At 71.4% G+C, this 88717-nt stretch carries 91 protein-coding genes, 1 other RNA gene and 1 pseudogene; 44 read left to right on the plus strand and 49 right to left on the minus strand.

The features are described 5' to 3' along the window. Positions 1-114: 114 nt before the first annotated feature. Both V7Q31_RS02295 and V7Q31_RS02300 read right to left on the minus strand, forming a co-directional pair. Positions 115-642 carry a uracil-DNA glycosylase family protein gene (locus tag V7Q31_RS02295; protein ID WP_333832052.1) on the minus strand — a complete coding sequence of 176 codons (528 nt, stop codon included), beginning with the start codon at positions 640-642 and terminating at the stop codon, positions 115-117. Positions 643-667: 25 nt separating this feature from the next. Next, the gene (locus V7Q31_RS02300; protein ID WP_333832053.1) at positions 668-1918 is read right to left on the minus strand and encodes a Zn-dependent hydrolase; all 1251 of its coding nucleotides are present in this window, start codon (positions 1916-1918) and stop codon (positions 668-670) included. A gap of 127 nt (positions 1919-2045) precedes the next feature. Between V7Q31_RS02300 and V7Q31_RS02305 the strand changes: the two genes are divergently transcribed. Continuing rightward, positions 2046-2669, plus strand: coding sequence for a TetR family transcriptional regulator C-terminal domain-containing protein (locus V7Q31_RS02305; protein ID WP_333832054.1), 624 nt, complete (start codon positions 2046-2048; stop codon positions 2667-2669). Between the two features lie 3 nt (positions 2670-2672). On the opposite strand, the gene preA is transcribed toward V7Q31_RS02305, so the two are convergent. The 4 genes from preA to V7Q31_RS02325 all read right to left on the minus strand — a co-directional run bounded on the left by preA (position 2673) and on the right by V7Q31_RS02325 (position 6462). Further along, complete coding sequence (gene preA / locus V7Q31_RS02310; protein ID WP_333832055.1) at positions 2673-3974, minus strand: NAD-dependent dihydropyrimidine dehydrogenase subunit PreA; 1302 nt, start codon at positions 3972-3974, stop codon at positions 2673-2675. 13 nt (positions 3975-3987) lie between these two features. Further along, a complete protein-coding gene (locus V7Q31_RS02315; protein ID WP_333832056.1) occupies positions 3988-4335 on the minus strand; it encodes a DUF1428 domain-containing protein in 348 nt (115 codons plus the stop codon). Between the two features lie 2 nt (positions 4336-4337). After that, a complete protein-coding gene (locus V7Q31_RS02320; RefSeq protein ID WP_333832057.1) occupies positions 4338-5690 on the minus strand; it encodes an NAD(P)-dependent oxidoreductase in 1353 nt (450 codons plus the stop codon). A 202-nt stretch (positions 5691-5892) separates the two neighbouring features. Beyond that, positions 5893-6462: a hypothetical protein gene (locus V7Q31_RS02325; RefSeq protein ID WP_333832058.1), complete on the minus strand. Its 570-nt coding sequence runs from the start codon at positions 6460-6462 to the stop codon at positions 5893-5895. Between the two features lie 102 nt (positions 6463-6564). Between V7Q31_RS02325 and ffs the strand changes: the two genes are divergently transcribed. Further along, positions 6565-6661: signal recognition particle sRNA small type (gene ffs, locus V7Q31_RS02330), an RNA gene on the plus strand. 4 nt (positions 6662-6665) lie between these two features. Here the strand turns inward: ffs and V7Q31_RS02335 are convergent. The 5 genes from V7Q31_RS02335 to V7Q31_RS02355 all read right to left on the minus strand — a co-directional run bounded on the left by V7Q31_RS02335 (position 6666) and on the right by V7Q31_RS02355 (position 11646). Then, positions 6666-8057, minus strand: coding sequence for a TRAP transporter large permease (locus V7Q31_RS02335; protein ID WP_333832059.1), 1392 nt, complete (start codon positions 8055-8057; stop codon positions 6666-6668). A 45-nt stretch (positions 8058-8102) separates the two neighbouring features. Further along, a complete protein-coding gene (locus V7Q31_RS02340) occupies positions 8103-9065 on the minus strand; it encodes a TRAP transporter small permease subunit (RefSeq protein ID WP_333832060.1) in 963 nt (320 codons plus the stop codon). A 77-nt stretch (positions 9066-9142) separates the two neighbouring features. Then, on the minus strand, positions 9143-10180 hold the full coding sequence (locus V7Q31_RS02345) for a TRAP transporter substrate-binding protein (protein WP_333832061.1): 1038 nt from the start codon (positions 10178-10180) through the stop codon (positions 9143-9145). A gap of 212 nt (positions 10181-10392) precedes the next feature. Further along, a complete protein-coding gene (locus V7Q31_RS02350; RefSeq protein WP_333832062.1) occupies positions 10393-10686 on the minus strand; it encodes a DUF1330 domain-containing protein in 294 nt (97 codons plus the stop codon). Between the two features lie 21 nt (positions 10687-10707). Then, positions 10708-11646, minus strand: coding sequence for a polyprenyl synthetase family protein (locus V7Q31_RS02355; RefSeq protein WP_333832141.1), 939 nt, complete (start codon positions 11644-11646; stop codon positions 10708-10710). Between the two features lie 138 nt (positions 11647-11784). Between V7Q31_RS02355 and V7Q31_RS02360 the strand changes: the two genes are divergently transcribed. The 3 genes from V7Q31_RS02360 (at position 11785) to V7Q31_RS02370 (ending at position 13049) form a co-directional block, all read left to right on the plus strand. Continuing rightward, complete coding sequence (locus tag V7Q31_RS02360; protein WP_333832063.1) at positions 11785-12006, plus strand: putative signal transducing protein; 222 nt, start codon at positions 11785-11787, stop codon at positions 12004-12006. Beyond that, positions 12003-12761 (plus strand): tRNA1(Val) (adenine(37)-N6)-methyltransferase, encoded by a 759-nt coding sequence (locus V7Q31_RS02365; RefSeq protein WP_333832064.1) that lies wholly within the window; start codon positions 12003-12005, stop codon positions 12759-12761. Before V7Q31_RS02360 ends, V7Q31_RS02365 begins: the two co-directional genes overlap by 4 nt. Before the next feature lie 114 nt (positions 12762-12875). Continuing rightward, positions 12876-13049 carry a YdcH family protein gene (locus V7Q31_RS02370; RefSeq protein WP_333832065.1) on the plus strand — a complete coding sequence of 58 codons (174 nt, stop codon included), beginning with the start codon at positions 12876-12878 and terminating at the stop codon, positions 13047-13049. Positions 13050-13104: 55 nt separating this feature from the next. Here V7Q31_RS02370 and V7Q31_RS02375 read toward each other — a convergent pair whose 3' ends face one another. The 6 genes from V7Q31_RS02375 to V7Q31_RS02400 all read right to left on the minus strand — a co-directional run bounded on the left by V7Q31_RS02375 (position 13105) and on the right by V7Q31_RS02400 (position 22134). Continuing rightward, entirely contained in the window at positions 13105-14088 is a 984-nt protein-coding gene (locus V7Q31_RS02375) for a hypothetical protein (protein ID WP_333832066.1), read from the minus strand. Between the two features lie 86 nt (positions 14089-14174). Continuing rightward, the gene (locus tag V7Q31_RS02380; RefSeq protein ID WP_333832067.1) at positions 14175-16367 is read right to left on the minus strand and encodes a 3-hydroxyacyl-CoA dehydrogenase NAD-binding domain-containing protein; all 2193 of its coding nucleotides are present in this window, start codon (positions 16365-16367) and stop codon (positions 14175-14177) included. Between the two features lie 2 nt (positions 16368-16369). Next, on the minus strand, positions 16370-17581 hold the full coding sequence (locus V7Q31_RS02385; protein WP_333832068.1) for an acetyl-CoA C-acetyltransferase: 1212 nt from the start codon (positions 17579-17581) through the stop codon (positions 16370-16372). 40 nt (positions 17582-17621) lie between these two features. After that, positions 17622-19412 carry an acyl-CoA dehydrogenase C-terminal domain-containing protein gene (locus V7Q31_RS02390; RefSeq protein WP_333832069.1) on the minus strand — a complete coding sequence of 597 codons (1791 nt, stop codon included), beginning with the start codon at positions 19410-19412 and terminating at the stop codon, positions 17622-17624. Next, on the minus strand, positions 19409-19876 hold the full coding sequence (locus tag V7Q31_RS02395; RefSeq protein ID WP_333832070.1) for a MerR family transcriptional regulator: 468 nt from the start codon (positions 19874-19876) through the stop codon (positions 19409-19411). Before V7Q31_RS02395 ends, V7Q31_RS02390 begins: the two co-directional genes overlap by 4 nt. Before the next feature lie 71 nt (positions 19877-19947). Next, positions 19948-22134 (minus strand): ATP-binding protein, encoded by a 2187-nt coding sequence (locus V7Q31_RS02400; RefSeq protein WP_333832071.1) that lies wholly within the window; start codon positions 22132-22134, stop codon positions 19948-19950. Between the two features lie 165 nt (positions 22135-22299). On the opposite strand from V7Q31_RS02400, the gene V7Q31_RS02405 reads away from it, so the two are divergent. The 3 genes from V7Q31_RS02405 to V7Q31_RS02415 are packed head-to-tail and all read left to right on the plus strand — an operon-like array spanning position 22300 to position 24583. Beyond that, positions 22300-22719 (plus strand): PaaI family thioesterase, encoded by a 420-nt coding sequence (locus V7Q31_RS02405; RefSeq protein ID WP_333832072.1) that lies wholly within the window; start codon positions 22300-22302, stop codon positions 22717-22719. Beyond that, positions 22719-23234 carry a PaaI family thioesterase gene (locus V7Q31_RS02410; protein WP_333832073.1) on the plus strand — a complete coding sequence of 172 codons (516 nt, stop codon included), beginning with the start codon at positions 22719-22721 and terminating at the stop codon, positions 23232-23234. Before V7Q31_RS02405 ends, V7Q31_RS02410 begins: the two co-directional genes overlap by 1 nt. After that, positions 23231-24583 carry an MATE family efflux transporter gene (locus V7Q31_RS02415; RefSeq protein ID WP_333832074.1) on the plus strand — a complete coding sequence of 451 codons (1353 nt, stop codon included), beginning with the start codon at positions 23231-23233 and terminating at the stop codon, positions 24581-24583. The genes V7Q31_RS02410 and V7Q31_RS02415 overlap by 4 nt, the downstream gene beginning before the upstream one ends. An 11-nt stretch (positions 24584-24594) precedes the next feature. Here V7Q31_RS02415 and V7Q31_RS02420 read toward each other — a convergent pair whose 3' ends face one another. Then, on the minus strand, positions 24595-24933 hold the full coding sequence (locus V7Q31_RS02420; protein ID WP_333832075.1) for a YbaB/EbfC family nucleoid-associated protein: 339 nt from the start codon (positions 24931-24933) through the stop codon (positions 24595-24597). Between the two features lie 3 nt (positions 24934-24936). Next, on the minus strand, positions 24937-26745 hold the full coding sequence (locus tag V7Q31_RS02425; protein WP_333832076.1) for a DNA polymerase III subunit gamma/tau: 1809 nt from the start codon (positions 26743-26745) through the stop codon (positions 24937-24939). On the opposite strand from V7Q31_RS02425, the gene V7Q31_RS02430 reads away from it, so the two are divergent. Further along, positions 26738-26893 (plus strand): hypothetical protein, encoded by a 156-nt coding sequence (locus V7Q31_RS02430; RefSeq protein ID WP_333832077.1) that lies wholly within the window; start codon positions 26738-26740, stop codon positions 26891-26893. The genes V7Q31_RS02425 and V7Q31_RS02430 overlap by 8 nt on opposite strands. Positions 26894-26898: 5 nt before the next feature. Here the strand turns inward: V7Q31_RS02430 and V7Q31_RS02435 are convergent, their stop codons facing one another. The 4 genes from V7Q31_RS02435 to htpX all read right to left on the minus strand — a co-directional run bounded on the left by V7Q31_RS02435 (position 26899) and on the right by htpX (position 31354). Next, positions 26899-27105 (minus strand): cold-shock protein, encoded by a 207-nt coding sequence (locus V7Q31_RS02435; protein WP_333832078.1) that lies wholly within the window; start codon positions 27103-27105, stop codon positions 26899-26901. A gap of 210 nt (positions 27106-27315) precedes the next feature. Then, the gene (locus V7Q31_RS02440; RefSeq protein ID WP_333832079.1) at positions 27316-29064 is read right to left on the minus strand and encodes a heparinase II/III domain-containing protein; all 1749 of its coding nucleotides are present in this window, start codon (positions 29062-29064) and stop codon (positions 27316-27318) included. 48 nt (positions 29065-29112) lie between these two features. Then, a complete protein-coding gene (locus V7Q31_RS02445; protein ID WP_333832080.1) occupies positions 29113-30402 on the minus strand; it encodes an RsmB/NOP family class I SAM-dependent RNA methyltransferase in 1290 nt (429 codons plus the stop codon). 4 nt (positions 30403-30406) lie between these two features. Then, positions 30407-31354 carry a zinc metalloprotease HtpX gene (htpX, locus tag V7Q31_RS02450; protein ID WP_333832081.1) on the minus strand — a complete coding sequence of 316 codons (948 nt, stop codon included), beginning with the start codon at positions 31352-31354 and terminating at the stop codon, positions 30407-30409. Positions 31355-31397: 43 nt separating this feature from the next. Here htpX and V7Q31_RS02455 point away from each other — a divergent pair, with 43 nt between their 5' ends. Further along, positions 31398-31586, plus strand: a complete 189-nt coding sequence (locus V7Q31_RS02455; RefSeq protein WP_333832082.1) for a DUF1674 domain-containing protein — start codon at positions 31398-31400, stop codon at positions 31584-31586. Between the two features lie 82 nt (positions 31587-31668). Here the strand turns inward: V7Q31_RS02455 and V7Q31_RS02460 are convergent, their stop codons facing one another. The 6 genes from V7Q31_RS02460 to V7Q31_RS02485 all read right to left on the minus strand — a co-directional run bounded on the left by V7Q31_RS02460 (position 31669) and on the right by V7Q31_RS02485 (position 36559). Next, a complete protein-coding gene (locus V7Q31_RS02460) occupies positions 31669-32715 on the minus strand; it encodes a cytochrome-c peroxidase (protein WP_333832083.1) in 1047 nt (348 codons plus the stop codon). A 123-nt stretch (positions 32716-32838) separates the two neighbouring features. Continuing rightward, positions 32839-33489: a phosphoribosylglycinamide formyltransferase gene (gene purN, locus V7Q31_RS02465; protein ID WP_333832084.1), complete on the minus strand. Its 651-nt coding sequence runs from the start codon at positions 33487-33489 to the stop codon at positions 32839-32841. After that, on the minus strand, positions 33486-34532 hold the full coding sequence (gene purM, locus V7Q31_RS02470) for a phosphoribosylformylglycinamidine cyclo-ligase (RefSeq protein ID WP_333832085.1): 1047 nt from the start codon (positions 34530-34532) through the stop codon (positions 33486-33488). Before purM ends, purN begins: the two co-directional genes overlap by 4 nt. Before the next feature lie 69 nt (positions 34533-34601). Continuing rightward, positions 34602-35411, minus strand: coding sequence for a lysophospholipid acyltransferase family protein (locus tag V7Q31_RS02475; RefSeq protein WP_333832086.1), 810 nt, complete (start codon positions 35409-35411; stop codon positions 34602-34604). A gap of 7 nt (positions 35412-35418) precedes the next feature. Continuing rightward, positions 35419-36222: a GNAT family N-acetyltransferase gene (locus V7Q31_RS02480; protein WP_333832087.1), complete on the minus strand. Its 804-nt coding sequence runs from the start codon at positions 36220-36222 to the stop codon at positions 35419-35421. A 157-nt stretch (positions 36223-36379) separates the two neighbouring features. Further along, positions 36380-36559 (minus strand): DUF3553 domain-containing protein, encoded by a 180-nt coding sequence (locus tag V7Q31_RS02485; RefSeq protein ID WP_333832088.1) that lies wholly within the window; start codon positions 36557-36559, stop codon positions 36380-36382. Positions 36560-36586: 27 nt separating this feature from the next. On the opposite strand from V7Q31_RS02485, the gene V7Q31_RS02490 reads away from it, so the two are divergent. Beyond that, positions 36587-37195, plus strand: coding sequence for a histidine phosphotransferase family protein (locus tag V7Q31_RS02490; protein WP_333832089.1), 609 nt, complete (start codon positions 36587-36589; stop codon positions 37193-37195). Between the two features lie 9 nt (positions 37196-37204). Here the strand turns inward: V7Q31_RS02490 and V7Q31_RS02495 are convergent, their stop codons facing one another. From V7Q31_RS02495 to V7Q31_RS02505, 3 genes are read right to left on the minus strand one after another with little or no spacing between them, the layout of a single operon-like run. Continuing rightward, the gene (locus V7Q31_RS02495; RefSeq protein WP_333832090.1) at positions 37205-37735 is read right to left on the minus strand and encodes a gamma carbonic anhydrase family protein; all 531 of its coding nucleotides are present in this window, start codon (positions 37733-37735) and stop codon (positions 37205-37207) included. Positions 37736-37767: 32 nt separating this feature from the next. Continuing rightward, positions 37768-38388: a guanylate kinase gene (gmk, locus tag V7Q31_RS02500; protein ID WP_333832142.1), complete on the minus strand. Its 621-nt coding sequence runs from the start codon at positions 38386-38388 to the stop codon at positions 37768-37770. Positions 38389-38396: 8 nt separating this feature from the next. Next, positions 38397-39275, minus strand: a complete 879-nt coding sequence (locus V7Q31_RS02505) for a YicC/YloC family endoribonuclease (protein WP_442976322.1) — start codon at positions 39273-39275, stop codon at positions 38397-38399. 180 nt (positions 39276-39455) lie between these two features. Between V7Q31_RS02505 and V7Q31_RS02510 the strand changes: the two genes are divergently transcribed. Then, on the plus strand, positions 39456-40220 hold the full coding sequence (locus V7Q31_RS02510) for a PAS domain-containing protein (RefSeq protein ID WP_333832092.1): 765 nt from the start codon (positions 39456-39458) through the stop codon (positions 40218-40220). Here V7Q31_RS02510 and V7Q31_RS02515 read toward each other — a convergent pair. Both V7Q31_RS02515 and V7Q31_RS02520 read right to left on the minus strand, forming a co-directional pair. After that, positions 40189-40923, minus strand: coding sequence for an alpha/beta fold hydrolase (locus V7Q31_RS02515; RefSeq protein ID WP_333832093.1), 735 nt, complete (start codon positions 40921-40923; stop codon positions 40189-40191). The two genes, V7Q31_RS02510 and V7Q31_RS02515, sit on opposite strands and share 32 nt — an antisense overlap. A 21-nt stretch (positions 40924-40944) precedes the next feature. Next, positions 40945-41412: a type II toxin-antitoxin system RatA family toxin gene (locus tag V7Q31_RS02520; RefSeq protein ID WP_333832094.1), complete on the minus strand. Its 468-nt coding sequence runs from the start codon at positions 41410-41412 to the stop codon at positions 40945-40947. A gap of 147 nt (positions 41413-41559) precedes the next feature. Here V7Q31_RS02520 and hpt point away from each other — a divergent pair, with 147 nt between their 5' ends. The 4 genes from hpt to V7Q31_RS02540 all read left to right on the plus strand — a co-directional run bounded on the left by hpt (position 41560) and on the right by V7Q31_RS02540 (position 47167). After that, positions 41560-42096: a hypoxanthine phosphoribosyltransferase gene (gene hpt, locus V7Q31_RS02525; RefSeq protein ID WP_333832095.1), complete on the plus strand. Its 537-nt coding sequence runs from the start codon at positions 41560-41562 to the stop codon at positions 42094-42096. Positions 42097-42281: 185 nt separating this feature from the next. Further along, positions 42282-43109: an N-acetylmuramidase domain-containing protein gene (locus tag V7Q31_RS02530; protein ID WP_333832096.1), complete on the plus strand. Its 828-nt coding sequence runs from the start codon at positions 42282-42284 to the stop codon at positions 43107-43109. 92 nt (positions 43110-43201) lie between these two features. Next, positions 43202-43681 carry a peroxiredoxin gene (locus V7Q31_RS02535; RefSeq protein ID WP_333832097.1) on the plus strand — a complete coding sequence of 160 codons (480 nt, stop codon included), beginning with the start codon at positions 43202-43204 and terminating at the stop codon, positions 43679-43681. Between the two features lie 162 nt (positions 43682-43843). Further along, a complete protein-coding gene (locus V7Q31_RS02540) occupies positions 43844-47167 on the plus strand; it encodes a YhdP family protein (protein ID WP_333832098.1) in 3324 nt (1107 codons plus the stop codon). A gap of 9 nt (positions 47168-47176) precedes the next feature. On the opposite strand, the gene tyrS is transcribed toward V7Q31_RS02540, so the two are convergent. Next, positions 47177-48424, minus strand: coding sequence for a tyrosine--tRNA ligase (tyrS, locus tag V7Q31_RS02545; protein ID WP_333832099.1), 1248 nt, complete (start codon positions 48422-48424; stop codon positions 47177-47179). A gap of 71 nt (positions 48425-48495) precedes the next feature. Between tyrS and V7Q31_RS02550 the strand changes: the two genes are divergently transcribed. Then, positions 48496-49686, plus strand: coding sequence for an anhydro-N-acetylmuramic acid kinase (locus V7Q31_RS02550; RefSeq protein ID WP_333832100.1), 1191 nt, complete (start codon positions 48496-48498; stop codon positions 49684-49686). On the opposite strand, the gene V7Q31_RS02555 is transcribed toward V7Q31_RS02550, so the two are convergent. Continuing rightward, on the minus strand, positions 49647-50300 hold the full coding sequence (locus tag V7Q31_RS02555) for an alpha/beta hydrolase (RefSeq protein WP_333832101.1): 654 nt from the start codon (positions 50298-50300) through the stop codon (positions 49647-49649). The genes V7Q31_RS02550 and V7Q31_RS02555 overlap by 40 nt on opposite strands. 199 nt (positions 50301-50499) lie before the next feature. Here V7Q31_RS02555 and V7Q31_RS02560 point away from each other — a divergent pair, with 199 nt between their 5' ends. From V7Q31_RS02560 to V7Q31_RS02615, 12 genes are all read left to right on the plus strand, one after another. Further along, a complete protein-coding gene (locus V7Q31_RS02560; RefSeq protein ID WP_333832102.1) occupies positions 50500-50973 on the plus strand; it encodes an Rrf2 family transcriptional regulator in 474 nt (157 codons plus the stop codon). Next, entirely contained in the window at positions 50970-52028 is a 1059-nt protein-coding gene (locus V7Q31_RS02565; RefSeq protein ID WP_333832103.1) for a cysteine desulfurase family protein, read from the plus strand. Before V7Q31_RS02560 ends, V7Q31_RS02565 begins: the two co-directional genes overlap by 4 nt. An 11-nt stretch (positions 52029-52039) precedes the next feature. Next, the gene (gene sufB, locus V7Q31_RS02570) at positions 52040-53560 is read left to right on the plus strand and encodes a Fe-S cluster assembly protein SufB (protein WP_333832104.1); all 1521 of its coding nucleotides are present in this window, start codon (positions 52040-52042) and stop codon (positions 53558-53560) included. Beyond that, positions 53557-53778 (plus strand): hypothetical protein, encoded by a 222-nt coding sequence (locus V7Q31_RS02575; RefSeq protein ID WP_333832105.1) that lies wholly within the window; start codon positions 53557-53559, stop codon positions 53776-53778. Before sufB ends, V7Q31_RS02575 begins: the two co-directional genes overlap by 4 nt. After that, positions 53775-54080, plus strand: a complete 306-nt coding sequence (locus tag V7Q31_RS02580) for a hypothetical protein (RefSeq protein ID WP_333832106.1) — start codon at positions 53775-53777, stop codon at positions 54078-54080. Before V7Q31_RS02575 ends, V7Q31_RS02580 begins: the two co-directional genes overlap by 4 nt. Next, the gene (locus V7Q31_RS02585) at positions 54077-54406 is read left to right on the plus strand and encodes a hypothetical protein (protein WP_333832107.1); all 330 of its coding nucleotides are present in this window, start codon (positions 54077-54079) and stop codon (positions 54404-54406) included. The genes V7Q31_RS02580 and V7Q31_RS02585 overlap by 4 nt, the downstream gene beginning before the upstream one ends. Before the next feature lie 70 nt (positions 54407-54476). Beyond that, positions 54477-55232, plus strand: coding sequence for a Fe-S cluster assembly ATPase SufC (sufC, locus tag V7Q31_RS02590; protein WP_333832108.1), 756 nt, complete (start codon positions 54477-54479; stop codon positions 55230-55232). Then, on the plus strand, positions 55229-56503 hold the full coding sequence (gene sufD / locus V7Q31_RS02595) for a Fe-S cluster assembly protein SufD (protein WP_333832109.1): 1275 nt from the start codon (positions 55229-55231) through the stop codon (positions 56501-56503). Before sufC ends, sufD begins: the two co-directional genes overlap by 4 nt. 5 nt (positions 56504-56508) lie before the next feature. Further along, positions 56509-57114, plus strand: coding sequence for a YIP1 family protein (locus V7Q31_RS02600; protein WP_333832110.1), 606 nt, complete (start codon positions 56509-56511; stop codon positions 57112-57114). Positions 57115-57236: 122 nt separating this feature from the next. After that, positions 57237-57851 carry a YIP1 family protein gene (locus V7Q31_RS02605; protein WP_333832111.1) on the plus strand — a complete coding sequence of 205 codons (615 nt, stop codon included), beginning with the start codon at positions 57237-57239 and terminating at the stop codon, positions 57849-57851. A 29-nt stretch (positions 57852-57880) separates the two neighbouring features. Beyond that, positions 57881-59101, plus strand: a complete 1221-nt coding sequence (locus V7Q31_RS02610; RefSeq protein ID WP_333832112.1) for a cysteine desulfurase — start codon at positions 57881-57883, stop codon at positions 59099-59101. A 122-nt stretch (positions 59102-59223) separates the two neighbouring features. Continuing rightward, entirely contained in the window at positions 59224-59409 is a 186-nt protein-coding gene (locus V7Q31_RS02615; RefSeq protein ID WP_333832113.1) for a hypothetical protein, read from the plus strand. Positions 59410-59427: 18 nt separating this feature from the next. On the opposite strand, the gene V7Q31_RS02620 is transcribed toward V7Q31_RS02615, so the two are convergent. Continuing rightward, positions 59428-61896 carry a penicillin acylase family protein gene (locus V7Q31_RS02620; protein ID WP_333832114.1) on the minus strand — a complete coding sequence of 823 codons (2469 nt, stop codon included), beginning with the start codon at positions 61894-61896 and terminating at the stop codon, positions 59428-59430. A gap of 129 nt (positions 61897-62025) precedes the next feature. Here V7Q31_RS02620 and V7Q31_RS02625 point away from each other — a divergent pair, with 129 nt between their 5' ends. Further along, on the plus strand, positions 62026-62895 hold the full coding sequence (locus V7Q31_RS02625; protein ID WP_333832115.1) for an NAD(P)-dependent oxidoreductase: 870 nt from the start codon (positions 62026-62028) through the stop codon (positions 62893-62895). A gap of 2 nt (positions 62896-62897) precedes the next feature. On the opposite strand, the gene V7Q31_RS02630 is transcribed toward V7Q31_RS02625, so the two are convergent. After that, positions 62898-63458, minus strand: coding sequence for a YSC84-related protein (locus V7Q31_RS02630; protein WP_333832116.1), 561 nt, complete (start codon positions 63456-63458; stop codon positions 62898-62900). Positions 63459-63536: 78 nt separating this feature from the next. Here V7Q31_RS02630 and V7Q31_RS02635 point away from each other — a divergent pair, with 78 nt between their 5' ends. The 4 genes from V7Q31_RS02635 to V7Q31_RS02650 all read left to right on the plus strand — a co-directional run bounded on the left by V7Q31_RS02635 (position 63537) and on the right by V7Q31_RS02650 (position 66097). After that, on the plus strand, positions 63537-63923 hold the full coding sequence (locus tag V7Q31_RS02635; RefSeq protein WP_333832117.1) for a DUF2237 family protein: 387 nt from the start codon (positions 63537-63539) through the stop codon (positions 63921-63923). Positions 63924-64004: 81 nt separating this feature from the next. Next, entirely contained in the window at positions 64005-64310 is a 306-nt protein-coding gene (locus tag V7Q31_RS02640) for a hypothetical protein (protein WP_333832118.1), read from the plus strand. Positions 64311-64360: 50 nt separating this feature from the next. Next, the gene (locus V7Q31_RS02645; protein ID WP_333832119.1) at positions 64361-64972 is read left to right on the plus strand and encodes a glutathione S-transferase; all 612 of its coding nucleotides are present in this window, start codon (positions 64361-64363) and stop codon (positions 64970-64972) included. A gap of 147 nt (positions 64973-65119) precedes the next feature. After that, complete coding sequence (locus tag V7Q31_RS02650; RefSeq protein WP_333832120.1) at positions 65120-66097, plus strand: calcium/sodium antiporter; 978 nt, start codon at positions 65120-65122, stop codon at positions 66095-66097. 7 nt (positions 66098-66104) lie between these two features. Here V7Q31_RS02650 and V7Q31_RS02655 read toward each other — a convergent pair whose 3' ends face one another. The 9 genes from V7Q31_RS02655 to V7Q31_RS02695 form a co-directional block, all read right to left on the minus strand. Continuing rightward, on the minus strand, positions 66105-68003 hold the full coding sequence (locus V7Q31_RS02655; RefSeq protein WP_333832121.1) for an acyl-CoA synthetase: 1899 nt from the start codon (positions 68001-68003) through the stop codon (positions 66105-66107). A gap of 70 nt (positions 68004-68073) precedes the next feature. Beyond that, the gene (locus V7Q31_RS02660; protein ID WP_333832122.1) at positions 68074-69573 is read right to left on the minus strand and encodes a sensor histidine kinase; all 1500 of its coding nucleotides are present in this window, start codon (positions 69571-69573) and stop codon (positions 68074-68076) included. 85 nt (positions 69574-69658) lie between these two features. Then, complete coding sequence (locus tag V7Q31_RS02665) at positions 69659-70102, minus strand: response regulator (protein WP_333832123.1); 444 nt, start codon at positions 70100-70102, stop codon at positions 69659-69661. Between the two features lie 81 nt (positions 70103-70183). Continuing rightward, a complete protein-coding gene (locus V7Q31_RS02670; RefSeq protein ID WP_333832124.1) occupies positions 70184-72202 on the minus strand; it encodes a transglycosylase domain-containing protein in 2019 nt (672 codons plus the stop codon). Positions 72203-72283: 81 nt separating this feature from the next. Continuing rightward, positions 72284-73039 carry an ABC transporter permease gene (locus V7Q31_RS02675; RefSeq protein ID WP_333832125.1) on the minus strand — a complete coding sequence of 252 codons (756 nt, stop codon included), beginning with the start codon at positions 73037-73039 and terminating at the stop codon, positions 72284-72286. A 3-nt stretch (positions 73040-73042) separates the two neighbouring features. Next, on the minus strand, positions 73043-73720 hold the full coding sequence (locus tag V7Q31_RS02680) for an ABC transporter permease (protein WP_333832126.1): 678 nt from the start codon (positions 73718-73720) through the stop codon (positions 73043-73045). A gap of 30 nt (positions 73721-73750) precedes the next feature. After that, on the minus strand, positions 73751-74521 hold the full coding sequence (locus V7Q31_RS02685; protein ID WP_333832127.1) for a transporter substrate-binding domain-containing protein: 771 nt from the start codon (positions 74519-74521) through the stop codon (positions 73751-73753). A gap of 83 nt (positions 74522-74604) precedes the next feature. Further along, the gene (locus tag V7Q31_RS02690; RefSeq protein ID WP_333832128.1) at positions 74605-75366 is read right to left on the minus strand and encodes a lysine/arginine/ornithine ABC transporter substrate-binding protein; all 762 of its coding nucleotides are present in this window, start codon (positions 75364-75366) and stop codon (positions 74605-74607) included. A 110-nt stretch (positions 75367-75476) separates the two neighbouring features. Next, positions 75477-76241, minus strand: a complete 765-nt coding sequence (locus V7Q31_RS02695) for an ABC transporter ATP-binding protein (RefSeq protein WP_333832129.1) — start codon at positions 76239-76241, stop codon at positions 75477-75479. Between the two features lie 281 nt (positions 76242-76522). Between V7Q31_RS02695 and V7Q31_RS02700 the strand changes: the two genes are divergently transcribed. The 6 genes from V7Q31_RS02700 to V7Q31_RS02725 all read left to right on the plus strand — a co-directional run bounded on the left by V7Q31_RS02700 (position 76523) and on the right by V7Q31_RS02725 (position 81529). Next, on the plus strand, positions 76523-76861 hold the full coding sequence (locus V7Q31_RS02700; RefSeq protein WP_333832130.1) for a P-II family nitrogen regulator: 339 nt from the start codon (positions 76523-76525) through the stop codon (positions 76859-76861). Between the two features lie 36 nt (positions 76862-76897). Next, positions 76898-78277: an ammonium transporter gene (locus tag V7Q31_RS02705; RefSeq protein ID WP_333832131.1), complete on the plus strand. Its 1380-nt coding sequence runs from the start codon at positions 76898-76900 to the stop codon at positions 78275-78277. Positions 78278-78470: 193 nt separating this feature from the next. Next, positions 78471-79361, plus strand: a complete 891-nt coding sequence (gene dapA, locus V7Q31_RS02710; protein WP_333832132.1) for a 4-hydroxy-tetrahydrodipicolinate synthase — start codon at positions 78471-78473, stop codon at positions 79359-79361. Then, the gene (smpB, locus tag V7Q31_RS02715) at positions 79361-79831 is read left to right on the plus strand and encodes an SsrA-binding protein SmpB (protein ID WP_333832133.1); all 471 of its coding nucleotides are present in this window, start codon (positions 79361-79363) and stop codon (positions 79829-79831) included. Before dapA ends, smpB begins: the two co-directional genes overlap by 1 nt. A gap of 10 nt (positions 79832-79841) precedes the next feature. Further along, positions 79842-80585 carry a GNAT family N-acetyltransferase gene (locus V7Q31_RS02720; RefSeq protein ID WP_333832134.1) on the plus strand — a complete coding sequence of 248 codons (744 nt, stop codon included), beginning with the start codon at positions 79842-79844 and terminating at the stop codon, positions 80583-80585. 5 nt (positions 80586-80590) lie between these two features. Further along, complete coding sequence (locus V7Q31_RS02725; protein WP_333832135.1) at positions 80591-81529, plus strand: OmpA family protein; 939 nt, start codon at positions 80591-80593, stop codon at positions 81527-81529. A gap of 6 nt (positions 81530-81535) precedes the next feature. On the opposite strand, the gene V7Q31_RS02730 is transcribed toward V7Q31_RS02725, so the two are convergent. Beyond that, complete coding sequence (locus tag V7Q31_RS02730) at positions 81536-82366, minus strand: 3-keto-5-aminohexanoate cleavage protein (protein WP_333832136.1); 831 nt, start codon at positions 82364-82366, stop codon at positions 81536-81538. A 190-nt stretch (positions 82367-82556) separates the two neighbouring features. On the opposite strand from V7Q31_RS02730, the gene V7Q31_RS02735 reads away from it, so the two are divergent. Further along, complete coding sequence (locus tag V7Q31_RS02735; protein ID WP_333832137.1) at positions 82557-83669, plus strand: efflux RND transporter periplasmic adaptor subunit; 1113 nt, start codon at positions 82557-82559, stop codon at positions 83667-83669. A gap of 4 nt (positions 83670-83673) precedes the next feature. Beyond that, positions 83674-86790, plus strand: a complete 3117-nt coding sequence (locus V7Q31_RS02740; RefSeq protein WP_333832138.1) for an efflux RND transporter permease subunit — start codon at positions 83674-83676, stop codon at positions 86788-86790. A gap of 10 nt (positions 86791-86800) precedes the next feature. Here the strand turns inward: V7Q31_RS02740 and V7Q31_RS02745 are convergent, their stop codons facing one another. Beyond that, positions 86801-87247 (minus strand): hypothetical protein, encoded by a 447-nt coding sequence (locus V7Q31_RS02745; protein ID WP_333832139.1) that lies wholly within the window; start codon positions 87245-87247, stop codon positions 86801-86803. A gap of 141 nt (positions 87248-87388) precedes the next feature. Between V7Q31_RS02745 and V7Q31_RS02750 the strand changes: the two genes are divergently transcribed. Together V7Q31_RS02750 and V7Q31_RS02755 are read left to right on the plus strand one after the other, a co-directional pair. Continuing rightward, complete coding sequence (locus V7Q31_RS02750; RefSeq protein WP_333832140.1) at positions 87389-88462, plus strand: ABC transporter ATP-binding protein; 1074 nt, start codon at positions 87389-87391, stop codon at positions 88460-88462. Next, a pseudogene (locus V7Q31_RS02755) lies at positions 88459-88717 on the plus strand (hypothetical protein); the annotation flags it as partial. The gene V7Q31_RS02750 and the pseudogene V7Q31_RS02755, both read left to right, overlap by 4 nt.

The raw sequence follows: 88717 nt of genomic DNA on the forward strand, positions 1-88717 counted from the left end.
CGGGGCCGATCGCCCTGATCGTCTCGCCCTCGATCAGCACGTCGGCCTTCCACGCCCGGTCCGCGGTCACGACTGTGCCGCCCTTGATCACTTTGGTCATTCGTCGGGGGTCTCCTATGATGTTCCGGTTCGCCCGCCGCGTTCAATCGCTGAGCGGAGGTCATTCATGCGCGCCTCGACGACAGACGTCGGCGCGTAGGGGCCGGGCATCCGTTCGACCACGTATCCTTCGGCGATCAGCCGCGCGCCCGCGAGTTCCGCCGGCTCGGCGTAGACGAACGCGATTATTGGCTTGTCGCCCAGCCCTCCGAGGCGGTTGATCAAGTCATCCACCGCTTCCTGTTTTTCGCGCCGGGTTAGGTCGCTTGCCCCTCTAGTCGGACGACGAACCAAGTCGGCGAAGCCGAAGCCGCTGGCGAATGCGTGCACATCCTCTTGCCCGGCTGGAGCAGGCGCGAGGATGCCGAACTTCTGGAGGCGCTTCCAGAGCGTACGCCCATGGCGACCTTGGTAGTAATGGCCTGCCGCGACCGAGGTCGGAGATGGGTTCAAGCCGACAAAGACGGCCTTGAGGCCCGGTCGCAGCAACTCGGCGAGAGTAGGAGTCGGTCGACCGTCGACGAGAACCGTTTCTCGACCCATCATGCGATCGCGGGGCTTGCGCGGCTCACCCCACCACCTCCGCTGTCTCCAGCACCGCATGCAGCAGCACGTTCGCGCCCTTCGTCGCCCAGTCCTGCGTGATCTCCTCGGCCTCGTTGTGGCTGAGGCCGTCGACGCAGGGGCACATGATCATCGCCGTCGGCGCGACGCGGTTGACCCAGCAGGCGTCGTGCCCCGCGCCGCTCACGATGTCGCGATGCGAGTAGCCCAGCCGCTCCGCCGCCGCGCGCACCGCCGCCACGCAGCCCGGATCGAAGGCCGGCGGGTCGAACTGGCCGGAGATCACGCTCTCGAAGCCGCAGCCGAGCGCGTCGCAGATCGCCGGCGCGCGCGCCATTATCTCCGCCTCCATCGCCAGAAGCGTCTCCAGCACATGGCTGCGGATGTCGATGGTGAACACCACCTTGCCGGGGATGATGTTGCGGCTGTTGGGAAAGACGTCGACATGCCCGATCGCGCCCACCGCGTTGGGCTGATGCTTCATCGCGATCTCGTGCGCCAACTCGGTGATCTGCGCGAGGCCCCGCCCGGCGTTGCGCCGCATCGGCATCGGCGTCGAGCCGGTGTGGCTCTCCTTGCCGGTGACCGTGCACTCGATCCAGCGCAGCCCCTGCCCGTGGGTGACCACGCCGATGTCCCTGCCCTCCGCCTCGAGGATCGGCCCCTGCTCGATATGCAGCTCGAAGAACGCCTTCATCTTCCGCGCGCCGACTTGCTCGTCGCCCTTCCAGCCGATCCGCTCCAGCTCGTCGCCGAAGCGCAGGCCCTTGGCGTCGCGGCGGTCATAGGCCCAGTCCCGGTCGATCACGCCGGCGAAGACGCCCGAGGCCAGCATGGCGGGGGCGAAGCGCGTGCCCTCCTCGTTGGTCCAGTTGGTCAGCACGATGGGGTGGCGGGTGCGCACGCCCAGATCGTTGAGCGTGCGCATCACTTCGAGCCCGCCGAGCACGCCGAGCACGCCGTCGTATTTCCCGCCCGTCGGCTGGGTGTCGAGATGGCTGCCCATGTAGACCGGCGGCGCCTCGGGGTCGGTCCCCTCGCGGCGGGCGAACATCGTGCCCATCTCGTCGACGCCCATGCTCAGGCCCGCTTCGTCGCACCAGCGCTTGAACAGCGCCCGGCCCTCGGCGTCGGCGTCGGTCAGGGTCTGGCGGTTGCAGCCGCCGGCGACGCCCGGGCCGATCTTCGCCATCTCCATGAGGCTGTCCCACAGACGCGCGCCGTTGAGCGTAAGGTTCGCGCCGGGCTCCGCCATCGCATGCCGTCCTTTCGGGCTGTGCGCCCTGCGCTTGTCTTTTCCGACCGGTTGGTCAAAAACAGACACGCCCCGTCGGGAGTCGTCAAGCGCGTTCGCCCGCACTCGCGCAGGAGACCTCCCGAGCATGTCCCGCGCCGCCGGCGATAGCCCCACCCGCATCCAGCGCGAGAAGACGCAAGCGATCCTCGACGCGGCGCTCGAGCTGTTCTCGGCGCAGGGCTTCCACGGCGCGACCCTCGACGCCATCGCCGAGGCGGCGGGGCTCTCCAAGCCCAACCTCCTCTATTACTTCCCGTCCAAGGAGGCGATCCACCGCGCCCTGCTGGAGGCGCTGCTCGACCGCTGGCTCGACCCGCTGCGCCAACTCGACCCTGCGGGCGAGCCGCTGGCCGAGATCGCCGGCTACGTCCTGCGCAAGCTCGAGATGGCGCGCGACCATCCGCGCGAGAGCCGGCTGTTCGCGCAGGAGGTGATGCAGGGCGCGCCCCGCATCGGCGACGTGCTCGCCGGGCCGCTCAAGGCGCTGGTGGACGAGAAGGCGGCGGTGATCGCCGGCTGGGCGCGCGCGGGAAAGATCGCGAAAGTCGATCCGCGCCACCTGATCTTCTCGATCTGGGCGGCGACACAGCATTACGCTGATTTCGACGCGCAGGTGCGCGCCGTGCTCGGCGCCGACCATGAGGGCCGCTTCCACGACGCCGCCCGCACGCTGCGCACGCTGTTCGTCGAGGGGCTGCGCCCGCGCTGAGCCCTATTCCGCAGCCATCCGCCCCGGGTTGTTGGGGTGCGTCGTCCAGTCGGCGTGGCCGGCCTCCACGACGCGGCCCGTGCGCGGATCGACCGCCCCCGCCGGCAGCCGCTCCATGGTGATGCAGGCCTCCACCGGGCAGACGTTGACGCAGAGATTGCAGGCGACGCATTCCGCGTCGATCACCTCGAACACGCGCTCGGGCGACATCGAGATCGCCTGATGCGAGGTGTCCTCGCAGGCGGCGAAGCAGCGGCCGCACTTGATGCACAGATCCTGATCGATCCGCGCCTTGGTGACGTAGTTCAGGTTGAGGTGCTGCCACTCCGTCACGTTCGGCACGGCCCGCCCGATGATCGCGCCGAGATCGGGATGGCCCTGCTTGTCCATCCAGAGTTCGAGCCCCGAGATCATCTCCCGCACCACCTTGAAGCCGTAGGTCATCGCCGCGGTGCAGACCTGCACGTTCGAGGCGCCGAGCGCGAGGAATTCCGCCGCGTCGCGCCATGTCGTCACGCCGCCGATGCCGGAGATGGGTTTTCCGCGCGTCTCGGGGTCGCGGGCGATCTGGGCGACCATGTTGAGGGCGATGGGCTTGACGGCAGGGCCGCAATAGCCGCCATGGCTGCCCTTGCCGTCGATGGTCGGCTCCGGCGCGAACAGGTCGAGATCGACGCTGGTGATCGAGGAGACGGTGTTGATCAGGCTCACCGCGTCCGCGCCGCCCTTGAACGCGGCGCGCGCGGGATAGCGGATGTCGGTGATGTTCGGGGTCAGCTTCACGATCACCGGCATGCGGGTGTTCTGCTTGCACCAGCGGGCGACCATCTCGATGTACTCGGGCACCTGGCCGACCGCCGAGCCCATGCCGCGCTCGCTCATCCCGTGCGGACAGCCGAAATTCAGCTCGATCCCGTCGGCGCCGGTCTCCTCGACCAGCGGCAGGATGGTCTTCCACGAAAGCTCGTCGCAGGGGACCATCAGCGAGACGACCATCGCGCGGTCGGGCCAGTCGCGCTTGACCTCCTTGATCTCGCGCAGGTTCACGTCGAGCGGGCGGTCGGTGATCAGTTCGATGTTGTTGAGCCCGAGCACGCGCCTGTCGGCGCCGTAGACCACCCCGTAGCGGGGGCCGTTGACGTTGACGATGGCGGGGTCGAGGCCGAGCGTCTTCCACACCACCCCGCCCCAGCCGTCGCGGAAGGCGCGCTCGACGTTGACCTTCTTGTCGGTCGGCGGGGCGGAGGCCAGCCAGAAGGGGTTCGGGGACTTGATCCCGAGGAAGTCGGAGCGGAGATCGGCCATGGCGCGCCCCCGCTCAGGCGTCGAGGATCATGGCGAAGCCGCCATAGATCATGCGCTTGCCGTCGAAGGGCATCGGCTCGGCGTGCATCCGGGGGTCGGCCATGATCTTCTCCCAGCCGGCGTCGCGCGCGGCGCGCGACGGCCAGACGATCCACGAGAACACGACGCTCTCGCCCTCCGCGAGCTTCACGGCCATCGGGAAGGACGTCAGCTCCCCGTCCGGCACGTCGTCCGCCCAGCATTCGACGACGCGCGTGGCGCCGAACTCGCGAAACAGCGCCGCCGCCTTCTCCGCATGCGCGAGATAGGCTTCCCGGTTCGCGTCGGGCACCGCCGCGACCAGGCCGTCGACATAGTCCATGCTCACCTCCCGCTCAGCGTTTCGTGGATGTCCATCGCCGCGTCGCGCCCCTGCGCGACGGCGGTCACGGTCAGGTCTTCGCCGCCTGCGGCGCAGTCGCCGCCGGCCCAGACGCCCTTGAGCGACGTGCGCCCGCGCCCGTCCACCGCGATCTTGCCGCCGTCGAGCTTCAGACCTTTCGGAGCGCCGTCGAGCGTCTGGCCGATGGCGCTCAGCACGAGGTCGGCTGCGAGCGCGAAAGTCTCGTCCGTCTCGGTCAGCCCGCCGGGGCCGTCCTGCGCATAGGCGAACTCCACCGCCTGCGCCGCGCCCTTGCCCTTGATCCGCTTGGGAACCGCGTTCGTCACGATCCGCACCCCGAGGGATTTCGCGTGCTCTTGCTCCTCGCGGCTCGCGCTCATCCGTTCGGGGCCGCGGCGATAGACGATGGTCGCCTCTTCCGCGCCCAACAGCTTCGCCTGCGCGGCGGCGTCGATGGCGGTCATGCCGCCGCCGATCACCACCACCCGACGCCCGACCGGCACGGCGGCGAGGTCCTCCGCTTGCCGCAGCTCGGCGATGAAGTCGACCGCCGGGCGCACGCCGTCCTTCTTCGCCCCCGCCGCCTTCAGCGCGTTGACGCCGCCGAGGCCGATTCCGAGGAACACCGCGTCGAAATCGCGCCGCAACGCCTTCAGCGACAGCTCCGCGCCGAGCCGCTTACCGGTCTCGACCGTGATGCCGCCGATCTTCAGCAGCCAGTCGAGTTCGGCCTGCGCGAAGCCGTCCGGCGTCTTGTAGGCGGCGATGCCGTATTCGTTGAGCCCGCCCGCCTTGGGCCGCGCGTCGTAGAGCGTCGCATCGTGCCCCAGCATGGCGAGGCGGTGCGCGCAGGCGAGCCCCGCCGGCCCCGCGCCGACCACTGCGACCCGCTTGCCCGTCGGCTCGGCGCGCGAGAAGGGATGCGCGCCGGTCGCCATCAGCGCGTCGGTGGCGAAACGCTGGAGCGCGCCGATGCGCACCGGCGCGCCTTCGGCGGCCTCGCGCACGCAGGCCTGCTCGCAGAGCGTCTCGGTCGGGCAGACGCGGGCGCACATGCCGCCGAGGATGTTCTGGCTCAGGATCGTGCGCGCCGCGGCTTCGGTCGCGCCCGTCGCGATCTGGCGGATGAAGAGCGGGATGTCGATTTCGGTCGGGCAAGCGGCGATGCAGGGCGCGTCGTGGCAGAAATAGCACCGATCCGCCGCGACCAGCGCCTCATGCGCGTCGAGCGGGGGCGCGACGTCGGCGAAGTTGGCCGCGAGCGCCTCCGGGGCGAGACGGCCGGGCGCGATCCCGGGCTTTCGGGGCGACGTGGCGGGGTGCGCGGGCGTCATGGACCTCTCCCTGTCATGCGACGAGCGGAAGTCTGGCGCCCCTTCGGAATTTTATCAAAAGGTAAAATATCGGGGGGTCCCGCCGGCGTCGGGCGGCGGCGCGAGAGCGCAGGCCGACCCGTGGGACTCGATTGACCAAGTTTTTCCTCCGAAAAACAAGGGTACCCACCGCTCGACAGCTGCTTTCAGGTCGATCTCCGCGCTAGAACCCGCTCAGCCCCTCGAAGTCGATTGCCTCGAAATAGGCGACCTTGTCGGCTTCTTGGGCGCCGCCGGTCACCTGCACGAGGATGCGGTTGTCCACCAGCGCCATCACCTCGCCGCCATGGGTGACGAGATAGCGCAACCGCCCCAGCCGCCGCACATCGCCCTGCATCGCCATGATGGAGGGCGTGGCGAGCATCGCGCCCATGGTCGCGACCATCGGATTGTCGGCCATCAGCTGCACCTGAAGCGATGCGCCGTCCCTCGCATAGGTCGCCGCGGCGGTCAGCCCGCCGCCGAGAAACAGCGCGCCGAGCGCCTCGGGCTCGGCGTCGGTCCTGCTCCAGCCGGCGAGCGCGGGCGGCAGGAACTGCGCCAGACCCTGCGCCTTCGCCTTGTCGAGAAGCGTCTTGGCGTAATCGAGCTCCTCCTTGGCGAGTTCCATGTCGCCGGCGCGATAGGCCTCGAGCGCGGCGGAGAGCGCGTCCTCGACCTCGTCGGCGAAGGCGGGCGGGGAGTTGAGCGCGGCGGTCATGGCGGCGGCGCAGGCGAGCAGGGCGGGGCGCATTGGCGAACTCCTAGGAAAGGCGGCGCAAGGATAGGGGCGCGGGGCCGGATGCGGCAAGCGGGGGCGGTTGAACCCGGCGCGGACGCTTGCTAGATGACAGGCGAGAGGTTGGCGCGGGCGAGCGCCTCGCCAACCCGGTCAGGTCCGGAAGGAAGCAGCCGTAACGAGCCCCGTTCGGGTCGCTGTCCAGCCTCTCACCCGCCTCACTTGCCCAACAGGTAGTTCGGCAGCCCGAGCACCAGCGAGGGGAAGGCGACGCACAGGCCCAGCCCGAACAGCTGCAGGAGCACGAAGGGCACGATCCCGCGGTAGATCTCCTGGATCGTCACCTCTTTCGGGGCGACGCCCTTGAGATAGAACAGCGCGAAGCCGAAAGGCGGGGTCAGGAAGCTGGTCTGCAGATTGGTCGACAGCAGGATCGTGAACCAGATCAGCGTCACCACGCCGATATTGCTCGACACCCCCTCGAAGCCCGCCAGATGCGCGCCGAAGTCGAGCTCCGCGACGATCGGGCCGAACACCGGCAGCACGATCAGGGTGATCTCGATCCAGTCGAAGAAGAAGCCGAGGAAAAACACCATCGCCATCAGCACGAACAGCACGCCCCAGACGCCGACGCCCATCGAGTCGATGATGTTCTCGATCAGCACGTCGCCGCCCAGCGTCTTGAAGACGAGGCTGAAGCAGGTGGCGCCGACGAAAATGCCGAACAGCATCGCCGTCGTCATCGCCGAGGCGTGCGACACGTCGCGGACCGTGCGCCAGTTGAAGCGGCCCTTGTAGACGGCGAGCAGCGTCGCGCCGAGCGCGCCGATGCCCGAGGCTTCCGTCGGCGTGGCGAGGCCGGCGAAGATCGAGCCCAGCGTCACCGCGATCAGAGCGATCGGCGGGACGAAGCTGCCAAGCAGCATCGCCACATATTCGCCGCTGTCGCCGGGGCCGATGTCGTCGGGCATCGGCGGGGCGAGCTGCGGTTTCAGCCCGGTCAGCACGATGATGTAGACGCAGTAGAGCGCGGCCAGCAGCAGCCCCGGCACGATGGCGGCGATGAACACCGTGCCGACCGGGATCGACATCAGGTCCGACATGATCACCAGCATGATCGACGGCGGGATGAGGATGCCGAGCGTCCCCGAGGCGGCGATGGTCCCGGTCGCCAGAGGATGCGAATAGCCGCGGGCGACCATCACCGGCAGCGCCATCAGCGTCATCATCACGACCGAGGCCCCGATGATGCCGGTGGTCGCCGCCATGATCGTGCCCATCAGCGTGACGGAGAGCGCGAGGCCGCCGGGGATCCGCCGGGTCAGCACCTGAAGCGCGTGCAGCAGGTCGTTCGCCACCCCGGATTTCTCCAGCATGGTGCCCATGTAGACGAACATCGGGATCGCCACGAGAACCGGGTTCTCCATGGTCGAGCCGAAAATGCGGTTGGGCAGCACGGTGATGCGCGCCCAGTTCATCACCCCGAGCATGTCGCCGAGCACCGCGAAGCCGAGGCCGACGCCGCCTAGAATGAAGGCGACCGGGTAGCCGGTGAACAGGAACGCCGCCAGCGCGACGAACATCAGGATGGGCAGGCTGTCAACGAGCATGGAACCCGGTCTCCTTCGCGCGGCGTCGCGCAGCGGCCAGCGGCGTCATTCGGTGCGGGCGATGTCGGCGCGGGGCGCGTCGGGCGGGACGAGTTCGTGCGTCCTGGCGTAACGGTCGACGCGGGGGCGCAATTCCGACGGGCCGTAGAGATAGACCCAGCAGCGCAGCACCGCCGCCACCCCGGTCGCGCCGAGCAGGATGAAGCCCACCGGCAGGACAGCCTTGATGATCCAGCGATGGCTGAGCCCGGTCTGCGCGGCGGAGACTTCGCCGGTGGCGAAGGCGCGCTCGGCGAAGGAGAAGCCGAACTTCGCGATGATCAGGCAGTAGGCGAACAGGAACAGCGCCGCTCCGAGCATCTCGACCCAGACGCGCATGCGCGGGCTCATCCTGTCGCGCACCAGTTCGATGCGGACATGCGAATCCATCACATAGGCGAAGCCGAGGCACAGCATGAACAGCGTGGCGTGAATATGCCATTGCAGTTCCTGAAGCTTCGTCGAGGAGAAGTAGAAAGCCGAATTTATGAAATTGGTGTCGAAGTCGAGGATCTTCCTCTGCGTCACATCGTAAAAAATGATGAGCATGAGCGGGATGAACAACAGGGCGGCGACCCGCCCAATTCCGACGACGACGCGCTCGATGTCGTCGGCGGCTTCGACGGCGGCGTGCGCCCAGCTCGGCCCGCGCCGGCGAAGCGTCATCGCGAGAAGCCCCGCCACCGCCAGCGAGAAGCCGATCTTGAGGAGAGGGTTCCAGTCGCGGAAGAAGTTGCGGGGATTGACGCCCAACGCCTTGAGCATCTCCTCCGCGCCGGCCTTCTCCAGAAAGAACAGCGACAGCGACAGCGTGAGGGCGAACAGAACGCCCGCGCTGCGCGCGCCGAGCCAGCCGGCGAAGATCGCCACGGCGAAGGCGACGATCAGCGTCGGTCCGACCAGCTCGACGCCCGCGAAGGACGCGCCGAGCGCCAGAAGGACGCTGACGAGGGTGACGATCTCTCTCATCTGGGCGCTCCCGCCGATGCGACCTCCGGCGCGGAGAGGGTTCCGCGCCGGGGGGCCGCGTTCAGGTCAGGCGAGGATCAGTCGAGGTAGCCGATCGCCTTCCACTTCGCGTAGTTGGCGCGAAACTCGCTGAGCGAATTCCAGACCTTGACGAAGTTGGGGTTGCTGGCGACTTCCTCGGCCACGACTTCGTCCCAACCGGCGCGCAGCGCGTCGAGGATTTCGTCGTTCCATCTGTGGATCGTCACGCCTTCGGCCTCGATCTTGGCGAGCGCGTCGAACTGGATCGCCTCGCCCTCGGCGAGGCTGTGCGCGACGTTGGCCTCGCAGACGGTCTCGATCATCGCCCTGCCCTGGTCGGACAGGCCTTCCCACTCGTCCTTGTTGACCATCAGGTCGAACATGGTCGACTGCTGATGCCAGCCGGGAAAATAGTAATGCTTGGCGACCTGGTAGAAGCCGAGATTGTAGTCGATGGCGGGCATCGAGAATTCGGTAGCGTCGATGGTGCCGAGTTCGAGCGCCGGGAAGATGTCGCCGCCGGCCAGAAGCTGGGTCGAAACGCCCATCTTCTCCATGACGCGCGCGCCGAGGCCGAAGAAGCGCATCTTAAGGCCCTGAAGGTCGGCGGGCGTGTTGATCTCCTTGCGGAACCAGCCCGACGCCTCTGGCGCGATGATCGCGCAGATCACCGACTTGATGTTGTACTGGCCGTAGATCTCGTCGAGCAGCTCCTGCCCGCCGCCGAACTTCAGCCAGGCGTAATATTCGCCGGCGCCGGGGCCGAAGGGCACGGCGGCGAACAGCGCGAAGGCCGTGTCCTTGCCGGTCCAGTAGCCGGGCGTCGACCAGCCCGCCTGCACCGCGCCTGAGGAAATCGCGTCGAACGCCTCGAGCGCGGGAACGATCGCGCCGGGCTCCTGGAACTTGATCTGCATGTCGCCGCCCGAGACGGCGGCGAGTCGGCGCTCGATCTCCTTGCCGAGCGTGCCGAGCTGGGTCAGCGAGCCGGGATAGGTCGACTGCATGTCCCAGTTGATCTTGTCCTGCGCGACGGCGGGCGTGGCGAGCGCCACAGTCATCGCCGCCGCGGCGACGAGGTTGAGGGTCTTCATCAGCGGGCGTCCTCCCTGAGGGTCCTGTTGGCCGCCGGACCGGTCCGGCGTGCGGCGGCGGTCTTTCCGTTCCACGTCCGCAAGAAGCGGAAGCGGGCGACGCCACCTTACGCAACATGTCTAAGCATCCGCCTGCGCCTGACGCAACGCCCAATCAGACCGGTTCGGAGGAAAACGCCGCGCCCGCCGCTTCGGTTCGCGCGGCGCGTGCGTCAGCCGTCGAAGCCCTCAACCAGAACGAGGTCCCGCGTCGAGGCGGCCCAGGCAAACGGCAGGATCGCGCGATAGGCGTCGCTGTCGTAGAAGGCGCAGGCGGCGGCGTAGTCGGGGAACTCGATGACCACCTGCCGGCCGCGCGCCGCGCCCTCCGCCGCGCGCTGCGCGCCGCCCCGGACCAGGAAACGCCCGCCGAAGGCGGCGATCGCCTCGGGCGTTCGCGCGGTGTAGAGCGCATAGGCCTCGGGGTCGTCCACGTCGATCCGCGCGATCACATAGCCCTTCGCCATGGCGCTCTCCGACAGACGCGGTCAGTAGGCGCGCTGGACGACGAAATCGACGATGTCGGCCAGCGCCGCGCGCAGCGGACCATCGGGGAAGGCGTCCAGGGCCGTGCGGGCGCGGGCGGCCTCCGCGTCGGCGCGGGCGCGGGCGTCGGCGAGCGCGCCGGTGCGCGTCATGATCTCGAGCGCCTGCTCCAAATCGCCGTCGCGCTGGTCGCGCTTCTCGATCACGCGCTTCCAGAACGCCCTTTCCGCTTCGTCGGCGCGGGCGTAGGCGAGCAGGACCGGCAGCGTCGCCTTGCCTTCGCGGAAATCGTCCCCGGCGTTCTTGCCGAGCGCCGCCGACGCGCCGCCATAGTCGAGCAGGTCGTCGGCGATCTGGAAGGCCACGCCCAGCGCGTCGCCATAGACCCGCAGAGCCTCGACCTGCGCCCCCGGCGCGCCGGCGATCATCGCGCCCGCCTTGGTCGCGGCCTCGAACAGCGCCGCTGTCTTGCCGCGGATCACCTCGAAATAGACCGGCTCGCCGCCCGACAGGCTGTTGGCGGCGGTCAGCTGGAGCACCTCGCCCTCGATGATCACCGCCGCCGCGTCGGACACCACGCCGAGCACCTCGACCGAGCCCGTCGCCACCATCAACTGGAACGAGCGCGCGAACAGGAAGTCGCCGACGAGCACGCTCGGCTTGGAGCCGAACATGGTGTGCGCGGTCGGCTTGCCGCGGCGCAGGTCGCTCTCGTCGACCACGTCGTCATGCAGCAGCGTGGCGTTGTGGATGAACTCGACTGCGGTCGCGAGATAGACGTGGCGGTCGCCCCGATAGCCGCAGAGGCGCGCGGCGGCGAGGGCGAGGATCGGCCGCAGCCGCTTGCCGCCGGCGCCGATGAGGTAATCCGCGACTTGCGGGATCAGCTTGGTGTGCTCGGACTGCATCCGCCGGGCGATCTCGGCGTTCACCTTGTCCATGTCGTCCGCGACGAGCGCGAGCAGGCGCTCGAAAGCGCCGCCTTCGGCCGGCTTGAGGGCGGCGAAACTTGTCACAGGGCGGCTCCCCTCAGCGAACGACGCTCGACGCAGGGCTCGCGGGCGCGCTAGCGTCCGCGCATGGACGAGATCTTGCGCACGACCGACCCGACGATGATCGCCTTCGCAACCGCCCTGCTGCGCGCCGAGGATATAGACTGCTTCGAATTGGACGTCCACATGAGCGTGCTCGAAGGCAGTCTCGGCGTGCTGCCGCGCCGTCTGGCGGTCGCGCGCGGCGACGCGTTCCGCGCCCGGGCCATCCTGCGCGACAACGGCATGGAGCCGGCGGAGCGCGTATGAGCGAGGCCGAGGCCGCGCTGAGCTGCGACGCCCTGCTGGGCGGACGGGTGCGGCTCTGGCAGCCGCGGCGCGGCTATCGCGCGGCGACCGATCCGGTGTTTCTCGCCGCCGCCTGCCCGGCGCGGCCCGGCGAGCGCGTGCTCGATCTGGGCTGCGGCGCAGGCGCCGCCGCCCTCTGCCTCGCCGCGCGGGTTCCGGCCCTTGCGCTGCACGGGCTCGAACTTCAGCCCGACTACGCCGCGCTCGCGCGCCGAAACGCGCTCGAGAACGGCGCGGGGCTCGTCGTCCACGAGGGCGACGTCGCGGCGCCGCCGCCGGCGCTCAGGGCCGAGAGCTTCGACCATGTGATCGCCAATCCGCCCTATTTCGCCGCGACGGACGCGCCCTCGCCCGCGCCCGACCGCGACGCGGCCCGGCGGGAAGGCGCGGAGGGCGTGGGGCTGTGGATCGACGCCGGGCTGCGGAGGCTGCGTCAGGGCGGCGCGCTCACCCTGATCCATCGCGCCGAGCGGCTCGACGCGATCCTCGTCGCGCTGGAGGGGCGCGCCGGCGCGATCGAGGTGCTTCCGCTGTGCCCGCGCGCTGGCCGGCCCGCGGGGCGCGTCCTGCTCCGCGCGCGCAAGGACCGCAGGGGGCCGCTGCGGCTGCTTTGGCCTTTCGTGATCCATGAGGGCGCCGCGCATGCCGGCGACGCGCCCGATTTCACCGAAGCGGCGCTCGCCATGTTGCGCGACGGCGCGCCTGCGCCGTTCTGAGGCGCAATTGGGCGGCTGCGCGGAAACGTCCCGAGCAAATCGACGCGACAATCGGATGACAGAACCGCGCAGCGGGTGTTTAATTGCGGTTCCGACAAGCAAGGAGGTGTCGCAATGAGCCTGACGTCGCATCTGAACGAACTGCGCCGCAAGCACGAGATCCTCTCGACCCGAATCGAGCAAGAGCAGCGCCATCCGAGCGCCGACGACCTCGCCATCGCCTCCCTTAAGAAGGAGAAACTCAAGCTCAAGGAGCAGATCAGCCGGATGTCGGGCGACCTGCACTGACGCGACTCGCGGCCCCGCGCGCCGCTGGCGCGCGCGGGCTACGGCGCTCGGGGCCTCAGCGCGACGCGCAGGCCGAGCGAATCAGGGCCAGCCCCTCGCGGTCGAGCGCAGGCCCGCCTTCCTCCATCTTCCTCGAAATCTCCGCGGCGCGCGCGTTGAGTCGCGCGTCGGCGACCTCCGGCTTCGCCATGGCGGCGGCTGCGGTTCGCGCGAGATTCGGCGCGCCCGGCGGCGCCCCGGTCGCGAGGGCGACGGCCAGCGTCGCGAGATCGTCCAGCGCGTCGCCCGCGGCGAGTGCGCGCAGCGCCGCGGCGAGCGGGGGATCGCCCTCGGCGCGCGCGGCGGCGCGGGCGAGGGCGGCGACCACCGCCCGCGGCGCCTCGACATCGGCCAGACGCGGGGCCGACAGGGCGATCCGCCCGCCCGGCGCGGGGACAGCGAGCGCCGGCCCCGCGACCGCGACGAGCCGCAGCGCATGCGGGACGGGCGCGGGCGCGGCGCGGTCGAGCCGTCGGGCCAGGGCCTCCATCTCGCGCCGCGCCAGCGCCCCCGGCGCGCACGGCCCATCCCCCGCATAAGCCGCCACCGCCGCTTCGCCGAGCGCCGCGCGCAGCGGCGCGGGCGCCGCTTGCGCCGCGCGCTCGCGCAGCGTCGGGCCCGCCGACCAGAGCCCCGCGCCGACCGCCGCCGCCAGCGCGGCGGAGATCGCGAGCCGGCGCCCGCGTCGTCTGCGGGGCGCGCCGGTCTCGCGCGGCTCGAACGCGCCCGAGACGGCGCGCAGCGCCGCGATCATCTCCGGCTCCGAGACCGAGAGTCGCTCGGGCGCGTGCGGATCGGGGGCGAGGATCACCGCGTCGCCGTCGCATCCCACGGCGCTCAGCGTGGCGAGGGGCCAATGCGCGAGCGGCGTCTCGTCGAAGCGCAGTATCGTGAGCGAGGCCGCGCCGAAGCAGAGCAGAACTTCCTGCGGGGCCAAGCCGGGCCGTTCGGCGTAGAGGCCGGGCGCTTCGAGAAGCTGATATTCCGGCAGAGCGGTCATGCGGCCGAAAATCCCCTGGCGGCGCCCAATCCTTGCGCAGTCCCGGGTTTAGCACATGCGCGCCGCGCGCCAAGCCGCGCGCCGGTTCAGGCGGCGCGCGCCGCAGCGGCGGGGTGGAAGCGCCGGCCCGCGACCGCCATCTCGCGCAGCAGCGCCGGCGGCGCGAAGCGGGGGCCGTGCGCCGCCGCCAGCGCCTCGGCGCGGCGCGCCGCCTCGGCTGCGCCCAGCATGTCGAGCCAGCCGAACGGCCCCCCGGTCCAGGGCGCGAAGCCCCAGCCGAGAACCGCCGCGACGTCGCCCTCGCGGATGTCGGTCAGGACGCCCTCCTCGAGCGCGCGCACCGCCTCCAGCGTCTGCGCGAACATCAGCCGGTCCTGAACCTCGGCGAGCGTCGGCTGGGCTTCGGCGCGCGGCGCGACTTCGGCGAGGCCGGGCCAGAAGCCGAGCCGCTTGCCCTTGTCGTCATAGTCGAACAGTCCTTTGCCGTTCTTGCGCCCCTTGCGTCCATGCGTCTCGACGAGGGTCGCCAGCAGCGCGTCGGCGGGGCTGTCGGGATAGGCCTCGCCGAGCGCGGCCTTCGTCGCCCGCGCGATGGACAGGCCCAACTCGAGCGAGGTCTCATCGGTCAGCTGGAGGGGGCCGACCGGCATCCCCAGCATTTTCGCCGCATTGTCCACCAGCGCCGGCGCGACGCCTTCCGCGACCATGCGCAGCCCCTCGTTGAGATAGGGGATGATGCAGCGATTGGCGTAGAAGAAGCGCGCGTCGTTGACGACGATGGGCGTCTTGCGCAGCTGGCGGACGAAATCGAGGGCCTTGGCGACCGCCTCGGGGCCGGTCTCGCGGCCGCGGATGATCTCGACCAGCATCATCCTGTGCACCGGCGAGAAGAAGTGCACGCCGATGAACCGCTCGGGTCGCCCGCTCGCCGCCGCGAGGCCGCTGACGGGCAGGGTCGAGGTGTTGGTGGCGATGACGGCCTCCGGCCCCAGAACGGCCGCGGCGCGCGCGAGCGCCTCGGCCTTCACCTTCGGGTCTTCGAACACCGCCTCGACGACCAGATCGCAGCCCGCCAGCGCGGCGTAGTCCTCGGTCGCGTTCAGGCGGTCGAGCGCCGCCGGGGCGTCGGCCTTGCCGGCCTTGCGCGCGCCCTCGAGAAGCCCCGCCACCGTCTCTCGCCCCCGCGCGACCGACGCCGCGTCGCGGTCGATCAGCACGACCTCGATCCCCGCCAGCAGCGCGACATTGGCGATGCCCGCGCCCATCATGCCCGCGCCGAGCACGCCCAGCCTGCGCACGCGCATGTCGGGCACGTTCGCCGGCCGCGCCGCCCCCTTCTCCAACGCCTGCTTGGCGATGAACAGCGTCCGGATCATCGCCTCGGAGGACGGGTCGCAGAGCACCTTGACGAACCAGCGCGCCTCGATGCGGATGGCCGTGTCGAAATCGACCAGCGCGCCCTCGTAGAGCGCCGACAGCATCGCGTTCACCGCCGGATAGGCGCCCCTCGTCTTGCCGGTCGTCATCGCGACGCCGCCCATGAACATCGGAAAGCCCGGCGCGGTGTAGGGCGCGCCGCCGGGCAGCTTGAAGCCCTTGCGGTCCCACGGCTTGACGGCGGCGTCGGCGCCCGCCGCGCGCGCCCAGTCGGCGGCGGCGGCGACCAGCGCCTCCGGCGCGACCACCTCGTCGATCAGCCCGGCGGCCTTCGCAGCCTTCGGGTTCGGCGTCTTGCCTTCGAGCAGGAAGGGCGCGGCGCCCATCAGCCCGAGCATCCGCACGAGCCGGGTCGTCCCGCCTGCGCCGGGGAAAAGCCCGACGAGGATTTCCGGCAGGCCGATCTTCGCGCCGGGTTTGTCGGCGGCGAAACGGCGGTGGCAGGCGAGCCCGATCTCGTAGCCGATCCCGAGCGCCGTGCCCGGCGCCGCCCAGGCGAAGGGTTTGCCGCCCTTGCCGGTCTTCGGGTCCGCGCCGCCGCGCTCGATCTTGCGCAGCACGCCATGCAGCGCCATCACGAAGCCGAACAGCGTCTCCGCCGGCGCCGCGCCGGCGCGCGCCTTGAGCCCGGCGAGGACGCGCAGGTCCATCCCGCCCGCGAAGTCCGGCTTCGCCGACGTGATCACCGCCCCACTGACCTCCGGGTCGGCGAGCGCGCGGTCGACGCAGGCCTCGAGCTCGCGCACGCCGGCTTCGGTCAGCACGTTCATCGAGGCGTCTGGCAGGTCCCAAGTGATGATCGCGACGGCGTCCTCGACGGCGTAGCGGAAGATTGCGGTCATGCTCACACCCGTTCGATGATGACGGCGGCGCCCATGCCGGCGGCGACGCACAAGGTGACCAGCGCCGTCGCGCCGCCGCTCCGCTCCATTTCGTCAAGGGCGGTCCCAAGCAGCATCGCGCCGGTCGCCCCGAGCGGATGGCCGAGCGCGATGGCCCCGCCATTGACGTTCACCCTGGCCGGGTCGGCGTCGAATGCCTGCAGGAAGCGCAACACGACCGCCGAGAACGCCTCGTTCACCTCGAAAAGGTCGATGTCGGCGATCTGCATTCCGGCGGCCCAGAGAACCTTCTCGGTGGCGGGGACCGGGCCGGTGAGCATCACGGTCGGCTCCGAGCCGACGCGCGCCACCGCGCGGATGCGGGCGCGAGGGCTGAGGCCGAGGCGGGCGCCGGCCTCTTTCGAGCCGATCAGCAGCGCCGCCGCTCCATCCACCACGCCCGAGGAGTTGCCGGCGGTGTGGACGTGGTCGATCCGTTCGAGTTGGGGGTATTTCAGAAGCGCCACGGCGTCGAAGCCCGGCATGCCTTCGCCGATCTCGCGGAAGGCGGGCTTGAGGGCGGCGAGGCTCTCCACCGTTGTTTCGGGGCGCATGTGCTCGTCGCGCGCGAGAATCTTGACGCCGTTGACGTCGCGCACCGGGATCACCGAGCGGTCGAAGCGGCCGTCCTCCCAGGCCTGCGCGGCGCGGCGCTGGCTCTCGGCGGCGTAGGCGTCGCAGTCCTCGCGCGAGAAGCCGTGCAGCGTCGCGATCAGATCGGCGGAGACGCCCTGCGGAACGAAGCCTGCGCCCGCGGCGGCGACCGGGTCCACCGCCATGGCGATCCCGTCCGAGGCCATGGCGACGCGGCTCATCATCTCGACGCCGCCGGCGACGTAGAGGTCGCCGACGCCGGCGCGCACCTGCGCCGCCGCGAGCATCGCGGCCTCCAGCCCGCTCGCGCAGAAGCGGTTGACATGCAGGCCCGGGACGGCTTCGTCATAGCCGGCGTAGAGGCTCGCGGCGCGTGCGATGCAGCCGCCCTGCTCGCCGACGGCGGTCACGCAGCCGAGGATCACGTCCTCGATCTCGGCGGTGTCGATCTCGGAGCGGTCGCGGATCGCCATCAGCGTGAGCGCGGCGAGGCGCAGCGCGGTGACCTCGTGCAACCCGCCGTCGGGCCGACCGCGGCCGCGCGGGGTGCGCACGGCGTCGTAGATGTAGGCGTCGGTCATCGGGACTCTCCTGCGAGGGCCTTTCGGGGGCGCGCGGAGGCTAGAAAGCCTCCGCCGGCATGTCCATCACCACCTCCGCGCCGGAGCGGATGCGCGCGAGCCGCAGGCCCGTCTCGGGCAGCAGCCGGCTCATGTAGTAGCGCCCGGTGCGCAGCTTGGCCTCGTAGAAGGCGGCGTCGTCGGTCCCTTCGGTCAGCGCGGCGCGGGCCGCCTTCGCCATCTGCGCCCAGCAATGGCCGATGGCGACATGGCCGAACAGATGCATGAAGTCCGACGAGCCCGCCAGCGCCGCGTTCGGGTCCTTCATGCCCTGCGCCATGAACACCTCCACCGCCGCCTGCATGTCCTTCGACGCCGCCTTGAGCGGGTCTAGGAAATCGGCCTTCAGCGCGGCGTCGGCTTCGTTCTCCTTGAGGAAGGCGCGGATCATGGCGAAATAGGCCATCATCGGCGCGCCGCCCTTCATCGGCAGCTTGCGCCCGACCAGATCGAGCGCCTGCACGCCGTTGGCGCCTTCGTAGATCATCGCGATGCGGGCGTCGCGCACGAACTGCTCGATCCCCCAGTCGCCGACATAGCCGTGCCCGCCGAACACTTGCTGCGCCTTCACCGCGCTGTCGAAGCCGGTGTCGGTCAGAACGCCCTTGAGCACCGGGATCAGCAGCGAGATCAGGTCGGAGGCCTTCTCGCGCTCTGCGGGGTCGGAATGGCGGTGGCTGGCGTCGATCAGCGTCGAGCCGGTCAGCAGGAAGCAGCGCGCGCCCTCGATCCACGCCTTCTGGTCGAGCAGCAGGCGGCGCACGTCGGGGTGGACGATCAGCGGATCGGCGGGGCCGTCGGGGTTCGCCGCGCCCGTGACCGCGCGCCCCTGCAACCGCTCGCGGGCGTACGCCGCGGCGCGGCCATAGGCGGCGGCGGCCTGCGCCAGCCCCTGCATCGCGACGAGGATCCGCGCCTCGTTCATCATGGTGAACATCGCGCGCAGGCCCTTGTGCGGCTCGCCCACCAGCCAGGCGGTCGCGCCATCGTAGCGCATCGCGCAGGTCGCGTTGCCGTGGATGCCCATCTTGCGCTCGAGCGAGGCGCAAGTCACCGCGTTGCGCGGGCCGAGCGCGCCGTCGGCGTTGACGAGGATTTTCGGGCAGACGAACAGCGAGATGCCCTTCACCCCCTCCGGCGCGCCGGGGATGCGGGCGAGCACGAGGTGGACGATGTTCTCGGCGAGGTCGTGGTCGCCCGAGGAGATGAAGATCTTCTCGCCGGTCAGCTTGTAGGAGCCGTCGGGCTGCGGTTCGGCGCGGGTGCGCAGGAGGCCCAGATCGGTGCCGCATTGCGGCTCGGTCAGGTTCATCGTGCCGGTCCACTCGCCGGTGACGAGCTTCGGGATGTAGGTCGCCTTCTGCTCCGGCGTCCCGTGCGCCATCAGGGCGGAATAGGCGCCGTGGGTGAGGCCGTTGTACATCATCAGCGCCATGTTGGCGCCGCTGTGCATCTCGCCGACGGCCAGCGCGATCACGTTGGGCAGGCCCTGACCGCCATATTCGGGGTCGCATTCGAGGGCGGGCCAGCCGCCCTCGCGCAGCGCGTCGGCGACGGCGGCGAAGCCCTCGGGCGCGCGCACCACCCCGTTTTCGAGCACGCAGCCGCGGTCGCCCGGCGCGTTGGTCGGCGCGATCACCTCTGCAGCCAGACGGCCCGCTTCGCCGAGGATGGCGTCGGTGGTGTCGGGCGTCAGGTCGGCGTAGCCATCGATCTCGGGGCGCGCGTCGATGCGCAGCACTTCGTGCAGCAGGAAGCGGAAGTCGCGCAAGGGCGGGACATAGGCGCTCATCGGGCTCTCCCTTCGTGCCGGGCCGGCGCGGGCCGGGGATTCGTTGAGGTTTCCTCGGGGCGGGCTGCGCCGTTGCGCTGCGCCAGCAGACCGCTCACGAGGTCGATCTGGCGGGCGAGCTCGGCGATGCCCTCGTCGAGTTCGGCGCGCTGACGGCGCATGGCGTCGAGGCGCGCCTGCGCGCGGTCGAGAGTCGCGGCGAGCTGGCGGCGCTGGCCGTCATGCGGATCGTAGAGGTCGAGCAGCTCGCCGATCTCGGACAGGCTGAATCCGAAGCGGCGACCGCGCAGGATCAGCTTCAGCCGCGCCACGTCGCGCGGGGCGTAAAGCCGACGCTGGCCGTCGCGCAGCGGATCGAGAAGGCCCTTCTGCTCGTAGAAGCGCAGCGTGCGCGGCGTCACGTCGAATTCGGCGCAGAGACGGCCGATCGTGGCGTGCGGGGGCTGAAACGCTGTGTCAGACATGGGCGGCGAAATAGATTACGTTGACGTAAACGTCAAGTCCGGGCGCCTTTTTTTCGGCGGCGGCGCGCGCCTCAGCCGGCCTCCGCCTGATCCGTCTCGGCGGTGGCGGTGGCGGGGGCGAGGAAATGCGCGACGACGCGGGCCAGATCGCGCGGCTTGAAGGGCTTGACGAGGCGCGCGTCCATTCCCGCCGAGAGGCAATGGTCGAGATGCTCCTCCAGCGCGTGCGCCGTCAGCGCCACGATCGGAGTGCGGCGCCCGTGCGCCAGCTCGTGCCGGCGGATCGCGCGGGTGGCGTCGAGCCCGTTCATCACGGGCATCGACACGTCCATCAGGATCAGCGCGGGGGCGCGGATCTGCGCTTCGCGCAAGGCCGCCGCGCCGTCGCGCACCGCGACGACCTCGCAGCCGAGTTGGCGGAGCAGCGTCTCGGCGATCATCCGGTTCACGTCGTTGTCGTCGGCGATCAGCACCAGAGGTCGGCGCCCCGAGGCCACTGCCGCCGCCAGCCCCGCAGCCTCCCGCGCCGCGTCGCCCGCATCCGCTCCATCGACATTCATCGTCTGCGCCTCCTCGTCCGGTCGCAGGGCCGTGGCGATCGCCTCGACCGAAGCGTCCCTTTGCGCTGTCGCGTCGGCCCAGACCGGCCGGCGCGCGCCCGCCGCATCGACCAGCGCCACCACGCGGGCGGTGGGCGAGGCTTGCCGGACACTGCGCGCGTAGGCGCCTGCGCCCGGATCGCGCGCGTCGATCAGCGCCGCGTCCGATGGCGGGGTTGCGCCGCCCACGCCTCGCACGCGGCAGCCGAAACGGTCGAGCGCGGCGGCGAGTCGCGCCGTCAGCGCCACATCCGCGCTCAGCACCGCGACGCGCATCTCCGCCAGCTTCCGGGCCGGGACGGGCGGCGGCAGCGGCAGCGCGATCCGGAATGTCGAGCCCCGCCCCAATGCGCTCGCCACCCCGACCGAGCCGCCCATCCGCTCGACCATGCTGCGCGTCAGCGCGAGCCCGAGTCCGGTCCCGCGCGTCTGGTCGGCCACGGTCGTCTCGAGCTGGCGATAGCTCTCGAACACCGCGTCGAGCTTGTCGGGCGGGATGCCCGCGCCGGTGTCTTCGATCTCGATGCGCGCCATGCCGGTCGCCGGCTCGGCGACGGCGCGCAGCGTCACGCCGCCTGCGACCGTGTATTTCGACGCATTGGACAGGATGTTGCTCACGGCCTGGCGCAGCCGCACGGCGTCGCCCAGCGCCTCGCGCGGAAACTCCGGCGCGATCTCGACCCGCAGCCACAGCCCCTTGGCGCGCAGGCCCGGCTCGAAGAGCCCTGCGGTGGCCTCCAGCACGGCGGCGGGGTCGAAGCGGCGGCGTTCGAAACTCATCTCCCCGGCGGCGATCTTGGAGAAGTCGAGCACGTCGTCGATGATGCGCAGCAGAGCCGCGCCCGAGGCGCGCATCACGTCGAGATAGCCCGCCTGCTGCGGCGCGAGTTCGGTGCGCGCGAGCAGTTCGGCCATGCCGATCACGCCATTGAGCGAGGTGCGGATCTCGTGGCTGGTCTGGGCGAGCATCGCCCCCTTGTCGCGCTCGGCGGCCTGCGCGCGGGCGGTCTCGACGGCGAGCGCCTCCTGCGCCTCGAGAATGCGCTTCTCCATCGGGCGCAGCACGAAAGCGCCGATCAGCGCCAGCCCGCCGGCGACCCCGATCAGTCCGGTCGCCGCCAGCGTCGTCGACCGGGTCCAGAGCGCTTCGTGCCGCGCCGCCAGCCGGTCCGAGACTTCGAGAAAGAACGGCCTGATCGCCGTGCGCGACAGGGTGAGCATGACCCCAAGTCGGGGATCGGGGATCGGGTTCGCTGCGCCGGGAGGGGCGGGCGCGGCGAGGGCGCGGCCCAGCTCCGCGAAGGCGGCGAAGTCGCGCGCCAGATCGGCGGGCGGCGCCAGCAGCCCCGAAAGTTCGGAATCGGCGTTGCGGAGTGCGTCGAGGAAGGACGGCGCCGCGGCTTCGAGCGACTCGACCGCGCTCTGGAGCCCGAGGTCGGTATAGGGTCCCGGCGTCTGCGCGCGCGTCGCCGCCGCCGCGCCGACGTCGACCACGCGCTGCTGCAGGCGCTCCGCGGCGCGGTAGAGCCCCACCACAGCGTGATAGGCGCGCGCCTCCGCCAGCGCCCCGCCCAGCGCGAACAGACAGAGCGCAGTCACCGCCGCCAGCGCGACGCCGTGGCGGGCGCGGATGAAGCTGCGGCTGATCGTGCGCGTCATTCATCCTCTCCGGACGCGCCGCCCCGGCCTCGAACGCCGGTCGAAGGTTGCGGGCATGTCTCCGGGGCTCAGGTTTAGGGTCTGCGGGGTTTACAAATGGCCACCGACGGAGTGATTTCGCCCGCGGCGCCACCGGCGCCATGGTCGCGGGCGGAGGATCGCGGGATGCAGGCGGACGGGCTGTTCGAGGCGATCCTCTCGGGATTGCCGCATGCGCGGGCCCTTGGGATGGAGATCGTCTCGGCGGAGCCGGGCGTCGGCGTGCTGCGCGTGCCGCATGACGCGCGGCTGGTCGGCGATCCGGCGACCGGGGTGATCCATGGCGGCGTGGTCACGACGCTGCTCGACACCTGCTGCGGTCTGGCGGTCATGACGGCCCCGGCGGCGATGCAGGCCACGGCAACGCTCGATCTGCGCATCGACTACATGCGCCCGGCGCGCCCCGGCGCAGCGATCACCGCGCGCGCGGAATGCTACCGCGTCGCCCGCTCCATCGCCTTCGCCCGCGCGGTCGCCTGGGACGAGGACCCCGACGATCCCGTCGCAAGCGCCGCCGGCGCCTTCATGCTCGAAGGGGGCGCGTGATGGCCCGGTTCGAGCCGGTTCAGGCGCTCAAGGCGCGGCGCGACGAGGCGCTGGCGAAGCTGGTCGAGAGCAGCCCCTACCACAAGTTCCTCGGCGTCAGCTTCCAGCGCCTCGGAGACGAGCTGACCGGCAAGCTCAGCTACTCGGACATGCTGATCGGAAACCCGACGATCCCGGCGCTGCATGGCGGCGTGACCGGCGCGTTTCTAGAGATCACCGCGATCGTCCAGCTCGGCTGGGACCTCGTCTGGGAGATCATGGAGTCGGGCGAGGCGGGCGCGGCGCGGATCGCCGCCGGAGACTTTCCGCCGATGCCGAAGACGGTGGACGTCACCATCGACTATCTGCGCGCCGGCCGCCCGCGCGACGCCTACGCCCGCGCGCAGGTGACGCGGCGGGGCCGGCGCGTCGCCAATGTCCGCGTCGAGGCGTGGCAGGACAATCGCGACCGGCCGATCGCCGCGGCGCACGGGCACTTCCTGATCCCCGACCTCGACAGCCTCGGCCCGCGATGACGGCGCTGGCGGCGGGCGGCGGGCTCGGCGCGCGGCGGGTGCTGGCGATCGCGGTTCCCGTCGTCCTGTCCAACGCGATGGCGCCGATCCAGGGCGCGGTCGACACGGCCGTGATCGGCAATCTGGGCGACGCCGCCTATCTCGCCGGCGTCGGCATCGGCGCGGAGATCTTCGCGGTGATCTTCGGCGTGCTGAACTTCCTGCAGATCTCGACTTCGGGGCTCTCGGCGCAGGCGCTCGGCGGGCGCGATCCGCGCCGGGTGCTCAACACGCTGGCGCGTGCGCTGATCATCGCCGTCGCGCTGGCGGCGGTCCTGATCGCGGCGCAGGCGGCGGTCGCGGCGGGCGGGCGGGCGTGGTTCCAGGCTTCCGCCGAGGCGGAGGACCTCGCCGCGCGCTATCTGCAGGTGCGGATCTGGGGCGCGCCGGCGGAACTCGGCAATCTCGCGCTGATGGGCTGGTTCGCGGGGCAGGAGATGACGCGGCGGCTGTTTCAGTTGCAGCTTCTGGTCTCCTGCCTCAACATCGCGCTCAATCTGCTGTTCGTGCTGGGTCTGGGCATGGATGTCGACGGCGTGGCGCTCGGCACCGCGCTCGCCAACTACGCCGGCCTCGGCTACGGGCTGTGGATGGCGCGCGGGCGGGCGCGAGCGCTGATGCCCGAGGGCTGGCGGCCCGAGGCGACGCGGCTGCTGCGCCGCGACGAGTTGCTCGCGCTGATGGCGCTCAACCGCGACATCTTCCTGCGCACGCTGCTGCTCGCGGGGTCCTTCGCCTGGATGATGCGGCTGGGCTCGGGGCTCGGCGACGCGACGCTCGCGGCCAATGTGGTCCTCTGGCAGTTCTTCATCGTCGCGGCCTACGCCCTCGACGGCTTCGCCATCGCCGCGGAGTCGCTGGTCGGGCAGGCGGCCGGCGCGCGCGATCCGGCGGGGCTGCGGCGCGCCGCGGTCGCGACTTCGGTGTGGGCCGGGGTGCTGGCGGCGGCGATCTCGGCGGCGCTGCTGGCGGTCTCGGGCCCGGTGATCGATCTTTTCACCAACGTCGCCGATGTGCGCGCGCTGGCGCGGGACTACGCGCTGTGGGCCGCGCTGACGCCGCTCGCGGGGGTCGCCGCGTTCCAGCTCGACGGGATCTTCGTCGGCGCGACGGCGGCGCGCGAGATGCGCAACGCGATGGCGCTGGCCGTGGCGGCCTACGTCCCCCTCGCCTGGGCGGCCACCGAGACGCTGGGCAACGCCGGTCTCTGGGCGTCGATGCACGCGCTCCTGCTGGCGCGCGCCGGAGCGCTGCTCGCGGTCTATCCGCGCGTAGAGGCGCGGATCGGCTTGGCGCCGCGTATCGGCTGAAAGCGGTCGCCTCAGCCGAACGGCGATTTCACGCCCGGCGGCAGAGGCAACCCGGCGGTGATCGACGCCATCTCGGCCTGCGCCTTCTCCTGCGCGCGCTCCTGCGCCTGCGCGACAGCGGCGACGACGAGGTCTTCGAGCGTTTCGCGGTCTTCGGGCGTCATCAGCGACGGGTCGATGGCGAGGCGCTTCAGCGCGCCCTTGCCGTCCACCGTCGCGCGCACGAGGCCCGCGCCGGATTCGCCCTCCGCCTCGAGCGCCGCCACGCGCTCCTGCGCCTCCAGCATCTTCGCCTGCATCTGCTGCGCCTGCTTGAGCAGGCCGGCCATGTCGCCCAGGCCCTTGAACATCGCTCACTCCTCGTCGAAAGGGTCCACCGGCGTCCAGTCGTCGCCGAACATCGCGTCGTCATAGGCGATCTCGGGCGCCGCCTCGGGCCCGTCCGCCGCCGCGCTCGGGGCCTCCGCGTCGATCTCCGCGAACGGCCGCACCGAGCGGATCTCGGCGCCGGGAAACAGCGCGAGCGCCGCCCGCACCAGCGCGCTGTCCAGCGCGCGGGCGCGCAGGTCGTCCGATTCCGCGCGGCGGGCCTCCTCGACGCTCGGCGCGCCGCCCGAGGCGACGACCGAGACCATCCAGCGCGCGCCGGTCCACTGCCCCAGCTTGCGCGCAAGCTCCCCCGCCAGCCCCGCCGGCGCGCCCGGGCCGGGTTCGAAGTCGATACGGCCTGGTGCGTAAAACGCCAGCCGCAGGTGGCGCTCGACTTCCACCAGCAGCTTCATGTCGCGCTGGGCTCGGATCAGATCGAGCACATGCGCGAAGGCGGGAAAGCCCGCCAGCGCCCGCGGCGACGGGTTGACCGCTGGGGTGGAGGCTGGCGCGGGGGCCGGCTGCGCCGCGCGCAGCGCCCCGGCGCCGCGCCCGCCTCCCCCGCCCGAAGGCGGGGCGGGGGCCGGGCCGGGCTCGGGCGGCGCGTCGGTCAGCCGTCGCACCAGCTCCTCGGGACTGGGCAACTCCGCGACATGGGTCAGGCGGATCACCGCCATCTCGGCGGCCATCATCGCATTGGGCGCGCGCGCGCATTCCTCCAGCGCCTTGAGCAGCATCTGCCACGCCCGCGCGAGCGACCGCATGCCGATGCGGGCGGCGAGCTCGGCGCCGCGGGCGCGCTCGGCCGGGGGGATCGCAGGGTCGTCGGCGGCGGTCGGGTCGATGCGGATCACCGAGAACCAGTGCGCCAGCTCCGCGAGTTCGCGCAGCACCGATTGCGGATCGGCGCCCTCGGCGTATTGCGCGCCGAGCTCGCGCAGGGCGGCGGCGGCGTCGCCCGCCATGATCGCCTCGAACAGGTCGAGCACGCGGCCCCGGTCGGCGAGGCCGAGCATCGCGCGGGTCTGCGCGACGGTCACCTCGTCGCCGCCGGCGCCCTGCGCGACGGCCTGGTCGAGCAGCGATAGCGCGTCGCGCACCGAGCCCTCCGCGGCCCGCGTGATCAGGCCGAGCGCGTCCGGCGCCACCCGCGCGCCTTCGCGGGCGCAGATGTCGGACAGGAAGCCGAGCATGACCTCGGGCTCGATCCGGCGCAGGTCGAAGCGCTGGCAGCGGCTGAGCACCGTGACCGGCATCTTGCGGATTTCGGTCGTGGCGAACATGAACTTCACATGCGGCGGCGGCTCCTCCAGCGTCTTGAGAAGCGCGTTGAAGGCCGCGGTGCTGAGCATGTGGGCTTCGTCGAGGATGATCACGCGGTAGCGCGCCTCGGCCGGGCGGTAGCGGACCATCTCGTTGAGATCGCGGACGAAGTCCACGCCGGTGTGCGAGGCGGCGTCAATTTCGATCACATCCATCATCTGGCCGGCCGCGATCGCGCGGCAGGGCGCGCAGACCCCGCAGGGCGCGACGGTCGGGCCGCCCGCCCCGTCGGGGCCGACGCAGTTGAGGCCCTTGGCGATGATGCGGGCGGTGGTGGTCTTGCCGACGCCGCGCACGCCCGTCAGCACGAAGGCGTGGGCGATGCGCCCGGCGGCGAAGGCGTTCCGCAGGGTGCGCACCATCGCCTCCTGCCCGATCAGCGCGTCGAAATCCTGCGGGCGGTGCTTGCGGGCGAGCACCTGATAAGGCGTGTCGGGCCCCGCGCCGAGGAGATCTCGAGTCATGTCCATGCGGGCGGTCGCTCCGACGATGCTGCGCGACTGTCGCTCGCCTTGGGAGGCGCTGTCAAACGCGATGCAGGAGACCATCGGAGACGAACTTGCTCCGGCGGCGCGACACCGCGCCACCGACGGCGAACATGGCGCGCGCAGCGCGTGAGCGGATCAGAGGGCGCGCAGATCCGTCGCCGCCATCCGCCCGTCGCGTCGCGTCTCGAGTTCGAAGGCGACTTTCTGACCGTCGTTCAGAGTGTCCATCCCGGCGCGCTGAACCGCCGTGATGTGCACGAACACGTCCTTGCCGCCATCGTCGGGCTGGATGAAGCCGAAGCCCTTGGTGGCGTTGAACCATTTCACGGCGCCTGTCGGCATGCGCCATTCTCCCTGACTGCCGGCGGCGCGGCGAAATCGCGCGCGCCCTACGCACGCCGCATCATGAGCCGACTGCGACCGACGCAAGGCGGGCAGGCAAGTCAGGAGCGCGGCTTCTGCGCTTCGATACAGATAGCCTCAGGACTGAGTCGGAGCAAGTCGGCAGACCGGTTCGCCTTTGACGGCGGCGGCGGTCTTTGCGGTCGGCCTTCACGTCTGCGACGCCCACAGAGCGCGCGCCAGAGACGGCTCGGGCGCCGGGCTCTGCGGCGCGCGCTCGATGCGCCAGGCGACGCGGCCCCAATAGGCCTCGGCCCGCCCGACGATCGCGAGCTGACAGCTGCGCGCCGGCGCGGCGGCGTCCGGCGCGATCCAGACGCTGTCCTCGAGCTTCAGGGCGCCGGCGACGGCGGACAGCGTCCAGCTTTCGCGCGCATCGAGCGTCACGCGCGCCGCGCCGTCCGCGAGCATCTCGACCTGCGCCTCAGGCGGCAGGTGGAAGCGGACGACGAGCGGCAGGCCGCCCTCCCGCGCCGCGCGGTCGAAACGCTGGCGGGCTTCCGCGTCGGGAGCCTCCGCCGTGTCCTCGCCGCTCAGGCGCGCGCCGCCCGCGGCGAGGTTGAGACGGCGCGCCACGATCAGTCCGAAGCGTTCGCGGTAGCCGTCATGGCTCGCGCGCAGCCAATGGCCGCGCGCGTCGGTCAGCCGCTCGGCGGCGACATGGCGCGGCCCCGCCCCGAGGGGGCGCCCGAACGTCCGCGCCGCGAAGCCCTCGGGTGCGAGACGCCCGCACGACGCGCCGTCGACCTCCAGCGAGCAATGCGCCGCGGTCGCGCGCGCGGCGACCGCCCATTCGCCGCCGAGCCGCGCGCCGCAGCCGATCGCCCCGGTCATCAGCCGCCGCCCGACGCTGATCTCGACCCCGAGCGCGCTCGCCGCGCCGAGCGGCCCGGGCGGGGGCGGCGCCGCGTCGAGCACGACGACCGTCCCGCCGGCGGCGAGCCGCGCATAGCCCATCGCCTCCTCGCGCCGCGGCCCGCGCCCGCGCCGCCCGGCAAGCGCGAAGGCCTGATCGAGTTCGACGTCGGCTCCGCCGCGCCCGCCGTGAAACCGCGCGAGCGAGCCGTCGCCGAGCCGCAGCGCGCGCAGGACCGGCCCTGCCCGGGCCAGCGCCTGAAGGTGGCGGGAGTCGGCGTCGCGCCTGGCCTCGGTCAGGGCGTGGGCGGTCCAGGCGAGCAACTCGAAGGCCGCGGCGAGCTCGTCGGGATTGCGCGAGGCGACGGCCCCCTGCGCGTCGATCGTCTCCGCCGCCGCCGCGCCCAGCCGCGCGATCCCTCTGGTCAGCAGCCGTCCCGAGCCGGAGTCGACGAGGGCGGCGAGGGCGAGCCCCGTCGCCGCTTCGAGCCGTCCCAGCGCCGTCTCGGCGAGCGCGCCGCGCGCGGCGAGAAACAGCGCATGCGCCCGCAGCGTCTGCGCCAGCCGCTTGCGCCGGCGATGCGGCGCGTCGGCCGCCAGCAGCCCCGCCGCCGCCGCCAGCCGCGCCGCGCGCCGGCCCGCGATCTCGGGCGTCCAGCCCGGCCCTCCGCCGCCGCCGTGACGGCGCAGCCAGTCGAAGACCCATTCCGCCAGAACCGCGCGGTCGGGCTTCGCGGCGGCGTGGACGCAGTCGAGCCAGACGAAGCCGTGCAGCGCGTCGCGGAAGGCCGGGGTCGGCGGGGTCGGCGCGAAAGGCGAGCGCCCCTCGGTCCACAGAGCCGCGCCCCTCAGCGCGACCTCCCCGGCGGCGAGGCGCCTCGCCGCGTCGGCGTCGCCGAGGGCCAGCGGCTCGACGGCGCCTTCGAGGCGCGCCGGGCGGGCGAGCGCGCAGGCGCGGCGGGCGGCGGCGGCGTGCCCCGCCGCCCGTCGCCAGCGCCGCCAGCGCGTCGCCACCGCCTTAGCGTCGTCCCAGATCCGCCCCACGCCAGCCCTCCGCCGTCGCGCCGAGCATGTCGAGCGCGGCGGACCTTGTCACGCCTTGTCGAATCGCGCTGCGAAGAAGCCGTCGATCCCGCCTTGCGCCGCCCACAGATCGGGGCGCGCGCGCAGATCGCCCTCGGGCGACAGGAAGACGGCGTCGCCCGCCTCCGCCGCCGTCAAAGGGAGGCGCCGCGCATCGGGACGGCGCGCCGGAAAGACCGCCGCCTGCGCCTCGCCCTCGGCCTTCAGCAGCGAGCAGGTGCAGAAGACCAGCCTCCCGCCGGGCGCCAGCATCTCCCAAGCCGCGTCGAGCATGCGCGCCTGCAGCTCCGCGAGCGCCGCCACGTCGCGCGCGCCGCGCCGGTGCGGCAGGTCGGGGTGGCGGCGGATCGTGCCGGTCGCCGAGCAGGGCGCGTCGAGCAGGATGAAGGGGAAGGGCTCGGCGGGGCGCCAGGTCAGCGCGTCCGCCGCGACGATCTCCGCCGAAAGGCCGGTGCGGGCGAGGTTCTCGCGCAGCCGCGCCAGCCGCGTCTCGGAGTGGTCGAGCGCGGTGACGCGCGCCCCCGCCGCCGCGAGTTGCAGCGTCTTGCCGCCGGGCGCCGCGCAGAGGTCCAGCACGCGCGCGCCGGGGCCCGCGCCGAGCAGCCGCGCCGGGATCGACGCGGCGGCGTCCTGCGCCCACCACGCCCCCTCCGCAAAGCCCGGCGCGGCGGTGATCTGGACGCCACGGCGCAGGCGCAGCCCGCCGGTCGGAAGGATGTCCGCGTCGAGCGCGGCGGACCAGCGCCCGGCCTCTGCGGCGTCGCGCAGCGTGAGGTCGAGCGGCGCCGGCTGCTGATGGGCGGTCATGATCGCCGCGGCGAACTCGGCGCCCCAATCGGCGCGCAGCGCCTTTGCGAGCCAGTCCGGCGCCGCCGATCCGGCCTCGGCGGCGAAGCGCGCCGCCGCCGTCCCCGCCGCCCGCCGCGCCACCGCGTTGACGAGGCCCGCGAGCGGCGCGGCCTTGCGGTCGGCGCGCGTCAGGCGCACGGCGGCGTCCACGGCGGCGTGCGGCGGCGTGTCGAGCGCGCCGATCTCGGCGACCGCGAGCCGCAGCGCGTCGCGCGCGATATGAGCGCTTGGCGCGATGGGCTGGCGCATCAGCTCGTCCAACAGCGCGTCGATCGGCTTGAGCCAGCGCAGCGCCGCCGCCGCGAGATCGCCCGCCCGCGCGCGGTCCGCCGGGGCGAGCCCGCCCAGCGCCGCCTCCTTGCCCGCGTCGAGCGAGCGGCCCTCGTCGAGGACGGCGGCGATCAGCGCCAGAGCGCCGCGCCGCGCCTTCAGCCCGTGCGGGTCGGTCACAAGGTCACGACCAAGGCCCTTTGCGCGCGCCGGTCCTCGGCGTGCGCGGCGCATGCCCGACCGGCGGCGCCATCATTCGCGTGCGGACGGGCTGCGGCCCGCCTTCGGCGGCCATCGCCTGCAGCGCGGCGATGCGGTTCTCGGTGGCGGGGTGGGTCGCGAACAGGCTGTCGAAGCGCCGCCCCGCCAGCGGGTTGACGATGAACAGATGCGCCGAGGCCGGATTGCGCTCGGCCGTGTCCATCTCGACGCGTTGCGCGCCGCCGGCGATCCGTCCGAGCGCCGAGGCGAGCCACATCGGCTGGCCGCAGATCTCCGCCCCCATCCGGTCGGCGGAGTATTCGCGCGTGCGGCTGATCGCCATCTGGATCAGCATCGCCGCGAGCGGCGCGACGATGATGCCCACCAGCAGCCCGATCATGCCCAAAGGATTGTTGCGGTTGTCGTTTCCACCGAAGATCATGCCGAATTGCGCGATGTTGGCGAGCATCGAGATCGCGCCGGCGACCGTGGCGGCGACCGTCATGATCAGCGTGTCGCGGTTCTTGATGTGGGCGAGCTCATGCGCGATCACGCCGGCGAGTTCCTCGCGGCTCAGCGTCCGCATCAGACCCTCGGTCACCGCAACGGCCGAGTTCTCGGGGTTGCGGCCCGTGGCGAAGGCGTTCGGCTGGTCCGAGCGGATGACGTAGAGCGCCGGCATCGGCAACTCGGCGTTGCGCGCGAGCCCTTCGACCATGTCGTAGAGCTCGGGCGCGGCCATGCGGCTCACCGGTTCGGCGTTGTGGGCGCGCAGCGCGAGGCGGTCGGAGTTCCACCAGGCGAAGGCGTTGGTCGCGATCGCAAAGACCAGCGCGATCATCGCGCCGCCCGAGCCGCCGAGCAGGAAGCCCGCGCCCATGAACAGCGCGGTCAGCGTCGCCAGAAGCATCATCGTCTTGACAGCGTTCATCGCAGGCTCCCAGAACCTCTGCGGGACTATCGGGAGCAGATATATGACCGGGGCGACGTCCGAGAAAGAGCGCCGCATCGCGGAAGCGGCGGCGCGCGCCCTCGCCGAAGCGGCGGCGCGGCGCGAGGCGGCGACGCCGACGGCGCGGCTGGTGGAGCTCGGCGGGCGCGACGGACCCGAGCCGACGCGGTTCGGCGACTGGGAGAAAGGTGGAGTCGCGGTCGATTTCTGACGACCGCCGGTCCGGCGCGGGCGGCAGACGGAAGGCGCTCGCGCCGTTCCGTCCGCCGCTGCTCCCGCGCCGGCGGCGCTGCTCACATGTCGTCGGGCAGCGGCGTAGCGGAGGTGCGTGCGGGCAGCACCGGGTGCTCGACTTCGGGAATCTCGCCTGTCAGCGTGTGCAGGAAGGCCGTGATGTCGGCGATCTGCGCGTCCGAAAGATCGGCGCCGAGCTGCGACACCCCCATCACCGCCACCGCGTCCTCAAGTTTCCACACATTGCCGGAGTGGAAATATGGGGCGGTCAGCGCGATGTTGCGCAGCGGCGCTGCGCGGAAGACGTATTCGTCGTCCACCGTCTCGGTGACGGCGAAACGGCCGCGGTCGCCCGCCGGCAGGATCTCGGCGCCCGGCTTCTCGATCAGGCCGAACGGATAGTATTCCTGACCTCCGAAATTCACCCCGGCATGGCAGCTGGCGCAGCCCTCCTCCATGAAGGCCTGAAGCCCGCGCTTCTCCTGCGCTGTCAACGCGTTGTCGTCGCCCTGCAGGAACTGGTCGAAGCGGGCGTTGGGCGTGATCAGCGTCGCCTCGAAGGCCTCGATCGCCAGCGCGAAATTGTCGAAGGTCACCGGGTCGACTTCGCCGGGGAAGGCCGCCTTGAAGGCCTCCACATAGTCGGGCATCGAATTGAGCGTGGCGACCACGCGGTCGGGCGTGTTGTTCATCTCGACGCCGGCTTGCACCGGCCCCTTGGCCTGCTCGGCGAGGTCGGGGGCGCGACCGTCCCAGAACTGGGCGATGTTGAACACGGCGTTGAACACGGTCGGCGAGTTGCGCGGGCCCTTCTGCCAGCCATGGCCGATGGAGACCTCGAGCCCGTCCACCCCGCCCATCCCGACATTGTGGCAGGAATTGCAGGAGAAGATCCCCGAGCGCGACATCCGCGGGTCGAAGAACAGCATCGCGCCGAGATCGATGCGCGAGCGCGTGGCGACATTGCCGTTCAGCGCCGGCGCGTTCATGGGGACCGGCTCGAAATAGGACGCGGCGTCGGCGCGCAGGGCGGCGTCGTCGGCGAAGGCGGGCGCGGCGAGCAGGACGGCGACGGCGGCGGTCGCCGTCAGGGCGGTGCGATGCATGAAAGGTCTCTCCCTTGGTGGAACTGGAGTGATTCCAACCTTAGGAGGGCGGATTGACGGCGGGTTGACGTCGGTCAACTGCGCATGCGGCGCGCGGTCGCAAGCCGCTTGACGAACGCCGGCTCAGGCAGGCGCCGCGTCGTCCCAGAGGGCCACGCGCGCGCCCTCGGCGATCTCGCCGGCGGGCCGCAGCGCTCCGGAGGCGTAGGCGCGCAGGCAGGCGGGATAGAGGCGGTGTTCCAGGCGCATCACCCGCGCTGCGAGCGTCGCCGGGTCGTCGCCCGGCAGGACGGGCAGGGCGGCCTGTCCGAGGATGGGGCCGGCGTCCATCTCCTCGCGCACCAGATGGACGGTGCAGCCATGCACCGCCACGCCGGCCGCCAGCGCGCGGCCATGGGTGTCGAGCCCCTTGAACAGCGGCAGGAGCGAGGGGTGGATGTTGACGAGCCGGTCGCGCCAGCGCGCCACGAACCACGGCGTCAGCAGCCGCATGAAGCCCGCGAGGCAGACCAGCTCGGCCTGCGCCTTCTCCAGCTCCGCTGTCAGGGCGCGCTCGAAGCCCTCGCGGTCGCGGCCCCATTGGCGGTGGTCGAGCGCGCAGGTGGGGACGCCCCGCGCCGACGCCAGCCCGAGCCCGCCCGCTTCTGGCCGGTTGGAGGCGACCAAGACTGGGCGGCAGGGATGGTCGGGCGCCTCCATGTCGCGCAGCAGCGCCGTCATGTTGGAGCCGCGCCCGGAGATCAGGATCGCGACGCGCTTTCGTTCGTCGCTCACGCGGCGCCGCCATGGTAGGCCACGCCTGAACCGGCGACCACGCGTCCGACGATCTGCGCCTGCTCGCCCGCCTCTGCTGCGATGGCGAGCGCCTCCTCGGCGCGGTCGGCGGGAACGATTGCGACGAGGCCGATCCCGCAATTGAAGGCGCGCAGCATCTCGGCCTCGTCCACGCCGCCAGCCGCTGCGAGCCAGTCGAACAGCGGCGGGCGCGCCCATGACCCGAGGTCGATTTCGGCGCCGAGGCCTTCGGGCAGGATGCGCGGCAGATTGCCGGTCAGCCCGCCGCCGGTGATGTGGGCGAACCCGGCCGCGCCGCCGCGCCGCGCCAGCGCCAGACAGGCCGTCACGTAGATGCGCGTCGGCGCTAGCAGCGCCGCGCCGAGATCGCCCTCGCCGAACGGGCAGGGCGCGTCCCAGCCGAGGCCCTGATCGGCGACGATGCGCCGGATCAGCGAATAGCCGTTGGAATGCGCGCCGGAGGAGGCCAGCCCGATCAGCGCGTCGCCCTCCATGATGCGCGCGGGCAGCGTCGCGCCGCGCTCGACGGCGCCGACCGCGAAGCCCGCGAGGTCGAAATCGACGCCGTGATACATTCCGGGCATCTCGGCCGTCTCGCCGCCGATCAGCGCGCAATGGGCGATGCGGCAGCCCTCGGCGATCCCTTCGATCACCTGCGCCGCCGCAACCGGGTCGAGCTTGCCAGTGGCGTAATAGTCGAGGAAGAACAGCGGCTCGGCGCCCTGGCAGACCAGATCGTTGACGCACATCGCGACAAGGTCGATCCCGACGCCCGACAGCCGCCCGGTGTCGATGGCGATGCGCAGCTTGGTGCCGACGCCGTCGGTCGCGGCCACCAGAACTGGGTCGCGGAAGCCGGCGGCCTTCAAGTCGAACAGCGCGCCGAAGCCGCCGAGCCCCTCCATCACGCCGGGCCGTTCGGTGGAGGCGGCGGCGGGCTTGATCGCCTCGACCAGCGCGTCGCCTGCTTCGATGCTGACGCCGGCCTCGGCGTAGGAGAGCCCGTTGCGGCGTTCGGTCATGGCGGCCTCGCTGACGGTTGCGCCGCCTCGCTTAGCCGAGCGCGGTCCCATTGGAAAGACGCGCGCCGCTCAGCGCTTGGCGGCGCGCACCGCCTCCTCGACATGGCGGGTCAGCGCCTTGCGGTCGGGGAAGGCGGCGACGGGCCGGGCCTCGTGCAGTGCGATCTCGACTTCGCCGCCCCAGCTGCGGCAGACCACCTGCCAGATATGGCCTTCGAAGGACATGGTCCCCCACCAGCCGTAAAATTCCCGCGGCAGCCGCTCGGGCGGCCGCCAGTTCAGCGTCGCAGGCTGCACCCAGGCGGTTTCGCGCACGCCCTCCTGAAACAGCGCCGAGAGCAGCGTGCTCTTGAAAGGCAGCACGCGCAGCCCGTCGGAGGAGGTGCCTTCCGGGAAAATGCACAGCGTCTCGCCCTGCGCGATGCGCGCGCCGATCTCGTCCTTCTGGCGGGCGGCGTCGAGGCGCCGGCGCTCGATGAACACGGTGTCGCAGATCGCGGCGATCGGGCCGATCCCGGGCCAGGCGCGGACTTCGGCCTTGGAGACGAAATTGACAGTCCCGGTGGCGCGCAGCGCCAGAATGTCGGCCCAGCTGGAATGATTGGCGAGGATGACGCCGGCGCCGCGCGCCCGCCGCCCGTTCAGCCGCGGGCGCACGCCCATGAGCCACAGCATCGTCCGCGCCCAGAATCGCGCCGTCGCGTGGTGGAGGCGCATCCCCGACCAGACATGCCGCTGCGCCGCCTTGCCGGCGAGAAACACCGCGAGCGACGCGCCGGTGACCGCGACCAGCGCGCCCACCCGCGCGCCGCCGAGCAGCTTCTGCGGCAGGCCGAGCGGCGGCAACGACGGCGGCGCGGCCTCGTCCCAGGTGGCCATGGCGGCCTCAGCCGAGGATGCGCTCGGCGGCGCCGCGGTCGGCGCGCGAATAGAAGGCGCGATAGCGCTCGACCATGCGCGACGTGTCCATCAGCAGGCACACGTCCACCGTGTTGAAGTCGCGGTCGACGTAAGCGCCTTCGCCGACGAAGCCTCCGAGTCGCAGATAGGCCTTGATCAGCGCCGGGATCATGCGCATCGCCTCGACCTTGCTGATCTGATCGGGCGGGAGAAGGTCCATGTTCTGAAAGTGTTCGGGCAAGGTGCGCACCCGCAGGTCATCGGGCGCGAGGTGGTTGTGGTGCAGATAGGAGAGCGGCTGGGCGAGCGGCGCGATGTCGGACCCGTGAAAGCTCGCGACGCCGAACATGATTTCGACGCCGCGCTCGGCCACGTACTGACCCAGTCCGGTCCACAGCAGATGCATCCCGGCGCCGCCGCGATGCCCGCCTCCGACGCAGGAGCGGCCGAGTTCGAGCGTCTCGCGCGGGTAATGCACCAACTTGGTCAGGTCGTATTCGGTCGCGCCGTAAAAGCCGATGCCCTTGCGCGCCATCGCTCCGGTCATCAGGCGGTAGACGCCGACGACGCGGTCGAGCGGGTCGTCCGAAGCCGCCTCGTTGTCGATCAGGATCAGATGGTCGAAATGCGGGTCGAACTCGTCCCACTCGCGGCGCGCTGCGCGCTCCTCGGGAGAGGCGTCGGCCCCCATCTCCTCGACGAAGACGCGATAGCGCAGGCGCTGCGCTGCGGCGACGTCGTCCTCCGTCTCCGCCAGTCTGACCGTGAAGCGGCCCGCCTCGATGCGCACCTTCGCGCCTCCCGATGCTCCGATTGGCGCCCTCATATGGGTCGCATGACGATATGGCAACACCGCCGGGCCGCGCAGGCCGGGTCGCCGCTGTTGATCTCGCGAGGTTGACGCGTCACACTGAACGCATTGTCCAGTAGGGCTGACGGCGGCGCGCTCAGAGCCAGTCCGGGCGCACCACGCGCAAAGCCACTTCGTCGGAGTTGATGACGACCTTGCCGATCTCCTCGAAGTTCACCGTCACCCGGGTTCCGATGATCGACTGCACTTGCCCCAGCCCCCAGTCGGGCCGGTCGGGATGGCGCACCAGCGCGCCGACTTCGAAGAACTCGCTCATGGCCCGCTCGGGCAGGGGAGGCGCGGCATGACGGACGACCTCGATTTCGCGGCGATGCTGTGCTCGCGCCTGTGCCACGACCTGATAAGCCCGGTCGGCGCGGTCGGCAACGGCGTGGAGCTGTTGCGCGCCATGCCCGAGGGCGGGCGCGAGGAGATCGGGCTGATCGAGGACAGCGCCAAGGCGGCGCAGGCGGCGCTGGCCTTCTTCCGCATCGGCTTCGGAATGGTCGGGGCCGATGCGCGCGCCTTGTCGTCGCGCGAGCTGGGCGGCGTGGCCGCCGCCTATTTCGGGCCGAGCCGGCATCGACTCGCCTGGCCCGTCGAGGGCGCCGACTTGCCGCGGGGCCTTGCGAAACTGATGCTGCTGATGCTTCTGAGCGCGGCGACCGCCACGCCCATCGGAGGGGCGCTGACCGTCGCGCCCCCTCGGGACGATCCCCCGCGCCTGTCGGTGCGCGCGAGCGGGCGCAAGGCGGGGCTGTCGGCGGAGCACGTTGCGATGGCGCAGGGGGCCGCGCCCGCGACGGCGCCGCGCGAGGCGCATCTGGCGCTGATGGCGCAGGTCGCCGCGCGCGCGGGCCTGAGTGTCGAGATCGCCCAGAGCGAGGAGGCGGTGGAGATCGTCGCGTCCTGACGGGCGGCGTTATTCCGCCCGGGTGAGGCCTGCGCGGTAGCGCCGGGCGTTCCATCGATAGCGCTCGGCGGATTTGCGCAGGCCCGCGATGGCGTCCGGGTCGAGCGCGCGCACGACCTTGCCGGGCTGGCCCATCACCAGCGAGCCGTCGGGGATCTCCTTGCCTTCGGTGATCAGCGCATTGGCGCCGATCAGGCAGTCGCGACCGATCTTCGCGCCGTTCAGGATCACGGCGCCCATGCCGATCAGACTGTTCTCGCCGATGACGCAGCCATGCAGGATCGCGCGATGGCCGACGGTCACGTCCGGCCCGATCACGCAGGGACAGCCGGGGTCGGTGTGGATCACGCAGAGGTCCTGCACGTTCGAGCCCGCGCCGACCTCGATGACCTCGTTGTCGCCGCGCAGCACCGCGTTGAACCACACCGACGCGCCGGGGCGCAGGATCACCTTGCCGATCAGCCGGGCGCCGGGCGCCACGAACGCGTCGCCGTCCTCGGGAAGGTCGGGGGTCTCGCCGTCGAGGGTGAGAAGCTCCATGTCGCGTCTTTCTCTCATGTCGGTCGGTCGCGTCAGTCCAGGCCCTTCAGGAAATCCTCGAGCCCCGTCAGCCGGGCGCGGCGGGCGCGCTCGGCGGCGAGGACCGCGCGCAGCGTCGTCTCGCTCGCGTCCAGATCGTCATTGACGACGACATAATCGTAGTCGGGGCAATGGCTGATCTCGTCGCGGGCCTTGGCCATGCGGCGCGCCACGGTCTCGGGCGCGTCCTGATTGCGCGCGATCAGCCGGCGATTCAGTTCCGACAGCGAGGGCGGCAGGATGAACACGCTGGCCACATCGGCGCCGAGCGGGCTCGCACGCAGCTGCGCCGCGCCCTGCCAGTCGACGTCGAACAGGACGTCGCGCCCCTCCGCCAGCCAGCGCTCGACCGGGGCGCGCGGCGTGCCGTAGCGGTTGCCGAACACGTCGGCGTGCTCGAGCAGTTCGCGCCTTTCGACCATCTCGGAAAAGCGCCCCGCCGAGACGAAATGATAGTCGCGCCCGTCCACTTCCGCGGGGCGCTGCGGGCGCGTCGTCGCCGAGACCGAGAGCGTCAGCCCCAGCCCCGGCGCATCCAGCAGCCGTCGCGCCAGCGTCGTCTTGCCCGCGCCCGAGGGCGAGGACAGCACGAACAGCAGGCCCCGCCGCGCAATGGGGCCGCTCATGCGACGTTCTGCGCCTGCTCGCGCAGCTGGTCGATCGCCACTTTCAACTCCAGCCCGATCTCCGTCAGCGCCGGCGAGGCCGATTTCGCGCACAGCGTGTTGGCCTCGCGGTTGAACTCCTGCGTCAGGAAATCGAGCTTGCGCCCGACCGCCCCACCCTCTTTCAGCAAAGCCTCGGCGGCGACGCAATGGGCGGCGAGGCGGTCGAGCTCCTCGCGCACGTCCAGCTTCACCGCAAGCAGCGCCAGTTCCTGCGCCAGCCGTTCCTCCGGCGCGCCGGCGTCGATTAGCGCCGAGACCTTCTCGCGCAGCTTGCCGCGCGCCGCCTCCTGCTGGCGCGCATGGGCCGCCGTCGCCGCCACGCGCAGCCCGGCGATGCGCGCCAGCGCCCCGCGCAGCGCCTGCGTCAGCGCCGCGCCTTCCGCGTCGCGCGCGCCGGCGAGGCGTTCGAGCAGCGCGTCGAAACCGGCGAGAAGGGCGGCCTCGGTCGCTTCGGGGTCGTCGTCGACGCTCATGTCGGCCTCCATCGCGCCGCGCAGCGCGAGCAGGCGTTCGGGCGCGACCGGGGCGACCTCCAGCCCGGCGGCGCGCAGCGCTTCGGCGGCGGCGCGCGCGGCGGCGGCCAGCGCCGCCAGCGCCGCCGGATCGACGCGCCAGCGCGACGCCGCCGTCGCGTCGCCGTCGAGGCGGAGCTGCGCGCCGACCGTTCCCCGGCGCAGCGCGTCGGCGGCGCGTCGCCGGCACGGCCCTTCGAGCGCCTCGCGGCCCTCCGGCAGCTTCAGTCGGAGATCGAAGCCCTTGCCGTTGACGCTGCGCGCCTCCCAGCGCCAGCGCCACGGCCCCGCCCGGCCCTCGACTTCGGCGAAGCCCGTCATGCTGCTCACGCCCATCTTCCGCCCCCTTCGTCTGCGACCGACGCGTTGTGGCGCAGCGGGCGGGCGCGAGAACTGCGACCAATCGGCGCCTCTGGCACGCGCTTTGCAGACAATTAAGGGAAAAACAGGGGTTGCAGGCCTTTTTGGCGGTAACTTTTAAGTTTAACAGAGGGTTGCGAGATGTGGTATGAAGCTGAGGCGTCGGAGAGGCGGATCGCCATGGGACTTGTGTCCGATTTCGGGACGACGTCGCTGACCCATCCTGACGCATGCGGGCTCTTCGAGATGTGGCAGGCGCTGCGCGGGGATCGCCCTGCGCCGTTCCGCGCCGAGCTGGACGCCGCGAAGATCGGCGCCCGAGCCCCTTTTCTGGCCATTCTCGAATATGTCGGTCCGTCGAATTTCCGCATCCGCATCGCCGGGGACCGTCTGAACGCCTGGTTCGGGATCGAATTGCGCGGGATGAGCGCGCTGTCGATGATCCAGCCCGAGGCGCGCAATCACTTCCAGAGCGTGCTCAACCGCCTCGCCGGCGAGCCCGCGGTCGCCGCGTTGCGCGGGCAGGCGCGCCGGGCGGACGGGTTCACCGCCGCATTCGAGATGACGCTCCTGCCGATGCGCAGCGATTTCGGGCGGATCGATCGCGTCCTGGTCGGGCTTTGGCTGCTCGACGCGCCAGCCCGGACGCATGGGCCGCTGCGGCTCGACCCAACCGAATTCGTGGTGACGCCGATCCGCGACGAGGCGCCGGAAGCCGGGCCGGGCGAGGACGAACTGCGCGCGCCGGAGAGCGCCTTCGACGGCGCAGACGACGCGCCGCCCACCCAGCGCCCTGCGTCCGCGAGCGAGGGGGATGGCGCCGGGTCCGGGGACGCGACGCAGGCGGCGCCGCGCCGGCCGCAGCTGCGGGTGATCACCGGCGGACGGGGCGGCCCGGAGCGCTGAGCGGGTCGATCCGGGCGGCGAGCCGCTCCAGCGCGGCGGTCGCCGCCTGGGGCGCCTCCATCGTAAGCAGATGCCCCACGCCGGGAAGCTCCGCGAGCGCGGCGGCGGGCGCGGCCTCGGCGAGGCGTCGGTGCAGGAGCGGCGGGCAGACCCGGTCGCCCGCGCCCACGACGATCTCGACCGGCCCTGGGAACGCGGCGACGGCGCCCAGCATGTCGCGTCGCGCGTCGAGCGCGCGCGCCTGCGCGAAGAATCGCGCCGCCGGCGCATCGAGCATCATCGCGCGCGCCTGCGTCGGAAACGCCGCCGATCGGTCGCCCGCATCGCGGGCGAGGCAGTTGGGCAGGAAGGCGTCGACGAAGGTTGCGAGACCCTCCTCCTCGACGCGCGCGCGCAGGCCGGCGCGCCAGGCGATCTCGCGCGGGCGGGCCGGCGTGGGGTCCGTCGCGAACAGAGCCGCGCCCAGCACGCGGTCGGGCGCCTGCGCGATTGCCGCCATCGCGACCATGCCGCCCATCGACAGCCCTGCGAACGCCGCCGGCCCCGCCGCCAGACCGAGCGCCGCTTCCGCCATCGCGGCGATGTCATCCTGCTCGGGCGGCGGCGCCAGGCGGAGATCGAAGCGCCGCGCCAGCGTCGGGGAGAGCCCGGCGTAGAGGCGGTGGTCGCAGAGATGGCCGGGGATCAGGATCAGCGGGATCACGTCGGTCCCCTCCCGCCCCTTTCAGAGGCCGCGCGCGCCGTAGAGTTGTTCGGCGCGCCGCTCGAAAGCGCGGACGATGCGCTGCATCGCCTCGTTGAACACCACGCCGATCACAGCCTGCAAGGTGCGCGAGCGGAACTCGAAATCGACGAAGAAATCCACCGTGCAGCTCTGCGGGCCTTCGGGCACGAATTCCCAGTGGTTGGACAGATAGCGGAACGGGCCGTCGAGATACTCGACGTCGATCACGCGACGGTCGGGCAGGAGCGCGACCCGGCTGCCGAAACGCTCGCGAAACAGCTTGAACGACACCACCATGTCGGCGTCGACGATTTCGGCCCCGCCTCCGGAAGGATGCGGTCTGCGCCCGCGCACCCGCACCGCCGAGCACCAGGGCAGGAATTCGGAGTAAGCCTCGATGTCGGCGATCAGCCGGTACATCTCGTCGGCCGAGTAGGGCATCAGACGTTTTTCGGCGTGCGTCGGCATGGGCGACCCAGATCAGATGCGCGAGGCCGGGGCGAGCGGCCCGGTTGTCGCGGCGCCTGCCCCTCGCATCGCACCCCTGCGGCGCGCTAGGCTGCGCCCGCGCGTCATGGGCCAGTCGGACGCGCATGGCAAGGGAGAGCGTCCGGAATGCGCCCGCATGTCGTCGAGCCGATGATCTCCGAAGCGGCCATCGCGCAACGCGTCGGCGAACTCGCCGCCGAGATCGACGCGCATTTCGCCGGAACCGAGAAGCTGGTGCTGGTCGGGCTTCTGCGCGGCAGCTTCATCTTCATCGCCGATCTCGCGCGCCGTTTGTCGCTGCCGGTCGAGATCGACTTCATGGAGGTCTCCTCCTACGGAAACGCGACCGAATCGAGCCGCGAAGTGCGTGTGCTGAAGGATCTGCGCGGCGAGATCGCCGGGCGCGACGTGCTGGTGGTCGAGGACATCGTCGACACCGGGCACACGCTGGCCCATGTCGCGCGGATCCTGAAGACGCGCCAGCCGCGCCGGCTGGAGGTCTGCGCGCTGCTCGACAAGCCGTCGCGACGCGAGGCGGAGGTGCGGGCGCGCTGGGTGGGCTTCGAGATCCCCGACGCCTTCGTCGTGGGTTACGGCATCGACTACGCCCAGATGAACCGGAACCTGCCTTATATCGGCTGCGTGAAGTTCCCCGATCCGTGACCGCATCCGACGCTGTCGGAGGGTCCCCTGCAAGAGCGCGTTGATCGTCCGGCCCCGACATGTCCGAAATTGATTGATGTAATCATGACGTTTCCATGGCGGGGGCGCTCGTGGAACTTTACCGCTTTTAAAGAGATTTCAATTAAAAACTGGCGCGGTTTTCGTAGTTGCGGAGTGCGCGCAGCATGTTCTCAGCCCATGTCGAGACCGAGATCCGCCGGGTCGCAGAAGCGCGCGGGATCGAGCCGGCGGCCCTGCTCGCCGTGGTCGAGGTCGAGAGCGGCGGCAAGGCGCTGACCGAGGTCGGCGGTCGGCCCATGCCGCTCATCCTGTTCGAATATCATGTCTTTCACCGCCGCCTGCGGCCCGAGGCGCGGCCCGGGGCGCAGCGGTCCGGCCTTGCGGCGGCGCGTTGGGGCGAGATCGCCTACCCGGCCACACAGCGCGAACGCTATGCGCTGCTGGCGCGCGCGGCGCTCATCGACCGCGAGGCGGCTCATGCGGCGTGCTCGTGGGGCGTCGGGCAGGTGCTGGGCGAGAATGCGCGCTGGCTGGGCTATGAGAGCGCCGAGGCGCTGGCGGCGGAGGCGATCTCGGGCGTGGAGGGCCAGGTGCGGCTGATGCTGCGCTTCATTGCGAAGCGCGGGCTGGAGCCGGCGCTCGCCGCGCGCGACTGGACGGCGTTCGCGCGCGGCTACAACGGGCCGATGCACGCCAAGCATGACTACGCCGGGCGGATGGCGCGCGCGCATGCGCGCTGGGCGCAGGCCCGCCCGGCGCCGCCGGCGCCCGCGCCGATCGGCGTCGGCGCGCGCGGCGAGGCGGTGCTGCGCGTGCAGCAGGCGCTCGTCGCGCTGGGGGTGCGGCTGGCGCTCGACGGCGAGTTCGGCGCGATGACGGGCGCGGCGGTGCGCGCCTTTCAGACCCGTCAGGGCCTCGTGCGCGACGGGATCGTCGGGCCCGAGACCCTCGCCCGGCTCGAGAGCGCGCTGAACGACCCCGCCGCCGCCTGACCGGACGAGCGCCGCGCCGAAGGCGCTTGCGTCTTGACGGAGCCTCCGCCGCGTTATCTTGCTCGCCCGAAGCGACAGCGCAGGGGGCGAGCATGGGCGATCCGACACTGGTGGGCGAGGGCGACGCGGCCCCGGATTTCAGCGGCCCGCGCGACGGCGGCGAGACGCTTTCGGCGGCGGAGCTGTCGGGCGGGACGGTCGTTCTCTATTTCTATCCCAAGGACGACACGTCGGGCTGCACGCGCGAGGCGATCGAATTCACCGAACACCTCGAGGCCTTCAAGGCGGCTGGCGCTATGATCGTCGGCGTCTCGAAGGACAGCGTGAAAAAGCACGACAAGTTCCGCGACAAGCACGGCCTCGGCGTCGCGCTCGTCTCCGACGAGGCGGGCGACATCTGCGAGCGCTACGGCGTTTGGGTCGAGAAGAGCATGTACGGCAAGAAGTATATGGGCGTCGAACGCAGCACGTTCCTGATCCGCGACGGCGTCATCCGCAAGGCGTGGCGGAAGGTGTCGGTTCCGGGCCATGTCGCGGAAGTGCTGGAGGCGGCTCAGGCGCTCCAGGGCTGATCCTTCCCCGAAAGGGCGGCTCGGCGGGTTGCGCCCGACCGCCGCTTCGCGCGAGATGAGGCGGGGTGCGCGCGGGAGGATCGACGCGGCATGGCGGGCCTCGCGGATCGCTTCAGGACGGCTCGGCGGCCAGAGGCGCGGCGCGGACGGCGCGTCCAGCGCATGGCGCTCGGTCTTGCCGCGGCGCTGATCGGGCTCGCCGCGGCCGGGGGCGGCGCGCTCTATCTCAGGCTCGCGCAGGGGCCGATTCCGATCGAGGTCGGGGCGCGCTGGGTCGAGGCGGCGCTGGCGCGCGAGGCGCCGGGGATGGCGCTGCGCGTCGGCGGCTTGGCCGTGGCGCTCGACGCAGGCGGCGGGCCCGGGCTTGTCTTCTCCGACATGACAATGCGCGATTCGAACGGGGCGACGCTGTTCGAGGTTCCGCGCGCCCGGATGGGATTTCGCCCGCTCGATCTGCTGGCGGGCCGGCTGCGGCCGACGGGCGTCGCGATCTCGGGCGCGGCTGTGGTGCTGCGGCGCGAAGCGTCGGGGCGCTTCTCCTTCGCGGTGGATACCGAGGGCGGCGCGCCCGACGGCTTCGCCGCCGTCGCTGCGGCGCTGGAGGCTTGGGAGGCCGGCGCGCCCGGGCCGCTCGCGGCGCTGCGCGAGATCGCGCTCGACACGGCGTCGATGCGGTATGAGGACGCCGCCTCAGGGCGGGTCTGGCGCAGTTCGGGGGCGACGCTGATTGTCGCGCGGGAGGCGTCGGGACGCTTGTCGGCGCAAGCTTCGGCGCGGCTCGAAGGCGGCGCGTTCGGGCCGACGCGGCTGACGGCGGAAGGCTGGCGCGAGGCCGATGGCGGAGCGGCGCTGCGGCTGGGCTTCGCGCAGGCCGAACCTTCGGCGCTGGCGGACCAGTTCCCCGCGCTCGACGCGTTGCGCGCCCTGCGCGCGCCGGTCCGGGGCGAACTGCGCGCGGCGCTAGACGGGGCCGGCGCGCTGCGCGACTTCGACGGGCGGCTGCGCATCGGGGCCGGCTCGCTCGCGGTAGATGGGGCGGAGGCGACGGCGCTTCGCGGCGGCGCGCTCGATCTCGCCTACGATCCCGCGCGGGGGCGCTACGACATCCTGCGCGCAGAGCTCGACGCGGCGCCGGCGGCGGTCGCGCTGTCGGGCTTTCTCGCAGCCGAGCCCGAGGACGGCGCTTTCGTCGCGCAGGTCGAGATCGACGCGCTTTCGCTGCGCGATCCGGCGCTGTTCGCGGCCCCCGTCGCCTTCGACGGGGGCGGGGCGCTCGCGCGGCTCGACATGGCGGCGGGCACGCTGGATGTCGCGGCGCTGCGGCTGGAGCGCGCCGGGCTGACGCTGCACGGGCGCGCCCGTGCGGCGCGCGACGCGGCGGGCGGCTGGAGCGGCGAGGGGGCGCTGCGTGGGCGCGATCTCGACGCTGCGACGCTGGCGGCGCTGTGGCCGCTTCCGGCGGCGCCCGGCGCGCGGAACTGGGTGGCCGACAATCTCGAAAGCGGCGTCGTCGACGCGTTCGAGATCGCGGCCCGCCTCGGGCGGGAGGAGGATTCGCTCTCGGTCGGCTTCTCGTTTCGCGACGCGACGGCCCATTTCCTCCGCCCGATGCCGCCCATCGAGGAAGGGGCGGGGTGGGGCGTCGCGACGCTGAAGCAGTTCGGATTGGCGATGACGAAGGGTCGCGTCCGCGCGCCCTCGGGCGGCGAGGTGCGGCTGACTGGCGGCGCGCTGCGCCTGCCGGACGCGAACGATCCGCGCGCGCTGTCGGTCGTCGAGATCGAAGGGCGGGGCGCGATCTCCGCGGTGCTCGACCTCATCGACGCCGAGCCGCTCGCCCTGACCTCGAAGCTCGACCTCGACCCGCAATCGGTGGGCGGGGCCGCGGAGGTGCGGGCCTGGCTGACGCTGCCGCTCGTGCGCGACCTTGCGCTCGAAGATGTCGGCGTGGACGTCGAGGCGGCGCTGGCCGATGTGGTTTTCGATCCCCCCGGTCTCGATGCGACCCTGCGCGCCCCTCGCGCGACGCTCTCCGCGAGCGCGGCGCAGATGCGCGTCGCAGGCGAAGGGACGCTCGCGCCGCGCGGCGGGGAGGCGGGGCCTTTGCGCTTCGACTGGACGGAACTCTTCTCGTCCGGCCCCGACGCGCCCTCCACCCGCCTGTCGATCGCGGCTGCGCTCGCGCCCGCGAACGCCGCGGCCTTCGGGATCGACGTCGCCCAATGGCGCGGCGGGACCGCTTCCGTCGACGCGGAGGTCGCGCTCGGGCCGGGCTCGGCTGCCGCGTTCGATCTGCGTTTGGACCTCGCTCAGGCGGCCCTCGTGGAGCCGGCGTTGAACTGGGAGAAGCCCGCGGGCGCGGCGGCGTCGGCGCGGCTGGAGGGCCGGCTGCCGGGGGCCGGCGACGGGGCCGTGACGCTGGGGCGGATCGACTTCGACGCGCCGGGCCTGACGGCGCGCGGCGCGGCGCGGCTGGACGCGCAAGGGGCGCTCGAGACGGTCGATCTGTCGCGGCTGCGGCTCGGGCGCAGCGACGTCTCGCTTTCGGCGACCCGAACCCCCGAGGGGCTGGCGGCGACCGTGCGCGGCGCGCGGCTCGATCTGGCCGCCCTCGGCGACGCCGGCGCGCATGAGGGGCAGACGGGCGAGACGGCGCTTGCGGCGACGGTCGATCTGGACGTGGACCGGCTCGACCTGACCGACGCGCTGTCGCTGCGCGCGGCGCGCGGCCGGCTTGCGCGGAGTTCGCAGGGGTCTGTGAGCGCGCAGGTCGACGGCGCGCTGGTCGGGCGCGAAGGCGCGCCGGCTGTCGCAATCCTGAGCTTCGAGGGCGCCGAGGCGGGCGGTTCTGTGCGCATTCGCTCCTCGGACGGTGGCGGGGCGCTCCGGGCGGCGGGGCTGTTCGGCGACGCGCTGGGCGGCGCGCTCGACGTCGAGGCGCGCGTGACCCGGGGAGCCGCTATGCGCATCGAGGGCACGGCGCGCTTGCGCGACGTTACGGTGATCGACGACCCCGCGCTGCGCGCGATGCTCGCCGAAGCCCGGCTCGAGGCGGCGCAGGAACGGCTCGAGACCGAAGGCGGCCTCGCCTTCGACGCGGTGCGCGCCGAATTCGCGCTCGAGGACGACCTGTTCGACCTGTCGGAGTTCGTCGCGACCGGGCCGACCATCGGATTGACGATGCAGGGCGGCTACGACCTCGCCGCCGACCGGCTCGCGATGACAGGCGTGTTCACGCCGCTCTACCAGATCAACAGCGCGCTCGGCGCGATCCCGCTGCTCGGCGCGCTGCTGACCGGCGGCGAGGGGGAGGGGCTGATCGGCTTCAACTTCGCGCTCGACGGCCCGGCCGCCGATCCGCAAGTCCGGGTGAACCCGCTTTCGGCGCTGACGCCGGGCGTGTTCCGCGCGTTGCTCGATCTCGGGGCCGCGCCGCCGGACCCCGAGGCCGAGGCGAACCGGGCCGCGAAGGAGCGCAACCGCTGAAAGACGCGCTCAGGCCAGCCGGGCCAGCGCGTGGCGCTTGCGACCAGCCGAGAGCTTGATCGCGCCGTCGGCGAACAGCGCGCGGGTGATCAGCGCGCCGGGATCGACGACCGGCTGGTCGTTGACCCGCGCGCCGCCTTCGGCGATCAGGCGCCTGGCCTCCTTGCCGGAGGCGGCCAGGCCCGCCTTCACGAAGAGCTGCGTCACCGGCACGCCCGCCCCTTCGACCGTCACGAGGACTGTCGGCAGATCCTCTCCGGCGCCGCCCTTCTCGAAGGTCTCGCGGGCCGTCTCCTCCGCCGCCTGCGCCGCCGCGGCCCCGTGGGCGAGCGTCGTTACGGCGTTCGCGAGCAGCTTCTTGGCCTCGTTGATCTCGGCCCCGCGCAAGCTTTCCAGCCGCGCGATCTCGTCGAGCGGCAATTCGGTGTAGAGCTTCAGGAAGCGCCCGACATCGGCGTCGGCGGTGTTGCGCCAGAACTGCCAGAACTCGTAAGGCGAGAGCATCTCGGCGTTCAGCCAGATCGCGCCGGCGGCGGTCTTGCCCATCTTCTTGCCGTCGGCGGTCGTGAGCAGCGGCGAGGTCAGCCCGAACACCTCCGCCTGCGCGACCCGGCGGGTCAGGTCCACGCCGTTGACGATGTTGCCCCACTGGTCCGACCCGCCCATCTGCAGCGCGCAGCCATGGCGGCGATACAGCTCCAGGAAGTCGTAGGCCTGCAGCAGCATGTAGTTGAATTCGAGGAAGCTGAGGTTCTGCTCGCGCTCGAGCCGCAGCCGCACGCTGTCGAAGCTGAGCATACGGTTGATCGAGAAATGCCGACCGTAATCGCGCAGGAATTCGATGTATTTCAGCCCGTCGAGCCATTCGTCGTTGTCCGGCATGACGGCCCCGGTCGGACCGTCGCCGAAATCGATATAGCGGTCGAACACCTTGCGGATGCCGGCCATGTTGGCGGCGATGCCGGCCTCGTCCAGCAGCGGGCGGCTCTCGTCGCGGAAGGACGGGTCGCCGATGCGGGTGGTGCCGCCGCCCATCAGGCAGATCGGCTTGCCGCCGGTCTTCTGGAGCCAGCGCAGCATCATGATCTGGATGAGCGAGCCGACATGCAGCGAGGGCGCCGTGCAGTCGAAGCCGATGTAGCCCGAGACCGGCTCCTTGAGCAGCCTTGCGTCGAGCGCTTCGAAATCGGTGCAGTCCTGCACGAACCCGCGGGCTTCGAGCGTGCGGAGGAAGTCGGAGCGCGGCTGGTAGGTCATGGGCTCTGGCCTCGGATTTGCGCCGGCGGAACGCGGCGGGTATAGCGGGCGGCCTTCGGGAGGGAAAGCGGATGGCGCAGACGCGGCCGGTCTGGGCGCTCGGGCTGATGTCGGGCACGTCGATGGACGGAGTGGACGCCGCATTCCTGCTCGGCGACGGCGAGACGGTGACGGCGTTCGGCCCGTCGGGCTTCTTCCCCTACGACCGGCGGGAGCTGCGCGCGCTGATGCTCGGCGCGCAGGCGGCCCAAGGCGCGCCGACCGCCCAGCTGCGCGACGCGCTGCGCTGGCCGCTGGCGGTGCGCGCCGCCGCCGCCACCGCCACCGAGGCGCATGCGCGCGCCGTGGAGCGGCTGCTCGCGGCCCATCCCGCCCAGCCGAGGCCCGCGCTGATCGGCTTTCACGGTCAGACGCTCGTGCATCGCCCAGCCGAGGGCTTCACCTTGCAGGTCGGCGCGCCGGCGCGGCTCGCGGCGCGGCTCGGCGCGGCGACGATGGGCGATTTCCGCGCGGCGGACATGGCGGCGGGCGGGCAGGGGGCGCCGCTGGTCCCGGTGTTCCATCAGGCGCTCGCGCGCAGGCTGGGCCTGTCGGAGGCGGTCGCAGTCCTCAACATCGGCGGCGTCGCCAACGTCACCTACGTCGATCTCGCGAACGGAGCGCTGCTCGCCTTCGACACCGGGCCGGGCAACGCGCTGCTCAACGACTGGATGGCGGCGAGCCGCGGCGCGGCCTTCGACGAGGGCGGGACTGCGGCGCTGGCTGGGCGGGCCGATGCGGCGCTGGTCGCGCGCTGGCTGGCCGATCCGTTCTTCGCCGCCCCGCCGCCGAAATCGCTCGACCGCGACCGCTTCAAGCGCGCGCTCGACGACTGCGCCGGCCTTTCGGTCGAGGACGGCGCGGCGACGCTGGCGCTCTACACGGTCGAATCGGTCGCCGCCGCTCTGCGCCTCATGCCGAGCCCGCCTGCGCGCTGGCTGGTCTGCGGAGGGGGGCGGCGCAATGCGGCGCTGATGCAGGGGCTTCGGCGGCGCATCAACGCGCCGGTCGCGCCGGTCGAGGATGTCGGGCTCGACGGCGACATGCTCGAGGCGCAGGCCTTCGCGCATCTGGCGATTCGCGGCGCGCGCGGCCTGCCGACGACCTTTCCCGCCACCACCGGCTGCAGCGCCCCGACCGTCGGCGGGCGGCTGCACGGCGCCGAGGAGGCGGGGCCGCCTGATCAGGCGGCCATGCTCTCCGACAGCCGCATCCGGACATAGCCTTCGACGAGGTCGATCATTTCCTCCATGCCCTGCTCGAAGAAGTGGTTCGCGCCGGGGATCACCTCGTGCGTGATGGTGATGCCCTTCTGCGTCTTGAGCTTGGCGGCGAGCTTCTCGACATCGGCGGGCGGCGCGATCCGGTCGGCGTCGCCGTTCACGATCAGCCCCGAGGACGGGCAGGGCGCGAGGAAGCTGAAATCGTACATGTTGGCTGGCGGCGCGATCGACACGAAGCCGGCGATTTCCGGCCGGCGCATCAGCAGCTGCATCCCGATCCACGCGCCGAAGGAGAAGCCGCCCACATAGCACTGCCGCGCATTGGGGTTGAGGTGCTGGAGGTAGTCGAGCGCCGAGGCGGCGTCCGACAGCTCGCCGATTCCCTGATCGAACTCGCCCTGGCTGCGCCCTACGCCGCGGAAGTTGAACCGCAGCACCGAGAAGCCGAGCCGGTGGAACGCGTAATGCAGGTTGTAGACGACCTTGTTGTTCATCGTGCCGCCGAATTGCGGATGCGGGTGCAGCACCAGCGCGATCGGCGCGTCGCGGTCCTTCTGCGGATGGTAGCGGCCTTCGAGGCGCCCGTCGGGACCGGCGAAAATCACTTCAGGCATCGGGCGGGCGCCTCCTAGGGGTGCGGGTCAGGGCGGACCCTGCGGCCGGGAATGCTTGACGGGTTTTGTCAGGCACTCTAGAATTCTTCTAAACGGCGAGGTGCGCGCCCCGCCGTTCATGCGACTTAAGTTCGCGGCGGCCCGCAGTCAATCGAGCCGGCGCCGACAGAGGGTCGCGCGGTGCGCGGAGGAGGCGGCGATGAAGCTCAGCACGAAGGGTCGCTACGCGGTGACGGCGCTGGCCGACATCGCCTTGCAGGGCGGCGACCGGCTGGTGACGCTGTCGGAGATCTCGCAGCGGCAGGACGTGTCGCTGGCCTATCTCGAACAACTCTTCGTGCGGCTGCGGAAGGCGGGGCTGGTCGACAGCGTGCGCGGCCCCGGCGGCGGCTACCGTCTCGGCAAGCCGGCTTCGGAGCTGCGGATCATCGACGTGATGGCGGCGGTGGACGAGACCGTGAGCGCCGTGCGCTGCGAGAGCGCGGTGGAGCCGGGCTGCGGCGGCTCGCGCGCAAAATGCCTCACCCACAATCTGTGGGAGCAGCTTTCGAGCCATGTGCATGTGTTCCTCAGTCAGACCTCCATCGCCGACGTGATCGAGGATCGGCTGGCGCCCTGCCCCGCCGCGCCGACTCTGTGGCCGCTGGTGGAGGATGTGGAGCTGACCGCGTGACGGCGCGGCTCTATCTCGACTGGAACGCGACGGCTCCGCTGCGCCCCGAGGCGCGGGCGGCGATGGCGGCGTCGCTCGACCTCGTCGGCAATCCGTCGAGCGCCCATGCCGAGGGCCGCGCCGCGCGCGCGGCGGTGGAGCGGGCGCGGGCGCAGGTGGCCGCGCTCGCGGGCTGCGCGCCCGATCAGGTGATCTTCACCTCCGGCGCGACCGAGGCGGCCGCGCTCGCCGTGCGCGCCCTGCCGCCGCTCGTCTGCGCCGAGGTGGAGCATGACTGCGTGGCGGCGCAGGCCGATGCGCGTTTGCCGGTCGATTCGGAGGGGATCGTGGACGCGGCGGCGGCGGGCGACGCCGCGCTGGCCTTGCAGGCTGCGAATTCGGAGACGGGCGTGCTGCAGCCGGATCCGGGCCGCGTCGTCGATCTTTGCGACGCGACGCAGGCTGTCGGGCGGACCGGCTGGCGCTATCTCCCGCAGCGGGCGCGCTTCGCGATCCTCGCCGCGCACAAGCTCGGGGGGCCGAAAGGCGCTGGCGCGCTGATCGCGCCAGAGGGCTGCGCGCCCGAGCCGGCCCTGCGCGGCGGCGGGCAGGAGCGGGGGTGGCGCGCGGGCACGGAGAACGTCGCCGCCATCGCGGGCTTCGGCGCGGCGGCGGAGGCGGCGGCGGCGGAGCGGGCGGCGGGTGTCTGGGAGGCGGTCGCCGCGCTGCGCGACCGGCTGGAGGCGGGAATGCGCGACGCGGCGCCGGAGGCGGTGGTCGTCGGCGCGGGGGCGGCGCGCCTGCCCAACACGCTCTGCGTCGCCCTGCCCGGTTGGGCTGCGGAGACGCAGGTGATGGCGCTCGACCTCGGGGGCGCGGCGGTGAGCGCGGGCTCGGCCTGTTCGTCGGGCAAGGTGCGGCAGAGCCGGACCTTGCGGGCGATGGGCTACGGCGCCGAGGTCGCGTCCTGCGCGATCCGCGTCTCGCTGGGGCTCGCCACGACGCGGGCCGAGGTCGACAGATTCCGCGCCCTCTGGGGCGGGATGGTGCGAAAGCGCCGCGCATGCGCGGCATGAAGGAGGCGGACATGGCTGCTCTCGACGAAATTCAGGTCAAGGACGGCGTGGACGCCGAAACCATCGACGCCGTGCGCTCCATGGGGAAATACAAGTACGGTTGGGAAACCGAGATCGAAATGGACTATGCGCCGAAGGGCCTCGACGAGGACATCGTGCGCCTGATCTCGGCCAAGAAGAACGAGCCGGAATGGCTTCTGGAGTGGCGCCTCGACGCGTTCCGCCGCTGGAAGGAGATGGTCGAGCCGGACTGGGCGATGCTCAACATCGCGCCCATCGACTATCAGGATCAGTATTACTACGCGCAGCCCAAGAGCTTCGCCGAGAAGCCGAAATCGCTCGACGAGGTCGATCCGGAGTTGTTGCGCACCTATGAGAAGCTCGGCATCCCGCTGCGCGAGCAGATGATCCTCGCCGGCGTCGAGGGCGCGGAGACCGCGCCGATCGAGGGCCGCAAGGTGGCGGTGGACGCGGTGTTCGACAGCGTGTCGGTCGGGACCACCTTCAAGAAGGAACTCGCCGCCGCCGGCGTCATCTTCTGCTCGATTTCCGAGGCCGTGCAGGAGCATCCGGAGCTTGTGCGCAAGTATCTCGGCTCGGTCGTGCCCGCTTCGGACAACTACTTCGCGACGCTCAACACGGCGGTGTTTTCGGACGGCTCGTTCGTCTATGTGCCGCCCGGGGTGCGCTGCCCGATGGAGCTGAGCACCTATTTCCGCATCAACGCGGAGAACACCGGCCAGTTCGAGCGCACGCTGATCATCGCCGACAAGGGCGCCTATGTCAGCTATCTCGAAGGCTGCACCGCCCCGATGCGCGACACGAACCAGCTGCACGCGGCGGTGGTCGAACTCGTGGCGCTTGAGGACGCCGAGATCAAGTATTCGACCGTCCAGAACTGGTATCCGGGCGACGAGCAGGGCCGCGGCGGCATCTACAACTTCGTCACCAAGCGCGCCGATTGCCGCGGCGACCGCTCCAAGGTCCAGTGGACGCAGGTCGAGACGGGCTCGGCGATCACCTGGAAGTATCCATCCTGCATCCTGCGCGGGAATGACAGCCAGGGCGAGTTCTACTCGATCGCCATCGCCAACAACGCCCAGCAGGCCGACACCGGCACCAAGATGATCCATCTCGGCCGCAACACGAAAAGCCGGATCGTCTCGAAGGGGATCAGCGCCGGCCGGGCGCAGAACACCTATCGCGGGCTGGTGACGATGCATCCCCGCGCCGCGGGCGCGCGCAACTTCACCCAGTGCGACTCGCTGCTGATCGGCGACCAGTGCGGCGCGCACACCGTGCCCTATATCGAGATCAAGAACAGCTCGGCCCGCGCCGAGCACGAGGCGACGACGTCGAAAGTCGATGACGACCAACTCTTCTACTGCCGCGCCCGCGGCATCGACGAGGAAGCGGCGGTGGCGCTTGTGGTCAACGGCTTCTGCAAGGAAGTGCTGCAGGCGCTGCCGATGGAGTTCGCCGTCGAGGCGCAGAAGCTGGTCGCGATCTCGCTGGAGGGCAGCGTGGGATGACCGAGGAAGCCGCCAAACTCGCGCTGGAGTTCCCCAAGAAGCTTCAGGGCGAATTCGCGCTGATGCGCGGAGATATGCGGGGCGTGCGCGGCGAGATGACGGCGATCAAGCAGCGCATGGCCGCGTTCATGGCGCGGCAAGTCCATCAGGACAGCGATGTTGCGATGCTCAAGCTCCGCCAGGACCGCATCGAGCGCCGTCTGGACCTGGTTGAATGACGCCGCGCCGGATCGCCTCCGCGCGTCTGGCGCGGCTTTGGCGCGACCTGCGGGCCGCCGTCACGCTGCGCCGGCACGAGCGGCGATGGAGCACCTATGCGCTGCGGCTTCTGGTGCTCGGCATGCTGTTCGCGCTGCCGGTCAAGAAACTGCTCCAGCTCGGGCCGCTGGACGGGGCGGTGGCTTTGTTCAAGGCGGCGCTCGCCGCGGCGCTGGTGGCCGGCGCGCTTGGGGCGTGGTTCGCGATCGAGGCGATCTGGCGTCGCCGGGCGCTGCGCGCTGGCGGGGAGCGGCCAGCATGAGCGCGCCCGATCCCCGATTCGAGATCGTCGGCGAGACGTTCGTCGACGACCCGCGCGAGCGAATGGCCCGCGCGGTGGCGCAGCTGATCGACAAGCCCCTGACGGTGATCCTCGTGATCTTCGCCTTCGCGCTGGCGGCCAAGGGTCCGGGCTGGGTGTTTCCCGGCTACGAGCCGTCCGACCTCGCGATCCTCGGCCTGTGGCTGTGCTTTTCGCTGATCGCCCGGACGGCGGTGAAGGCGCTGCTGTCGCTGTGGCGGCGAGCGACCGGCATCGCCGCGCCGAAGTCGCGTTTCGAAGACGCCGAGGCGCCTGCGACCGACTGACCCGACCTGACCGAGACGCGCCCTCAGGGCGCCCACAGCGCGCGGCGCGCGCATATCCGACGAGGGATTTATGCTCAAGATCGATAACCTGCATGTGAAGCTCGAGGAGGAGGACAAGGCGATCCTCAAGGGCGTCAACCTCACCGTCCCCGCGGGCGAGGTGCATGCGATCATGGGGCCGAACGGGTCGGGCAAGTCGACCCTGTCCTATGTGCTCTCGGGCCGCGACGGCTATGAGGTGACCGACGGGACGGTCGAGATGTTCGGCCATGACGTGCTCGACATGGAGCCCGAGGCGCGCGCCGCCGAGGGGCTGTTCCTCGCTTTCCAGTATCCGGTCGAGATCCCCGGCGTCGGCAACATGACCTTCCTGCGCGAGGCGCTGAACGCCCAGCGCCGCCATCGCGGCGAGGAGGAGATGAACGCCGCCGACTTCCTGCGGCTTGTGCGCGCCGAGGCCGCCAAGCTGAAGATCGACGCCGAGATGCTCAAGCGCGCAGTCAATGTCGGCTTCTCGGGCGGTGAGAAGAAGCGCAACGAAATCCTGCAGATGGCGATCCTTCAGCCGCGCATGTGCATCCTCGACGAGACCGATTCGGGCCTCGACGTCGACGCGATGAAGCTGGTGGCTTCGGGCGTGAACGCGTTGCGCAGCCCCGAGCGCGGCTTCCTCGTGATCACGCACTACCAGCGCCTCCTCGACCACATCCAGCCCGACGTCGTGCACATCATGGCCGGCGGGCGGATTATAGAATCCGGCGGCCCCGACCTCGCGCTGCGCGTCGAGAACGAGGGCTATGGCGACATGGTGGAGGCGTCGGAATGAGCCGCGCTGCGACCACCGAGGCCAAGCGCGCGCTCGCCGACCGCCTGCTCGTCGCGGCGCCCGCTCCCACCGGTGAGGCGGGATGGGCGGCGGCGGCGCGGGCGGCGGCCCGCGCGCGGCTCGCGGCGATGGGCGGACCCGTCCGGCGCGACGAGTACTGGAAATACACCGACCCCGCGCGCCTCGTCGCGCCGCTCGCCGCAGCGCCCGAGGCCGAGCCGGAGGCTTTGGCCCCGACTCTGGGAGGCGTCGACGCGGCGGAGATCGTCTTCGTAAACGGGCGATTCCGCCCCGATCTTTCTGCTTCGGCGGTCGCAGGCGTCGAGATCCTGCCGCTTGGTAAGGCGCTCGGCGCCGACATCAGCTTCGCGCGCGAGACGTTCGGGGCGCTCGAGGCGGCGGGGCAGGAGAAAGTCGCTCGGCCCCTCGCCGCCCTCAACACCGCGGTCGCGACCGAAGGGCTCGCTCTGCGGGTGACCGGCGAGGCCGCGCAGCCGATCCACATTCGCTACCTGCAGATCGGCGAGGGGGCGGCGACGATCCGCCACCTCGTACGCGTGGAGAAGGGCGCGTCGCTCACCCTGATCGAGAGCGGCGCCGCCACCAACGCCTGCATGGAGGCGGACGTCGCAGAGGGCGGCGCCTTGCACCATGCCCGCGCCCAGACCGGCCCGCGCCAGCCCGGCGCGACGCATGTCTTCGCGCGGATCGGCGCGCGCGCGCTGTTCAAGAGCTTCACCCTCACTGCCGACGGCCCGCTGACGCGCAACGAGGTGGTGTTCGACCTCGCCGGCGATCACGGGGTCGGCCATGCGGCGGGCGGCGTGCTGGCCACCGGCGACAGCCATATCGACAACACGGTCTTCGTCACCCATTCGGCCGCGCATTGCGAGAGCCGGCAGGTCTACAAATCGGTGCTCGACGGGCGCGGGCGGTCGGTGTTTCAAGGCAAGATCTTCGTGCGCCAGCCGGCGCAGAAGACCGACGGGTACCAGATCAGCCAGTCGATCCTGTTGTCGGACGCGGCGGAGTTCGACGCCAAGCCCGAACTGGAAATCTACGCCGACGACGTGAAGTGCAGCCACGGCTCGACCACCGGCGCGATCGACGAGGAGGCGCTGTTCTACCTCCGCGCCCGCGGCCTGCCGAAAAAGGCCGCCGAGGCGCTGCTGGTCGCGGCTTTCGTGGACGAGGCGATCGCGGAGATCGAGTCCGAGGTCCTCGCCGAGGCGATGCGCGGGCTCGTGGCTGAGTGGATGGGGCGGCGCTGAACCCGATGACCGCGCCAGCCCGAGTTGCGCGCCCGCAAGGACTCGTCGACCGCATCGCGGGGACCTTCCGCGATCCGCGCGGCGGCGCGCGGATCGAAATCGACGCGGCGAACGAGCCGCGGCTGCTGTTCTACGCCGTGGCCGCGTCGCTCTTCCACGTGCTTGGGGCGGTGGGCGTCCAGATCCTGACGCCCGACCCGGAGGCGGCGGCGGATTTCGACCAGTGGGCGACGACGCAGGTCGTGATCGGGACGTTTTTCCGCCCGCTCGGGCTCTATGCGGCGGCGGCGCTGATCGGGCTGGTCTGCCGGGCTTTCGGCGGACGCGGCGGCTGGCGCGATACGCGGGCCGCGTTCTTCTGGAGCGGGCTGGCCGCGGCGCCGGCGGGGCTCGCGCTGACGGTGGCGGCGGCGGGCGCTGTCGCGATGGCCGGCGCTCCGGCGTGGATCGGCGATCTGGGCGGCGTCGCCGCGGGGCTCGTCTGGGCGTGGCTGCTGGGGCCGGGGCTCGCCGAGGCGCAGGGCTTCCGCTCGGGCGCGCGGGTCTTCGCCGTGTTCGCGGCGCTCGCCGCCGGGGCTGCGGGGCTCGGCTGGTGGATGGCGGTCGCGTGACGGGCGGCCTGCGCGCCGGCGGGGCGTGCGCCGGGCGCGGCGATGGCGTAAGAGCAGGCGGGCGGGGCGCGCGGACTGCGGAGAGCGGCGCGCGCGCAAGGGTCGTCGGGCGCGGGGCTGTGATGGACTTCCTACCTCTGAAGATGTTCCTCGAGAAGCTGACGCTCGGCCTGGTGCGGCCGCGGGCGGTGGCGCGCGCGGTGATCGACGCGCGGCCCGACGGGCGCGAGCGGCTGCTGATCGTGGGCCTTGCCGCGGCGATGCAGGGCATGTTCTGGGCGCTGATCGGCGTCATCGCGCCCGGCGCGATGGGGGGCGCCATGGCGGGCGGGCTGGGGCCGATGGGCCAGCTCGCCCTCGCCTCGCTCGCCTTCGTCAATTACGTCCTGGTCGCCATGCTCGCCTATTTCATCGGGCGGGCCTTCGGCGGGGCCGGCAAGCCTTCGGACGTCGCCGCCGCGATCGCGTGGCACAGCGTGCTGAGCGCCGCGCTGACGCCGGTGCAGGCGATGATCTTCCGCCCCGCCCTGCCCGCCGCCGGCGCCGAGAGCGGCGCCGGCGGCGGCTCGGTGATGCTGCTCGGCTTCTACATCGGCTACAACCTCTGGCTGCTCGGCTCCTGCGTCGCGGAGGCGCACGGCTTCAGAAGCACGGGCCGGGTGGTGGCCGCGACGGCCGCCGTGGCTATCTCGATCGGAGCGGTCCTGACAGTGCTCGTCGCAGCCGGTCGGGGCTGACGGGGCCGGCGCTCAAGGAGCTTCAGCGCATGTACGACGTCCGCGAAATCCGCCGCGACTTCCCGATCCTGTCGCGCAAGGTGCACGGCAAGCCCCTGATCTATCTCGACAACGGCGCATCGGCCCAGAAGCCGCAGGACGTGATCGACGCGGTGACCCGCGCCTATGCCGAGGAATACGCCAACGTCCATCGCGGGCTGCACTACCTGTCCAATCTCGCGACCGAGAAATACGAGGCGGTGCGCGGCAAGATCGCCCGCTTCCTCGGCGCAGCCCATGAGGACGAGATCTGGTTCACCCCCGGCGCGACCTTCGGGATCAACGAGGTGATGCAGGCCTGGGCGGCGCCGCGGTTCGAGCCGGGCGACGAGATCGTGCTCTCGGTGATGGAGCACCACGCCAACATCGTCCCGTGGCATTTCCTGCGCGAGCGGCAGGGCGCAGTGCTGAAATGGGTGGATGTCGACGCGCGGGGCGATCTGGACCCGCAGGCGGTGATCGACGCCATCGGCCCGCGCACGAAGCTCGTCGCGCTCACCCACATGTCCAACGTGCTCGGCACGGTCGTCGATGTGAAGACGATCTGCCGCGAGGCCGCCGCGCGGGGCGTGGCGACGCTGCTCGACGGGTCGCAGGCCGCCGTCCACATGCCGGTGAACGTCGCCGAGATCGGCTGCGATTTCTATGTGATCACTGGCCACAAGCTCTATGGTCCCACCGCCTCGGGCGCGCTCTACGCCCGGCGCTCCCGCCACGCCGAGATGCGCCCCTTCATCGGCGGCGGAGACATGATCCGCGAAGTCGCAAAGGACCGCGTCACCTACAACGACGCGCCGCACAAGTTCGAGGCGGGGACGCCCGGCATCGCGCAGATGATCGGTCTGGGAGCGGCGATCGACTATCTGACCGGGCTCGGCATGGACAACGTCGCCGCCCATGAGCGCCGCCTGCGCGACTATGCGCGCGACCGACTCGGCGGGATCAACTGGCTGACCGTGCACGGCCAGTCCGAGACCAAGGGCGCGATCTTCTCCTTCACGATGCAGGGCGCCGCGCATCCGCACGACATCTCCACCGTGATCGACCGCAAGGGCGTGGCGGTGCGCGCCGGGCATCACTGCGCGCAGCCGCTGATGGCGCATCTCGGCGTGAATGCGACCTGCCGCGCCTCGCTCGGGCTCTACAACACTGAGGAGGAGATCGACGCGCTGGTGGACGCGCTGCAGCTCTGTCGCGAACTGTTCGTGTGATGCGTGTATTTTGTAAGAATCTTGCGCGGCGACGAAAGTCGTAATCGACATGCAGCGTTTGCACGCTAACCTCTTTTATAGAACGGTCGCGAACGGCGATCGGGTTTCAAGGGGGTCACGCCATGGTTTGCACGCCGCGCCCGGTCGGAGCCGCATCCGCCGCCGACGCTTTCGCCTTCTCCGACGCGCAAGGCGTCATCGGACGGACGGTCGAAAACGTCACGCTGCTCTGGGTCGCGCCGTGGAAAGCCTACTGGGCCTTCGCCTTCGAGACGCTCAACCCCGAGAATTACGGCCTGCGCGGTTGATCCTGAGCGCGCGGCGCCTCAGCCGCCGGGCGGGGCCAGCCGAGTGACGCCGCGCGCGCCGGCGCGCGCGTCTTCGGGATTGAGCGACATCGGCGCGTAGTCGCCGCGCCGCCACAGCCGCCCGAGATCGTCGTAGTGGCGCGAGAGCGGGTGGCCGCTCTGCCCCGTCGCGATCACGAAGGCCGACCTGTCGAGGTCGGCGAAATCCAGCACCATCCGCAAGCCCGCCGCATGGACGTTGGCGTGCGGCTCGGCCCCTTGGCCCGGCGTCGCGCCCATCAGGATGGTGTGGGCGCCGCCTGCGCTCTCATGGGTGATGTTGACGACGAGGCCGAGCACGCGCTGCAGCCCGAGGGGCGCGTGGACATGCGTCGCGACATGCTCCGCGCCCCAGCGCCAGCCCTCGACCCTCGGGCCGTGCCGCGCGGTCAGCGCCGCCAGCGCGTCGTCGAGGGCGAGGCGGGCGATGTCGGCGCAGGCCTCGCGCTCGGGCGTCTTGACGACGTCGCACCAGCGCGACGCGCCGCCCACATTGTGGAACACCCGCTCCACGAACAGCGGCCGCGGCCCTTCGATCAGCGGGAAGGCCGCGCCGAGCTCGTCCTCGGCGAGCCGGCGCGTCAGCATCCGCAGCCATTCCGAGAAGATCAGCGGCTCGGGATCATGCGCGGCCATCTCGCCGTTCCACTGGCGCAGCAGGTCGAGCGCCGCGGCGCGGCGCTGGCCGGCCGCGTCGGTCTCGGGCGGCGCGCTCCACCACAGTTCGCGCGCGATCAGCGGCAGCACGCTGCGCGCCATCTCCGAGACGGCGTCCGACTGCATCTCCATGAAGCTCTCGCGGCTGTGGAACTCGCGGTCGGCGATGCGGCGGGCGATGCGGCGGAAGCGGTAGGGCTCGGCCCAGTCGAAGGAGAGGTGCTCGGGGAAAGGGGCGTTGGTCACCCGGTTGTTGGCGTTGGCGACGGCGCCCGACAGGGGCCGCAGCGCGCGCGGCGCGGCCTCGGCCGGCATGAAGCCCTCCCAGTCGTTCTCGGCGCGCCAGCCGAGCGCGGGTATGCGGCCCTGCGTGCGGCTGTCGGCGCGGCGCAGCGGGATCGCGCCGGCGACGGCGATCCCCACGCCGTCGGGGTCGGCCATGACGACGTTCTGCGCCGGGGCCAGATGCAGCCGCGCCGCCGCCGCCCCCTCCTCGACGCTGCGCGCGCGCATCAGCGCCAGCAGCGCCTCCATCGAGCGGTCCTCCTCCGCCAGCCCCGTCCAGGCGAGCGCCGCGACATGGCCCGGCGGCGTGACGGCGGAGAAGTCGAGCTCGCCGCCCGCCGGCATCACCGGGCCGTGGCGGGTCGCGCGGAAGCGCAGCAGCGCGGGGTTGCGGCCGGCGACCTGCAGCGTCTCCTCGCGCGTCTCGAAGTCGGCCCAGCCGGTCGGCGTGCGGTAGCGGTCGGGATTTTCGGGGTCGATCTGTTCGAGATAGACGTCCTGATCGTCGATCTGGGTGGTCGCCAGCCCCCAGCCGAACACGTCGTTGCGCCCGATCAGAATCGCGGGAATCCCCGGGATCGAGCCCCCGATCGCGTCGAAACCGGGGCTCGAAAGCCGGGCGAGCATCCACACGCTCGGCGCCGACAGCCACAGATGCGGGTCGCTCGCCAGCAGCGGCGCGCCGCTGGCCGCCCGCGCGCCCGACACCGCCCAGATGTTGGAGGCGCCGCCCCGCCCCGGCTCTGCGAAAGGCGAGAAGGGCGAGGGCGCGGCGTCGGCGCGGTCGGCGGGCCCCGTCAGGCCGTCGCGCGGCGCGTCGAAGGCGGGCAGGGCCATAGCGCCATCATCGGGCGAGTCGGGGTCGAGATCGGCGATCTGCTCCGGCGACAGCAGCGCCAGCAGCCGCGCCCGCCGCGCCTCGAGGCGCGCCGCCGAGGTCAGCCGCAGCGCCATCAGCTTGACCAGAGACAGCGAGTCGGCGGCGGTCCAGGGGGCGAGCCCGTCCTGGCCGAACAGGAAGAATTCCGGCGCGCCGCGCCCCAGCGCCCGCGCGTTCACCGCGCGCACCCGCGCATTGACGCCTTCGGCGTAGGCGTCCAGCAGCGCGCGGGTCTGCGGCGACTGGAAGGCGAGGGCGGAGCGCGCGCGGCGCGGCAGCTCAAGCGCGCGCATCGACAGATCGACCGGCGCCGCCTGCGGGCCGAACAGCTCCGCCAGCCGCCCCTGCGCGGTGCGGCGCGCGATCTCCATCTGCCAGAGCCGATCCTGCGCATGCGCCCAGCCCAGCGCGAAGAAGCCGTCGGCGTCGGTCTGAGCGAAGATGTGCGGCACGGCCTGCGCGTCGCGCACGATCTCGACCGGGGCCGACAGTTCCGGGGCCGTCCAAGCTCCGGCGTAGTCGGGCAACGAGCGCGCGGCGAGGTAATAGGCCAGCCCCAGCCCCCCGAGCGCCGCAGCGGCCGTCGCGCCGAGCGCCCAGAGCATCAGCCGGAAGATCAGACGCATCGCGCGAAGTCCTTTCCGGGCGCGCCTTGACGCCGCTGCGGCCCGAAGTCAGGGTGCGCCGCGCAGCCCCGCAGGACACGCATCGCGCGCGCCTGCGGCTCAACATAGACGGGCGGACGGAGTTCGGACATGGCGAAGACGGCGTTTATCGGGCTCGGAGTGATGGGCTATCCGATGGCGGGCCACCTCGCCAAGGCCGGGCATGAGGTGACCGTCTACAACCGCACCGCCGCCAAGGCCGAGGCCTGGGCGTCGGCGCATGGCGGCGCGCATGCCGCGACGCCCGCCGAAGCCGCGGCGGGCGCCGATGTGGTGATGGCCTGCGTCGGCAATGACGACGACCTGCGCGGCGTGACGCTCGGCCCGGACGGCGCATTTGCGGGCATGGCGAAAGGCGCGGTGTTCGTCGATCACACCACCGCATCGGCGCTCGTCGCGCGGGAGCTCGACGCCGAGGCGCGCGCGCGCGGCCTCGGCTTCGTCGACGCGCCGGTCTCCGGCGGGCAGGCGGGCGCCGAGAACGGCGTGCTCACCATCATGTGCGGCGGCGCCGAGGCCGATTACGCGCGCATCTCGCCGGTGATCGCGGCCTATGCGCGCTCGCAGCGCCTGCTCGGGCCGTCGGGCGCGGGCCAGCTCGCCAAGATGGTCAACCAGATCTGCATTGCGGGGCTGGTGCAGGGGCTCGCGGAAGGGCTCGCCTTCGCGCAGGCCGCCGGTCTCGACGGCGAGGCGGTGATCGACGTGATCTCCAAGGGCGCGGCGGGCTCGTGGCAGATGGAGAACCGCCACAAGACCATGCTCGCCGACCAGTTCGAGTTCGGTTTCGCGGTGGACTGGATGCGCAAGGATCTCGGGATCTGCCTAGACGAGGCGCGGCGCAACGGCGCGGCGCTCCCGGTCGCGGCGCTGGTCGACCAGTTCTACGCCGAGGTGCAGAAGATGGGCGGCGGGCGCTGGGACACGTCCAGCCTGATCCGCCGCCTCCCGAAAGCCTGATCTCAGCGCGCGATCGGGCTGAACTTGGCGCCTTCGAGGCTTGCGCCGGCCAACAGCCCGTCCTGCCCGAAGACGATCGCGATCACCGGCGCTTCGCGCGAGGTGGTCTTGAGCTGGGCGCTCAGCCCGTCGCCCGGCATGGTCACCTCGGCGTCGACGCCGGCCTGCCAGCCCTGCGAGGCGCGGAACTTCTCCAGCGACGCGTCGGTCATGAACAGGAGCGCCTGCTTGGAGGACTGCACGCCCAGCTGGAAGCCGAGCGAGGCGGCGGCGAGCGCGTAATAGCCGACCGTTTCGCCGCCCACGAGCAGCGCGCCCTCGCCATAGGCGCCGCCGACGATCAGCCCGCCCTTGACGATGTTTGGCATTATCAGCACGCCGCGCGCCTGATCGAGCAGTTCCGCCGCGCCCGGCACGCTCGCGCGCAGTTCCTCCGTCGCGAGGCGCACGCGCGTGTCTATGATCTCGCGTTCCTCCGCCTGCGCCGTCGCCGCGCCGAACGCCAGAAGGACCGCGGCGAGGCCGATCTGCGACAGCGCCGCGCGCCGTGTTGGGGTGCTCATGGGGTTTCTCCTTTCCTACCGCCTGCGCTATGTGTCTAGCATGGCCCTCGGGGCGGAAAAGCGGCGGATGAGGCGAGGATGCGCGCGATCGAGGCGGACGAGTCGGTGAACGTGCTGGGCGCGCCGCTGGAGCCGTGCTCCACCGCGCCGATGACGGGGTTCTTCCGCAACGGATGCTGCGACACCGCCCCGCTCGACGCGGGCTCGCACACCGTCTGCGCGGTGATGACCGAGGAGTTCCTCGCCTTCTCGAAGGCGCGCGGCAACGACCTGTCCACGCCGCGCCCCGAATTCCATTTCCCCGGACTGAAGCCCGGCGACCGCTGGTGCCTGTGCGCGGCGCGCTGGATGGAGGCGCATCAGGCCGGCAAGGCGCCGCGGGTTCGGCTGGTCTCGACGCATCGCCGCGCGCTGGAGGTCTGTCCGATGGAGGCGCTGCGCGCCCATGCGCTCGATCTGAGTTGAGCGCGCGTCCGCGGATCGCGGTGGACAAGACGGCGCGCCGGGTGTGAACTGCCGTCGGAACCTTTCACGCAGGTCGACGCCATGCCCTTGCCCGCGCTGCTGACCGCTCCGCTCGCCCTGCGCCTCGCGCAACTCGCCGCGGCCGCCGCCATCGGCGCGGCGCTGGCGGCGCGGCGCGGTCCCGAACGCCTCGACATCGCCACCGAGGACGCGCTCGACCGGGTGCCCGAGGGCGCCGATCTGCGGCTCGATCCGCGCGCCGCCCGCGCCGACGCCGAGGCGCGCTGGCGGCGCGCCGTGCGGCTCGGGAGCGACGGGCCGGGGGTGGAGATCGACCTCTGCGCCGTCGGCCGCCTGCGCGCGCGCCGCCTGCGCGCCGCGCGCTGATATTCGCCTCGGCCACGCGCGGCGCGCCGGCCGACCCCCCGGAGACCGCCATGAAACTCTACTCGTCCCCGACCTCGCCTTATGTCCGCAAGGTGCGGATGCTGCTGATCGAGACCGGGCTCGACGACCGCGTCGAGCAGGTCGCCATCGCCACGACCCCGATCGCCCCGGACGCTGCGATCGCCGCCGCCAATCCGCTGGGCAAGATCCCCTGCCTCGAGCGGCCCGACGGCCCGGCGATCTTCGACAGCCGGGTGATTTGCCGCTATCTCGATAGCCTGCATCCGGGGCGGAAATTCTATCCGCGCGGCCCTGCGGAATGGACGGCTGCGACGCTGGAGGCGCTGGCCGACGGGATGCTCGACGCCGCCGTGATCGCGCTCTACGAATCGCGGCTGCGGCCTGCAGAGGCGCAGTTCCAGCCCTGGGTGGACGCGCAGATCCTCAAGATCACGCGGTCGCTGGATGCGCTCGAGACCCTCTGGATCGCCCATCTCGGCGGCCCGCTCGACGCCGGCGGTCTGGCGACCGGGGTCGCGCTCGGCTATCTCGATTTCCGCTACGGCGCGCTCGACTGGCGCGCGACGCGCCCGAAACTCGCCGCGTGGCACGATGGCTTCGCGGCGCTCGACAGCTACCGCGCGACCATGCCGCCCGCCTGACCCGACCGGTTCGCGCGAAACGCCGGCTGGCGCCGCAATTCGACCATATTTTCACCCAGGCCCCTTGCAGAGCCGGAGCCGCCGGCGCACTTCCGGGACAGTCCCTTCGGGGCGACTCGACGACGGTTCCGATCCCGGAGGACCTGCGTGACAATCCTGCTTCTGGCCGTCGGCATCGCGATTCTGGTGCTCGGCGGGGAATTCCTCGTGCGCGGCGCGGTCTCGGTCGCGGCGGGGCTCGGCATGTCGCCCCTTGTGATCGGCATCGTCGTCGTCGGCTTCGGCACCTCGATGCCGGAACTCGTCACAAGCGTCGAGGCTGCGCTGGTCGGCTCGCCGGGCGTGGCGGTCGGCAATGTCGTCGGCTCCAACATCTGCAACATCCTGCTGATCCTGGGGTTGACGGCGCTGATCAAGCCGGTGCTCACGGCGAAAGCGACGCTGAAGCGCGACGGAGCGGTGCTCGCCGTCGCCACCATTCTCTGCGTGATCACCGCGATGACCGGCATGGTCGAGCGCGCGACCGGGCTGATCTTCGCGATGTTGCTCGGCGCCTACGTCCTCTACGCCTGCATCGGCGACCGCAGGCAGGTCGCCGCGGACGCCGCGGAGGCCGAGATCGACATCGACATCGAAGCGGCGCAGGCGACCGGGCTCGGGCGCGCCGCGCTGATGATCGCGGCGGGCCTCGCGATGATGATCTTCGGCGCGCAGATGCTGGTGGACGCCGCGGTGACGCTGGCCGAGCGGCTCGGCGTGTCGGATGCGATCATCGGGCTGACGCTTGTCGCGCTCGGCACCTCGCTGCCGGAGCTCGTCACTTCGGTGGTCGCGGCGGCGCGCGGGCACAACGACGTCGGCTTCGGCAACATCGTCGGCAGCAACATCTACAACATACTCGGGATTCTCGGGATCACCGCGATCATAAAGCCGGTGGAGGTGCCCGCCGAGATCATGCAGGTGGACATCTGGGTGATGACGGCGGCGACGGCGCTTCTGCTCGGCGCGGCCTTCACCGGCTGGCGGGTATGCCGGGCCGAGGGCGGCGCGATGCTGGCTGGCTACGTCGCCTATATCGGCTGGCTCAGCGCGACCGCGCTCGGGAGCGCCGCCGCCGCCGGCTGAGACGCCCTCAGCCCTCCTCGGCCATCCGCCAAGGTCGGGGGAAGGCGTCGAGCGCCGCGGCGATGGCAGGGCGCGCGGCCTCGCCGGCCTCGGCGCGCACTTCGGCGACCGCGCCGAGCGTGGCGTCCTCGACGACGGTGACCTCGCCGCTCACCCCCGCCGCCGCCAGCGCCTCGGCGTAGACCCGCTCCATCGCGCGGCGGCGCAGCTCGGGCTTGAAGACCTTGCCGACGGCGGTCTTGGGCAGTTCGTCCGCGATCTCGACGCAGACGGGTTTCGCGGCGCGCTCGGTCACCCGCTCGGCGGCGAAGGCGCGCAGGGCGTCGCCTGTGACCGTCGCGCCTGGCCGCAACTCGACATAGGCGCAGGGCAGTTCGCCCGCATAGGCGTCGGGCTGGGCCACCGCGCCGGCGAAGGCGACGTCGGGATGCGCCATCAGCGCGTCCTCGATGACCGCGGGGTCGATGTTGTGCCCTCCGCGGATGATCAGATCCTTGGCCCGGCCCGTGATCCACAAATACCCGTCGGCGTCGACCCGCCCCAGATCGCCGGTGCGCACCACGCCCGGCGCCGCGAACAGCCCGGCGTTGCGCGCCTCCTCGAGATAGCCGGGGATCGAGCCGGGGCTGCGCACGCAGATCTCGCCGATCTCGTCGGTCGCGCAGCGCGTGCCGGCGCCGCCCTCGCCGAAGCGCAGGATGCTGATCTCTGTGAAGGGGAAGGACAGCCCGACCGACCCGATTTTGCGTTCGCCGCCCGGCGGATTGCAGGAGATGAGACAGGTCGTCTCCGTCTGGCCGTAGCCTTCGAGGATCTTCACGCCCGTCGCCGCCTCGAAACGGCGGAAGAGTTCCGGCGGCATCGGCGCCGAGCCGCAGAGCGCATAGCGCAGCGACGAGACGTCCGCGTTCACGGGCCGCTGCATCAGCGCCGCGACCGCCGTCGGCACGGTGCAGACGAAGCTCGCCTTCCAGCGCGCGACGAGTTTCCAGAAATTGTCCATCACACCGTCGCCGCGATAGCCCGCCGGCGTCGGCATCGCGAAATGCGCCCCGGACGCCACGCAGGCCATCAGCATCGGATAGGCCGCCAGCACATGAAACAGCGGCAGCGGGCACAGCACGGCGTCCTCGGGCCCCAGCAACAGCCGCTCGACCAGCCAGCCGTTGTAGAGCGCGCCGCGATGGGTGTGGGCGGCGACCTTGGGGGCGCCCGTCGTGCCCCCGGTGTGGAAATAGGCGCAGGGGTCGTCGAGCCCGTCCGCATGGACGAAGTCGAGCGCGTCCGCCCGCATCTTCGCCGCTTCGCGGCGGAAGGACAGAACCTTGGCGGTTCCGGGCGAAACGCGCTTCGGGCGCAGCAGCGGCAGCGCCCAGCTCAGCGGCGGGCCGAGATGACGGCCGAGGCCGACTTCGAGGATCGTCCGGCATTCCGGCGCATATCGCACGGCGTAGGCCGCCTTCTGGCTGACGTCCGTGCGCGGGAAGGGCGAGAGCGTCACCAGAACTTTCGCGCCGGTCTCGCGCAGCAGCGCCGCGATCTGCTCGGGCTCGAGCAGCGGATTGATCGGCGCGACGATCCCCGCCGTCATGCCGGCGAGCAGCGCCACGGCGGTCTCGGGGGCGTTGGGCAGCAGATAGGCGACCGTATCGCGCGGGCCGACGCCAAGGCTGCGGAACAGATTTGCGGCGCGGTTGACCTCGGCCAGCAGCTCCGCCCAGCTCAACGTCGCCGCCGGGTCCTTAGGCCCGCTGCGCAGCTGGAAGCTGATCGCCGGGCGCTCCCCGTGCGCCGCGGCGGTGGCGCTGAGCATCTGGTGGACGTTGGCGGCGCCGATCTGGGCGTCGAAGGGCGTCGCCTCGAAGGCGCGCATGTCCTCTGGCGTGGCGATCGCGGCGGCGCGCATCTCCGACCCTCCCATGTCGTTCTTTTGACATGAGAGGTTAGCGCCCCCTCGCGCCCGCGCAAGCGCGGCTTCAGGCCGGCGCGTCCGGGAAGGGAAGGCTCGGCCAGACGAGGCGGAAGGCGCAACCGCGCCCGCCGCTCACCGGGCTTTCGATCTGCAGGAGCCCGCCATGGATGCGCGCGGCCTTGCGGATCAGCGCGAGCCCCATTCCCGCCCCCTCGACCTCGTCGCGCGGGCGCAGCGTCTGGAACATCTCGAAGATGCGCTCTTGCAGGTCGGGCGGCACGCCCGGCCCGTCGTCGGTCACGGTGAAGACGCGCCGCGAGCCGTCCGCCTCCAGCCGGACCGAGATGCGGCCATCTTTTCGGTCGTGATGCTTGACGGCGTTGGCCAGCAATTCGCGCAGCGCGGTTTCGAGCGGCGCGCGATGGGCGCAGAACGGGTCGCCGGACCCCTCGAAGCCGATGGCGAAGCGCCCGTCGGGATCGATCTCGGCTGCGAGCCCTTCGACCATCAGATCGGGGCGCACGCGCTCGGCGGAATGGGCGATGCGCCCGATCTCGGCGTAGCTCTGCAGCGCGTCGAGAAGCGCCTCCAGCCGGTCGACGCGCCCGCAGAGCAGGTCGAGATGGAACTGCGCCTCGGGCGTGCAGAGCGTCCCGAGGTCCTCGCGCAGCCATCCCGTCAACGCCTTGACGCCGCGCAGCGGCGCGCGCAGGTCGTGGGCGGCTATGTGGGCGAAGGCGTCGAGCTCGACATTGCTCTGCACCAGAAGCGTGTTCTGGCGGCGCAAATGCTCCTCGAGCGCGGCCCGGCGCGCGATCTCCGTCTCCAGCGCTCCGCGCGAGGCGGTGGTGGTCTCCAGCGTGCGGGCCATCTCGTTGAAGGCCTCGCACATGTGGTCGCATCCGTCCGGCGACCCGGTTTCGATGCGGTGCGCGTAGTCGCCGTGACGGATCGCCGCGAAGCCGTCGGTGAGCGCGCGCAGGGGCCTCAGGAGCTGCGAGGCGATCGTCGACCAGAGGGCCGCGACGGCCGCGCCGCTGGCGATGAACATCGCGAACAGCGTGAGATTGGTGCGCCGCGCCGCAGCGTTCGCGCCCTTTAGCGCAGCGGCCATGACTGGCTCGACGGCGGCGCGGATCGCGACCACCGCTTGCAGAAGTCGATGCTTCGCCGCGCATAATCCTTCTGCGTCGAACACGAAATCGCAGCTCTGCGCGGCGGCGATCCCCTTGGAGAGCACGGCGCGCGCGCCGGCGAGCGCCGCCTCCATCTGCGCGATTTCAGGTCCGGCTTCGCGCGCGAGGTCGGCGTCGTCCCGGCTCGCCGCGGCCAGAGCCGCCGCATCGCGCAGGATGTCGAGGCGCCGGGGCTCGGAGGGTTCACGGATGAAGTCGACGATGGCGATGGAGACGTCCATCGCGGCGCCCTCGACCCGCATCAGGCCGCGCATCTGCGCGAGCGCGTGCTCGAGCCGGTCCATTTGCGCGTAAACGAGCGACGACGCGAGGCAAAGCAGCGCGAAGAACAGCGCGCCGACGAGATTGATGAGAACATGCGCGCGCATCGGCGGCTCTCCATCGACTTTCGGAAATCGGCGCGGGGTTTCGCGCCTGATACCCGGAAACGATGAAATTTCGCCTTAAATGCGCTCAGATGAGCCGACCGTCGCCCGATTCCGGCAGTTCGACCACGCGCCAGAAGGCCTCGATCAGCTTCACCGCCTCCATGAAGCTGTCGCCGACATTCGACTTGACCATGTACCCGGCCACGTTGCGGCGATATCCCTCGGCGATGTCGGCCTCCGACCGCGAAGTGGTCAGCACGAAGACCGTCGCGTCGCGCAAGCCGGGGTCGGCGCGCAGTTCGGCGAGGAACTCGAGCCCGTTCATCACCGGCATGTTGAGGTCGAGCAGGATCACATAGGGCCGCGCCAGCGGCTCGACGCCGCCGCCCCCCCGCAGGATGTCGAGCGCCTCCCGCCCGTTGCGCGCCTCGACGATCCGGTTGGCGATGCGGTTGGAGGCGAAGGCCCGCCGGACGGCCATCCGGTCGACTTCGTCGTCTTCTACAAGCAGAACCTGTACTTCCTTCATCGCTCGCGGCTCCCGAAAAGATGCACAGGACTTTAGTCTTATCTGCGATCAGGCTCCCGCGCAACGTGTGCGCCGCCCCTCTCATTCCCGCAGAGCGCGCATGACATCCGCGAGGATCGCCCCGAGCAGCGTCTCGTCCTCCGCATCCCCGCCCGCCGACGCGGCGACGGTCGCAGGGCGGGCAGGCGCTTCGCGCAGGGCCGGGAGCGATCGGACGGGCGCGCCCTCGTGCAGTCGCGCCATCGTATCGCGCCAGATCTCCGCGGGAAGCCCGCCGCCGGTCACGCCGGTGAGCGGCGCGTTGTCGTCGTTGCCCATCCAGACCCCGGCGACGTAATCGGCGGTGAAGCCGATGAACCATGCGTCCCGCGCGGCCTGCGTGGTGCCGGTCTTGCCGGCGGCGGGGCGGCCGTCGGGAAGGGCGGCGCGCGTTCCGGTGCCGCGCAGGATCGCCTCCTCCAGCATCGCCGTCACCCGGCCGGCGACGCGGTGGTCGAGCACGCGGCGGCGCTGCGCGTCGGCGCGCATCAGCGGCGCGTCGTCGCCGCGCAGGCGGATTTCGCGCAGGCCCCAGGGCGCGCCCGACAGCCCGCCCGAGGCGAAGGCGGCGTAAGCCCCGGTCATCTCGATCAGCGTCGCCTCGGAGACGCCGAGCGCCAGCGCCGGCCCCTCGGCCAGCGGCGAGGAAATCCCCAGCCGCTTCGCGACGTCGCGCACCCGGTCGCGCCCAGCGCGCTCGCCGACGCGCACCGCGACGGTGTTGATCGAGCGCGCCAGCGCGTCGGTCAGCGTCACCGGCCCGGAATAGCCGCCGCCGTAATTCTCTGGCGACCACCCCGCCAGCGTCAGCGGCGCGTCCGCGACGACGTCATTGGGCGACATGCCGCGCTCGAGCGCGGCGGCGTAGACGAAGGGCTTGAAGGCCGAGCCGGTCTGGCGCAGCGCCTGCGTGGCGCGGTTGAAGCCGCCGGCCCGCCCGTCGCGCCCGCCAACCACAGCGCGCACCGCCCCGTCGGGGGTCATCACGACGATCGCGGCCTGCGCGCGCGAGTCCGGCTTCACCCGCGTCTCGAAGACATGCGCGAGCGCGGCTTCGGCGGCGCGCTGGGCGCGCGGGTCGAAGGTCGTGCGGATCACCACGTCCTCGGCGGTGCCGGTCGTCAGATAGTCCGGCCCGTCGGCCATCGCCCAATCGGCGAATTGCGCGCCGATCCGCGCCGCCGCCGCCTGCGACAGGCCTGCAGGCGCGCCGAGCGCCGCCTGCGCCTGCGCCGCCGTCAGATATCCCTCAGACTCCATCGCCCGCACGATCACCGCCGCGCGCCCCTGCGCCTGCGCGATGTCCGTGGTCGGGGCGAAGCGCGACGGGGCCTTCAGCAGCCCGGCCAGCATCGCCGCCTCGGCGGGCGAGACGAACTTCGCCGACTTGCCGAAATAGCGCTGGCTCGCCGCCTCGAAGCCATACGTTCCCGCCCCGAGATAGACCCGGTTCAGATAAAGAGCGAGAATGTCGTTCTTGTCGTATTTCAGCTCCATGGCGAAAGCCATCGGAACTTCCATCAGTTTGCGCTCGATGGAGCGCTCATCGGTGAGGAAGACGTTCTTGGCGACCTGCTGGGTCAGCGTCGATCCGCCCTGCACAACCCGCCCGGCGCGCAGATTGACCAGCGCCGCGCGCGCGATCCCGCGGGGGTCCACGCCCCAATGGCTGTAGAAGCGACGGTCTTCGGCGGCGAGGATCGCATGGACGAGATGGGGCGACACGTCGCCGGGCCGGATTTCCCCGCCATATTGCTCGCCCCGCCAGGCGAACACGTCGCCATTGCGGTCGAGCAGCGTCACCGAGCCGCGCGCGCGCCCGTCGAACAACGCGTCAGCCTCTGGCAGCTGCGCGTGCATCGCCCAGACCGCGCCGCCGAGTATCACGGCGAACACGATCCCCACCCGCAGCGCCGCCCCGACGACGAAGCGCGCCAGCGCGCGGATCGCGCGATCGAGCCGCCCGGGTCCGCGCGGCGCGGACGGCTTCTCTGCGCGCTGTCCCTTGCGCGCTTTCGATGGGGTCTGCGGTCTGCGCGCGCCGCTCTTGCGCTCGTTCATCTGCGCTCTTCTCCGCTGCGACTGCTCGTGGAGCGCTGCCTCGGGGTTACTGCTACCGCATCGCGGCGGGAATGTGGAGCCTCAGCGGATCAGATGCCGCGTATAGCGCCGTTCTAGCCGCCCCAGCGCCCAGACGCCGAGATAGGTCAGGATCATGTAGAGAACCGCCGCCGTCAGCAGCCCCTCATAGACGACGTAATACCGCCCGTTGATCATGCGCCCGACGCCGAGGATGTCCTGCAGCGTGATCACGCTGGCCAGAGCGCTGCCGTGGAGCATGAAGATGAACTCGTTGCCCATCTGCGGCAGCGCGCGGCGCAGCGCCGAGGGGATCACGATGCGGCGCGCCGTCATCAGCGGCGACATGCCGAGCGCGGTCGCCGCCTCCTTCTCGCCGCGCGGGGTGGCGGCGATGGCGCCGCGCAGGATTTCGGCCTGATAGGCCGCCGAGTTGAGCGTGAAGGCGATCAGCGCGCACCACCACGCTTCGCGCAGCAGCGGCCACAGCGCGCTCTCGCGCACCCAGACGAACTGCGAAAGCCCGTAATAGATCAGGAACACCTGCACGAGCAGCGGCGAGCCCCGGAACACATAGACGAAGCCGCGCGCGAAGGGCGCCGCGATCGGCGTGCGCTCGCTCAGCGCGAAGGCGAGCGGCAGGGCGAGCAGAAAGCCCAGCGCCATCGCCAGCACGGTCAGCTCCAGCGTCAGCCAGACGCCGAGCGCCCAGCGGTCCCATTCGCCGATCACGAGGCAGGGGTTGAAGAACCACGGAGCCCCGGCGCGCGACGCCTCCGCCGCCGCCGTGCAGAACGCGCTGTCGAGCACCGCCGTCATCGCTCAGTGCCCCCGCGCGAAGCGGCGCTCGGCGAGCCGGAAACCCCAGTTCGACAGCGCGGTGATCAGCAGATAGGCGACAAGCACGACGAGCAGGAAGGTGAACGGGTCGCGTTCGCGCCGGCCGATCCTGAGCGCGAGCCCCACCAGATCGGAAAGCCCGATGATCGAGACGACCGCCGTCGCCTTGACCAGCACTTGCCAGACATTGGCGTAGCCGGGCAAGGCGTGGCGCGCGAGCTGCGGGATCACGATGCGCCAGAGCGTGCGGCCCTTCGTCAGCCCGTAGGCGCGCGCCGCTTCGATCTGCCCGCGCGGCACGGCGAGATAGGCGCCGCGGAAGGTTTCGGTCATGTATGCGCCGTAGATGAAGCCGATCGACAGCACCCCGGCGGCGAAGACCGACACGTCGACGCCTTCCAGCCCCACGGAGCGCGCTATCACGTTCACCAGCCTCTGCCCGGCGAAATAGACGATCAGGATGGTGACGAGCTCGGGAACTCCCCGGATCACGGTCGTGTAGACGCTCGCCGTCCCGCGCGCGAGCCAGCCGCCGCCGAGCTTGGCGGCAGCCCCGAGCGCGCCGAGAACGGTCGCGAGCGCGAGCGACAGCAGCGCGACGGCGATGGTGACCCCGAACCCCTCGAGCAGCAGCGGCCCCGCGCCGATCACCGCCTCCATGCGGCGCGCTTCGTTCGGAGGGATCGGGGTTCAGTCGCCATAGACGTCGAAGCCGAAATAGCGGTCGTTGATTTCGGCGAAGACGCCGTTGGCGCGGATCGCGGCGATGGCCGCGCTGAAACGGTCGCGCAGGTCCGGGTCGGTCTTGCGCACCGCGATCCCGGCGCCCTCCCCATGCAAGGCCGGATCGAGATGGTTGCGCCCGAACATCGCGAAGCCCGACCCCTGCACGGTGTCGAGAAAGCCGCTCTCCAGCGCCAGCGCGTCGGCCATCGCCGCGTCGCAGCGCCCGACGCCGAGGTCGAGGAACGCCTCCTCCTGCGTGGGGTAGAGGGCGAGCTCGGCCTCGGGAAACTTCGCCTCGAGATAGTCCTGATGGATGGTGCCGCGCTGGATGCAGACGCGCTTGCCGGCCAGCCCTGCCGGCGTGTCCTCAAGCCCCGCATCGGCGGCGGCGGCGAAGCGGATCGGCGTCTGCTGGTACTTCGCCGAGAAGTCCACGCGCTGCCTGCGCGCCTCGGTGATCGCCATCGAGGCGACGATGGCGTCGCATTTGCCTTCCTCGAGCGCCGGCAGGATCGCGTCCCACTCCGTCGCCACCATCCGGCATTCGGCGCCCATCTCGGCGCAGAGCGCGCGGGCGATGTCGATGTCGAAGCCCTCGACCTCGCCGGCGTCGTTGGTCCAGGAGAAGGGCGGATAGGCCCCCTCCACGCAGATGTCGAGCTGGTCGGCGACCGCAGGCGCGGCGGCGAGCAGGCAGGCGGCGACGAGGAGCGGGCGGAAGGGCGCGCGGGGCATGGAAGGACCTCGGACGGGTTGCGGGCCCGCAACTCTTGCGGGCGCCGCGTCGAGGGTGCAAGCGTCGGTCTGCGGCGTCCGCGTCATCCGCCGTAGATGTCGAAGGCGAAATAGCGGTCGTTGATTTCCTTGTAGACGCCGTTCGCCCGGATTGCGGCGATCGCCGCCGACAGCGCGTCGCGCAGTTCGGTGTCGGCCTTGCGCACGCCGATCCCCGCGCCATTGCCGAAATATTTCGGATCGGTGTGGTCTGCGCCGAAGAAGGCGAAGCCTGCGCCGGCGCTCGTGGCGAGGAACCCGTCCTGAATGGCCATGCTGTCGGCGAGGATCGCGTCGCAGCGCCCAGAGCCGAGATCGAGGAACACCTCGTCCTGCGTCGGATAGAGCACAAGATCGGCCTTCGGGAACGCGCCCTCCATATAGTCGTGATGGATCGTCCCGCGCTGCACGCAGACCCTCTTGCCGGCGAGGCCCGACGGCGTGTCTTCGAGGCCCGCGCCCTCGGCGGCGGCGAAGCGCGCCGGGGTCTGGTAGTATTTCGCCGTGAAGTCGATGCGCTGCTTGCGCTCCTCGGTGATCGACATCGAGGCGACGATGGCGTCGCACTTGCCTTCCTCGAGCGCGGGGATGATCGCGTCCCACTCGGTGGCGACCATCTCGCAGGTCTTGCCCATCTCGGCGCAGAGCGCGTTGGCGATGTCGATGTCGAAGCCGACGACGTCGCCGCTGTCGCTGGTCTGGGAGAAGGGCGGATAGGCCCCTTCGACGCAGATGCGCAGATCGGCGGCGGCGGCGGATGCTGCGGTCAGCGCGGCGAGCGCCGCCGCGAGAGTGATGCGGGTCATTGTTCTTCTCCCTGTCAGCGCATCGCCGTCCCTTGCGCGCGCCTGTCGAAAATTCTCCGAATGCGCCGCGCCTGTCAAAGGCTCGCGCGCCGCTTGCACCGATAAGGCCTTCAGTCGCGCACCCTCGCGAGGAACTGGCGCAACCGCTCCGACTTCGGCGCGCCGAATAGCGCGTCCGGCGGGCCCTCCTCCTCGATCATCCCCTGATGGAGGAACACGACGCGGGTCGCGACTTCGCGGCAGAAGCCCATCTCGTGCGTGACCAGCAGCATGGTCCGCCCCTCTTCGGCGAGGCTGCGGATCACGCTCAGCACTTCGCCGACGAGTTCGGGGTCGAGCGCCGAAGTCGGCTCGTCGAACAGCAGCACCTCGGGCTCCATGCACAGCGCGCGCGCGATGGCGACGCGCTGCTGCTGGCCGCCGGAAAGCTGGATCGGATAGGCGTCGCCGCGCTCCGGCAGGCCGACGCGCGCGAGCAGCCGCAGCGCCCGCGCCTCGGCCTCCGCCCGCGGCAGGCCGAGAACGTGGATCGGCGCCTCCACGAGGTTCTCCAGCACCGTCATGTGCGACCAGAGGTTGAAGCTCTGGAACACGAAGCCGAGCTTCGCGCGTATGCGCCGCAGCTTTTCGGGGTCCTTCGCGCCGGGTCCGCGCTTGCCGTGGTGGATCTCGATGCGCTCGCCGCCGACGCTGATCTCGCCTTCGTCGGGCGTCTCAAGCAGGTTCACGCAGCGCAGCAGCGTCGACTTGCCCGAGCCGGAAGCGCCGATCAGCGCGATGACGTCGCCGCGCCGCGCCTCGATCGACACGCCGCGCAGCACCGGGACGGCCCCGAAGCTCTTGCGCAGACCGGCGATGGAGAGTTGCGCGCCCATGGCGGCCTCCGCTGATGCGCGGCGAGTTAACGATGGAGCGTCGATCTGCGCAAGGCGGTCCCCCCCCTCGCGCCCTCGGCGATCAAATTTATGCTCAAATAATCAGCACAGAGCAAAGATTAGGCAGATTTTCGGGGCCCCCACGCTTGGCTCGCGGCGCTGAGTTAACGAGTGCTTCATGTTGCGCAAGCGCGGCGCGCCGTCGTCGGCAACTGGCATGCGGGTTGCATCGCGTCGACCCGAGCCCGGCGAACCGGGCCCAACGGAGCAAGGGGTGTCACATGAAGCTCATCATCGCCGTGATCAAACCCTTCAAGCTCGAAGAAGTGCGTGAGGCGCTGACCAGCATCGGCGTTCAGGGTCTCATGGTCTCCGAGGTGAAGGGATACGGCCGTCAGAGCGGCCATACGGAAATCTATCGCGGCGCGGAATATGTCGTGAACTTCGTTCCGAAGATCAAGATCGAGATCGTCTGTCAGGACAGCGCGGTCGACAAGATCGTCGAAACGATTACGACCAGCGCCCGGACCGGCAAGATCGGAGACGGCAAGATATTCGTCACCAGCGTCGAGCAGGCGGTGCGCGTGCGCACCGACGAGCGCGGCGAAGACGCGTTGTGAGCCGCCGCAAGGCGTCAGTTCAGCATGAGGAATGACATGAACCGCATAATTTCCCTTTTCGCGCTGGCGGCGGCGCTGCTCGCCGGACCCGCGCTGGCGCAGGACGCGACGGAGGCGGTCGCCGAGCTCGTCGCCTCGCCCGATCCCGCAGCGCACACCGTCTGGATTCTCAACACGCTGCTCTTTCTGATCGGCGGCTTTCTCGTGATGTGGATGGCCGCAGGCTTCGCGATGCTCGAGGCGGGCCTCGTGCGCTCCAAGAACGTCGCGATGCAGTGCACCAAGAACGTGGCGCTGTTCTCCATCGCCGCCGTCGGCTACTACCTCGTCGGCTACAACCTCATGTATCCGCTCGGAAACTGGTCGATCGGCACGGATGAGACAGGCGGCTATCTCGGCGCGTTCGGGATTGCGGTGCTCGAAGCGGTCGGCATCGGCGCCGACGGCGCGGACGACATCGAATACGCCTCGACCGGCTCGGACTTCTTCTTCCAGCTGATGTTCTGCGCGACCACCGCCTCGATCGTCTCGGGAACGCTGGCGGAGCGCATCAAGCTCTGGCCGTTCCTGATCTTCACGGTCGTGCTCGTCACGCTGATCTACCCGATCCAGGCCTCGTGGAAATGGGGCGGCGGCTTCCTCGACAGCCAGTTCGGCTTCCTGGACTTCGCGGGCTCCACGGTCGTGCACTCGGTCGGGGGGTGGGCGGCGCTTGCCGGCGCGATCATTCTCGGGCCGCGCCTCGGGAAGTATGCGGCCGACGGCTCGGTGAAGCCGATGCCCGGCTCGAACCTGCCGCTCGCCACGCTCGGCACCTTCATCCTGTGGCTGGGCTGGTTCGGCTTCAACGGCGGCTCGCAGCTGGCGATGGGCTCGATCGGCGACGCGGCGGACGTCTCGCGCATCTTCGCCAACACCAACACCGCCGCCGCCGGCGGGGCGCTCGGCGCGCTGATCCTGACGCAGGTGGTCTACGGCAAGATCGACCTGACGATGGTGCTGAACGGCGCGCTGGCGGGCCTCGTCTCGATCACCGCCGAACCGCTGACCCCGAGCCTCGGCATGGCGACGCTGATCGGCGCGGTGGGCGGCGCCATCGTGGTGTTCGCGGTGCCCTTCCTCGACAAGCTCAAGATCGACGACGTGGTCGGCGCCATCCCGGTGCATCTGTTCTGCGGGATCTGGGGCACGCTCGCGGTGGTGCTGACGAACTCCGACGCCACGCTTTACGGGCAGCTCGTCTCGATCGTGGTCGTCGCCGTGTTCGTTCTGGTCGCGAGCGGCCTGGTCTGGCTGATCCTGAACGTCGCGATGGGCCTGCGCGTCACCAAGGACGCCGAGATGGAGGGTCTCGACAGCGCCGAACTCGGCATGGAGGCCTATCCCGAATTCGGCAAGGGCTCCCAATTCGCCTGAGCCGACGCCTCTCCCCCCAGAGGCGCCGACGCGGCGCCTCCTCCTCCCCGGGCGGTCGCGCCCGGGGTTTTTGTTCCCCTCGACACGTGTTCGACGCCGCGGCGGGTCGTCTTGTCGCGATTTCCGTTCGCCGATATGGTCGCGCCGCGCGCAGGCGGGGCGGGTCCGCGCCGCGCGAGGGGGTGTCCTACAGATGGCCGCAGCGACGATCCGGGGCTCGATCACCGCCATGGCGACGCCGTTTCGCGACGGCGCGCTCGACGAGGCGGCGTTGCGCGCGCTGGTCGAGCATCAGATCGCGGAAGGGTCGCACGGGCTCGTCCCCGTGGGCACCACCGGCGAGAGCCCGACGCTGACCCATGAGGAGCACGAGCGCGTCATCGCGCTGACCGTCGAGACCGCCGCGGGGCGCGTTCCCGTGATCGCCGGCGCGGGCTCCAACAACACCGCCGAGGCGATCCGCTTCATCCGCTTCGCCGAGCAGGTCGGCGCCGACGCCGCGCTCGTCGTAACCCCCTATTACAACAAGCCCAGCCAGCAGGGCCTGATCGCGCATTTCACCGCGCTGCACGAGTGCTGCGACCTGCCCATCGTGATCTACAACATCCCCGGCCGCTCGGTCGTGGACATGATCCCGCAGACCATGGGGGAGCTTGCGAAGCTCCCGCGGATCGTCGGCGTCAAGGACGCGACCGGCGACGTGACCCGCGTCAGCAAGCAGCGCGCGACCTGCGGGGCCGACTTCATCCAGTTGTCGGGCGAGGATGCCTCGGCGCTCGGCTTCAACGCGCATGGCGGGGTCGGCTGCATCTCGGTCACGGCCAATGTCGCGCCGAAGCTCTGCGCCCAGTTCCAGGAGGCGACCCTGCGCGGCGACTATCCGGCGGCGCTGTCGCTTCAGGACCGTCTTCTGCCGCTGCACGAGGCGATGTTCTGCGAGCCAAATCCCGGCCCCGCCAAATACGGGCTGTCGCTGCTCGGCCTGTGCTCCGCGGAGCAGCGCCTGCCGCTGACCCCGATCTCCGACGCCGCGAAGGCGCGGGTGCGCGGAGCGATGGTCGCGGCGGGGCTGATCGCCGCCTGATGGCCGTCGGCAAGGACGGCCGCCGCATCGTCGCCGAGAACCGCAAGGCCCGGCACGCCTATTTCATCGAGGACGACCTCGAAGCGGGCATCATGCTTCAGGGCTCGGAGGTCAAGGCGCTGCGGCAGGGCGGGGCGAACATCGCCGAGAGCTACGCCAGCGTCGAAGGCGGCGAGCTGTGGCTGATCAACGCCTACATCCCGCCCTTCAAGCAGGCCAAGACCTGGGGCCACGAGGAGCGGCGGCGGCGCAAGCTGCTGGTCAACGCGCGGGAACTGGCCAAACTGCATCAGGGCGTCAGCCGCGAGGGGATGACCATCGTGCCGCTCGAGCTCTATTTCAATCCCAAGGGCGTGGCGAAGCTGAAGATCGGCGTGGCCAAGGGCAAGAAGATGGCCGACAAGCGCGAGACCGAGAAGGCGCGCGACTGGGCGCGCGACAAGGCGCGTCTGTTGCGGGCGCGCGGATAGGGAGAGGCCGATGGGCTGGGCGCCGCCGGACCACGCGACGATCATGGCGGCGCTCGACGCCAGCTGGCCGGGCGCGGAGGCCGTGCGGCTCGGCGGCTGGACGCTGCGCCGCGGGCTCGACGGCGGTCGGCGCGCAAGTTCGGTATGGCCGGCGTCGCCCCCGGATCGCGACCTCGCCGAGGCGATCGCCGAAGTCGAGCGCGTCACGGCCGAATGGGGTCAGCCGGCGCTGTTCCAGCTCGGACCGCCCGACATGGGCCTCGACGCAACGCTGGCCGAGCGCGGCTACGCGAAGGCGACGCCCTGCCTGCTGATGACCGCGGACGCCGCTTCGGTCGCCGCAAACGGAACTGGCGGGCGGATGGTGATCCGGGTGCGCGCGCCGCTCGCTCTGCTCGACGCCTTCTGGAGCGCTGGCGGGATCGTCCCGGCGCGGCGCGCGGTGATGGCCCGCGTCGCCTGCGCGCGCGAGACGCTGATCCTGCGCTCCGACGACGACCGGGTCGCGGCGGCCTGCTTCGTGGCGGCCCCTGGCGCGGTGGCGGTGATGAGCGCGCTGCTCGTCGCGCCCTCCCATCGGCGCAACCGTCTCGGCGCGCACGCCGTCGCCGCCGCGGCGGAATGGGCGGCGGAGGCGGGGGCGCAGACGCTGGCGCTGTCGGTCGAGGCCGAGAACGCGGCCGCCGTGGCGCTCTATCGCCGGCTCGGCTTCGTCGAGGCGTCGCGCTACTGGTATCGTCAGGCGGCCGTCTGAACGCGATGCGCCGGCGGCTCGAGTTCGCGCTTGCGGCGCTTCTCGCGGCGCAGGCCGTCGCGGCGCAGCCTGCGTTGGAGGCCGCCCTGAACCCGCCCGAAGGCGCGCGGGTGCTGCTCGACGCCGCCCCCGAAGCGCAGATCGTCGTCGTCCCGATCCGCCCCGCGACGGGCGGCGCCGCGCCCGCCGACGCGTTCGAGGGCGTCGCGCGCTGGCGCAGTTTCGCGCTGGAGGGGGGCGGCGCGCCGCTCGCGCAGGCGCGGCGGCTGCGCGACGCGCTCGCGTCGGCGGGTTTCGAGACGGTCCTCGACTGCGCCGCCGAGGCTTGCGGCGGTTTCGCCTTCCTCTCGGCGATCGAGCTGCTTCCGCCGCCCGACATGCTCGTCAACCTCGCCGATTTCCACCAGCTGACCATGCGGCGCGCCGGCCCCTCGGGCGGCGAGGTCGTCGTCTCCGCCCTGTTCAGCCGATTGGGCGGGCGGCTCCACGGGCAGATCGTCGACATGGCGACCGGAACCGCCGCGCCGCCGCCGCTCCGTCCCCACCCGGACGACGCGTCCGCGCCAACCTCCGCGGGCGGAGACCTCGGCGCGGAGCTCGACGCGCGGGGCTTTGCGGCGCTTGACGGGCTCGACTTCGTCGCGGGTTCCGCCGAGATCGCCGCGGGCGGCGACGCGATCCTCGACGCCGCCGCCGCGGCGCTGGCCGCCCGCCCCGCACTGGCGGTGGCGGTGGTCGGGCACACCGACGGCTCGGGCGGCCTCGCCGCCAATCTCGACGTCTCTCGCGCGCGCGCCGAGGCGGTGCGCGCGGCGCTGATCCACCGCGGGATCGACGCAGCCCGGCTTTCGGCGGAGGGCGCGGGCTGGCTCGCCCCGCGTGCGAGCAACGCGCACGACGCCGGGCGGGCCGCCAATCGCCGGGTCGAACTGGTCGCGCGCTGAGCTGTCTCAGGCCGGCGGCAGCCTCAGGATCGCGCGCGCCTGCGCCGGCGTGGCGACGGGCCGGTCATGGCGCGCGCAGAACTCTGCCGCGCGCCGCACCAGCGCCGCGTTCGACGGGGCGAGCGTCTCGCGGTCGAGACGCAGATTGTCCTCGAGCCCGGTGCGCAGATGGCCCCCGGCCTCGGCGCACCAGTCGTTCAGCAGCGCCTGCCCCGGGCCGACCCCCGCCCCGCACCACTGCGCGTCGGGCGCGAGCCGCTGGAGGGTCGCCACGTAGAAATCGAACACGGCGCGGTCCACCGGCATCGCGTTCTTCACGCCCATCACGAACTGGACGTAGAGCGGCGAGGCGAGCCGCCCGTCCTGCGCCATCGCCACGGCCTGGAAGATGTGGCTCAGGTCGAACGCCTCGATCTCGGGCTTGATCCCGTAGCCGCGCATCTCGCCGGCGAGCCAGTCCACCAGTTCGGGGCTGTTCTCGTAGACGCGCGTCGGGAAGTTGTTGGAGCCGACGGTCAACGACGCCATTTCGGGGCGCAGCGGCAGCATGCCCCCGCGCTCGCGCCCCGACCCCGACCGCCCGCCGGTGGAGAACTGCACGATCGCGCCGGGGCAATGCGCGCGCAGCCCCTCCATCAGGCGCGCGAATTTCTCGGGATCGGATGAGGGCGTCTCGTCGTCGTTGCGCACGTGGCAATGCAGGATCGAGGCGCCCTCCTCGAAGGCCTCCTGCGCGCTCTCTACCTGTTCGGAGACGGTGATCGGGACGGCGGGGTTGTGGACCTTGCGCGGCACCGAGCCGGTGAGGGCTGCGCAGATGATGGCTGGGTCGGGCATGGCGGGCGGTCCTCGAAACGGGGCGCGGTCGGCGCGCGAGGCGGCCGCGATTCCTACACTGATCAGACTCCTGTGGCGATGTCCGCATCGGAGTCGGGCCCTCTGGCGCGGGACGCTTTCCTTTGACGCGCCGATGCGGCAGAGCTTGGACGCCGCGCGGCGACTTCGCGAGGTCTGACCGGGAGCCAAGATGACACCGTCTGTCTTAGGGTTCGCGCGCGCGGCGCGCGCCGTGCTCCTGACGCTGTCGCTCGCGCCCGCGGTCGCCCTCGCGCAGGCCCCGGCCGTGGGGGTGCTGACGCTCCGCTCGACCGAATTCCGCCCCGAAGCGCGCTTCACCGGGCGGGTCGAGGCTGTGGACAGCGTCGAGATCATCGCCCGCGTCACCGGTTTCGTCGAGGCGCGCGGGTTCCGCGAGGGCCAGACGGTCGGGGTGGGCGATCTGCTCTACAGCATCGAGCGCGCCCCCTATGAGGCGACGCTCGCGCAGGTCGAGGCCGAGGTCGCCCGCGCCGAGGCGGCGGTGACGCTCGCCGATCTCGATTTCGCGCGCAAGCGCGAGCTGGTGGGGCGCGAGGCGGTGGCGCAGGCCCAGCTCGACGAATCGACGGCCAAGCGCGACGAGGCGCGCGCGGCGCTGCTGTCGGCGCAGGCGCGGCGCAAGCGGGCGGAGCTCGACCTCGCCTACACCGAGATCACCGCGCCGATCGCCGGGCGGATCGGGCTGACGGCGGCCTCGGTCGGCGACCTGGTCGGACCGGAAGCCGGAACGCTCGCCCGGATCGTCGCGCAGGACCCCGCCTATGTCGTCTTCCCGGTGACGCAGCGCGAACTGCTGGCCACGCGCGCCTCGGCGGAGTCCGGCGGCGTCTCCGCCTCCGAAGTCGAGGTGGCGGTCGAACTGGTCGACGGTTCGACCTATCCCGCGCTCGGGGCCATCGACTTCGTCGACGTGGCGATGGACCCAGGCACCGACACGGTGCGCGTGCGCGCGGCTTTTCCCAACCCCGACGGCGCGCTGGTCGACGGCATGCTGGTGACGGCGGTGGTGCGCCTCGGCGCCGCGGAGCCCGCCCTCCTCGCCCCGACGCGCGCGGTCATGGTGGACCAGACCGGGCGCTACGTTTTGGTGGTGGACGCGGAGGGGAGCGCGCAGGTCCGCCGCGTCGAGACCGGCGCGACGCGCGGCGCGGAGGTGATCGTGCGCAGCGGCCTGTCCGAAGGCGACCGGCTGATCGTGGACGGCCTCCAGCGCGTGCGCCCCGGCCAGCCCGTCGACGCCGCCGAGATCGCGGGGAACTGAGCCCGTGATCTCCTCGGTCTTCATCTCGCGGCCCCGGCTCGCGATCGTCATCTCGGTCGTCATCACGCTGGCGGGTCTGATCGCGCTGCGCGCCATCCCCGTCGCGCAGTTCCCCGACATCGTGCCGCCGCAGGTCACGGTTTCGACGAGCTATCCCGGCGCCGGCGCCGAAGTGACCGCCGCCACCGTCGCCCAGCCGATCGAGTCGCAGATCGTGGGCGTCGAGGACATGCTCTACATGAAGTCGGCGAGCGGGTCGGACGGCTCCTATGCGCTGACCGTCAGCTTCGCCGTCGGAACCGACGCCGACATCGCGACCGTCAACGTGCAGAACCGCGTCGCGCGCGCGCTGTCGGGATTGCCCGAGGAAGTGCAGCGCCAGGGCGTGACGGTGCGCAAGAAATCCTCCGCGCCCCTGATGTTCATCACGGTGCACTCGCCCGACCGCTCGCGCGACCTGCTGTTCCTGTCGAATTTCGTCGGCATCGAACTGCTCGACGCGATCAAGTCGGCCCCCGGCGTTGGCGACGCGACGCTGTTCGGCGCGCTCGACTATGCGATGCGGGTCTGGCTCGACGTCGAGCGGATGACGGCGCTCGAGATCACTCCGGGCGACGTGATCGCGGCCTTGCGCGGCCAGAACGTGCAGGCGGCCATCGGGCGCGTCGGCGCTCAGCCCGCCGCCGATGCGGAAGTGCAGCTGACGCTGGAGACGATGGGGCGGCTCACCGAGCCCGAGCAGTTCGCCGCCGTGGTGATCCGCGCGCGGCCCGACGGCTCCTTCGTGCGGCTGCGCGATGTGGGCCGGGTCGAGCTCGGCGGGCGCAGCTACGACGTCGCCAGCCGCTTCGAAGGCGGCGACGGCGCGGTGATCGGCGTCAACCAGCTTCCCGGCTCCAACGCCATCGCCGCCGCCGACGCCGTGCGCGGGGTGCTGGAGGGCGCGCGGGCGAATTTCCCCGAAGGCGTCGACTACACCATCGTCTACGACACGACCGAATTCGTGCAGGCCAGCATCGACGAAGTGATCAAGACGCTGCTTGAGGCCTTCGCGCTGGTGGTGCTGGTTGTGTTCCTGTTTCTCGGCAGCCTGCGGGCGACGATCATCCCGCTTGTGGCGGTCCCCGTCGCGCTGATCGGCACGTTCGCCGTGATGCTGGCGCTCGGCTATTCCGCCAACACCGTCTCGCTTCTGGCGCTGGTGCTCGCCATCGGCATCGTGGTGGACGACGCCATCGTCGTGGTCGAGGCGGTCGAGGCCAAGCTCGCCGCCGACCCCTCCCTCTCGCCCGCCGAGGCCGCGCGCGCCGCGATGGCCGAGATCACCGGGCCGATCGTCGCGATCACGCTGGTGCTGCTGTCGGTCTTCGTGCCGGTCATGTTCCTGCCGGGCATCACCGGCCAGCTCTACCAGCAATTCGCCGTGGCCGTGTCAGTCTCGATGGTGATCTCGGCGATCAACGCGCTGACCCTCTCGCCCGCGCTCTGCGCGCTGCTGCTGAAACCGGGCCACGGCGCCCCGAAGGGGATCATGGGCCGGGTCATGCGCGGGATCGACGCCGCGCGCGACGGCTACGCATGGGTTGTGCGGCGGCTGGTGCGCGTCGCAATCCTCGGCCTCGTCGCGGCGGCGGCATTCGGTGCGGGGACCGGGTGGCTGTTCGGCGTCGTGCCGTCGGGTTTCCTGCCGGCGGAGGATCAGGGCGTGATCTTCGTCGAAGTCCAGCTGCCGGAGGCGGCCTCGCTGACGCGCACGCAGGCGGCGGTCGAGACAGTCGACGCCATCGTGCGCGCGCAACCCGGCGTCGCCGCGATCACGGCGATCTCGGGCTACAGCTTCGTCGACGGGCTGGTGAAGTCCAACGCCGGCTTCCTCGTGGTGACGCTCGCGCCCTTCGAGGAGCGCACCGCGCCCGAGACCCGCGTCGATGCGCTGATCGCGACGCTGCGGCGCGAGCTGGCGGGGGTGCGCGAGGCGGTCGGCGCGCCGTTCAACCTGCCGCCGATCATAGGCCTCGGCACCGGGGCGGGGTTCGAGCTGCAACTGCTCGACGCGCGCGGGGCGGGCGCGACCGAGCTCGCCGCAGTCGCCCGCGCGCTGGTGCTCGCCGCCAATCAGGACGAGCGGCTGGCGGGCGTCTACACCACCTTCGCCGCCTCGACCCCCAAGATCCGCCTCGACATCGACCGCGAGCGGGCGCAGACGCTGGGCGTCGAGATCGCCGACGTGTTCCAGGCCCTGCAGGCGACGCTCGGCGGCTACTATGTCAACGACTTCAACCTGTTCGGCCGCAGCTTCCAGGTGGTGGCGCAGGCCGAGGCGGACCAGCGCGCCGCCATCGACGACATCTTCCGCATCCACGTCCGCAACCGCGACGGCGCGATGGTGCCGCTGCGCGCCTTCGCCGAGCCGCAGCCCATCGTCGGGCCGCAATTCGTCGGGCGCTACGCGAATTTCCCGGCGGTCACCGTCCAGGGCGTCCCCGCGCCCGGGCGCAGTTCGGGCGAGGCGTTGGAGGCGATGGAGGAGGTCGCCGCCGCCACCCTGCCGCCCGGCTATTCCTTCCGCTGGACCGGCACGGCGCTGCAGGAGAAGGAGGCGGCGGGCCAGACGGCGATCATCCTCGCGCTGGCGGTGCTGTTCGCCTATCTGTTCCTCGTCGGCCTCTATGAGAGCTGGACGATCCCCGTTCCCGTGCTTCTGTCGGTCGCCGTGGGCCTCTTCACGGCGATGCTCGCCTTGCTGGCAGCGGGGCTCGACAACAACCTTTACGCGCAGATCGGGATCGTCGTGCTGATCGCGCTGGCGGCCAAGAACGGGATTCTGATCGTCGAATTCGCCAAGCTGCGGCGCGAGCAGGGGATGCCGATCGCCGAGGCCGCCGTCGCCGGCGCGCGCGAGCGCTTCCGCGCCGTGATGATGACCAGCTTCGCCTTCATCGCGGGCCTCCTGCCGCTGGTGACGGCGAGCGGCGCCGCCGAGCTTAGCCGGCGCGGCGTCGGCACGGCGGTGTTCGGAGGGATGCTGGGCGCGGCGCTGATCGGGATTTTCGTCATCCCTCTGCTCTATGTCGTGTTTCAGACGGCGCGCGAGCGGCTGAAAGGCGGCGGCGCGGCCTGAGCGGGCGCCGTCACACCCGGTCGGGCTCCCAGTTCAGGAAGAAACCGACATCGCCAGGCATGCCGCCGGGGAAGCTGACGATCATCGCCTTGAGCTTGTAGCCGAGCGGCTGCGCCACCGCCTTGTAGCGCTCGTAAAGTTGGCGCGCCTTTCCCTGCAGCGTGTCCGGCCAGTCCGGATCGCCGTTGTTGATCGCCCGCCCGCCATCCGAACACAGTTCGGAAGGGAAGCTGTAGACCAGCGCCTCCAGCTTGCCGTCGGCGGCGGCGTTGAGCACGAGGCGGCGGATCATCTCGCGCTCCCGCTCGCTGAGATCGTCCTTGAGGAACGCGTCGACGAAGGTCGCGCGCTCGGATTGCGCCGCCTCCTGCGCCTTGCGGCGCTCTTCGAGCTCCCTCATCTGGGTCTCGAGCATCGCGAGGCGCAGCGCCTCGGCGCTCTTGGGCGCGTCGTTCATGGGGCTCTTCCCTGGCCTCGGCGTCGGATGTCGCCGCCGCGGGCGTTGTATCATCGGAATCAGCTGTTCCGCTCAAGTCCGCCGCCGCCGCCCGCCCCGCCGACATCGAACTGTCACAGCCGCCTGTTAACGCTGCGCGCGATGATCGAACTCTCGCAGATCGGGAAGCGCTGGCCGGGCGCCGCCGTCGCGGCGCTGAGCGACGTGGATCTGACGGTCGGCGAGGGCGAGCTGGTCGCTTTGCTGGGGCCGTCCGGTTGCGGCAAGTCCACAACGCTTCGGCTGATCGCCGGGCTCGACCGCCCGAGCGCGGGGCGGATCGCCATCGCCGGGCGCGACGTGACCGAGGCCCCGCCCGAGGCGCGCGGGGTCGCCATGGTGTTCCAGAACTACGCGCTGTTCCCGCATCTGAGCGTGCGCGACAACATCCTGTTCGGGATGCAGGTCCGCCGCGCGCCGAAAGCCGAGCAGGCGGCCCGGCTGGCGGAGGCCGCGGCGCTTCTGGGGCTGTCGGAACTGCTCGACCGAAAGCCCTCGGCCCTGTCGGGCGGCCAGCAGCAGCGGGTCGCGCTGGGGCGCGCGGTGGTGGCGCGCAGGCCGATCCTTCTGATGGACGAGCCGCTGTCCAATCTCGACGCGCTGCTGCGGCAGGAGATGCGGCGCGAGTTGCGCGCGCTCCAGCGCAAGCTCGGACTGACGGTGGTGTTCGTCACCCATGATCAGGCCGAGGCGATGAGCATGGCCGACCGGGTCGTGCTGATGCAGGCGGGGCGGATCGTCCAGCAGGACGCCCCCGCCGATCTCTACGCCCGCCCGCGCTGCGCCTTCGCCGCCCGCTTCATCGGCGCGCCGGCGATGAACCTTCTGCCGCTCGAACCCGGCCCCGCCGGGCAGGTGGCGGCGGGGACCGGCTTCGCCCCCGGCGCGCCGCCCGGCGCCGCGCTGTTCGGCGTCCGGCCCGAGGCGCTGAGGCCCGCGGCGCGCGGCCTGCCGGCGACAGTCGAGGCGCTGGAATATCTCGGCGCCGAGACGCTGGCGGTCTGTCGGGTCGGCGCGTCGCCGCTCTCCGTCCGCTTCCCGGGCGCCGACGCGCCGCCTCCCGGAACCACCCTCGCGCTCGGCTGGGACCCCGCCGACGCGCATTTCTTCGGCCCCGACGATCAGCGCGTCGAGGCCGCAACTCCCGCACCCTTCAAGGAGATCGCATCAAGATGACGCTCGCCCGTTTCTCCCTCGCCCCCGTCGCGCTGGCCGGCGCGCTGGCCGGCGCTCTGGCGCTCGGCCTCGGCTCGGCCGCCCGCGCCCAGACCGAAGTCGTGTTCAACTTTCCCGTCGCCGTCGGCGGGCCGGTCGCCGCGATCTTCGACGACTACGCCGCCACCTTCAACGCGGCCAATCCCGACATCAAGGTGACGCCGGTCTACACCGGCAGCTATCAGGACACGATCGCCCGCACCCTGACCCAGATCC

Origin of the sequence: Rubrimonas sp., assembly GCF_036788415.1 — a bacterium.
In the GTDB taxonomy this organism is placed as follows: domain Bacteria; phylum Pseudomonadota; class Alphaproteobacteria; order Rhodobacterales; family Rhodobacteraceae; genus Rubrimonas.

Excerpts from the sequence above, each read along its gene's own strand:
- V7Q31_RS02365 (WP_333832064.1), top strand. The coding sequence starts at position 12,003 with ATGAGCGAGGCCGAGGCCGCGCTGAGCTGCGACGCCCTGCTGGGCGGA.
- V7Q31_RS02295 (WP_333832052.1), bottom strand. The coding sequence starts at position 642 with ATGGGTCGAGAAACGGTTCTCGTCGACGGTCGACCGACTCCTACTCTC.
- V7Q31_RS02315 (WP_333832056.1), bottom strand. The coding sequence starts at position 4,335 with ATGGACTATGTCGACGGCCTGGTCGCGGCGGTGCCCGACGCGAACCGG.
- V7Q31_RS02510 (WP_333832092.1), top strand. The coding sequence starts at position 39,456 with ATGTGGTATGAAGCTGAGGCGTCGGAGAGGCGGATCGCCATGGGACTT.
- V7Q31_RS02610 (WP_333832112.1), top strand. The coding sequence starts at position 57,881 with ATGTACGACGTCCGCGAAATCCGCCGCGACTTCCCGATCCTGTCGCGC.
- V7Q31_RS02435 (WP_333832078.1), bottom strand. The coding sequence starts at position 27,105 with ATGCCGACAGGCGCCGTGAAATGGTTCAACGCCACCAAGGGCTTCGGC.
- V7Q31_RS02395 (WP_333832070.1), bottom strand. The coding sequence starts at position 19,876 with ATGTCTGACACAGCGTTTCAGCCCCCGCACGCCACGATCGGCCGTCTC.
- V7Q31_RS02640 (WP_333832118.1), top strand. The coding sequence starts at position 64,005 with ATGCCCTTGCCCGCGCTGCTGACCGCTCCGCTCGCCCTGCGCCTCGCG.
- V7Q31_RS02390 (WP_333832069.1), bottom strand. The coding sequence starts at position 19,412 with ATGAGCGCCTATGTCCCGCCCTTGCGCGACTTCCGCTTCCTGCTGCAC.
- V7Q31_RS02540 (WP_333832098.1), top strand. The coding sequence starts at position 43,844 with ATGGCGCTCGGTCTTGCCGCGGCGCTGATCGGGCTCGCCGCGGCCGGG.
- V7Q31_RS02530 (WP_333832096.1), top strand. The coding sequence starts at position 42,282 with ATGTTCTCAGCCCATGTCGAGACCGAGATCCGCCGGGTCGCAGAAGCG.
- V7Q31_RS02630 (WP_333832116.1), bottom strand. The coding sequence starts at position 63,458 with ATGAGCACCCCAACACGGCGCGCGGCGCTGTCGCAGATCGGCCTCGCC.
- sufC (WP_333832108.1), top strand. The coding sequence starts at position 54,477 with ATGCTCAAGATCGATAACCTGCATGTGAAGCTCGAGGAGGAGGACAAG.
- V7Q31_RS02670 (WP_333832124.1), bottom strand. The coding sequence starts at position 72,202 with ATGAACGAGCGCAAGAGCGGCGCGCGCAGACCGCAGACCCCATCGAAA.
- V7Q31_RS02665 (WP_333832123.1), bottom strand. The coding sequence starts at position 70,102 with ATGAAGGAAGTACAGGTTCTGCTTGTAGAAGACGACGAAGTCGACCGG.
- V7Q31_RS02320 (WP_333832057.1), bottom strand. The coding sequence starts at position 5,690 with ATGACGCCCGCGCACCCCGCCACGTCGCCCCGAAAGCCCGGGATCGCG.
- V7Q31_RS02725 (WP_333832135.1), top strand. The coding sequence starts at position 80,591 with ATGCGCCGGCGGCTCGAGTTCGCGCTTGCGGCGCTTCTCGCGGCGCAG.
- V7Q31_RS02660 (WP_333832122.1), bottom strand. The coding sequence starts at position 69,573 with ATGCGCGCGCATGTTCTCATCAATCTCGTCGGCGCGCTGTTCTTCGCG.
- dapA (WP_333832132.1), top strand. The coding sequence starts at position 78,471 with ATGGCCGCAGCGACGATCCGGGGCTCGATCACCGCCATGGCGACGCCG.
- V7Q31_RS02560 (WP_333832102.1), top strand. The coding sequence starts at position 50,500 with ATGAAGCTCAGCACGAAGGGTCGCTACGCGGTGACGGCGCTGGCCGAC.
- V7Q31_RS02400 (WP_333832071.1), bottom strand. The coding sequence starts at position 22,134 with ATGACGCGCACGATCAGCCGCAGCTTCATCCGCGCCCGCCACGGCGTC.
- V7Q31_RS02350 (WP_333832062.1), bottom strand. The coding sequence starts at position 10,686 with ATGGCGAAGGGCTATGTGATCGCGCGGATCGACGTGGACGACCCCGAG.
- V7Q31_RS02580 (WP_333832106.1), top strand. The coding sequence starts at position 53,775 with ATGACGCCGCGCCGGATCGCCTCCGCGCGTCTGGCGCGGCTTTGGCGC.
- tyrS (WP_333832099.1), bottom strand. The coding sequence starts at position 48,424 with ATGACCTACCAGCCGCGCTCCGACTTCCTCCGCACGCTCGAAGCCCGC.
- V7Q31_RS02620 (WP_333832114.1), bottom strand. The coding sequence starts at position 61,896 with ATGCGTCTGATCTTCCGGCTGATGCTCTGGGCGCTCGGCGCGACGGCC.
- V7Q31_RS02425 (WP_333832076.1), bottom strand. The coding sequence starts at position 26,745 with ATGGACATGACTCGAGATCTCCTCGGCGCGGGGCCCGACACGCCTTAT.
- V7Q31_RS02460 (WP_333832083.1), bottom strand. The coding sequence starts at position 32,715 with ATGCATCGCACCGCCCTGACGGCGACCGCCGCCGTCGCCGTCCTGCTC.
- V7Q31_RS02405 (WP_333832072.1), top strand. The coding sequence starts at position 22,300 with ATGCAGGCGGACGGGCTGTTCGAGGCGATCCTCTCGGGATTGCCGCAT.
- sufD (WP_333832109.1), top strand. The coding sequence starts at position 55,229 with ATGAGCCGCGCTGCGACCACCGAGGCCAAGCGCGCGCTCGCCGACCGC.
- smpB (WP_333832133.1), top strand. The coding sequence starts at position 79,361 with ATGGCCGTCGGCAAGGACGGCCGCCGCATCGTCGCCGAGAACCGCAAG.
- V7Q31_RS02505 (WP_442976322.1), bottom strand. The coding sequence starts at position 39,275 with ATGACGGGCTTCGCCGAAGTCGAGGGCCGGGCGGGGCCGTGGCGCTGG.
- V7Q31_RS02625 (WP_333832115.1), top strand. The coding sequence starts at position 62,026 with ATGGCGAAGACGGCGTTTATCGGGCTCGGAGTGATGGGCTATCCGATG.
- V7Q31_RS02490 (WP_333832089.1), top strand. The coding sequence starts at position 36,587 with ATGACGGACGACCTCGATTTCGCGGCGATGCTGTGCTCGCGCCTGTGC.
- sufB (WP_333832104.1), top strand. The coding sequence starts at position 52,040 with ATGGCTGCTCTCGACGAAATTCAGGTCAAGGACGGCGTGGACGCCGAA.
- V7Q31_RS02335 (WP_333832059.1), bottom strand. The coding sequence starts at position 8,057 with ATGCTCGTTGACAGCCTGCCCATCCTGATGTTCGTCGCGCTGGCGGCG.
- V7Q31_RS02750 (WP_333832140.1), top strand. The coding sequence starts at position 87,389 with ATGATCGAACTCTCGCAGATCGGGAAGCGCTGGCCGGGCGCCGCCGTC.
- V7Q31_RS02680 (WP_333832126.1), bottom strand. The coding sequence starts at position 73,720 with ATGGAGGCGGTGATCGGCGCGGGGCCGCTGCTGCTCGAGGGGTTCGGG.
- V7Q31_RS02420 (WP_333832075.1), bottom strand. The coding sequence starts at position 24,933 with ATGTTCAAGGGCCTGGGCGACATGGCCGGCCTGCTCAAGCAGGCGCAG.
- V7Q31_RS02410 (WP_333832073.1), top strand. The coding sequence starts at position 22,719 with ATGGCCCGGTTCGAGCCGGTTCAGGCGCTCAAGGCGCGGCGCGACGAG.
- V7Q31_RS02700 (WP_333832130.1), top strand. The coding sequence starts at position 76,523 with ATGAAGCTCATCATCGCCGTGATCAAACCCTTCAAGCTCGAAGAAGTG.
- V7Q31_RS02735 (WP_333832137.1), top strand. The coding sequence starts at position 82,557 with ATGACACCGTCTGTCTTAGGGTTCGCGCGCGCGGCGCGCGCCGTGCTC.
- V7Q31_RS02635 (WP_333832117.1), top strand. The coding sequence starts at position 63,537 with ATGCGCGCGATCGAGGCGGACGAGTCGGTGAACGTGCTGGGCGCGCCG.
- V7Q31_RS02495 (WP_333832090.1), bottom strand. The coding sequence starts at position 37,735 with ATGGAGCTTCTCACCCTCGACGGCGAGACCCCCGACCTTCCCGAGGAC.
- V7Q31_RS02550 (WP_333832100.1), top strand. The coding sequence starts at position 48,496 with ATGGCGCAGACGCGGCCGGTCTGGGCGCTCGGGCTGATGTCGGGCACG.
- V7Q31_RS02685 (WP_333832127.1), bottom strand. The coding sequence starts at position 74,521 with ATGCCCCGCGCGCCCTTCCGCCCGCTCCTCGTCGCCGCCTGCCTGCTC.
- V7Q31_RS02645 (WP_333832119.1), top strand. The coding sequence starts at position 64,361 with ATGAAACTCTACTCGTCCCCGACCTCGCCTTATGTCCGCAAGGTGCGG.
- V7Q31_RS02600 (WP_333832110.1), top strand. The coding sequence starts at position 56,509 with ATGACCGCGCCAGCCCGAGTTGCGCGCCCGCAAGGACTCGTCGACCGC.
- V7Q31_RS02695 (WP_333832129.1), bottom strand. The coding sequence starts at position 76,241 with ATGGGCGCGCAACTCTCCATCGCCGGTCTGCGCAAGAGCTTCGGGGCC.
- V7Q31_RS02325 (WP_333832058.1), bottom strand. The coding sequence starts at position 6,462 with ATGCGCCCCGCCCTGCTCGCCTGCGCCGCCGCCATGACCGCCGCGCTC.
- V7Q31_RS02655 (WP_333832121.1), bottom strand. The coding sequence starts at position 68,003 with ATGCGCGCCGCCGCGATCGCCACGCCAGAGGACATGCGCGCCTTCGAG.
- htpX (WP_333832081.1), bottom strand. The coding sequence starts at position 31,354 with ATGAACGCTGTCAAGACGATGATGCTTCTGGCGACGCTGACCGCGCTG.
- V7Q31_RS02675 (WP_333832125.1), bottom strand. The coding sequence starts at position 73,039 with ATGACGGCGGTGCTCGACAGCGCGTTCTGCACGGCGGCGGCGGAGGCG.
- V7Q31_RS02305 (WP_333832054.1), top strand. The coding sequence starts at position 2,046 with ATGTCCCGCGCCGCCGGCGATAGCCCCACCCGCATCCAGCGCGAGAAG.
- V7Q31_RS02300 (WP_333832053.1), bottom strand. The coding sequence starts at position 1,918 with ATGGCGGAGCCCGGCGCGAACCTTACGCTCAACGGCGCGCGTCTGTGG.
- V7Q31_RS02355 (WP_333832141.1), bottom strand. The coding sequence starts at position 11,646 with ATGGACAAGGTGAACGCCGAGATCGCCCGGCGGATGCAGTCCGAGCAC.
- V7Q31_RS02380 (WP_333832067.1), bottom strand. The coding sequence starts at position 16,367 with ATGACCGCAATCTTCCGCTACGCCGTCGAGGACGCCGTCGCGATCATC.
- V7Q31_RS02535 (WP_333832097.1), top strand. The coding sequence starts at position 43,202 with ATGGGCGATCCGACACTGGTGGGCGAGGGCGACGCGGCCCCGGATTTC.
- V7Q31_RS02520 (WP_333832094.1), bottom strand. The coding sequence starts at position 41,412 with ATGCCGACGCACGCCGAAAAACGTCTGATGCCCTACTCGGCCGACGAG.
- V7Q31_RS02690 (WP_333832128.1), bottom strand. The coding sequence starts at position 75,366 with ATGACCCGCATCACTCTCGCGGCGGCGCTCGCCGCGCTGACCGCAGCA.
- V7Q31_RS02345 (WP_333832061.1), bottom strand. The coding sequence starts at position 10,180 with ATGAAGACCCTCAACCTCGTCGCCGCGGCGGCGATGACTGTGGCGCTC.
- V7Q31_RS02375 (WP_333832066.1), bottom strand. The coding sequence starts at position 14,088 with ATGACCGCTCTGCCGGAATATCAGCTTCTCGAAGCGCCCGGCCTCTAC.
- V7Q31_RS02485 (WP_333832088.1), bottom strand. The coding sequence starts at position 36,559 with ATGAGCGAGTTCTTCGAAGTCGGCGCGCTGGTGCGCCATCCCGACCGG.
- V7Q31_RS02360 (WP_333832063.1), top strand. The coding sequence starts at position 11,785 with ATGGACGAGATCTTGCGCACGACCGACCCGACGATGATCGCCTTCGCA.
- V7Q31_RS02585 (WP_333832107.1), top strand. The coding sequence starts at position 54,077 with ATGAGCGCGCCCGATCCCCGATTCGAGATCGTCGGCGAGACGTTCGTC.
- V7Q31_RS02575 (WP_333832105.1), top strand. The coding sequence starts at position 53,557 with ATGACCGAGGAAGCCGCCAAACTCGCGCTGGAGTTCCCCAAGAAGCTT.
- V7Q31_RS02455 (WP_333832082.1), top strand. The coding sequence starts at position 31,398 with ATGACCGGGGCGACGTCCGAGAAAGAGCGCCGCATCGCGGAAGCGGCG.
- V7Q31_RS02730 (WP_333832136.1), bottom strand. The coding sequence starts at position 82,366 with ATGCCCGACCCAGCCATCATCTGCGCAGCCCTCACCGGCTCGGTGCCG.
- hpt (WP_333832095.1), top strand. The coding sequence starts at position 41,560 with ATGCGCCCGCATGTCGTCGAGCCGATGATCTCCGAAGCGGCCATCGCG.
- V7Q31_RS02430 (WP_333832077.1), top strand. The coding sequence starts at position 26,738 with ATGTCCATGCGGGCGGTCGCTCCGACGATGCTGCGCGACTGTCGCTCG.
- purM (WP_333832085.1), bottom strand. The coding sequence starts at position 34,532 with ATGACCGAACGCCGCAACGGGCTCTCCTACGCCGAGGCCGGCGTCAGC.
- V7Q31_RS02385 (WP_333832068.1), bottom strand. The coding sequence starts at position 17,581 with ATGACCGACGCCTACATCTACGACGCCGTGCGCACCCCGCGCGGCCGC.
- V7Q31_RS02605 (WP_333832111.1), top strand. The coding sequence starts at position 57,237 with ATGGACTTCCTACCTCTGAAGATGTTCCTCGAGAAGCTGACGCTCGGC.
- preA (WP_333832055.1), bottom strand. The coding sequence starts at position 3,974 with ATGGCCGATCTCCGCTCCGACTTCCTCGGGATCAAGTCCCCGAACCCC.
- V7Q31_RS02370 (WP_333832065.1), top strand. The coding sequence starts at position 12,876 with ATGAGCCTGACGTCGCATCTGAACGAACTGCGCCGCAAGCACGAGATC.
- V7Q31_RS02745 (WP_333832139.1), bottom strand. The coding sequence starts at position 87,247 with ATGAACGACGCGCCCAAGAGCGCCGAGGCGCTGCGCCTCGCGATGCTC.
- V7Q31_RS02555 (WP_333832101.1), bottom strand. The coding sequence starts at position 50,300 with ATGCCTGAAGTGATTTTCGCCGGTCCCGACGGGCGCCTCGAAGGCCGC.
- V7Q31_RS02415 (WP_333832074.1), top strand. The coding sequence starts at position 23,231 with ATGACGGCGCTGGCGGCGGGCGGCGGGCTCGGCGCGCGGCGGGTGCTG.
- V7Q31_RS02705 (WP_333832131.1), top strand. The coding sequence starts at position 76,898 with ATGAACCGCATAATTTCCCTTTTCGCGCTGGCGGCGGCGCTGCTCGCC.
- V7Q31_RS02720 (WP_333832134.1), top strand. The coding sequence starts at position 79,842 with ATGGGCTGGGCGCCGCCGGACCACGCGACGATCATGGCGGCGCTCGAC.
- V7Q31_RS02340 (WP_333832060.1), bottom strand. The coding sequence starts at position 9,065 with ATGAGAGAGATCGTCACCCTCGTCAGCGTCCTTCTGGCGCTCGGCGCG.
- V7Q31_RS02475 (WP_333832086.1), bottom strand. The coding sequence starts at position 35,411 with ATGGCCACCTGGGACGAGGCCGCGCCGCCGTCGTTGCCGCCGCTCGGC.
- V7Q31_RS02615 (WP_333832113.1), top strand. The coding sequence starts at position 59,224 with ATGGTTTGCACGCCGCGCCCGGTCGGAGCCGCATCCGCCGCCGACGCT.